General features: G+C 68.2%; 109 protein-coding genes and 1 pseudogene (2 of these 110 running past the window's edge). 36 read left to right on the forward strand and 74 right to left on the reverse strand.

From position 1 onward, the window contains the following. The 7 genes from EV652_RS02895 to leuA form a co-directional block, all read right to left on the reverse strand. Positions 1–779, reverse strand: partial view of an ABC transporter substrate-binding protein gene (locus tag EV652_RS02895; protein ID WP_132207350.1) — the 5' portion only. Its footprint begins 1,081 nt before the window's first position; 779 of the gene's 1,860 nt are visible here — the first part of the coding sequence; its start codon is at positions 777–779; the stop codon falls past the left edge of the window. Positions 780–843: 64 nt separating this feature from the next. Continuing rightward, positions 844–1,047: a hypothetical protein gene (locus EV652_RS02900; RefSeq protein ID WP_132207351.1), complete on the reverse strand. Its 204-nt coding sequence runs from the start codon at positions 1,045–1,047 to the stop codon at positions 844–846. Next, positions 1,047–2,102, reverse strand: a complete 1,056-nt coding sequence (locus tag EV652_RS02905; protein ID WP_132207352.1) for an ABC transporter ATP-binding protein — start codon at positions 2,100–2,102, stop codon at positions 1,047–1,049. Before EV652_RS02905 ends, EV652_RS02900 begins: the two co-directional genes overlap by 1 nt. 160 nt (positions 2,103–2,262) lie before the next feature. After that, positions 2,263–3,339 carry an ABC transporter ATP-binding protein gene (locus tag EV652_RS02910; protein ID WP_132207353.1) on the reverse strand — a complete coding sequence of 359 codons (1,077 nt, stop codon included), beginning with the start codon at positions 3,337–3,339 and terminating at the stop codon, positions 2,263–2,265. Between the two features lie 14 nt (positions 3,340–3,353). After that, positions 3,354–4,259, reverse strand: coding sequence for an ABC transporter permease (locus EV652_RS02915; RefSeq protein WP_132207354.1), 906 nt, complete (start codon positions 4,257–4,259; stop codon positions 3,354–3,356). Between the two features lie 4 nt (positions 4,260–4,263). After that, positions 4,264–5,319 (reverse strand): ABC transporter permease, encoded by a 1,056-nt coding sequence (locus tag EV652_RS02920; RefSeq protein WP_242001513.1) that lies wholly within the window; start codon positions 5,317–5,319, stop codon positions 4,264–4,266. A 324-nt stretch (positions 5,320–5,643) separates the two neighbouring features. After that, a complete protein-coding gene (gene leuA, locus EV652_RS02925; protein WP_199238016.1) occupies positions 5,644–7,317 on the reverse strand; it encodes a 2-isopropylmalate synthase in 1,674 nt (557 codons plus the stop codon). A 292-nt stretch (positions 7,318–7,609) separates the two neighbouring features. Here leuA and EV652_RS02930 point away from each other — a divergent pair, with 292 nt between their 5' ends. Beyond that, positions 7,610–8,029 (forward strand): PPOX class F420-dependent oxidoreductase, encoded by a 420-nt coding sequence (locus EV652_RS02930; RefSeq protein WP_132207356.1) that lies wholly within the window; start codon positions 7,610–7,612, stop codon positions 8,027–8,029. On the opposite strand, the gene katG is transcribed toward EV652_RS02930, so the two are convergent. Then, a complete protein-coding gene (gene katG / locus EV652_RS02935; RefSeq protein WP_132207357.1) occupies positions 8,016–10,220 on the reverse strand; it encodes a catalase/peroxidase HPI in 2,205 nt (734 codons plus the stop codon). The two genes, EV652_RS02930 and katG, sit on opposite strands and share 14 nt — an antisense overlap. A gap of 2 nt (positions 10,221–10,222) precedes the next feature. After that, a complete protein-coding gene (locus EV652_RS02940; RefSeq protein ID WP_132207358.1) occupies positions 10,223–10,675 on the reverse strand; it encodes a Fur family transcriptional regulator in 453 nt (150 codons plus the stop codon). A gap of 149 nt (positions 10,676–10,824) precedes the next feature. Between EV652_RS02940 and EV652_RS02945 the strand changes: the two genes are divergently transcribed. Beyond that, positions 10,825–11,814: a GNAT family N-acetyltransferase gene (locus tag EV652_RS02945; RefSeq protein WP_242001514.1), complete on the forward strand. Its 990-nt coding sequence runs from the start codon at positions 10,825–10,827 to the stop codon at positions 11,812–11,814. Here the strand turns inward: EV652_RS02945 and EV652_RS02950 are convergent. Genes EV652_RS02950 through EV652_RS02975 form a run of 6 tightly spaced genes read right to left on the reverse strand, consistent with a single transcriptional unit; the run spans position 11,811 to position 16,490 of the window. After that, positions 11,811–12,479, reverse strand: coding sequence for a GNAT family N-acetyltransferase (locus EV652_RS02950; RefSeq protein WP_132207359.1), 669 nt, complete (start codon positions 12,477–12,479; stop codon positions 11,811–11,813). The genes EV652_RS02945 and EV652_RS02950 overlap by 4 nt on opposite strands. Continuing rightward, entirely contained in the window at positions 12,480–13,409 is a 930-nt protein-coding gene (era, locus tag EV652_RS02955) for a GTPase Era (RefSeq protein WP_132207360.1), read from the reverse strand. Next, positions 13,393–13,728: a cytidine deaminase-like protein gene (locus EV652_RS02960; RefSeq protein ID WP_132207361.1), complete on the reverse strand. Its 336-nt coding sequence runs from the start codon at positions 13,726–13,728 to the stop codon at positions 13,393–13,395. Before EV652_RS02960 ends, era begins: the two co-directional genes overlap by 17 nt. Positions 13,729–13,745: 17 nt before the next feature. Then, positions 13,746–15,050 (reverse strand): hemolysin family protein, encoded by a 1,305-nt coding sequence (locus tag EV652_RS02965; RefSeq protein WP_132207362.1) that lies wholly within the window; start codon positions 15,048–15,050, stop codon positions 13,746–13,748. Between the two features lie 42 nt (positions 15,051–15,092). Next, a complete protein-coding gene (gene ybeY / locus EV652_RS02970) occupies positions 15,093–15,566 on the reverse strand; it encodes an rRNA maturation RNase YbeY (RefSeq protein WP_132207363.1) in 474 nt (157 codons plus the stop codon). 9 nt (positions 15,567–15,575) lie between these two features. Next, a complete protein-coding gene (locus EV652_RS02975; RefSeq protein WP_242001561.1) occupies positions 15,576–16,490 on the reverse strand; it encodes a PhoH family protein in 915 nt (304 codons plus the stop codon). Between the two features lie 321 nt (positions 16,491–16,811). Here EV652_RS02975 and EV652_RS02980 point away from each other — a divergent pair, with 321 nt between their 5' ends. Then, positions 16,812–17,321: a SigE family RNA polymerase sigma factor gene (locus tag EV652_RS02980; RefSeq protein WP_242001515.1), complete on the forward strand. Its 510-nt coding sequence runs from the start codon at positions 16,812–16,814 to the stop codon at positions 17,319–17,321. A gap of 76 nt (positions 17,322–17,397) precedes the next feature. Next, positions 17,398–18,528 (forward strand): Gmad2 immunoglobulin-like domain-containing protein, encoded by a 1,131-nt coding sequence (locus tag EV652_RS02985; RefSeq protein ID WP_132207365.1) that lies wholly within the window; start codon positions 17,398–17,400, stop codon positions 18,526–18,528. On the opposite strand, the gene EV652_RS02990 is transcribed toward EV652_RS02985, so the two are convergent. The 9 genes from EV652_RS02990 to EV652_RS03030 all read right to left on the reverse strand — a co-directional run bounded on the left by EV652_RS02990 (position 18,521) and on the right by EV652_RS03030 (position 26,345). Further along, positions 18,521–19,903: a sensor histidine kinase gene (locus EV652_RS02990; RefSeq protein WP_132207366.1), complete on the reverse strand. Its 1,383-nt coding sequence runs from the start codon at positions 19,901–19,903 to the stop codon at positions 18,521–18,523. The two genes, EV652_RS02985 and EV652_RS02990, sit on opposite strands and share 8 nt — an antisense overlap. Next, positions 19,900–20,592, reverse strand: a complete 693-nt coding sequence (locus tag EV652_RS02995) for a response regulator (RefSeq protein ID WP_439649032.1) — start codon at positions 20,590–20,592, stop codon at positions 19,900–19,902. The genes EV652_RS02990 and EV652_RS02995 overlap by 4 nt, the downstream gene beginning before the upstream one ends. Positions 20,593–20,614: 22 nt before the next feature. Then, on the reverse strand, positions 20,615–20,848 hold the full coding sequence (locus EV652_RS03000) for a hypothetical protein (protein WP_132207367.1): 234 nt from the start codon (positions 20,846–20,848) through the stop codon (positions 20,615–20,617). Then, positions 20,848–21,264 carry a hypothetical protein gene (locus EV652_RS03005; protein WP_132207368.1) on the reverse strand — a complete coding sequence of 139 codons (417 nt, stop codon included), beginning with the start codon at positions 21,262–21,264 and terminating at the stop codon, positions 20,848–20,850. The genes EV652_RS03000 and EV652_RS03005 overlap by 1 nt, the downstream gene beginning before the upstream one ends. A gap of 153 nt (positions 21,265–21,417) precedes the next feature. After that, complete coding sequence (locus EV652_RS03010) at positions 21,418–22,134, reverse strand: 16S rRNA (uracil(1498)-N(3))-methyltransferase (RefSeq protein ID WP_132207369.1); 717 nt, start codon at positions 22,132–22,134, stop codon at positions 21,418–21,420. Continuing rightward, the gene (gene dnaJ, locus EV652_RS03015) at positions 22,135–23,277 is read right to left on the reverse strand and encodes a molecular chaperone DnaJ (protein WP_132207370.1); all 1,143 of its coding nucleotides are present in this window, start codon (positions 23,275–23,277) and stop codon (positions 22,135–22,137) included. 192 nt (positions 23,278–23,469) lie between these two features. Beyond that, on the reverse strand, positions 23,470–24,492 hold the full coding sequence (gene hrcA / locus EV652_RS03020; RefSeq protein ID WP_132207371.1) for a heat-inducible transcriptional repressor HrcA: 1,023 nt from the start codon (positions 24,490–24,492) through the stop codon (positions 23,470–23,472). A gap of 123 nt (positions 24,493–24,615) precedes the next feature. Next, on the reverse strand, positions 24,616–25,719 hold the full coding sequence (locus EV652_RS03025) for a Gfo/Idh/MocA family protein (RefSeq protein WP_132207372.1): 1,104 nt from the start codon (positions 25,717–25,719) through the stop codon (positions 24,616–24,618). Further along, the gene (locus EV652_RS03030) at positions 25,704–26,345 is read right to left on the reverse strand and encodes a ThuA domain-containing protein (RefSeq protein ID WP_242001516.1); all 642 of its coding nucleotides are present in this window, start codon (positions 26,343–26,345) and stop codon (positions 25,704–25,706) included. The genes EV652_RS03025 and EV652_RS03030 overlap by 16 nt, the downstream gene beginning before the upstream one ends. A 140-nt stretch (positions 26,346–26,485) precedes the next feature. Between EV652_RS03030 and EV652_RS03035 the strand changes: the two genes are divergently transcribed. The 4 genes from EV652_RS03035 to EV652_RS03050 all read left to right on the forward strand — a co-directional run bounded on the left by EV652_RS03035 (position 26,486) and on the right by EV652_RS03050 (position 30,289). After that, a complete protein-coding gene (locus EV652_RS03035; RefSeq protein WP_132207373.1) occupies positions 26,486–26,836 on the forward strand; it encodes an EF-Tu/IF-2/RF-3 family GTPase in 351 nt (116 codons plus the stop codon). Between the two features lie 10 nt (positions 26,837–26,846). Further along, the gene (locus EV652_RS03040) at positions 26,847–27,617 is read left to right on the forward strand and encodes an MBL fold metallo-hydrolase (protein ID WP_132207374.1); all 771 of its coding nucleotides are present in this window, start codon (positions 26,847–26,849) and stop codon (positions 27,615–27,617) included. Between the two features lie 141 nt (positions 27,618–27,758). Continuing rightward, entirely contained in the window at positions 27,759–29,294 is a 1,536-nt protein-coding gene (locus EV652_RS03045; protein ID WP_132207375.1) for an NCS1 family nucleobase:cation symporter-1, read from the forward strand. Between the two features lie 170 nt (positions 29,295–29,464). Continuing rightward, positions 29,465–30,289, forward strand: coding sequence for a DUF3097 domain-containing protein (locus tag EV652_RS03050; RefSeq protein ID WP_132207376.1), 825 nt, complete (start codon positions 29,465–29,467; stop codon positions 30,287–30,289). On the opposite strand, the gene EV652_RS03055 is transcribed toward EV652_RS03050, so the two are convergent. Then, entirely contained in the window at positions 30,264–32,843 is a 2,580-nt protein-coding gene (locus EV652_RS03055) for a DUF3376 domain-containing protein (protein ID WP_132207377.1), read from the reverse strand. The genes EV652_RS03050 and EV652_RS03055 overlap by 26 nt on opposite strands. 140 nt (positions 32,844–32,983) lie before the next feature. On the opposite strand from EV652_RS03055, the gene EV652_RS03060 reads away from it, so the two are divergent. Both EV652_RS03060 and EV652_RS03065 read left to right on the forward strand, forming a co-directional pair. After that, entirely contained in the window at positions 32,984–33,595 is a 612-nt protein-coding gene (locus tag EV652_RS03060) for a hypothetical protein (RefSeq protein ID WP_132207378.1), read from the forward strand. Between the two features lie 3 nt (positions 33,596–33,598). Then, a complete protein-coding gene (locus tag EV652_RS03065) occupies positions 33,599–34,435 on the forward strand; it encodes a hypothetical protein (protein ID WP_132207379.1) in 837 nt (278 codons plus the stop codon). On the opposite strand, the gene EV652_RS03070 is transcribed toward EV652_RS03065, so the two are convergent. From EV652_RS03070 to EV652_RS03080, 3 genes are all read right to left on the reverse strand, one after another. Then, complete coding sequence (locus EV652_RS03070) at positions 34,432–35,439, reverse strand: LacI family DNA-binding transcriptional regulator (protein WP_132207380.1); 1,008 nt, start codon at positions 35,437–35,439, stop codon at positions 34,432–34,434. The two genes, EV652_RS03065 and EV652_RS03070, sit on opposite strands and share 4 nt — an antisense overlap. 59 nt (positions 35,440–35,498) lie before the next feature. Next, positions 35,499–36,821: an ABC transporter substrate-binding protein gene (locus EV652_RS03075; protein WP_132207381.1), complete on the reverse strand. Its 1,323-nt coding sequence runs from the start codon at positions 36,819–36,821 to the stop codon at positions 35,499–35,501. Positions 36,822–37,023: 202 nt separating this feature from the next. After that, a complete protein-coding gene (locus EV652_RS03080) occupies positions 37,024–37,521 on the reverse strand; it encodes a substrate-binding domain-containing protein (RefSeq protein WP_199237969.1) in 498 nt (165 codons plus the stop codon). On the opposite strand from EV652_RS03080, the gene EV652_RS46450 reads away from it, so the two are divergent. After that, positions 37,505–37,867 carry a polysaccharide lyase family 8 super-sandwich domain-containing protein gene (locus EV652_RS46450; protein ID WP_500784485.1) on the forward strand — a complete coding sequence of 121 codons (363 nt, stop codon included), beginning with the start codon at positions 37,505–37,507 and terminating at the stop codon, positions 37,865–37,867. The two genes, EV652_RS03080 and EV652_RS46450, sit on opposite strands and share 17 nt — an antisense overlap. 180 nt (positions 37,868–38,047) lie before the next feature. Here EV652_RS46450 and hemW read toward each other — a convergent pair whose 3' ends face one another. Further along, positions 38,048–39,262: a radical SAM family heme chaperone HemW gene (gene hemW, locus EV652_RS03085; RefSeq protein ID WP_132207383.1), complete on the reverse strand. Its 1,215-nt coding sequence runs from the start codon at positions 39,260–39,262 to the stop codon at positions 38,048–38,050. Positions 39,263–39,408: 146 nt separating this feature from the next. Here hemW and EV652_RS03090 point away from each other — a divergent pair, with 146 nt between their 5' ends. Genes EV652_RS03090 through EV652_RS03100 form a run of 3 tightly spaced genes read left to right on the forward strand, consistent with a single transcriptional unit; the run spans position 39,409 to position 41,354 of the window. After that, positions 39,409–40,314: a DUF929 family protein gene (locus EV652_RS03090; RefSeq protein WP_132207384.1), complete on the forward strand. Its 906-nt coding sequence runs from the start codon at positions 39,409–39,411 to the stop codon at positions 40,312–40,314. A gap of 4 nt (positions 40,315–40,318) precedes the next feature. Next, positions 40,319–40,813 (forward strand): vitamin K epoxide reductase family protein, encoded by a 495-nt coding sequence (locus EV652_RS03095; RefSeq protein ID WP_132207385.1) that lies wholly within the window; start codon positions 40,319–40,321, stop codon positions 40,811–40,813. Positions 40,814–40,856: 43 nt separating this feature from the next. Continuing rightward, on the forward strand, positions 40,857–41,354 hold the full coding sequence (locus tag EV652_RS03100) for an NUDIX hydrolase (RefSeq protein ID WP_158441081.1): 498 nt from the start codon (positions 40,857–40,859) through the stop codon (positions 41,352–41,354). A gap of 49 nt (positions 41,355–41,403) precedes the next feature. Here EV652_RS03100 and EV652_RS03105 read toward each other — a convergent pair whose 3' ends face one another. The 3 genes from EV652_RS03105 to EV652_RS03115 are packed head-to-tail and all read right to left on the reverse strand — an operon-like array spanning position 41,404 to position 43,912. Continuing rightward, positions 41,404–42,189 carry an ABC transporter permease gene (locus EV652_RS03105; protein ID WP_132207387.1) on the reverse strand — a complete coding sequence of 262 codons (786 nt, stop codon included), beginning with the start codon at positions 42,187–42,189 and terminating at the stop codon, positions 41,404–41,406. Beyond that, the gene (locus tag EV652_RS03110) at positions 42,186–42,944 is read right to left on the reverse strand and encodes an ABC transporter permease (protein WP_132207388.1); all 759 of its coding nucleotides are present in this window, start codon (positions 42,942–42,944) and stop codon (positions 42,186–42,188) included. Before EV652_RS03110 ends, EV652_RS03105 begins: the two co-directional genes overlap by 4 nt. Beyond that, positions 42,941–43,912 carry an ABC transporter ATP-binding protein gene (locus EV652_RS03115; RefSeq protein WP_132207389.1) on the reverse strand — a complete coding sequence of 324 codons (972 nt, stop codon included), beginning with the start codon at positions 43,910–43,912 and terminating at the stop codon, positions 42,941–42,943. The genes EV652_RS03110 and EV652_RS03115 overlap by 4 nt, the downstream gene beginning before the upstream one ends. 62 nt (positions 43,913–43,974) lie before the next feature. Between EV652_RS03115 and EV652_RS03120 the strand changes: the two genes are divergently transcribed. Then, positions 43,975–44,913 (forward strand): helix-turn-helix transcriptional regulator, encoded by a 939-nt coding sequence (locus tag EV652_RS03120; protein WP_158441082.1) that lies wholly within the window; start codon positions 43,975–43,977, stop codon positions 44,911–44,913. Here EV652_RS03120 and EV652_RS03125 read toward each other — a convergent pair. Next, positions 44,888–45,799: a S66 peptidase family protein gene (locus tag EV652_RS03125; protein ID WP_132207391.1), complete on the reverse strand. Its 912-nt coding sequence runs from the start codon at positions 45,797–45,799 to the stop codon at positions 44,888–44,890. The genes EV652_RS03120 and EV652_RS03125 overlap by 26 nt on opposite strands. Positions 45,800–45,939: 140 nt before the next feature. Continuing rightward, positions 45,940–46,887: a helix-turn-helix transcriptional regulator gene (locus tag EV652_RS03130; protein ID WP_132207392.1), complete on the reverse strand. Its 948-nt coding sequence runs from the start codon at positions 46,885–46,887 to the stop codon at positions 45,940–45,942. An 81-nt stretch (positions 46,888–46,968) separates the two neighbouring features. Between EV652_RS03130 and EV652_RS03135 the strand changes: the two genes are divergently transcribed. Both EV652_RS03135 and EV652_RS03140 read left to right on the forward strand, forming a co-directional pair. Beyond that, a complete protein-coding gene (locus tag EV652_RS03135; RefSeq protein ID WP_132207393.1) occupies positions 46,969–47,379 on the forward strand; it encodes a VOC family protein in 411 nt (136 codons plus the stop codon). A 24-nt stretch (positions 47,380–47,403) separates the two neighbouring features. Beyond that, positions 47,404–47,685, forward strand: coding sequence for an Rdx family protein (locus tag EV652_RS03140; protein WP_132207394.1), 282 nt, complete (start codon positions 47,404–47,406; stop codon positions 47,683–47,685). Here the strand turns inward: EV652_RS03140 and EV652_RS03145 are convergent, their stop codons facing one another. The 10 genes from EV652_RS03145 to EV652_RS03195 all read right to left on the reverse strand — a co-directional run bounded on the left by EV652_RS03145 (position 47,686) and on the right by EV652_RS03195 (position 59,481). After that, positions 47,686–48,687 (reverse strand): Gfo/Idh/MocA family protein, encoded by a 1,002-nt coding sequence (locus tag EV652_RS03145; protein ID WP_132207395.1) that lies wholly within the window; start codon positions 48,685–48,687, stop codon positions 47,686–47,688. A gap of 9 nt (positions 48,688–48,696) precedes the next feature. Next, positions 48,697–49,677, reverse strand: coding sequence for a Gfo/Idh/MocA family protein (locus tag EV652_RS03150; protein ID WP_132207396.1), 981 nt, complete (start codon positions 49,675–49,677; stop codon positions 48,697–48,699). A 225-nt stretch (positions 49,678–49,902) separates the two neighbouring features. After that, positions 49,903–50,169 (reverse strand): hypothetical protein, encoded by a 267-nt coding sequence (locus EV652_RS03155; RefSeq protein ID WP_132207397.1) that lies wholly within the window; start codon positions 50,167–50,169, stop codon positions 49,903–49,905. Position 50,170: 1 nt separating this feature from the next. After that, positions 50,171–51,673 carry an FAD-binding oxidoreductase gene (locus EV652_RS03160; protein WP_199237970.1) on the reverse strand — a complete coding sequence of 501 codons (1,503 nt, stop codon included), beginning with the start codon at positions 51,671–51,673 and terminating at the stop codon, positions 50,171–50,173. Beyond that, positions 51,670–52,884 (reverse strand): (Fe-S)-binding protein, encoded by a 1,215-nt coding sequence (locus EV652_RS03165; protein ID WP_132207398.1) that lies wholly within the window; start codon positions 52,882–52,884, stop codon positions 51,670–51,672. Before EV652_RS03165 ends, EV652_RS03160 begins: the two co-directional genes overlap by 4 nt. A gap of 16 nt (positions 52,885–52,900) precedes the next feature. Then, complete coding sequence (locus EV652_RS03170) at positions 52,901–53,953, reverse strand: LLM class flavin-dependent oxidoreductase (RefSeq protein ID WP_199237971.1); 1,053 nt, start codon at positions 53,951–53,953, stop codon at positions 52,901–52,903. 163 nt (positions 53,954–54,116) lie between these two features. Further along, on the reverse strand, positions 54,117–56,678 hold the full coding sequence (locus tag EV652_RS03175) for a DUF4153 domain-containing protein (RefSeq protein ID WP_132207399.1): 2,562 nt from the start codon (positions 56,676–56,678) through the stop codon (positions 54,117–54,119). Further along, positions 56,675–57,373 (reverse strand): response regulator transcription factor, encoded by a 699-nt coding sequence (locus EV652_RS03180; RefSeq protein ID WP_132207400.1) that lies wholly within the window; start codon positions 57,371–57,373, stop codon positions 56,675–56,677. Before EV652_RS03180 ends, EV652_RS03175 begins: the two co-directional genes overlap by 4 nt. Positions 57,374–57,743: 370 nt before the next feature. After that, a complete protein-coding gene (locus tag EV652_RS03190) occupies positions 57,744–58,448 on the reverse strand; it encodes an NADPH-dependent F420 reductase (protein WP_132207402.1) in 705 nt (234 codons plus the stop codon). Between the two features lies 1 nt (position 58,449). Then, positions 58,450–59,481 carry an LLM class flavin-dependent oxidoreductase gene (locus tag EV652_RS03195; protein WP_132207403.1) on the reverse strand — a complete coding sequence of 344 codons (1,032 nt, stop codon included), beginning with the start codon at positions 59,479–59,481 and terminating at the stop codon, positions 58,450–58,452. A gap of 210 nt (positions 59,482–59,691) precedes the next feature. On the opposite strand from EV652_RS03195, the gene EV652_RS03200 reads away from it, so the two are divergent. The 3 genes from EV652_RS03200 (at position 59,692) to EV652_RS03210 (ending at position 61,833) form a co-directional block, all read left to right on the forward strand. Next, positions 59,692–59,973 carry a twin-arginine translocation signal domain-containing protein gene (locus EV652_RS03200; protein WP_132207404.1) on the forward strand — a complete coding sequence of 94 codons (282 nt, stop codon included), beginning with the start codon at positions 59,692–59,694 and terminating at the stop codon, positions 59,971–59,973. A gap of 76 nt (positions 59,974–60,049) precedes the next feature. Further along, on the forward strand, positions 60,050–61,429 hold the full coding sequence (locus tag EV652_RS03205) for a DUF4331 domain-containing protein (protein ID WP_132207405.1): 1,380 nt from the start codon (positions 60,050–60,052) through the stop codon (positions 61,427–61,429). Next, entirely contained in the window at positions 61,426–61,833 is a 408-nt protein-coding gene (locus tag EV652_RS03210) for a hypothetical protein (RefSeq protein ID WP_132207406.1), read from the forward strand. The genes EV652_RS03205 and EV652_RS03210 overlap by 4 nt, the downstream gene beginning before the upstream one ends. Here the strand turns inward: EV652_RS03210 and EV652_RS03215 are convergent. From EV652_RS03215 to EV652_RS03230, 4 genes are all read right to left on the reverse strand, one after another. Further along, a complete protein-coding gene (locus tag EV652_RS03215; RefSeq protein ID WP_132207407.1) occupies positions 61,830–63,665 on the reverse strand; it encodes an AMP-dependent synthetase/ligase in 1,836 nt (611 codons plus the stop codon). The two genes, EV652_RS03210 and EV652_RS03215, sit on opposite strands and share 4 nt — an antisense overlap. Positions 63,666–63,836: 171 nt before the next feature. After that, positions 63,837–66,599: an AfsR/SARP family transcriptional regulator gene (locus tag EV652_RS03220; protein WP_132207408.1), complete on the reverse strand. Its 2,763-nt coding sequence runs from the start codon at positions 66,597–66,599 to the stop codon at positions 63,837–63,839. A gap of 155 nt (positions 66,600–66,754) precedes the next feature. Next, positions 66,755–67,780 (reverse strand): aspartate-semialdehyde dehydrogenase, encoded by a 1,026-nt coding sequence (locus EV652_RS03225; RefSeq protein WP_132207409.1) that lies wholly within the window; start codon positions 67,778–67,780, stop codon positions 66,755–66,757. 156 nt (positions 67,781–67,936) lie between these two features. Further along, positions 67,937–68,122: a tautomerase family protein gene (locus tag EV652_RS03230; protein WP_132207410.1), complete on the reverse strand. Its 186-nt coding sequence runs from the start codon at positions 68,120–68,122 to the stop codon at positions 67,937–67,939. 527 nt (positions 68,123–68,649) lie between these two features. Between EV652_RS03230 and kduI the strand changes: the two genes are divergently transcribed. From kduI to EV652_RS03245, 3 genes are read left to right on the forward strand one after another with little or no spacing between them, the layout of a single operon-like run. After that, positions 68,650–69,474 carry a 5-dehydro-4-deoxy-D-glucuronate isomerase gene (kduI, locus tag EV652_RS03235; RefSeq protein WP_242001517.1) on the forward strand — a complete coding sequence of 275 codons (825 nt, stop codon included), beginning with the start codon at positions 68,650–68,652 and terminating at the stop codon, positions 69,472–69,474. Then, a complete protein-coding gene (locus EV652_RS03240; protein ID WP_132207411.1) occupies positions 69,471–70,232 on the forward strand; it encodes an SDR family oxidoreductase in 762 nt (253 codons plus the stop codon). The genes kduI and EV652_RS03240 overlap by 4 nt, the downstream gene beginning before the upstream one ends. A gap of 28 nt (positions 70,233–70,260) precedes the next feature. Continuing rightward, positions 70,261–71,022 carry an IclR family transcriptional regulator gene (locus tag EV652_RS03245; RefSeq protein WP_242001518.1) on the forward strand — a complete coding sequence of 254 codons (762 nt, stop codon included), beginning with the start codon at positions 70,261–70,263 and terminating at the stop codon, positions 71,020–71,022. 137 nt (positions 71,023–71,159) lie between these two features. Here the strand turns inward: EV652_RS03245 and EV652_RS03255 are convergent, their stop codons facing one another. The 4 genes from EV652_RS03255 to lepA are packed head-to-tail and all read right to left on the reverse strand — an operon-like array spanning position 71,160 to position 75,848. Beyond that, positions 71,160–72,386, reverse strand: coding sequence for an MFS transporter (locus EV652_RS03255; RefSeq protein ID WP_132207412.1), 1,227 nt, complete (start codon positions 72,384–72,386; stop codon positions 71,160–71,162). Then, positions 72,383–73,009 (reverse strand): MOSC domain-containing protein, encoded by a 627-nt coding sequence (locus EV652_RS03260; protein WP_132207413.1) that lies wholly within the window; start codon positions 73,007–73,009, stop codon positions 72,383–72,385. The genes EV652_RS03255 and EV652_RS03260 overlap by 4 nt, the downstream gene beginning before the upstream one ends. A 41-nt stretch (positions 73,010–73,050) precedes the next feature. After that, positions 73,051–73,962 carry an aminoglycoside phosphotransferase family protein gene (locus EV652_RS03265; RefSeq protein ID WP_132207414.1) on the reverse strand — a complete coding sequence of 304 codons (912 nt, stop codon included), beginning with the start codon at positions 73,960–73,962 and terminating at the stop codon, positions 73,051–73,053. Continuing rightward, a complete protein-coding gene (gene lepA / locus EV652_RS03270) occupies positions 73,962–75,848 on the reverse strand; it encodes a translation elongation factor 4 (protein WP_199237972.1) in 1,887 nt (628 codons plus the stop codon). Before lepA ends, EV652_RS03265 begins: the two co-directional genes overlap by 1 nt. 128 nt (positions 75,849–75,976) lie before the next feature. Between lepA and EV652_RS03275 the strand changes: the two genes are divergently transcribed. The 5 genes and pseudogenes from EV652_RS03275 to EV652_RS03290 all read left to right on the forward strand — a co-directional run bounded on the left by EV652_RS03275 (position 75,977) and on the right by EV652_RS03290 (position 78,587). Next, complete coding sequence (locus EV652_RS03275; RefSeq protein WP_132207415.1) at positions 75,977–76,876, forward strand: BUD32 family EKC/KEOPS complex subunit; 900 nt, start codon at positions 75,977–75,979, stop codon at positions 76,874–76,876. 169 nt (positions 76,877–77,045) lie between these two features. Continuing rightward, positions 77,046–77,129 (forward strand): annotated as a pseudogene (locus EV652_RS45055) (SigE family RNA polymerase sigma factor); the annotation flags it as partial. Positions 77,130–77,179: 50 nt separating this feature from the next. Further along, on the forward strand, positions 77,180–77,458 hold the full coding sequence (locus EV652_RS45060) for an RNA polymerase sigma factor (protein WP_242001562.1): 279 nt from the start codon (positions 77,180–77,182) through the stop codon (positions 77,456–77,458). Continuing rightward, positions 77,455–78,390 carry a hypothetical protein gene (locus EV652_RS03285; RefSeq protein WP_132207416.1) on the forward strand — a complete coding sequence of 312 codons (936 nt, stop codon included), beginning with the start codon at positions 77,455–77,457 and terminating at the stop codon, positions 78,388–78,390. Before EV652_RS45060 ends, EV652_RS03285 begins: the two co-directional genes overlap by 4 nt. Beyond that, positions 78,315–78,587 carry a hypothetical protein gene (locus tag EV652_RS03290; protein ID WP_132207417.1) on the forward strand — a complete coding sequence of 91 codons (273 nt, stop codon included), beginning with the start codon at positions 78,315–78,317 and terminating at the stop codon, positions 78,585–78,587. Before EV652_RS03285 ends, EV652_RS03290 begins: the two co-directional genes overlap by 76 nt. 48 nt (positions 78,588–78,635) lie before the next feature. Here the strand turns inward: EV652_RS03290 and EV652_RS03295 are convergent, their stop codons facing one another. Beyond that, positions 78,636–81,632, reverse strand: coding sequence for a S8 family serine peptidase (locus EV652_RS03295; protein ID WP_242001519.1), 2,997 nt, complete (start codon positions 81,630–81,632; stop codon positions 78,636–78,638). A gap of 203 nt (positions 81,633–81,835) precedes the next feature. On the opposite strand from EV652_RS03295, the gene EV652_RS03300 reads away from it, so the two are divergent. Then, complete coding sequence (locus tag EV652_RS03300) at positions 81,836–82,288, forward strand: SRPBCC family protein (protein WP_132207419.1); 453 nt, start codon at positions 81,836–81,838, stop codon at positions 82,286–82,288. On the opposite strand, the gene EV652_RS03305 is transcribed toward EV652_RS03300, so the two are convergent. Further along, positions 82,248–82,625, reverse strand: a complete 378-nt coding sequence (locus EV652_RS03305) for a hypothetical protein (protein WP_132207420.1) — start codon at positions 82,623–82,625, stop codon at positions 82,248–82,250. The two genes, EV652_RS03300 and EV652_RS03305, sit on opposite strands and share 41 nt — an antisense overlap. A 176-nt stretch (positions 82,626–82,801) precedes the next feature. Here EV652_RS03305 and rpsT point away from each other — a divergent pair, with 176 nt between their 5' ends. Beyond that, positions 82,802–83,062 carry a 30S ribosomal protein S20 gene (rpsT, locus tag EV652_RS03310; protein WP_012920011.1) on the forward strand — a complete coding sequence of 87 codons (261 nt, stop codon included), beginning with the start codon at positions 82,802–82,804 and terminating at the stop codon, positions 83,060–83,062. Between the two features lie 93 nt (positions 83,063–83,155). On the opposite strand, the gene holA is transcribed toward rpsT, so the two are convergent. Continuing rightward, positions 83,156–84,139, reverse strand: a complete 984-nt coding sequence (gene holA / locus EV652_RS03315) for a DNA polymerase III subunit delta (protein ID WP_132207421.1) — start codon at positions 84,137–84,139, stop codon at positions 83,156–83,158. A gap of 434 nt (positions 84,140–84,573) precedes the next feature. On the opposite strand from holA, the gene EV652_RS03320 reads away from it, so the two are divergent. Further along, positions 84,574–85,149 carry an isochorismatase family protein gene (locus EV652_RS03320; protein WP_132207422.1) on the forward strand — a complete coding sequence of 192 codons (576 nt, stop codon included), beginning with the start codon at positions 84,574–84,576 and terminating at the stop codon, positions 85,147–85,149. Here EV652_RS03320 and EV652_RS03325 read toward each other — a convergent pair. The 3 genes from EV652_RS03325 to EV652_RS03335 form a co-directional block, all read right to left on the reverse strand. Beyond that, positions 85,141–87,663: a ComEC/Rec2 family competence protein gene (locus EV652_RS03325; RefSeq protein ID WP_132207423.1), complete on the reverse strand. Its 2,523-nt coding sequence runs from the start codon at positions 87,661–87,663 to the stop codon at positions 85,141–85,143. The two genes, EV652_RS03320 and EV652_RS03325, sit on opposite strands and share 9 nt — an antisense overlap. Further along, entirely contained in the window at positions 87,650–88,552 is a 903-nt protein-coding gene (locus EV652_RS03330; protein WP_242001520.1) for a ComEA family DNA-binding protein, read from the reverse strand. Before EV652_RS03330 ends, EV652_RS03325 begins: the two co-directional genes overlap by 14 nt. 327 nt (positions 88,553–88,879) lie before the next feature. After that, positions 88,880–89,722: a DegV family protein gene (locus EV652_RS03335; protein ID WP_132207424.1), complete on the reverse strand. Its 843-nt coding sequence runs from the start codon at positions 89,720–89,722 to the stop codon at positions 88,880–88,882. A gap of 52 nt (positions 89,723–89,774) precedes the next feature. Between EV652_RS03335 and EV652_RS03340 the strand changes: the two genes are divergently transcribed. Continuing rightward, a complete protein-coding gene (locus EV652_RS03340) occupies positions 89,775–90,311 on the forward strand; it encodes a pyridoxamine 5'-phosphate oxidase family protein (protein WP_132207425.1) in 537 nt (178 codons plus the stop codon). Between the two features lie 698 nt (positions 90,312–91,009). On the opposite strand, the gene EV652_RS03345 is transcribed toward EV652_RS03340, so the two are convergent. The 5 genes from EV652_RS03345 to EV652_RS03365 form a co-directional block, all read right to left on the reverse strand. After that, positions 91,010–93,574: an ATP-binding protein gene (locus EV652_RS03345; RefSeq protein ID WP_132207426.1), complete on the reverse strand. Its 2,565-nt coding sequence runs from the start codon at positions 93,572–93,574 to the stop codon at positions 91,010–91,012. A gap of 171 nt (positions 93,575–93,745) precedes the next feature. Next, positions 93,746–93,952: a hypothetical protein gene (locus EV652_RS03350; protein ID WP_132207427.1), complete on the reverse strand. Its 207-nt coding sequence runs from the start codon at positions 93,950–93,952 to the stop codon at positions 93,746–93,748. Positions 93,953–94,053: 101 nt separating this feature from the next. After that, positions 94,054–94,473 (reverse strand): YjbQ family protein, encoded by a 420-nt coding sequence (locus EV652_RS03355; RefSeq protein WP_132207428.1) that lies wholly within the window; start codon positions 94,471–94,473, stop codon positions 94,054–94,056. A 37-nt stretch (positions 94,474–94,510) separates the two neighbouring features. Beyond that, entirely contained in the window at positions 94,511–96,991 is a 2,481-nt protein-coding gene (gene leuS, locus EV652_RS03360; RefSeq protein WP_255512562.1) for a leucine--tRNA ligase, read from the reverse strand. Between the two features lie 161 nt (positions 96,992–97,152). Further along, positions 97,153–97,788 (reverse strand): TetR/AcrR family transcriptional regulator C-terminal domain-containing protein, encoded by a 636-nt coding sequence (locus EV652_RS03365; protein WP_132207429.1) that lies wholly within the window; start codon positions 97,786–97,788, stop codon positions 97,153–97,155. Positions 97,789–97,869: 81 nt separating this feature from the next. Here EV652_RS03365 and EV652_RS03370 point away from each other — a divergent pair, with 81 nt between their 5' ends. After that, the gene (locus tag EV652_RS03370; protein ID WP_132207430.1) at positions 97,870–98,322 is read left to right on the forward strand and encodes a hypothetical protein; all 453 of its coding nucleotides are present in this window, start codon (positions 97,870–97,872) and stop codon (positions 98,320–98,322) included. Positions 98,323–98,370: 48 nt separating this feature from the next. Here EV652_RS03370 and EV652_RS03375 read toward each other — a convergent pair whose 3' ends face one another. The 5 genes from EV652_RS03375 to EV652_RS03395 form a co-directional block, all read right to left on the reverse strand. Beyond that, positions 98,371–99,231 (reverse strand): trypsin-like serine protease, encoded by an 861-nt coding sequence (locus tag EV652_RS03375; protein ID WP_132207431.1) that lies wholly within the window; start codon positions 99,229–99,231, stop codon positions 98,371–98,373. 113 nt (positions 99,232–99,344) lie between these two features. Beyond that, a complete protein-coding gene (locus tag EV652_RS03380; protein WP_132207432.1) occupies positions 99,345–100,262 on the reverse strand; it encodes a helix-turn-helix domain-containing protein in 918 nt (305 codons plus the stop codon). Further along, positions 100,259–101,026 (reverse strand): phytanoyl-CoA dioxygenase family protein, encoded by a 768-nt coding sequence (locus tag EV652_RS03385; RefSeq protein ID WP_132207433.1) that lies wholly within the window; start codon positions 101,024–101,026, stop codon positions 100,259–100,261. The genes EV652_RS03380 and EV652_RS03385 overlap by 4 nt, the downstream gene beginning before the upstream one ends. Positions 101,027–101,122: 96 nt before the next feature. Next, positions 101,123–102,892, reverse strand: a complete 1,770-nt coding sequence (locus EV652_RS03390) for a GMC oxidoreductase (protein WP_132207434.1) — start codon at positions 102,890–102,892, stop codon at positions 101,123–101,125. Then, entirely contained in the window at positions 102,892–103,791 is a 900-nt protein-coding gene (locus EV652_RS03395; protein ID WP_132207435.1) for a hypothetical protein, read from the reverse strand. The genes EV652_RS03390 and EV652_RS03395 overlap by 1 nt, the downstream gene beginning before the upstream one ends. A gap of 304 nt (positions 103,792–104,095) precedes the next feature. Here EV652_RS03395 and EV652_RS03400 point away from each other — a divergent pair, with 304 nt between their 5' ends. Further along, on the forward strand, positions 104,096–105,232 hold the full coding sequence (locus tag EV652_RS03400) for a sensor histidine kinase (protein ID WP_132207436.1): 1,137 nt from the start codon (positions 104,096–104,098) through the stop codon (positions 105,230–105,232). Beyond that, positions 105,225–105,863: a response regulator gene (locus tag EV652_RS03405; RefSeq protein ID WP_132207437.1), complete on the forward strand. Its 639-nt coding sequence runs from the start codon at positions 105,225–105,227 to the stop codon at positions 105,861–105,863. Before EV652_RS03400 ends, EV652_RS03405 begins: the two co-directional genes overlap by 8 nt. A gap of 12 nt (positions 105,864–105,875) precedes the next feature. Here EV652_RS03405 and EV652_RS03410 read toward each other — a convergent pair whose 3' ends face one another. Further along, positions 105,876–106,775, reverse strand: a complete 900-nt coding sequence (locus tag EV652_RS03410; RefSeq protein ID WP_439649036.1) for an endonuclease/exonuclease/phosphatase family protein — start codon at positions 106,773–106,775, stop codon at positions 105,876–105,878. A 214-nt stretch (positions 106,776–106,989) separates the two neighbouring features. Between EV652_RS03410 and EV652_RS03415 the strand changes: the two genes are divergently transcribed. Then, the gene (locus EV652_RS03415; RefSeq protein WP_158441083.1) at positions 106,990–107,637 is read left to right on the forward strand and encodes a hypothetical protein; all 648 of its coding nucleotides are present in this window, start codon (positions 106,990–106,992) and stop codon (positions 107,635–107,637) included. Here EV652_RS03415 and EV652_RS03420 read toward each other — a convergent pair. The 5 genes in view from EV652_RS03420 to EV652_RS03440 are tightly spaced (at most 26 nt apart) and all read right to left on the reverse strand, a layout consistent with a single transcriptional unit that may run on beyond the window. Then, positions 107,634–108,647, reverse strand: a complete 1,014-nt coding sequence (locus tag EV652_RS03420; RefSeq protein ID WP_132207440.1) for an ABC transporter substrate-binding protein — start codon at positions 108,645–108,647, stop codon at positions 107,634–107,636. The genes EV652_RS03415 and EV652_RS03420 overlap by 4 nt on opposite strands. A 26-nt stretch (positions 108,648–108,673) precedes the next feature. Next, positions 108,674–110,956, reverse strand: a complete 2,283-nt coding sequence (locus tag EV652_RS03425) for a glycoside hydrolase family 95 protein (protein ID WP_132207441.1) — start codon at positions 110,954–110,956, stop codon at positions 108,674–108,676. A gap of 5 nt (positions 110,957–110,961) precedes the next feature. Then, complete coding sequence (locus tag EV652_RS03430) at positions 110,962–112,623, reverse strand: type 2 periplasmic-binding domain-containing protein (RefSeq protein WP_132207442.1); 1,662 nt, start codon at positions 112,621–112,623, stop codon at positions 110,962–110,964. Between the two features lie 21 nt (positions 112,624–112,644). Beyond that, positions 112,645–113,586, reverse strand: a complete 942-nt coding sequence (locus EV652_RS03435; protein WP_132207443.1) for a carbohydrate ABC transporter permease — start codon at positions 113,584–113,586, stop codon at positions 112,645–112,647. Then, positions 113,583–114,131, reverse strand: the 3' portion of a protein-coding gene (locus EV652_RS03440; RefSeq protein ID WP_132207444.1) for an ABC transporter permease. The gene runs 447 nt beyond the window's last position; the window shows 549 of its 996 coding nt (coding positions 448–996); its start codon lies off the right edge, out of view; the stop codon is at positions 113,583–113,585. Before EV652_RS03440 ends, EV652_RS03435 begins: the two co-directional genes overlap by 4 nt.

Here is a 114,131-nt window from a genome sequence, read left to right on the forward strand (position 1 = left end):
TTTGTCATGGTCTTCGGGTCGTAGTTGAACGGACCCGACACGACCGGGTTCTCCGGCCGGAGCTTCTGGAAGTCGCCGTTCAGCTTCTTGCCCTCGGCGCTGTCCAGGCTGGTGTTGGCCTTCCGCATGGCCTCGGCCTTGGTGGCCCACTCACCGTAGACGGAGCTGGGCAGGATCGGTGCCCGGAGGATATAGCGCTCGAGCACCGTCGACGGGGTGCCGATGGTGAACAGCACCGTGGTGTCGTCCTGGGCCTTGACGTCGGACAGGAACGTCCAGTCCTGCTGGCGCATCAGCCAGCGCAGGTTGAACGTGTCCACGACGTCCTTGGCGGTGACCGGCGAGCCGTCGCTCCAGGTCAGGCCGGAGCGGAGCTTCATCGTGTAGGTGTTGGCCGCAGCGTCCAGCGAGCTGGACTCGGCCATCATGTATTCCCACTTCTTGTCCGCCCAGTAGTACATCCCGCCGCTCGGGTAGATCAGGTCGAGGTACGGGCTCTGCTGCTGGATGCCTTCGGTGACACCCGCCGCCAGGTTGTAGTGGCCCTTGGGCGGCAGCTGGTAGGGATACGCGCCGTGGAACTCCTTGTTGCCGGACTTGTCGCCCGCCTCGTCGCTGTTCGGGTCGCTCGGCGAACACGCCGTCAGCGACCCGATGCCGGCCGCGCCGACACCGGCGATACCGAACAGTTGGAGCACGTGCCGGCGGGAGATCGCATTGGACAGGGCGCTCGCGCCCGGTCCGTTGGTGCCGGAATCGTTGGTGCCGGTGGGACTCATTCCTTCGTCCTTTCTGATCTGACCACACGCCCATGTGGCCAGGCACTACTGGTTTGACGTACTGCTAACCGCCCTCGTGTTTTTCGCGGCGCTTGGCCACGACGACCAAGACCACGACGATCAGGCCCAGTAGCAGGCCCAAACACAAGGTGAACAGGGTGACGACGAACTCCGGTGTGCCCGGCGTCAGCGTGAACAGCAGAATCACGCTGGCCAGCACCAGGAACGCCGCCCAGCCGAGCCCGACCCGGCCGATCTGGGGTCCCATCAGGCCACCGGTTGATCCGGCCGGCCCGCGTCGGCGCCGTCGCGGGCCACCACGTGGCACGCGGCCGACTGACCGGAACGTACTTCGACCAGTTGGGGCACCGCTCCGTCGCACAGACCGTCTTCGAACAGCGGGCAGCGCGGATGGAACGCGCACCCGGGTGGCAGGTGCGCCAGGCTCGGGATCTCCAGGCTGCGCAGGGATCCGGCGCCCTTGGTCTTGGTCAGATCGGGATCGGGTTCGGGGATCGCGTCGATCAGCGCCCGGGTGTAGGGATGGGTGGGCGCGTTGATGATCTTCGGGGTCGGGCCGAACTCGACGATCCGGCCCAGGTACATGACCGCGGTCTTCCCGTGCCAGCCGAAGTACTTCGCGATCGCCAGGTCGTGGGTGATGAACAAGAACCCGACCCCGAGCTCGTCCCGCAGCCGCCCGAGCATCGCCAGCACGCTGATCCGGATCGACACGTCGAGCATCGAGGTCGACTCGTCCGCGATGATGATCTTCGGGTCCAGCGTCAGGGCCCGGGCCACGGCCACCCGCTGCCGTTGACCACCCGACAGTTGATGCGGGTACTTCAGCAGGAAGTTCTCCGCCGGGGTCAGGTCGACCTTCGTCAGCAGCTCCACCGCTCGCTCGGCGGCCGCCTTCTTGCCCTTGACCACGCCGTGCTTGAGCAGCGGCGCAACGAGCGTCTGCAGGATGGTCCGGGTCGGGTTCAGCGAGGCGTACGGATCCTGGTGGACGTACTGGACGCTGCGCCGGAAGGTGCCGAAGGCATTCCGCTTCATCGACCAGATGTCGGTCCCGTCGAAGGCGACCTTACCGTCGCTCGGCCGGGCCAGTCCGGCCGCCATCCGCGCAGCGGTCGTCTTGCCGGAGCCGCTCTCACCGACCAGGCAGAGCACCTCACCGGGGTTGATCGACAGGTCGACGTGGTCGACCGCACGGATCGGACCAGCCTTGGTGTCGAACACCTGGCTGACCCCGTCCAGCGTCATCAGCGGCTGACGTCCCTCAGCCGTCCCCGCCCGGGCAGTCTCGGTCGCGGTCATCGGGCCTCCCTGTCGGGACTGAGGAGCGCAGGGAGCCCGGTCATGGGGCCCCCGGCCTGGACTGAGGAGCGCAGGGAGCGCAGCGACTGGAGTGACGAGGGAAGGCCGGGAGCAAGGCCCCATGACCACGCCGGCGCCGAAGGCCCGGCCAATAGCACAGTCATGATGCGGTTCCTAGGTCGTCGGTTGGCACCCGTCGCTCGAGGTGCACCTGATCGGAATGGATGCAGGCGACCTCGTGCCAGTCGCCCGGCTGGTCGGTCAACGGGATGAGCGGCGGGTCGGCCTGCTTGCACTGCTCGGTGGCGAACTTGCAGCGCGGGTGGAATTTGCAGCCCGGCGGCAGCGCGGCCAGGCTCGGCGGTCCACCCGGGATCGACTCGAGAGCCGGCAGGTCGCCGACGATCGGCGGCACCGCGTTGATCAGGCCCAGCGTGTACGGATGCCGCGGCCGGTAGAACATGTCCCGGACGCCGCCGGTCTCGACGATACGACCGGCGTACATGGTGGCGACCCGGTCGGCGAGCTCGGCGGCCAGCGACAGGTCGTGGGAGATGAAGATCATCGAGAACCCGAGCCGCTCGCGCACCTCGTGCAGGACGTCGACGATCGACCGCTGGGTGAGGATGTCGAGTGCCGTGGTCGGCTCGTCCAGGATCAGCACCTCCGGCTCGAGCAGCAGGCTCATCGCGATCAGCACCCGCTGCCGCATTCCGCCGGACAGCTCGTGCGGGTAGCAGTCCATCACCCGCTCCGGCTCCAGCCGTACCAGCCGGAGCAGCTCCCCGGCCCGCTCCTCGATCTCCTGCTTGGTGGCCTTGGTGTGCGCCCGCATCGTGTCGTGCATGTGGCCACGGATCTTCAGCACCGGGTTGAACGCGTTCATCGCGCCCTGGAAGACCATCGCCGCGTCCCGCCAGCGGAACTTGCGCAGGTCCCCGCCGTCCAGGCCGAGGATGTCGATCTCGACGCCGTCGCCACGGTTGAAGATCACCTTGCCGCTGGCGTGGCCCAGGCGCGGCAGCAACCGGAGCAGACCGAGGCCGAAGGTCGTCTTGCCGCAGCCGCTCTCTCCTACCAGCGCAAGGCTTTCGCCGGGGAACAGGTCGAGGTCGACGCCGCGGACGGCTTGCACGGTGGAGCCGGACCCGGTCCGGTACTCGACGTTGAAATCGCGGACCGACAGCAGCGGCTTGCCATGGCCGCCGCGGACAGCGCGGCTGGCGCCGGAAGACATCGCAGTCACCATGCTCACCGGTCCCGGAGGCGCGGGTTGAGGATTTCTTCGAGCGATCTCGTCATCATCACCAATCCGAGCAGCAGGAGAACGATCGCGACGATGGGACTCAGGATGAAGGGCAGACTGTCGTCGTTGAAGATGGCGCCGGCGATCCAGGCGCGGTTCAGCATGATGCCCCAGTTCGACCCGGTCAACGGCGCCAGGCCCAGCAGGTAGAGGCCGACCAACGCGTAGATCGCGTTCGTCACACCGATCATGAAGTTCATCAGGATGAAGCTGGCCATGTTCGGCAGGATCTCGACGAAGACGATCCGGATCGTGCCGAGGTCGAGCAGTTTGGCCGCCTCGACGAACTCGCGTTCCTTCAGCGAGAGCACCTGGGACCGGATCGCCCGGGTCAGCACCGGCCAGGCCAGGCCACCGACCAGGAAGGCGAGCAGCAACGGCGAATCCAGCTTGAACATCGCGCCGAGCACCGCGAGCAGGACGATGACCGGGACGGTGAGAAAGACGTCCGCCGCGGTGACCACCACGGAGTCGGTCCCGGCGCCGAGGTAGGCGGCCAGCGAGCCGAGGACGATCGCGATAGCGGTCGAGATCGCGGCCGCGAGGAACCCGATGAAGATGACGGACCGGCCGCCGTCGATCACCTGGATCAGCACGTCCTTGCCCTCGTTGTCGGTCCCGAGCAAATGCCCGGGCGACCCGAACGGCAGGAAGATCTCCTTCACGTTCGGCTCCACCGCGGGGGTGAAGAACGGCCCGATGGCGGTGATCAGTACCAGCAGCGCCACGATGATGAAGCCGATGAAGCCGGCCGGGCTGCGCCGCAGCGATCGCAGTATGCCGCCGAAGCGCGAAACGCTCGTCGTCCCGATCGCGGCGGTAGCGCCGGCGGTGGTCATAGTCTCAGCCATCTCGTTACCCCAATCCCTCTCCGCCGCCGCCGTCGCCGGCGTCGCCGGCACCCTTCGCCCTCACTTTCTCGGAGCTGACCCGGATCCGCGGATCCAGCCGGCTGTAGAGCACGTCGGCGAGCAGGTTGGCCAGCACCACCGAGATCGTGACGACCAGGAAGATTCCCTGCAGCACCGGGTAGTCGCGACCGTTGACCGCGTTGAAGAGCGCCAGGCCGATGCCCTGGTAGCCGAAGATCTTCTCCACGAAGATCGCGCCGCCGACGACGAACCCGAGCGATACGGCGAGCGCGCTGAACAACGGCAGTACGGCGTTGCGCCCGACGTACCCGGACCGGATCCGGGAGTCACTGAGGCCACGGGCACGGGCGACCGTGACGTAGTCCTCGCCGAGGGTCTCCACCGTGGAGGACTTCATCACCAGCGCCCAGGATCCGACCGTGGTCAGCAGGTAAGCGAGGATCGGCAGCATCGCGTGGTAGAGGATGTCGTTGAGGAAGTACAGGCTGAACGACGGTTCCACTCCCGGTGTGTAGGAGCCTCGCGCCTCGGTCAGGTTGAAGACCTGCAGTTTCACGCCGAGGAAGACCACGATCAGGATCGCGACGATGTAGTTCGGGATCGCGTGCAGCAGCGCACCCACCGAGCTGAGCGTGTGGTCGATCCAGCTCTCCCGGCGGTAGGCCATGATCATGCCGGCCACGATGCCGATGATGAAGCTGAGGATCGTCGCGACGCCGACGGAGAACAGCGTCCACGGCAGGTAGGTCTTGATGACCTGGGCCACGGTGGTGCCCGGCGACAGCAGTGAATTGCCGAAATCGCCGTGCAGCAGGTTGACCATGTACGTGACGTACTGCTGGATCAGCGGCTCGTCCGGATCCAGCGAGAACAGGTTCTTGGCCTGCGCGGCGGCAGCCTCGTAGGAGATACCTGTCTGCGCGATCTGGGTCTGGATGTAGGTATCGACCGGGTTGCCCGGTAGCAACCGCACCAGGAAGAACGTCCCGGTGGTGACGATGAAGATGGTCAGGATCGCTTTCGCGATTCGACGGACCAACCACGCGTTCAGGAATCGTCGCGTGACATTGGGTCTAGGCTCGTCGACCGGACCCTCTATCAGCTTCCCAGCCGGTGTCTCGACCGCACCGCCCACAGCTCACCTCCAAGCGACTACCGACGAATATGGCCCCCGGTGACACCCTTTAGTAAGAGACCCTGCCTTGCAAGGATCTGCGCACAGTGTGGACAGTCTGCGCATCCGCAGACACCGAGTCAACGACTTGAGACAACGTTGCCGATAGTACGCACAAACCGTGATCTCAAGCGCAGAAAACGCCCGCCACCCCGTGCGAAGGGTGACGGGCGACTGCGATTTCTGTAGTCAGCGAGTGGCTCTGTTGATGGCCGAGACGACCGCCTTCAGCGATGCGGTGAGGATATTGGCGTCCCGGCCGACACCCCAGTAGACCTCGTCGCCGACCTCGCACTCGACGTACGCGGCGGCGAGCGCGTCGCCACCGGCCGAGAGCGCGTGCTCGTGGTAGTCCAGCACGCGGACGTCGTACTTCAGCGGCTTGATCGCGTCGACGAACGCCGACACCGGGCCGTTGCCCTCACCGGTCAGCTCGTGCGGTACGCCGTTGGAGTAGACCTGCACCCGGAGTTGGTCACCCTGGCCCTCGCCGGACGACGAGTTGACCGTGAGGAGCGACAGCTTGCCCGGCGCCAAGTACTCGTCCGCGAAGATGTCCCACATGTGCTGCGGGCCGACCTCGCCGCCCTCGGCGTCGGTGTGCTGCTGGATCACCCGGCTGAACTCGATCTGCAGCCGGCGCGGCAGGTCGAGCCGGTGCTCCGACTTCATGATGTACGCGACGCCGCCCTTGCCGGACTGCGAGTTCACCCGGATGACCGCCTCGTACGACCGGCCGACGTCCTTCGGGTCGATCGGCAGGTACGGCGCCTCCCAGGCGATCTCCGAGACCGGCTTGCCCTCGGCCGCGGCCTGCTTGTCCAGCGCCTCCAGGCCCTTCTTGATCGCGTCCTGGTGCGAGCCGGAGAAGGCGGTATAGACCAGGTCGCCGGCGTACGGCTGCCGCTCGGGCACCCGCATCTGGGTGCAGTACTCGACCGTACGGCGGATCTCGTCGATGTCGGCGAAGTCGATCTGCGGGTCGATGCCCTGGCTGAACAGGTTCATCCCCAGCGTGACCAGGTCGACGTTGCCGGTCCGCTCGCCGTGGCCGAACAGGCAGCCCTCGACCCGGTCGGCGCCGGCCATCAGGGCCAGCTCGGTCGCGGCCACCGCGGTGCCGCGGTCGTTGTGCGGGTGCAGGCTGATGGTGCTGTGCTCACGCCGGGTCAGGTTGCGGCTGAACCACTCGATCTGGTCGGCGTACACGTTCGGGGTGGACATCTCGACGGTGGCCGGCAGGTTCAGGATGATCTCGCGGCCCTCGGCCGGCTGCCACTGGTCGCTGACCGCCTCGCAGACCTCGAGCGCGAACTCCAGCTCGGTGCCGGTGAAGATCTCCGGGCTGTACTGGTACCCGAACTCGCAGTGGCCCAGCATGTCGTCGGCGTACTTCATCACCGTCTCGGTGCCGCGCACCGCGATGTTGAGGCACTCGGCCTTGTCCACGTTGAAGACGACCCGGCGGAACAGCGGCGCGGTCGCGTTGTAGAGGTGGATGGTCGCCTTCGGCGAGCCCTGCAGCGACTGCACGGTCCGCTCGATCAGCTCGTCACGGGCCTGCGTCAGCACCGAGATGGTGACGTCGTCGGGGATGACGTCCTCTTCGATCAGGCTGCGGACGAAGTCGAAGTCGTACTGGCTCGCGCTCGGGAAACCGACCTCGATCTCCTTGTAGCCCATCCGCACCAGCAGGTCGAACATCCGCCGCTTGCGGGCCGGCGACATCGGCTCCACCAGCGCCTGGTTGCCGTCACGGAGGTCGGTGGACAGCCAGCGCGGGGTCCGGTCGACCGACTTGGTCGGCCAGGTGCGGTCCGGCAGGTCGATCGGGGGAAACGCGCGGTAGCGCTGGATCGGCATCCCGGACGGCTGCTGGACGGGCTTGGGCTGGTTCTTCGGTGCCACGGGGGGTTCTCCTCGGAGGTGTACTGCGTGGGTCGTGAGGGACGACCGGCGTACGACGAGACTCCGCGGCGAGGGAACCGGCCTTGTCAGGCCTCGCCGCGGCAGCGAAGGAGGAGAAGCTGGTGCCGCATGATGCCAGTGAGTCTAAGCACAACCCGGCCCGCCCGTCGAACCGGGGGTCTCGACCGTCGAGACACGGAGCGTGACGACTTGTGCTCAAGTGCCCTTGAATTTTTAACCTTGATCTATGACTGCATCCCTCACCGACCGGATCGGCACCCACGGCCTCGGCGTCCTCGTCACCCTCAAACGCGACGGCCGGCCGCAGCTGTCGAACGTCACCTACGTGTTCGACGGCGAGCGGATCCGGGTGTCGCTGACCGACGGCCGGGCCAAGACGAAGAACCTGCGGCGCGACCCGCGGGCCAGCCTGTACGTCGACGGTCCCGGCGGTCGCTCGTACGTCGTACTGGAAGGCAAGGCCGAGCTCAGTCCGGTGGCGGCCGATCCGCACGACGCCGTGGTCGAGGACCTGGTCGACTACTACCGGACCGCGTCCGGCGAACACCCCGACTGGGACGAGTACCGCCGGGCGATGGTCACCGACAAGCGTCTTGTCTTCTCGATGACCATCGACCACGCCTACGGGATGCCTACCCCGTCCTGAGGTCGAACCGGTCGAGCTCCATCACCTTGACCCAGGCCGCGACGAAGTCCGTGACGAACTTGTCCCGGGCGTCGGCACTCGCGTAGACCTCGGCCAGGGAACGGAGCTGCGAGTTCGCGCCGAAGACAAGGTCGGCCGCGGTGGCCGTCCCCCGGCGTTCGCCGGTCGCCAGGTCCCGGATCTCGAAGACGTTCTCCTCCGACTCCGACGCCTTCCACTCCGCGCCGGCGGCGAGCAGGTTCACGAAGAAGTCGTTGGTCAGGGTCCCGGCCCGGTCGGTGAAGACACCGTGCTGCGCCCCGCCGACGTTCGCGCCCAGGGCCCGCATGCCGCCGACCAGGACCGTCAGCTCCGGGGCGGTCAGGGTCAGCATGTAGGCGCGGTCCAGCAGCAGAGTCTCCGCCGAGAGCTTCTCCCCCGCCCGCAGGTAGTTGCGGAAGCCGTCGGCCCGCGGCTCGAGTACGGCGAACGAGTCGACGTCGGTGTCCTCCTGGGAGGCGTCCGTCCGGCCCGGCCGGAACGGGACGGTGATCGCCTGCCCGGCGTCACGGGCCGCCTTCTCCACGGCAGCACAGCCGCCGAGCACGATCAGGTCGGCCAGCGACACATACTTGCCCGAGCCGTTGAACTCCTGCTGGATCTGCTCGAGGGTCTGAAGCACCGTGGCCAGCTGGTCCGGCTCGTTGATCTCCCAGCTCCGCTGGGGCTCGAGCCGGATCCGTGCGCCGTTCGCACCACCGCGCTTGTCGGTACCGCGGAAAGTGGCCGCAGCCGCCCAGGCGGTGCTGACCAACTGCGCGACGGACAGGCCGGAACCGAGCACCTTGTCCTTGAGCGCCGCGATGTCCTCGTCGCCGATCAGCTCGTGGTCGACCGCCGGGACCGGGTCCTGCCACGGCTGCGGCTCGGGGACCCACGGGCCGAGGAAACGGGAGACCGGTCCCATGTCACGGTGCAGCAGCTTGTACCAGGCCTTGGCGAAGGCCCGCGCGAACTCCTCCGGGTGCTCGAAGAAGCGGCGCGAGATCGGCTCGTAGACCGGGTCGACCCGCAACGCCAGGTCGGTGGTGAGCATCGTCGGGCGGTGCTTGCTGTCCGGCACGTGCGCGTCGGGCACGGTCGCCTCGGCGTCCTTCGCGACCCACTGGTGAGCGCCGGCCGGGCTCTTGGTGAGCTCCCACTCATGGCCGAAGAGGTTCTCGAAGAACCCGTTGCCGAAGCGGGTCGGCGTATTCGTCCAGGTCACCTCGAGCCCGCTGGTGATGGTGTCCTTGCCCTTACCGGTGCCGTAGCCGCTGTGCCAGCCGAGCCCCTGCGCCTCGAGCGGCGCCGCCTCCGGCTCGGGTCCGACGGTGTCGGCCGGCCCGGCGCCGTGGGTCTTGCCGAACGAGTGGCCGCCCGCGATCAGTGCGACCGTCTCCTCGTCGTTCATCGCCATCCGGCGGAACGTCTCGCGGATGTCGCGGGCCGCGGCGATCGGGTCCGGATTGCCGTTCGGGCCTTCGGGATTGACGTAGATCAGGCCCATCTGTACGGCGCCCAGCGGCCCGTGCAGCTCGCGGTCACCGCTGTAACGCTCGTCCCCCAGCCAGGTGTCCTCCGGACCCCAGTAGATCTCCTCGGGCTCCCAGACGTCCTCGCGGCCGAAACCGAAGCCGAAGGTCTTGAACCCCATGTCGTCCAGCGCCACGTTGCCGGCCAGCACCAGCAGGTCGGCCCAGGAGATCTTCCGGCCGTACTTCTGCTTGACCGGCCACAACAGCCGGCGGGCCTTGTCGAGGTTCGCGTTGTCGGGCCAGCTGTTCAGCGGCGCGAACCGCTGGGCACCGTCGCCGGCCCCGCCCCGGCCGTCCTCGATCCGGTAGGTGCCGGCCGAGTGCCAGCTCATCCGGATGAACAGCGGGCCGTAGTGGCCGAAGTCGGCCGGCCACCAGTCCTGCGACGTCCGCATCACGTCGACGATGTCCTGTTTGAGCGCGTCGACGTCGAGTTTCGCGAACTCCTCGGCGTAGTCGAAGCCGTCCTCCATCGGGTTCGACTTGGTGGCGTGCGGATGCAGGATGGTCAGGTCGAGTTGGTTCGGCCACCAGTCCTTGTTCGTGCTCGGCCTGCCCGCCTTCGGAGTCGGGGCGTCGATGGCCGGGTTCTCGCTCTCACTGCCTTGGTGGGTCACTCCGGACGTGTCGGACATGCTCAGCCTTTCCGTGCGGTTGCAGGGTCAGAAGTGGCGGCGGAACAGGTAGGGCACAGGCCCCAGTAGACGATTTCGGCCTCGTCGACGGAGAAGCCGTGGCGGTCCGACGGGTCCAGGCAGGGCGCCTCGCCGACCGCGCAGTCCACGTCTTCGATCGCGCCGCACGACCGGCACACCACGTGATGGTGGTTGTCGCCCACTCGCGCCTCGTAGCGCGCGACCGAACCGGCCGGCTGGATCCGCCGCAGCAGCCGGGCGTCGGTGAGTGCGCGCAGGACGTCGTACACCGCCTGATGGGACACGTCGGGCAGTTCCCGGCGGGTGGCACGGATGATCGTGTCGGTGTCTGCGTGCGGGTGCGCGTGGACAGCGTGGAGTACTGCCACCCGTGGCCGGGTGACCCGGAGCGCGACCGCACGCAACAACTGGTGGAGGTCGGCGTCGACTACCACCCCAGCAGTCTTCCCACCGTTCTGGAATCGGTCAAGATTTCCGTCCGACTGTCAGGGTGTGAACCGAGCGCGAGATGTGGCACGTGCGGTGACTTCCTCACCGGGATAAACCACTCGCGGTAATCGGCGGCGGCGAGGAAGCTGAGGGGGTGGAGATCACAAGACTGTCGCCCGACGACGAGGTCGGATGCGCTGATGCTGTCGCGGTGCAGAGTGCCGCGGCCAAGCTGGACTGCCCGGAGGCGTTGATGTCGACGCCACGCAGCTACGCCGCCCACTTGAAGTACGGGTGGGACGGTGACCCGGGCCGGGCTTATCTGGCGCGCGACGAAGACGGAGTGGTCGTCGGACTGATCGGCCTGTACACGCCGACGTACGACAACACCCACCTCGCGTGGACATCGCTCGAGGTTCATCCGGACCATCGAGGTCGTGGCATCGGCTCGGAGCTGCTCGGGTACGCCGAACAGGTGGCTCGTGAGCTGGGGCGGACGTCCTTCGGGACGGACAACTGGGACCTGCCGAAGGCGAACGCGTTCTCGCTGCGGCACGGGTTCGAGCAGAAGGCGGTCGAGGTCAACCGGCGGCAGGACATCACCGGCCTCGACTGGTCCGTCGTCCAGGGCTTGTACGACGAAGCGGTGCGGGCGTCGGCCGCGTACGAACTGGTGCGGGTGACCGGTCGGGTGCCCGATGAGCTGCTCGACGGCATGGTCGCGCTGACCGCGTCGATCAACGATGCGCCGAAGGACGACCTGGACATCGAGGACGACGTGTTCACCCCGGAGCGGCTGCGCAAGTACGAAGCAGCCCAGGAGGCCGCGGACCGGACCATCTACCGGGTGATCGCGCGCGAGCGTTCGACCGGCGCACTGGCCGGGCACTCGACCATCGTGGTCGAGCGGGAGCGACCGCACATCGCCGAGCAGCACGACACCGCCGTCGATCGCGCCCACCGCGGCCATCGCCTCGGTGCCCTGGTCAAGACCGCCATGCTGCTCTGGATGCGCGACGAAGAACCCGCCGTCACCCAGCTCGACACCTGGAACGCCGAGTCCAACGCCCACATGATCGCGATCAACGAACAACTCAACTACCGCATCGTCGCCCGATCGATCGCCTACCAGAAGTCGCTCTAGACCGCCTCGACGACGGTGACCTTCATCGAGTTGGTGAGGGTGAACCCGAGCGATTCGTAGAGCTGGATCGCTCGGGTGTTGGTGCCGCCGGTGTGCAGGAACGGCGTGCGGCCGGCTGAGGCGATGTGGGCGGCTACCGCGCGGATCAGGTGGGTGGCCAGGCCCTGACCGCGGTACGACGGGAGCGTGCAGACGGCGCTGATCTCGGTGTGGGTGGGGAGGGCGAAGCGGGTGCCGGCCATGGCGATCAGCTCGCCCTCGCGGCGGATGCCGAGGTAGGTGCCCAGCTCGATCGTGCGAGAGCGGAACGGCCCGGGATCGGTGAGGGCGACCAGGGCCAGCATCTCCGGTACGTCGTCCCACGTGAGGACGACGGCTTCGTCGTACTCAGCCGCCAGTGTCGGCGGGGCGACGTACTGGACCAGGTCGAACTGGCGGTCCAGCTTGAAGGTGTCCGGGACCGGCAGGTCCGGGCGCATCAGGGCGGCCGTGGTGCCGGCGCCGAGGAGCTCGGCCGCGTTGGACCAGTCCTCAGCGGTCGGGTTGTCCGGCAGGCCCAGGAACGGAGCGATCGCCTTCGGGTAGCAGCGGGCGTTCCCGCGGGTTTCGGCGAAGGTGGAGTGTGGACCGGTCAGGGCGGCGTAGACCGGGTTCTGCAGGGTCACTCAGAAGCCCAGTTTGCGCAGGTTCTTGGCGTCGGTCTGCCAGTTCTTGGCGATCTTCACGTGCAGGTCGAGGTAGACCGGCGTACCCAGCAGCGCCTCGATCTGGCGGCGGGCGGCGGCGCCGACCTCGCGCAGCCGGGCGCCCTTGTGACCGATCATGATGCCCTTCTGGCTGTCCCGCTCGAGGAAGATGTTGGCGTACACATCGAGTAGCGGCTTGTCCTCCGGCCGGTCCTCGCGCAGGCCCATCTCGTCGATGGTGACGGCGATCGAGTGCGGCAACTCGTCCCGCACACCTTCCAGCGCCGCCTCGCGGATCAACTCGGCGACCAGGGTCTCCTCGGGCTCGTCGGTGATGTCGCCGTCCGGGTAGAGCGCGACGCCCTCCGGCAGCAGTTTCACCAACTCGTCGGCGACCACGTCGACCTGGAAACCGGAGGTCGCCGAGACCGGCACGATCGAGGCCCACTCGATCCCGGCCGACTCCCCCAGCGCGGCGATCTCGGCCAGGTGCTCGACCATCCGGTCCGGCTCGACCAGGTCGGCCTTGGTGGCCAGCGCGACCTTCGGGGTCTTCGCGACCTTGGCTGCTTCGGTGACCAGGAACCGGTCGCCCGGGCCGATCCGGTCGCTGGCCGGCAGGCAGACCGCGATCACGTCGACCTCGGCCCAGGTGGTCTTGACCAGGTCGTTCAGCCGCTCGCCGAGCAGCGTGCGCGGCTTGTGCAGGCCGGGGGTGTCGACCAGGATGAGCTGGGCGTCGGGCCGGTGCACGATGCCGCGGACCGCGTGCCGGGTGGTCTGCGGCTTCGACGAGGTGATCACGATCTTCTGCCCCACCAACGCGTTGGTGAGGGTGGACTTGCCCGCGTTCGGTCGCCCGACGAAACAGGCGAAACCGGACTTGAAGGCCTCAGGTGTGGACGACATCGCGGACCTCTCCGGTGCCATTGGCAACTACTACGGGAATGGCGGCGCCGGCGAAGTGGCGGACGACGTTCACATCGAGGCCATCAGGTGCGTCGGTGACGACCGCGGCGGCCTCCAGACCCTTCACCCCCGAGGACAGCGCCATCGCGACCGCCAACTGCAATGCGGTCAGGCCGACGGTGTCGAGCGCCACCGTGCAGGCGGCGTACGTGCGCCCGTCGGAGTCCCGGACCGCGGCACCTTCGGCCGCACGGGTGCGGGCACGGGCGGCGCGGGCCAGCGTGACGAGTTTGGCGTCCTCGGCCGAGAGGTCTGACAAGAAATGCTCCAAGGGGATCAGGCGTGCTGATGGTTCTGGTCGTGCGAGGGGTCGGCGGTTTCCTCCCGCCGTACCAGCACAGTACCGACCTGGTTGCGGCGGCCGGACGGCCGCTCCGCGGTCAGCGACAATCCCGCGATCTCCACCTCGGCCCCGGGGATCGGCACCTTGCCGAGCAGTTTCGCCATCAGACCGCCGACGGTGTCGACGTCGTCGTCGTCCAGCGGTACGCCGAACAACTCGCCCAACTCGTCGATCGGCAGCCGGCTGGACACGCGGTACGCGCCGTCCGACAGCTCCTGCACCGAGTCGGGCACCTCGTCGTACTCGTCGGTGATCTCGCCGACGATCTCCTCCAGGATGTCCTCGATGGTGACGAGGCCGGCCGTTCCGCCGTACTCGTCGACGACGATCGCGACGTGCATCCTGGCCGCCTGCATCTCGCGCAGCAGCTCGTCGATCGGCTTGGAGTCCGGGATGTACATACACGGCCGCATCACCGACTCGACCCGCTCGGTCGACTCGGCCTGCGCGTTGTCGTAGACCCGGCGCATCACGTCCTTGAGGTAGACGACGCCGAGGATGTCGTCCAGCGACTCACCGATCACCGGGATCCGCGAGTAGCCCGACCGCAGAGCCAGCGAGGTGAGCTGGCGCAGCTTCTTGTGCTTCTCGATGTAGACCATGTCGGTCCGCGGCACCATCACCTCGCGGACGATGGTGTCGCCGAGCTCGAACACCGAGTGGATCATCTGCCGCTCGCCGGACTCGATCACCGCCGACTTCTCGGCCAGGTCGACCAGCGCGCGCAGCTCCGCCTCGGTCGCGAACGGGCCCTCGGCGAAGCCCTTGCCCGGAGTGAGCGCGTTGCCGATCAGGATCAGGAGCTTCGGCAGCGGCCCGAGGATCCGGGTCAGTGCCATCACCGGGCCGGCCGACAGGATCGCGAACCGGTCCGAGTGCTGCCGGCCGAGAGTGCGCGGCGCGACGCCGATGATCACGTACGAGACCAGCACCATCACCACGGCGGTGATCAGGATGTGTTGCCAGGTGACCGGGAAGACCTCCGACAGCGCCTGGGTGACCAGCACGATCGCGGTGATCTCGCACATCAGCCGGACCAGCAGCAGCGAGTTCAGGTAGCGCGGCGCGTCCGACAGCAGGGCGCGCAGCCGGACCGCGCGCAGGTTGCCCTGCTCGACCTGCTCGTTCGCGCGCACCTTGGAGTACGACGACAGTGCTGCCTCGGCGCCGGCGAAGAGACCGGCGAGCAGGACCAGCACCGCAGCCACAACCAGCAGAACGAGGTCGTGGGAGGTCACCGCAACGTCACTCCTGTCCGAGAGGGTGGCTGATGGGAACCATCAGACACCCTCCATCCGGTTTGCGGGTGATCGCCATGCTTCCAGCAGCCGGCCCTGGACGTCCCACATCTCCGCCTTCTCGGCGGGTTCGGCGTGGTCGTACCCGAGCAGGTGCAGGATGCCGTGGACGGTCAGCAGCTCCAGCTCGGCCCAGGTGCCGTGCCCGGCCTTGGTGCCCTGCGTGGCCGCGACGGTCGGGCACAGCGCGATGTCACCGAGATGACCGAGCGGCGGCTCGGCGTCGTCCTCGGCACCCGGCCGCAGCTCGTCCATCGGCCACGACATCACGTCGGTCGGACCCGGCAGGTCCAGGAACTCGACGTGATACCGCGCCATCGTGTCCTCGTCGACCAGCTTGATCGACAGCTCACACTCCGGGTGCAGCCGCAGCGACGACATCACGAACCGGCTGAGCCGCATCAGTCCGTGTGCGTCGATCTCGACCCCGGACTCGTTGTTGACCTCGACGTTCATCTGTGCGGCTCAGCGCTGCCCTTCGAAATTTTCGTACGCCGACACGATCCGGCCGACGAGCTTGTGCCGGACCACGTCGTGCGAGGTCAGCCGGCAGAACGTCAGGTCCTGGACGCCCTCGAGGATGTCCTGGACGACCCGGAGCCCCGAGTTCGTCCCGGTCGGCAGGTCGACCTGGGTGACATCGCCGGTGACGACCATCTTGGAGCCGAATCCGAGCCGGGTGAGGAACATCTTCATCTGCTCCGGCGAGGTGTTCTGCGCCTCGTCCAGGATGATGAAGGCGTCGTTCAGGGTCCGGCCGCGCATGTAGGCCAGCGGCGCGATCTCGATCGTGCCGGCCGTCATCAGCCGCGGGATCGACTCCGGGTCCAGCATGTCGTGCAGGGCGTCGTACAGCGGCCGCAGGTACGGGTCGATCTTCTCCGATAGGGTGCCGGGCAGGAAGCCGAGCCGCTCACCGGCCTCGACCGCCGGCCGGGTCAGGATGATCCGGTTGACCTCCTTGGCCTGCAGCGCCTGGACCGCCTTGGCCACCGCCAGGTAGGTCTTGCCGGTACCGGCCGGGCCGATGCCGAACACGATGGTGTTCCTGTCGATCGCGTCGACGTACCGCTTCTGGTTCAGCGTCTTCGGCCGGATGGTGCGGCCGCGGCTGGACAGGATGTTCTGGGTCAGGACATCGGCCGGGCTCTCGACGGTGGCGGCCTTGATCATCGCGATACTGCGCTCGACCGAGTCCGCGGTCAGCCCGTGACCGGTCCGGACCACGGCGATCAGCTCGTCGATCAGCCGCTCGGCCAGGGCCAGCTCGGCCGGCTCGCCGGTCAGCGTGATCTCGTTGCCGCGGACCATGATGTCGGCGGCGAACTCCTTCTCGACGATGCGGAGGAACTCGTCCCGGGCTCCGAGCAGGGCCACCATGTCGATGCTGTTCGGCACGACGATCTTGTGCGACGCCTGCGTGGCGGTGGCGGCGCCGTTCGCGCGCGCCTCCGGTTCGATACTGCGTGGCCTGGACAGGCTCTTCCTCCTGATGCCGGGGTAGCTGACCCACCCATGCTAGCCGTCTCCACCGACACCCTCACTTGTAATTCCCCCGAACACGCCCAACCCGTGATCACATGACCCCTGGCCCCATGACCCGCCGGCGCCGAAGGCCCGGCCAAACGGTGTTGTCAACCTGGGACGTGGTCTCCGCGTCATCTTCTCGTGGCGCAACCGGCGGTGGTGTACGAAGAGGGCGTGACACATGAGTCCTCGTGGGATGCCGACGAGGCGCTGACGGCTGTCTACACGGCGCACTACACGTCGCTGGTCCGCCTCGGCGCCTTGTTGCTGCGTGACACCGGTGCGGCGGAGGAGATCGTGCAGGACGCGTTCGTCGCGATGCACGGCCGCTGGCACCGGCTGCGCGACCCGCACAAGGCGCTCGCCTACCTGCGCACCGCGGTGGTGAACCGCTGCCGCTCCCGCCAGCGCCACCTGGTGGTGGTGGACAAGCACACGCCCCGCTCGCTCCCGGATGAGCCGAGCGCCGAACACGCCGTCCTGCGGACGGTCGAGACCGACCGGGTGATCGAGGCCATGCGCACCTTGCCGGAGAAGCAGCGCACCGTGATGGTGCTGCGGTACTACGGTGACCTGTCCGAGGCGGAGATCGCCGACACGATGGGGATCAGCCGGGGATCCGTGAAGAGCCACGCCGCGCGGGCGAGCAAGTCGCTCCGCCAGCTCCTGGAGCAGAACGCATGAACGAGCGAACCGAGTGCATCGGAAAGCACAGGACGACTTGTGCCTCAGCCGCGCCCGGAGCGAAGCGAGGACGCGGATGAGTGACCACCCGAACGACCCGTTCGACGACCTGATGCGCCAGGCCCTGGCCAACGAGGCGGACCGGATCGAACCGGCCGACGCCCTGCCCGAGATCCAGGCCCGTGCCCGCGCCCAGCGCCGCCCGGCCACCCGCCGTCCGTGGGTGCTCACCGCCGGTGCGGCCGCGATCGGTACCGCCGCGGCCATCGGCGCCTTCGCCGTCCTCGACGACAGCGCCAAAACCGCGGGTGACGACCAGTTGGCCGGCAGCCCGGGTACGACGACCAGCGCCACCGGAGCCCCGTCGTCAACGATCCCGACGACCGCCCCCGCCCCGACCCCGGCGCCCTCGGCGGCGACGCAGCCCCCCACGTCGTCCCCCAAGACCACCGCTGCCCCCTCCGTCCGGGGCATACCTGAGACGGTGCGGAGTGCCGCCGTACCGGTCTACTGGCTCGGCGAAAAGGTCGGTACGACGACGGCCGACCCGACCGTCCGGCTGTACCGCACGTGGAGCAAGATCGTCCACGGCCGGCCCGCGTTCGAGGCGGTCCGGATCATGACGTCGAAGGACGCCGGCGACCCCGACTACTACTCCGCCTGGCGCGGCGCCCAGGTGAGCTCGGTGACCCGCGCCGGCGACGTCGTGACGGTCGACTTCAAACAGCTCCCGCAGACAGAGCTGGACGAAGCTGCCGCCACCATCGCGACCCAACAGCTCGTCTACACGGTCCAGGGCGCCATGAACAACGCCCGCGACCGCGTCCAGGTCACCCAGCAAGGCAGGGCCGGCGGCCTCCTCTTCGGGCACATCGACACCTCGCGCCCGTTCAGCCGCGCAGAGGCGAGCAAGGTCCAGGCACTGGTGTGGATCGACAACCTGACCGACGGCCAGGTCACCAAGAGCCCGCTCACCGTGACCGGAATCGCGGCCGCCTTCGAGGGCACGGTGAACTGGCGCGCCACCAACCTGAAAACCCGTGCAACCCAGGCCGACTTCACCACCACCAAGGAAGGTCAGGCCTTCTCACCGTTCGCCGTCCCCCTCAAGCTGCAACCCGGCCAGTGGCGAATCGAGGCCTACCTGATCTCCGACGCCGACGGCTCCATCAGCGACACCGACTCCAAGACCGTGTTCGTCAAGTAGCCGGTAACCAGACGGTGAAGGTGGCGCCGCCTTCGGGGGCGGGGCCGGCGGTCATGGTGCCGCCGAGTCTGGAGACCAGACCGAAGGCCAGCGCCAGGCCGATTCCGGATCCCACCGGGCGGCGGCCGCGGTACTTCTCATGGAGTACACCGCGCTCGAAGGCCACCGCGTAGTCCTCGGGTGCGAGTCCTGGACCGCCGTCACGGACCTGGAGCGCCACCGTCCCCGGCCGGGTGGAATCCAGTGCCAGGGTCAGCTGCGAACCAGCCGGGGTCACGCGCAGCGCGTTCTCGGCCAGTCCGTCCAGAACCTGACGGATCCGCCGGGCATCGGTGGTCGCCACCGCCGGTGACGGCGGCAGTTCGAGCCGGAAGTGCACGCCTTGACGCTCGCACCGCACCCGCCAGACCTCCGCACAGGCGCTGATCGTCTCCCGGAGATCCACTTCGGCCACGTCGAGCCGGAACTGGTCCGCGCCGACTCGAGCCAGGTCGAGCAGATCACTGACCAGACGCTCGAGCCGCTGCGACTCCCGCTGAATCACCTGGCCGGCACGCTGGGCTTCCGGCCCGGTGACGACACCGTCCGCGATCGATTCGGCGAACCCATGGACGGACGTCAGCGGCGTACGGAGCTCATGCGAGACCGAGAGCAGGAACTCGCGCTGCCGCTCCTCGCTGTGCTGCAAGGCGATCGACAGTTCGTTGACGGCCTCGGCCACCTCGGCGACCTCAGCCGGTCCTTCGACCGGGACGTGCAGATCCCGTCGTCCTTGCCGCATTGCCCCCGCGACATCCGCCGTACGGCGCAGTGGACGAGCGAGCAGTCGACCCAGGAGCCCACCGGCCAACGCAGCCACCAGAAGTCCGGCACCCAACGCGAGCAGGATGTTCCGGACCAGGATCCGCTGGGCGCTGTCCGGAATCCGCAACGGCTCGACCAACGCGAATCCCGACTGCGGGCCTACTCCTCTGGCCTCGACCAGGTATTCCTGGCCGTTCACGGACACCTTCGTGGAGATCCGCTGCCCGCCGTTGATCCCGGTCAGGCCGGCCGCCGTCGCCGCGTCGGTGGACCGCCGGTCGGTGGGCTGGATACCGCGACGAGGCAACAGAATCACCACGACGATGCCCTGCCCGCGGACCACTTCGGCGGCGCGCCCCAGCCCGACCGCTCGCGAGCCCAGCCCGCGCTCGTCCACCTGGCTGGCCAGTACGTCGGCCTGCGCGGCCAGTGAGTCCTGCAGCACGCCTTGCGCAGAACGCCGAGCCAGGCCGGCCATCACCAGACCGGCCACGAGTACGGCGACCCCGGCCACCGCCACACACACCAGCACCACTCGGGTCGCCAACGACCCCCGTCTGCCTGTCGTCATCGGTCGAGGTCGGCGGCGTACCCGACGCCGCGCACAGTGCGGATAGGGCTGGACGGGCCGAGCTTGGCGCGGAGCTGGGCGATGTGTACATCGACGGTCCGGGTGCCGGCCGAGCTCTGGTATCCCCAGACCGAGCTGAGGAGCTCATCGCGTTCGAAGACCCGGCCCGGCCGACGGAACAGCTGCGCGAGCAAGTCGAACTCCGTGGACGTCAGCGACACCTCCGCGTCGTCGGCCCAGGCTCGCCGACGGCTCACATCGACCCGTACACCGCCGACGCTGAGCACCTCCCCGGCCGGAACCGCACCGCCGCTGCGGCGCAGCACAGTCCGCACGCGCAATGCGAGTTCCCGCGGGCTGAAGGGCTTGGTGATGTAGTCGTCGGCGCCCAGCTCCAGGCCGAGCAGGCGATCCACCTCGTCGTCGCGGGCGGTGACGAACAGGATCGGAGTCCAGTCCTCGGCGGCGCGGATCGTGCGGCAGACGTCCGCACCGTCCCGGCCCGGCAGCCCGATGTCGAGGATCACCGCGACCGGCCGCAGCCGCCGCCACGCCGCCAGCGCCGCATCGCCATCGGTCTCGACGTGGACGGCGTACCCGTCCCGCCGCAGGTAGAGCGTGATCACCTCGGCGATCGCGGCCTCGTCCTCCACCACCAGCACCAGTCCGCGACCGGGTGCGCCCATCATGTTGCTCCTGGGGAGTGCCTGCTCAGGGAGAGCCGTCCGATGCCAGCTCCGAATCAATGGCGTCCAGGGTAGACCCGATCCCCGCCAGCTCCTGGCCGGGCGTCCCCGCCTGCCCCTGCTCGGGCGACCCCGCCTGTTGGCCCGCGCCGGCCGGAGCCGCGGGCTGCGGACCGGCAGGTTGTTCGGCGGAGCCCCCGCAGGCGGCCAGGCTGACGACCAGCCCGGCGGTCCCGATCAGCGCGACCAGGCTCCGCATCACTTCACCACCTGGCAGTGCTTGGTCTTGAACGCCTCGAGCTCGCCCTTGATCTTGCCGAGCTGCTCAAGCCGTCCGGCCCTGCGCTCGGCCCGCTTCTCGAGCTGGGTGGCGACCTTCTCGTGCCCCTTCGCCCGCTGCTTCACCGCCCGGGCCTTCAGCCACGCCACCGAACCCTTCACGTCGGCCCCACCGTTGATCCTGGTCGCCAGCTTCTCCCGGCGCGCGATCAGCTTCGGCAGCACCTCGGCACACAGCCGCTGGGACTCCTCCGCGCTCAAGGTGATCGGCCCATAGGTCGGCGTCGGGGTCGGTGTCTCCCCAGGATCGGCCGCCGCGACCGTCGTACCTCCGACCAGACCACTCAGCAGTAGGACGGCCGACGTACCCCAAGCCATGCCGCGGGACCTGCGCATCTCGCCACTCCTCGCTCTCGACGAACCCGGCACGTCGCCGGACAGGACTGACTCTCCCCGCCCGGCGTTCGAAAACGATCCCCGGTGTGTTCGGGCTGTGTAAGGATCCGCGCCCTCAGGTCCGGAATAGGAAGGACAACGCGCGCTCCGCGGCTAGCTCCAGCGCGAGCGGGCGAGCAGGGCTGACGCGGCGGCGACGCCGGCGGTCGAGGTTCGCAGCACGGTCTCGCCGAGGCGGACCGGCTCAACGTCGAAGGCCTCCAGCTCGGCCGGTGAGATGCCGCCTTCGGGGCCGATCACCATCACGATGTCCCCGGCCTCGGGCAAATCCAAGCCCGCCAGCGGGGCCTTCGCTTCTTCGTGCAGTACGACGGGCAGCGCAGCGTCGGCCACCAGGCGCGCGACCTCCGCGGTGGTGGCGATCGGGGCCACCTCGGCGAACCAGCTCCGGCGGGACTGCTTGCTCGCCTCGAACGCCCATGCCTGCCATTTCGCCAGGGTCTTCGCGGACCGCTCCGGGTTGCTGCGGAACTGACTCCGCTCCGCGTTCCACGGCACGATCACGTCCGCGCCGACCTCGGTCAGCATCTCGACCGCCAACTCGGCCCGCTCCCCCTTCGGCAACGCCTGTACGACGACCAACCGCGGGCTGCTCGCCGGCACCGTCCCACGGTTGTCGACAGCAACAGTCACCCCAGCCTTCGACGCAGCTGTCACAGCCCCGTCGGCATACGCCCCACGCCCATCAGTCAGCCGAATCCGCTCGCCGGGACCGATCCTGCGCACCACCGCCGCATGCCGGCCCTCCGGGCCGTCCAGCGTCACCTCGTCACCGGACAGGTCTTCCGCGAAGAAGACCGCGACGCCCATCTAGTGGGCGCCGAAGGCGTCGCGAAGGCGGCCGAAGACGCCCTTGTGGGCGGCTTGGACCTGGCCCTGGGGGCGCTCCTCGCCGCGGATGCCGGCCAGCTGCCTCAACAGGTCGGCCTGCGCGTCGTCCAGCTTGGTCGGGGTCTCGACGATCACCTGGACGATCAGGTCACCACGACCCGCGTGCCGCAGTCGCGGGACACCAAGAGCGGTCAACGTCATCGCCATACCGGACTGGGTGCCCGGCCGGATCTCCAGCGGGGTCGTCTCGCCCTCCAGCGTCGGCAGGTCGATCGTCGTACCGAGCGCCGCCGCCGTCATCGGCAGGGTGACCGTGCAGTGCAGGTCGTCGCCGTTGCGGGTGAAGATGTCGTGCTGCTCGACCTCGATCTCGACGTACAGGTCACCGGCCGGACCGCCGCCGGGGCCGACCTCGCCCTGGCCGGACAGCTGGACCCGGGTGCCGGTGTCGACGCCGCCGGGGATCTTCACGGTGACGGTACGACGGGACCGGACCCGGCCGTCGCCGGAGCACTCGACACACGGACTCGGGATGGTCGTGCCGAAGCCGCGGCAGTTCGGGCACGGCCGCATCGTCCGCACCTCGCCGAGGAACGAGCGCTGGGTGTGGGTGACCTCGCCGCGGCCGTGGCAGATCTCGCAGGTGACCGGCTCGGAACCGGCCGCCGCACCGGACCCCGAACAGGTCGGGCACAGGACGGCGGTGTCCACCTTCAGCTCCCGGGTGGTGCCGAAGGCAGCCTCGGCCAGGTCGATCCGCAGCGGGATCAGCGCGTCCTGGCCGCGCCGGGTCCGCGGCCGCGGCCCGCGGGTGGCCCCGCCGGTCTGGCCGAAGAAGGCGTCCATGATGTCGGTGAAGGTGAAGGCCTGGCCGAATCCGGCACCGCCCGGTCCTGCACCTGCGGTCGCGAACGGGTCGCCGCCGAGATCGTGCATCTGCCGCTTCTGCGGGTCGCTCAGCACCTGGAAGGCCCGGCCGATCTCCTGGAACTTGTGGTGCGCGTCCTCGGAGTCGTTCACGTCCGGGTGGTACTGGCGGGCCAGCTTGCGGTACGCCTTCTTGATCTCGTCCGGTGAAGCGTCACGGCTGACGCCCAGGACGGCGTAGTAATCGGTGCTCATACTCCAGACCAGGGGGTTGGTGGTGTAGGGGGTGTCTGATGGTCCAGCGCCGTAGCGAGCGGTGCTCGGTGCGGTAGCTCGGCGTGCTGGAGTGAAGGCCTCGATGCTTTTCCATCGTGGCCTTTGCTCCAGTGCGGCGAGATGCCGTGCCGAGTGCCGCGCAGTAGGCGTTGGACCATCAGACACCCCCTCCTAGGTGTCGGCCAGGATTTGGCTGACGTAGCGCGCGACGGCGCGTACGGCGCCCATCGTGCTCGGATAGTCCATGTGGGTCGGGCCGACGATGCCGAGCGTGGCCAGCGCCTCCGACTTGGACCCGTACCCGGTCGCGACCACCGACGTGGTGGCCAGTTCCTCGTACGGGTTCTCGTGCCCGATGCGGACCGTCAGGGTCTGCGGGTTGGTCGCCTCACCGAGCAGCTTCAGCAGGATGACGTGCTCCTCCAGCGCCTCCAGCACCGGCTTCACGTTGCGCTCGAAGTCGTCGCCGTACCGGGTCAGGTTGGCCGCGCCGCCGACCGCGATCCGCTGCTCGCCGACCTCGTCGGTGAACGTCTCCAGCAGCGTCGTCACGATCGCCGCCACCAGCGGGCGGTCTGCCGGGGCGAACAGATCGCTGACCGCGACCAGGGACGTGGTCGCGTCGCTCAGCCGCTGTCCGGCCAGCGCGGTGTTCAGCCGGGACCGCAGGTCCGCGATCAGCTGCTCGTCGACGTCGTGCGGCGGCTCGACGATCCGCTGCTCGACCCGGCCGCTGCTGGTGATCAGCACCAGGAGCAGGCGGCGCGGTGTCATCGTGACCACCTCGATGTGCCGCACGCTCGACCGGTTCAGCGACGGGTACTGCACGATCGCGACCTGCCGGGTGATCTGGGCGAGCAGCCGGACCGTACGGCGTACGACGTCGTCCAGGTCGACCGCGCCGGCCAGGAAGGAGGTGATCGCCTTCTTCTCGGCCGCGGTCAGGGTCTTGACCGTGCTCAGCTTGTCCACGAACAGCCGGTAGCCGGCATCGGTCGGGATCCGGCCGGCGCTGGTGTGCGGCTGGGTGATGTACCCCTCCTCCTCCAGCGCGGCCATGTCGTTGCGCACGGTCGCCGGAGACACTCCGAGGTTGTGCCGGTCCACCAGCGTCTTCGAGCCGACCGGCTCGTGTGTCGCCACGTAGTCCTCGACGATGGCGCGGAGAACATCCAGCTTGCGTTCGTCCAGCACGCGCACACCCTCTCTCGCCATCGACCGTCGGCAGTCAGCGGACCCTTGGCACTCAAATGATCCGAGTGCCAGTCTACCGAGCCGTAGTAGCCGCTAGCGCCAGCAAGCGGCGTGGGACGGGTCTCAGGCGCTTTCGGGAGACGCACCCAACGGTACGGCGGCGGGTCGGTCGACCGTACTCGCGACGTCCACCGGCTGATCCTGGACGGCCGCTTCCAGCACGGATTCGAGTACGTCGAGCACGTGGTAGGCCAGCGCGCCGTCGGCCCGGTGCGGCTCGCCGTTGCGGAGCGCGCGGGCCATGTCCGCGACTCCGACGCCCCGGCCGGCTCCGGCGTACCCGCCGGCTACTGGGAGTTCGGACCAGTCACGGTTCGTGGCGGTGGCGATCTCCACCTTGCCGTCGAAGCCGTTCGGGTCCGGTACCGACAGACTGCCCTCGGTCCCGTACACCTCGATCCGCGGCAGCCGCGCGGCCCAGACGTCGAACGACATCAGCAGCGTGGTCAGCGCTCCGGACTCGTGCTCCAGTACGCCGGTCACGTGCGTCGGCACCTGGACCGGGAACGTCTCCCCGGCTCGCGGACCGGTGTGGATCTTCCGCTGCTGCTGCGACTGCCCAGCACGCGCGGTGACCCGTCGTACCGGACCGAGGAGGGTGACCAGGCTCGTCACGTAGTACGGGCCCATGTCGAGCACCGGACCGCCGCCGGGCTGGTAGTAGAACTCCGGCGCCGGGTGCCACAGCTCATGGCCGGGCGTGACGAAGGACGCGGTCGCGGCGGTCGGTACGCCGATGTCGCCGCGGTCGATGGCGACGCGGGCGGTCTGGGTGCCGGTGCCGAGCACGGTGTCGGGCGCACAGCCGACGCGCAGGTTGTTGGCGCCGGCGTACTTCAGCAGCGGCTCGGCCTCGGCACGGTCCACGGCCAGCGGCTTCTCGCCGTACACGTGCTTGCCCGCCTCGAGAGCAGCCTGGTGAACCGCCGCGTGCGCGGCCGGGATGGTCAGGTTGAGCACGATGTCGACGTCGTCCGCGGCGTACAGGTCGTCGGGCGACAACGCGCGGATCGCAGGGTTCCTGTCGGCGATCGCCTGGGCGCGGCTGACGTCGAGGTCGGCGACCGCGACCACATCGACACCGGGCAGCTTGGCCAGGTGGTCGAGATACGTGCCGGAGATGACCCCGGTACCGACGATGCCGACCCGCGTCACTTGCTCGCCCACAGCAGCCCCCGCTCGATGATGGTCCGGACCTCGGGTACTTCGAGATCGTCCAGCTTGTGGCCGACGGTGCAGACGAAGACCTTGCCCGCACCCCAGGTCCGGGTCCAGACGGCCGGCATCACGGCGCCCTCGATCCACGGGTAGTCCGGGTGCGAGCGGAACGTGGTGGTCGCCAGCACGGTGTTCGTCGGGTCGTAGTGCACGTAGTACTGCTCGGTGTGCACGTCGAAGTGCGTGATGCCCTCGACGATCGGGTGCTCGGCGACGATGTCGACCCGGTAGTCGGTGAACCCGTGCGGGTGCGAGATGAACTGACCGCCGGTGATGAAGCTGTAGTCGGCGTTGTTCCGGAACGAGTCGCAGATGCCGCCGTGCCAGCCGGCGAGCCCGGTGCCCTTGCGGATCGCCGCGTCCAGGCCCTTGAAGTGCTCGGGCTCGATCTGGCTCATGGTGACGCATTGCAAGACCAGGTCGGTGCCGTCCAGGTCGAGGTAGCTCTCGGTCGTGTCGGAGACGGTGACCTCGTAGCCGCTCTCCCGCAGATAGGGGATGAACAACTCGGTCGCCTCGACCGGGGAGTGCCCTTCCCAGCCACCTCGGACCACCAGTGCACGTCGTCTCGTCACGCCGTCCGCCCTTCGAAAGTTTCGGTACCGAGCTCGGAAAGATTGCGGGACCGCCACCGCGACAGTAGGCCCCGCCCGACCGGCCTTCAAGTGGGATTCCGTCCTCTGGATAGGCCTTCGGGATCGCTAGGGTCGGCGGTATGGGATGGAAGTTCTGGAAGCGAGACAGCGGTCCGCCGGCGAACACCTTCCCCGGGACGCGGCCGCAGGACAACCGGCCGCCGGATGGGTTCGGGATGACCGTCGAGGACGTGTTCTCGATCACCGGCCGGGGCACGATCGTCACCGGCCGGGTGACCGCGGGTACGGTCGCGGTGGGCGACCAGGTGCTGCTCAGCCGAGCCGGTACGCCGATCCTGCAGACCGAGGTGACCGGCATCGAGATGTTCCGCAAGACGGTCAAGAGCGCGAACGCCGGCGAGAACGTCGGACTGCTGCTCCGCGGCGTCGAGCGGGACCAGGTCATCAGCGGGGACGTGCTCAGCAAGTAGGGTCGAAGCCATGAGCACGTGGACCGAGGTCGGAGATCGTTGCTGGGTCCGCCGGTACGACGAATGGGACCTCAACGTCGGCCTGGTCGTCGGCACCGACGGCGCGTTGGTGATCGACACCCGCGCCACCACCGAGCAGGCCGAGGAGCTCGCGCAGCACATCAGCGAAGTCACCGACGCCCCGGTCCGCTGGGTGGTGAACACCCACGCCCACTTCGACCACGTGGTCGGCAACAGCGTCTTCACCGACGCCACCGTCTACCTGCACGAGAACGCCGCCGCCGAGGAGAACCTCGACGGTACGACGTTCGCGGTCGCGAAGGTGATCGACCTGGGCGACCGCCGGGTCGAGTTGCTGCACCTCGGCAACGCACACACCTCCGGCGACACGCTGGTCGTCGTACCGGATGTGGACGTGTACTTCGTCGGCGACCTGATCGAGGAGTCGGCGCCACCGTCGTACGGCCAGGATTCCTTCCCGCTCGAATGGCCCGACACCATCGACCGCGTGATCGGCCTGCTGTCCGACACCTCGAAGGTCGTTCCCGGTCACGGCGCGGTCGTCGATGCCGAGTTCGTCCGTGCACAGGCCGGCGACCTCGGCACCGTCGCCAACACGATCTCCGGTTTGCACCACGCCGGGACCTCGCTCGACGACGCGCTCAAGCACACCGACGACTGGCCCTGGCCGCTCGAGCATCTGCAGGACGCGATCAAGCGCGGCTACGAAGCCCTCGGCACTCCCCGCCGACCCACCCTCCCACTGCTCGGCCCCGGCTGAGCTGCCTGAAGGCGCACCATTGCCTGGTCGTCGGTAGTTATCCGTTGACAGAACGTCAACGGAGAGCGCAACTTGTTCCGAAGCGCAGACCCGCAACTTCGTTGCGGGCAACGTCCTTGACCGGATGAGGTGGTGGGACAGATGGCCACAACTGAGCAGACCGTGCATGCCGACGGACGGGTCGAGCTGACCGATCCGGAGGCGGTGGCGAACAGCCCCTACGGGAACGCGGAACTGGCGCCGACCCGCTTGCCCGAACGGCACTGGACGACGTACAACTACGCGGCTCTGTGGATGGGGATGGCGCACAACATCCCCAGCTATCTGCTCGCCGCCGGTCTGGTCGCGCTCGGGATGAACTGGTTGCAGGCGTTCATCACCATCACGCTCGGGAACCTGATCGTCCTCATGCCGCTGCTGCTGAACAGTCACGCGGGGACGAAGTACGGCATCCCGTTCCCGGTTTTCGCGCGCGCCTTCTACGGCGTCCGCGGGGCGAACTTCCCGGCGTTGCTGCGGGCATTCATCGCCTGCGGCTGGTTCGGCATCCAGACCTGGATCGGCGGCCAGGCGATCTACGTGATCGTCGGCGAGCTGGCCGGGGACGGCTGGACCAACGCGTCCGCGATCGGCGGGCACCCGTGGACGCAGTGGCTGAGCTTCGCGTTCTTCTGGGTGATCCAGATGGCGCTGATTTTCCGCGGGATCGAAGGGCTGCGACGGTTCGAGAACTGGGCCGCACCGCTGGTCACGGTCGCGTTCCTGGCGCTGATGATCGCGATCCTGGTCAAGGCCGGCGGGCTCGGCCCGATCCTGGACCAGCCGTCGAAACTCGGCTGGGACGCGGACTTCTGGAAGATCTTCGCGCCGGCACTGATGGGCATGATCGCCTTCTGGGCGACGCTGAGCCTGAACATGCCGGACTTCACCCGCTTCGGGAAGGGCCAGCGCCAGCAGGTGTGGGGCCAGATCATCGGCCTGCCGACGACGATGTCGTTCATCGCGCTGGTCTCGATCATCACCACCTCGGGCACCGTGCTGCTGTACGGCGAGGCGATCTGGGACCCGGTCGAGCTGACCCGCCGGTTCGAGAACCCGGCGGTCGTCACGATCGGCCTGATCATGGCGATCCTGGCGACGATGTCGTGCAACGTGGCCGCCAACGTGGTCAGTCCGTCGTACGACTTCGCCAACGCCGTCCCGCGCTGGCTGAACTTCCGCACCGCGGGTCTGCTCACCGGCGTGATCGGCGTGGTGATCCAGCCGTGGCGGCTGATTTCCGACCCGGAGATCTACATCTTCGTCTGGTTGTCCTTCTACGGCGGCCTGCTCGCGTCGGTGGCCGGCGTACTGATCGCGGGCTACTGGCTGCTCGACCGCACCAACCTCTACTTGGCCGACCTCTACCAACCCGGCGGCCGGTACTGGTACACCGCCGGCTGGAACTGGCGTGCCGTCGTCGCCACCCTGTTCGGCTCGCTGCTCGCGGTCGGCGGCGCCTACTCCAACCCCGGCGCCGGCCCGTTCCCCGCCGACGGTCTGATCCCGCTCCTCAAACCCCTGTACGACTACTCCTGGGCGGTCGGCCTGGTGGTCGGTCTCCTCACCTACCTGGCTCTCACCATCGCCTCCCCGTCGCGCCAATCCAACCCGACCCACGCCGCTCCCATGTTCTGAGTACGACGCCCCACGACCTCTGGTGAGGTTGAGACACCGTTCGGTGGGCTGAGACAGGAAATACCCTGTCTCAGCCCACCGTTTCCTGTCTCGGCCCCCGGCAATTGCGGGGCTGCGCCGCTGGCGTGTGGCTGACCGGTCAGACGGCGTTCACGACATACGGTTGTGCGGTGGCTGATCGGTATGGGAACGACGTGCTGTCCGGGGACTGGCGGAAGCCCAAGAACGGGCGGACCGTCGAGGTGGAGCTCGAGAAGGGCATGGTCGTCGAGGAGCCGAGTTCGGGCTTCGTCGGCGCGGTGGTCCGGTGGGAGCACGGCGTGGTCGATCTCGAGGACCGGTTCGGCAAGATCAAGACGTACCCGCTCGGGCCGGGGTTCTGGCTGGACGGCAAGCCGGTCAGCCTGAAGCCACCGAAGAAGGCCGGTCCGGCGAAGAAGACCCGGACGGCGTCCGGCTCGGTGGCGGTGGACAACGTCCGGGCGAAGGTGGCGCGGGCCAGCCGGATCTACGTCGAGGGCCGGCACGACGCCGAACTGGTCGAGAAGGTGTGGGGTGACGACCTGCGGATCGAGGGCGTCGTGGTCGAGTACCTCGAAGGTGTCGACGATCTGCCCGGGATCGTCAACCGGTTCCAGCCCGGTCCGGGCCGCCGGCTCGGCGTACTCGTGGACCACCTGGTCGACGGCTCCAAGGAGTCCACGATCGCCGCGCAGGTGACGAACAGGCACGTGCTGGTCGTCGGCCACCCGTTCATCGACATCTGGGAGGCGGTCAAGCCGTCGTCGGTCGGCATCAAGGCGTGGCCGAAGATCCCGCACGGCCAGGACTGGAAGAAGGGTGTGCTGCAGACCTTCGGCTGGCCCGCAACCGACCAGGCCGATGTGGCCGCGGCCTGGAAGCACATCCTGTCGAAGGTGACCAGCTACGCCGACCTCGAGCCGACGCTGCTCGGCCGGGTCGAGGAACTCATCGATTTCGTGACTCTGGACTGAAGTCCGGGATCTTCGCCACGATCCACTTCTGGATCCGCTCCCGGACCTGTCCGACGTACCAGATCACCACACCGAGCACAGCGCCGGCGGCCAGCGCGAGTCCGGCGAGCAGCGCAGCGATGATCCGTACGGCGGCCACGTCGACGATCCCGGCGACGACCAGTAGGGCGACGCCCAGCCCGATCGCTGCCACCGGCAACCAGGGCCGGAAGATCAACGGATGCTTGGCCGGCGTCAGCTTCGGGCTCCGCACCAGCCGTTCCCAGACGGTGGTCCGGGCCGGTTCGGTGAACCAGCGTGCGGTCCGCAGCAGCCACGATCCCGGCTGGTCCTTCCGGCCCGCGACGGCCTTGATCCAATCCCCCGGCTGCTTGCCGAGCCCATCGGAGACCTGGACCATCCGATCGGCCAAGCCCTTCGTCGTCGCCCGGCCCTCGGCCGACTGGTTCAATTCGTCGCGCATGGTCGTCAGCGCGGACAGCACGCTGGCGTCCCGGAAGTCGTCGGCCAGCCGCTGCACCCGCTCGGCGACCTTGTCGATCTTCCAGTCCTCGGCCAGCAGCACCTGCCGCTGCGTTTCGCGGATCCAGTCCTCATCGGCGCCGAGCATGGCGCCGAGGTGCGCGACACAGTGCAGCCGCCCCATCAGCCAGTCCCACCGCCGCCAATCGGCCGCGCCGAACGCACCGAAGTGCCCGACCTGCGTCCCGTAGAGGATCCGGTCCTTGAGCGCGTTGGCGACAGACCCTTCCTGCAGATCGTCCAGCAGGGTGAGCGGGACGTCCGGTCCGAGCCGGACGAACTGGAACGGCGCACTGCGCTGCTGCGGGGTCCGCGCCGACGTGCACCGCGACACGATCTCCACCTCGAGCGCGGTCTCGACCAGATCCCAGCCGACAGCCGCGATCAGCCCGGCGAACGCGTCGCCAAGGGCGCGCTGCACCTGCAGGTTCTCGAAGATGTCGCTCAGCCCGACCGCGACCGCCTCGGCACCACCGGGTAGGCCCAGTTCCAGGTCGGCCTCGGCCAATTGCGCGGACAACGCGTCCCGCACCGCCTGCGTCTTCATCAGGCAGTCGCTGGTCGCCTGCAACCGCTGCTCCAGCTCGGCTTGCTCGGCCGCCGCCGCGCTGCCGAGCTTCGTCCGCAACGAACGCAGCACGAGCCGTACGACGCGCTCCGCCGCACCGGTCCCCCACAGCCAGCTGGGGTTGCCGTCGGCATCGTTGTGCAGCGGTGCGGTCGAGCCGTCCGGATCCGGGACCCAGGGGTGGTCGGTCGCCAGGATCTCGTCGACGTCCGACTCCGACAGCGCGGACGCGGCGTCGAGAACGGTCGTCTGGTCCTGACTCGCGACCGTCACCGCCTCCCACACCTCACCGGCGGCCCGGCCGCGCGAGTACGTCGGCTGCAGCGCCTTCGCCGCCTCCCGCAGCCGGTCTCGCTCGACTGGTTGCTCCATGCACCGATCGAACAGTCGCTGGCTGTCGGACCAGGACGCGTCCGCCTCCAGCAGCAGCCGCTCGAGCTGCTCGACATCGGACCGGAAGTCCACCTCGCGCGGGAACTGCACGGCGGACAACGCCGCCTTCCGCCAGCCCGGCGCACCGGAGCCCACCTGGGTTTCCTCACGGCCGACGCCCGCGGACGGTACGACGTACAGCACATAGCGACTCGCTCGGCCGGCCACGGGACGACGGGCGACCACGTCGAGCACCGGCCCGAACGGAGCGTTGTCGAGCACGCCGCCGTCCACCAGCCAGGCACCGGGGGCGGCGGTCGTGGGCTGCAGCCGGGGCGGTGAATCAGCAAGCCTGGGCGTCTCCTGGACCGGAGCGAACGCGGCCGGGAACGACGCGGACGCGCGGGCTGCGAGGGCGAGCAGCTTGGTGTTCGTCAACTCGTTCTTCGGAAGGACCGAGAATTTCCGGTTGAGACCGTCGTACGTCGCGGTCTGCTCGCTGGTGAAGCGGAACAGGTACCGGTGGTCCGGCACCACGAAACACTGCCCAGCAGCGTCCGTCGCCTCGAACTGCTGAACGCCCAGCCCGGAGGCAGTGACGAACAGCGTGACCGCCTCCCCGGCCGACGACTCACCGGCCTCGGCGACCCCTTTGATCAGGGTGTCGAGCTCCTTCAGGAAGTACCCACCATCCAGCACCGAGCTCGGTTTGGCGGCGGCCGACGGCACCAGCTTCCCGACCTCGAGCGATCCCAGCCCGACCCACTTCTGCCGCAGCCACGGCCCGTGCTCGCCATCAGGATCGAGAGTCGAGCCGTTCGAGATCGCGGTCGCCAGCAACGATCCGTTCAGCCCACCGGCACTCGTCCCGGCGATCACGTCGACCACGACCCGGCGGCGCTCGTCACCGCTGTGGCACAGCTCCCGCCACCGGTCCGCGAGCACCTCGTCGTACGGCTGCGACGGTGGTGAGCCATTCGGGCCGGACGCGCGCCGGATCAGATCCAGCTCGTGCGTCACCCCACCCATCCAGACGGCCAGGCTGACCCCGCCGTTCAGAACCAGCGCGATCCGAACCTCGTGATCAGTCATCCATCCCCCCTCATCTGTTCAGGGATACCACGGTGGTGACGGGCATTGACAGTCGTCGCAGCGGAGAGTGAACAAAAGGGTGACTCTAACCGTTGTCGAGGGCACCACCCGACGTCATTCTGTAGCTGGGGGTGGTCGTCATGATCACGAGGATTCTGGCGGTCGCGGCGTTCGCCGCGCTGGTCCTGGCCGGCTGCGCGGACACGCCCGACGGCGGCGGTACGCCGACCACGGCGTCGGAGTCGACCGGGGAACCGTCGCCGGAGCCGACCGACCCGGAGAGCACGCAGACCGAGGTGGACAAGCCGTCGATCAAGGTTGCCACCGCGCCGATCGGCGGAGCACCCGACGAAGCCGGCGTCCGTCAGTGCACCCCGGTCTCCTGGCTCGCCGACGACATCCCCGACGGTACGACGGTCACGCTCGGCTCACCGAAACTCGATCCGAAGGACATCTTCGAACTCGACCAGTCGGCCTGCTCGGACGATCGTCGACAGTGCGCGAACGTCGTCTGGACAACCGACGATGACGACTCGTGCTTCGTCGGGGCACGGCAGGTCGCCGCCGGGGACGAGAACGTCCACGTCCTCGTTCCGGCGGAGGTGACGTGTGCCACCGAGGAGGACTGCGCGCGCATCGACGAAGAGGCCAGGAAGCGGGGCAGTCAGGTCTACTTCATCACCGGCGAACTCGAGACGACCGATCCACCTCCGACCGAGTCAACCCCGACCGAGACTCCCTCGGGCGGCTGACGGATGGCGGACGAACAGTCCCAGATCGAGCGCTGGGTGAGTTTCGCGGGGAAGTTCCTCCCGCCGGTCACCCTGATCACTGCTCTGCTGTTCTACTTCGGTTACGTCTCCGCGCGATCGCAGTACGAGTACTTCGGGATCGACGTCGACACCATCGGCCTGAGCACGCAGGACTACGTGATGCGCAGTCCCCAGCCGCTCCTCGTTCCCCTGCTGGTCATCACCCTGCTCGCGGTCGCGGGCCTGCTCCTGCACAACGCCATCCATCCGACCGAGACCGGCGTACGACGAGCAGCCCGAGCGACTGTTGGTCTGCTCCTGTTCGGTGTCGCGGCCCTGCTCGCGTTCCCCCTGATCGGACACCTTCCGTACTACGCCTTGTTCGTGCCCGGTGTGATCGGTCTGGCCTCGGCCACACTGGCGTATCTCACCTACCTGCGACGCCAGGTGAGTCCGCACGTCGGTGGTCAGCGAACCCTGATCGCCTTGCTCGTCGTCGTCACCGTCATCTGCGCGTTCTGGGCCACGGCGACGACAGCGCAGTACACCGGTCGCGGCCTGGCCAAGGCGGATGCGGAGGACCTGGACAAGTTCCCGGTCGTCATCCTCGACACCAAGGAGAAGCTGGCACTGCGATCACCGGGACTCGAGGAGACCGCCCTGCGGGCGGGCGCCGGCCAGACCTTCAACTATCGCTATCGCGGACTGCGCCTACTGATCGTCGGCGAGAACCGGCTCTTCCTGGTCCCACAGCAATGGACTGCCTCGAACACGACTGTCGTCGTACCACTGGACAGCTCGATCCGGGTGCAGTTCCAGTTCCAGAACGATCCGCCTTAGGCGGAGTCGCGGATGATCAACTCGGTGCCGTAGATCTCCGGGCTGGTGAGGACCGCGCCGCCGATCTTGGCGAGCAGGATCTCGGCCAGCCGGGCACCGAGCTTCTCGACCGGCTGGCGCACCGTGGTCAGCTTCGGCGTCGTGGTCGTCGCCATCACCGAGTCGTCGAACCCGACCACCGCGACGTCCTCCGGCACCCGCCGGCGGCGCTGTGAGAGCACCCGCAGCGCCGTCGTCGCCATCAGGTCGTTGGCCACGAACAGTCCGTCCAGGTCGGGGAACTCGTCGAACAGCCGCAGCGCCGCCTGTTCACCGCCGTCGGCCGTGAAGTCGCCGAAGGCAACGGCTTCGGTCAGCCCGGCTTCGCGCACCACGTCCTTGTAACCGGTCAGCCGGTCCAGCCCGGCGGTCATGTCCAGCGGCCCGGCGATCGTGCCGATCTTGCGTCGCCCGATCGACAACAGGTACTCCACCGCCGTCCGCGCACCCGCGACGTTGTCCACGTCCACACTCGCCACCGGTACGTCGACGCCCAGCGGCCGGGCGCTGAACACGATCGGCAGCGGCAACTGTGCCAACTCCTGCAGCACGTTGTCGCGACCGTGGTGGCTGACGATGATCGCGCCGTCGACGTGGCCGCCGCGCAGGTACCGCAGCAGGCGCTGGTCGTCACCCTCGGCGGGCTCGATCAGCAGCACGAGCTGCGAGGACGTCGGCGCGAGCGTCATGCTGACGCCGTGCAGGATGCCGGCGAAGAACGGATCGGAGAAGACCCGGCTGTCCGGCTCCGGTACGACGATCGCGACCGAGTCGGTCCGGCGCGTCACCAGCGCCCGGGCAGCCCGGTTGGGCACGTACCCGAGCTGGCCGATCGCGCGCTCGACCGCGGCCACCGTGTCCGGCAGCACCTTGGGCGACCCGTTCACGACCCGCGACACGGTGGCCCGGGACACGCCCGCGAGCGCGGCAACCTGCTCCAGAGTCGGAGAACCTGAGTCTTTCATCGGTCCTCCTACGGACGACTGAGTGACCTTCACACCGTAATACTTCCCCGGCTGATCACTCAGCCCTTCTTCCTCGTGTTGGCCGCTTTGTCGGCCAGGTCGAGCGCTTGCGTCCAGGCCGCCTCCGGCGTCTGCTTGCCCTCGTCGACCCGGGCCAGCGCGGCGGTGAAGACCTGGTTGATATCGCCCTCCCGCGGACCCTTGTGCTGCTTGAGGATCACGTTCTTGGCCCGGTTGATGAAGATCTGCCCGACCGGCGCGTTGTTGAAGTACGCGTTGACCTGGCTCTTCACCTGCTGGTCGTCGTACGCGTCGAGCGTGGACGGGAACGAGCCGACCTTCTTGAACACCTTGACCTGCTGCTCGGGTGCGGTCAGCCAGGCAGCCAGCCGGGCCGCTTCCTCGGGCTGCGGCGACTGCTTCGGCACGGTCAGGTACGAACCGCCCCAGTTGCCGCCACCGCCGGGGAACACGTCGGCGACATCCCACTTGCCCTTGCCGAAACTGCCCGCGTTGTCCTGGATCACGCCGAGCATCCAGCCCGGGCAGGCGATCGTCGCGAACTTGTCGGTGCGGAACGCCTGGTTCCAGGGGTCGCTCCAGGCCGGCAGCTTCGCGGACAGACCGTCCGCGCTGCCCTGGACGACCTGCTCCCAGACCTTCTTCAGCCGCGGGTTCTCCGCGCCGAGGTAGCGGTCCTGGTTGGAGTAGTACGCCTGGATCAACTGGTTGCGCATCGCCTCCCAGGTGAGCACCGCGGAGTCGTACCAGGCCGAGCCCGGCACCTTCTCCTTGAACCTCCGCCCGGTGGCGAAGTACGACGGCCAGTCCTGGAACAGCGTGGCCACCTGGGCCCGGTCGGTGGGCAGTCCGGCCATGGCGAACAGATCACGGCGGTAGCAGATCGCCTCCGGCCCGATGTCGGTGCCGTAGCCGATGATCTTCCCGTCCTGGGTGGTGGCGCCGGCCACCTTCCAGTCCAGCCAGCGGTCCTTCAGGTCGTCGGCGCCGTACTCGCGCAGGTCGACGAACTTGTCCGCCCTGGCCAGGTAGTTGTAGATCCAGCTGACCTCCATCGCCTCGATGTCGGCCAGGCCGGTGCCGGCTGCCAGGTTGGTGTCCAGGTTCTTGATGTGGGCGTCGACGGTGGGTGCCTTGCGGTCGACGATCTTGATGTTCGGGTGCTGCGCCTCGTACTCGCGGTACAGGTCCTCGTACCCGAACTCGTTGAAGGTGGCGATGGTCAGCTCGATCTTCGGCTCGTCGCCGGCGTCGTTGCCGCCGGCATCGGAATCGCCGGCGCCGCCGCAGGCGGTCGCCAGCAGGACCGCACTGCAGGCGAGCAGGACTGCGATGGGGCGGTGGCCGGCACTGGGCCGCATGTGGAGCTCCCTGGAACTGGACGGAGTTGGAGAGCGCTCTCGGATCGCGAAAGTGTGCTGAGTTTCAAGCGTCCCAACTGGATATGTCAAGCACCACGTCGTCACGCTGAGATACCAGCGGGTTCAAGTCAGGACATATCAGCCCGCGTCGTCACGGAGCGAACCACGCCGATCACCGAACGCTGACCACAGGGAGTAAGCGTCAGGACCGTGGCGGCCCGACGGACTCGCGGACCACGACGACCGTGCCCAGGGTGACCAACGGCTGTTGGTGGGCGAACGGGTCCGCGTTCTTGTCCTGCCCGGCCAGGCCGGCCCGGACCGCCGCGCGGCCGAGCTCCTCCAGCGGCACCCGGACGGTCGTCAGGGCCGGCTGCAACTCGGTCGCCACCGGTACGTCGTCGTACCCGACGACCGAGATGTCGCCCGGTACGGACAGCCCGCGGTCCCGCAGCGCCGCGTAGACCCCGGCCGCGACGATGTCGTTGGCCGCGAAGATCGCGGTGAAGTCGAGACCGTCGTCGAGCGCGCGGAGGGTCTGCTCGTACCCCCACTGCCGACCGAACGCGCCGGTGCGGACCAGCGCCGGATCGAGCGGAATCTTGCGCGCGGCGAGCGCCTGCTCGAATCCACGCAGCCGGGCGGTCGTCGTGGACAGAGCGGTCGGACCGCCGAGGTAGAGGATCCGTGACGGAGTCACGCAGCCGGGGAATGGTTCGTACGACGATCCGCGGTGGGCGCACCTTGATGGTGTCGGTGGCTGTGTCTTCCCGAGCGGCGGACGCGTGCGCGCGACGAGGGAGGATCGCACTGGCACGTGGCGGGAGATCACACTGGCAACGACACGGGCGGCTCGACTACGCCGTACACCCGGCGCTATGTGTCGCTGGTGGTTGAGCATGGGACGGACGTCGGTGAGTACGCCTACATTCTGTTGCCTGGGGCAAGCCGGTGGCGGACGGCCGCGGGGGCGGCGGATCCTGGAATCACTGTGTTGGCGAACACTGCGGAGGTGCAGGCGATCCGTTCGGGTCCCGATCAACTGACGCTGGCCACCGCGGGGAGGTGTTCGCGCGAGGCTGCGTTCCGCGCGAGGCGCTTCGCGCGGGGAGCGGGAGCCGCTCGCGCGGGACGAGTGCGGGCGGGAGGTACTCGCGCTGGGAGCCGTGCGTAGGAGGTGATCGCGCGGGTGGTGTTGGCGCGGGAGGCGGGTCGGGCTGGGGTGGTTAAGGGAGGAGGTCGCGGACTACGGCGTCGGCTAGGAGGCGGCCTCGGTTGGTTAGGACCAGGTGGTTGTTGGTGGTGAGCGTGGCTAGACCGTTGGTGATGATTTCGGTGGCGGCTGTGCGGCCGGGCTCGTCTAGGACTTCTACGGGGAGGCCGGCGGATAGGCGGATCTCTAGGAGTACGCGTTCTATGCGGCGGGTTTCGGGGTCGAGGGTTTCGCGGGCGTGCGCGGGGCTTTCGCCGGCGTTGAGGCGTTCGGCGTACGCGCTGGGGTGCTTGACGTTCCACCAGCGGATGCCGCCGACGTGGCTGTGTGCGCCCGGGCCGATCCCCCACCAGGTGTCGCCGCGCCAGTAGAGCTCGTTGTGCCGGCAGCGCGCGTCCTCGGTGCGGGCCCAGTTCGAGACCTCGTACCAGGTCAGGCCCTGCGCGGAGAGCATCTCGTCGGCCAGCACGTACTTGTCGGCAAGGTCGTCGTCATCCGGCATCGGCAGCTCACCCCGACGGATCCGGCGAGCCAATTGGGTGCCGTCCTCGACGATCAACGCGTACGCGCTCACGTGGTCCGGCTCAGCCGACAGCGCCGACTCCAACGACGTACGCCAATCCTCGAGCGACTCCCCCGGCGTCCCGTAGATCAAGTCCAGGTTCACATGCTCGAACCCAGCCGCCGTGGCCTCCTTGACCGCCTCCAACGCCCGCCCCGGCGTGTGCTGCCGATCAAGAATCTTCAACACGTGCGACGACGCGCTCTGCATCCCGAAACTCACCCGCGTGAACCCCGCCGCGAGCAGTTCCTCCAGATACCGCGCATCCACCGACTCCGGATTGGCCTCGGTGGTCACCTCAGCCCCGGCCGCCAGCCCGAACTCGTTCCGCACAGCCGCCAGCATCCGCCCCAGGTCCTTCGCCGGCAGCAAAGTCGGCGTACCGCCCCCGAAGAACACCGTCTCCACCGGCCGGTCGAGCCTGCCGAGCACCCGCCGAGCCATCCGAACCTCTTCAACGGCGGTCTCGGCGTACGACGCCTGCGACCCGCCCCCGCCAAGCTCCTTCGCCGTGTAGGTGTTGAAGTCGCAATAGCCACACCGGGACGCACAGAACGGCACGTGCAGATAGAAGCCGAGCGGCCGACTTGCGGCTTCGCGTACGGCGGTTTCGGGCAGCGACCCATCCCGGGGCGCAACCTCCCCCTCGGGCAGTGTCGACGGCACGGCTCCATCGTACGGACCCTTTCGAGACGCGATCGCCGCGGTCTGACCTCTGGGTACGACGCGATCCCCGATCCATCGGTTACCAATGGAACTTCGCGGCGTGGTCGGAAGTTGTGCTTCTGGGGGTGTTCTCGAGAGGACCAGCGATGAGCAGGCGGGTCGAACAGAAGGCTCAGGCACGGCAGACGAAGGTCGCGGAGCTTCGTGCCGCCCAACGGCGGGCCGAACGGCGCAAACGTCTGCTGATCGCGTTCGGCGCGGTCGCGGCCGTCGTCATCGTGGTGGTGGGGCTCGTCGTCGTACGACTCGCGGGCGGCGGTCAGCAGGCCGCGGCCGGACCCTCTGGTAGCGCCGATGCGCAGATCGTTTCGGCGCTGGCCGCCGTACCTTCGACGACATTCGACGAAGTCGGCACCGCAGGCGTTCAGGGCGGACCGGCCGCGATCAACGCCTCGGCACTGACCGCGGACGGGAAGCCGAAGGTGCTCTACATCGGCGCCGAGTTCTGCCCGTTCTGCGCGGCGGAGCGTTGGCCGGTCGCGGTGGCGTTGTCGCGGTTCGGCGCGTTCGGGAACCTCGGTACGACGCACTCCGCGGGCGATGACGTCTATCCGAACACTCCGACGCTGTCTTTCCACGGCGCGACGTACACCAGCCAATACCTGGCCTTCACCGGTGTGGAGACCACGACCAACGAGAAGGTCGGCGACCAGTACGCCCCGCTGGACACTCCGAGCGCAGCCGATCAGCAGACGTTCGAGACGTACAACCAGCCGCCGTACGTGAAGAGTGGCGGCTCGATCCCGTTCATCGACATCGGCGGGAAGTACGTCTCCTCCGGAGCGACGTACAGTCCGGAGATCCTGGCCGGGAAGACCCAGGCCGAGATCGCGAACGCACTGAAGGACCCGTCCAGCCCGATCGCCCGCGCCGTCGACGCCTCGGCCAACCTGTACACCGCTGCCCTGTGCCAGGTCACCGGCAACCAACCCGGCAACGTGTGCACGAGCGCCGCGGTCACCGCCGCAGCCGGCAAGCTCGGAAAGAGCTGAATCAGTGAGCGCAGGCTCCAAACCTCCGCTGGGTTGGATCCCGTGGACCACACTGGTCCTCTCGATCGCGGGCCTCGCGGTCGCGTCGTACCTCACCTACGAGCACTTCACAGCGGGTACGACGCTCGCCTGCCCCGACACCGGCGTGGTCAACTGCGTCAAGGTCACCACCAGCGAGTACTCCCGCATCCTCGGCATCCCGGTCGCGTTGCTCGGTCTCGGCTTCTTCGCCGCGATGACCGTGCTGTCGCTCCCACCGCTCTGGCGCACATCCTCGCCGTGGCCCAGCCGCCTCCGCCTTGCCGCCGTCGCGGTCGGCGTGGTCTTCGTCTGCTACCTCATCTGGGCCGAACTCTTCCGCATCAACGCCATCTGCCTCTGGTGCACAGTCGTCCACGCCCTAACCCTCCTCCTCTTCACCCTCGTAGCAGTCCGCCAGGCCCTGTACGACGAAACCGCTGAAAACAATGAAGTACGGAACGGGTCGAGCCCCGCGTAGTGTGCGAGTCAGTGACGCACGCGGAGAGCTGGAGGCAGGTTCTGTGTCGGATCGGCGGACGGTGAAGGTGCTGCTCCTTGACGAGTCGGATCGGTTGCTTCTTCTCCGAGGTGACGAGATGCCCGGCGGCGAGTCCATCTGGTTTCCTGTCGGTGGTGGGATCGAGGACGGCGAGGACGCTGTCGCCGCGGGTCTGCGTGAGATCGACGAGGAGACCGGCCGGCGTGAGGTGCGGATGGGACCGGAGGTCTGGCGTCGACGGCACCTGTACTCGTGGCGAGGAACGCAGACCGATACCCACGAGCGGTGGTTCGTAGCGCGGACCCAGCACTTCACCCCGTCGTCTCAGGCGTTGACCGAGGAAGAGCAGAGCTACATCACCGGCTTCCGATGGTGGACCGCCGAGGAGCTCGCATCGACCACGGAGCAGGTCTTTCCACCTGATCTCGGCACGCGTCTACGGGACCTCCTGCGCGACGGCACACCACCATCTCCCATCGACATCAGTCAAGGTGCCCACAATCAGGCAGCTGCCGACTGACGAGCCGAGGCAGTGGCCCGGCTCGGCAACTGGGCTTAAGTGACAGCCTTCATGAGGTGGCGCCGGTGTAGCGGTGTAGGCCCTTCTGCCAAGCAACGGTTGCTAGGAGGGATAGGGCTGCGGCGGCGACTGCGGCGCCGAGGAGGACTTGCCAGTTGGGGCCGCGGAGAAGAGTGGCTGAAGGGACCGAGGCGATCAGGGCCATCGGGAAGACGTAGGTCAGCACTACCCGAAGCGGTCGCGCGAAGATGTCCGTTGGGTAGCGACCTAGCTGCCAGGCGGAGTGGTAGAAGACGTCGAGTTGTAGCTTCGGTGCCCAGAAGGCCAGGCAGGCCAGCAGGACGCTGAGCGCCCATGTGACCACCAGTGCGGCCGCGACCAGCAACAGCCAACCCAGGACGCCCGCCAACCCTGGCCGCTCGTCCGCGGCCGCGATTCCCCAGCCGAGTACGCCGAGGCCTGGCACCAACTGGATCAGGGTGAGTGGTGAGGACAGCGACAGGCTGGCGAGGAAGAGACTCGATGCCGGCTGCAACAAATAGCTGTCGAGCTTGCCGTTGCGGATCCCGTTGTCCGGGAACCAGGACAGGTTGGGATCGATGAAGGTGCCCCGCAACCCGGTGATCAGTTGGTAGGTGCCGATCAGGACGAGGGTCTCGGCCTTCGACCAGCCGGCCAGCGTGTCGGCCTGGGTGAAGACGATCAGCAGCGGGGCGATCGCCGTACCCAGGCCGACGAAGGCCAGCGCCACGTCGAAGACCAGGTTGATCCGGAACGCCATGCTTCGCCGCAGCGACATCGAGAAGCTCGCGCCGAGAAGACTCAACAGCTTCATGAGCCCACCGCCGTGTACCGCCGCACGCCGGCTCGCCAGGCGAACTTCACGGCGACCAGCAAGACCACGAGCCAGAACAGTTGCCGGCCCAGCGCGGCTGCGGTCGACCCGCCGTACGCCGCGATCTCGGCAGGCAGACCGCTCATCGCGTAGAACGGCGAGGCTTCGGCGATCTGTCGCCAGATGTCCGGCAGCAGACCGATCGGTGCCGCCGTACCACCGAACAGGAAGATCAACGAACTGCCGAACCCGACGATCGAGTGGACGCGCTCGGTCCAGAATGCTGTCATCGACAAAAGGAATGTCCACAAAAAGACTAACGCGGCAGCTAGTACGACGAACGGCAGGCTGAGCAGCACCGATCGCCAGTCGAATCCGGTGTCGAGCGAGAGTCCGGTGATGAGTACGACGGGTGCACCGAGCAGGGTCAGCCACGCGCGGATCGCCAGGTTCGCACCGAGTACGCCGATCACGACCGGCTGCGGCCGGAGCAGTTCGTGGCTGATCGTTCCGTCGTAGATCCGCTCCGAGAAGGTGTGCTGCTCGAACGACTCGGTCATCAGCGTCACCAGGATGATCGCGACGTAGTAGCGCGCGATCGTCGGATCGTCCGGGTAGACCGCCGACCAGACGAATAGCCCGATCAGAGGCGCGATCACGGCCTGGACCACAAGAGTCGCCAGGAACCACCAAGCCCCGGACCACTCCAGCACCTCCTGACGGAGCCGGAACCTCAGCAGGACAAAGGTTCTCATCGAAGGCCCTCCCGGTACGCCCGGTCGATGACCTTCTCCAGCGGCGGTTCCTCGACTGCCAGATCCACGACGTCGAGTGCTTGGAGCAGCCGCGAGGTCGTCTGAGCGACCTCGTCCCGCGGCACGCGGAGCACCCACATCCCGTCCGACGACTCCACCACCTCGCCGAAGTCAGGCCCCGGACCACCTCGTGCCGTGATCCGGATCAGCTTGTACGGCGATAGTCGTGCAGACAATTCGGCCAGCGGCCCGTCGTACTCGACCCGCCCCTGGTCGATCAGGATCAGCCGCGGACACAGGGACCCGACGTCGGCCATGTAGTGGCTGGTCAGCAGAACCGTGGCTCCGGTCTCGGTCACGTAGTCGGAGACGAACTCGCGGATCTGACCGGCGGCGGTGACGTCGAGACCAATCGTCGGCTCGTCGAGGAAGAGCACCTCGGGCCGGTAGATCAGCGCGAGCGCCAGACCGACCCGCATCCGTTCGCCGAGGCTCAGGGCCCGCAACTGTCTTTCCAGCAAGGGCGTTAGACGCAGCAGGTCTTCCAGGACAGTGAGCGTGCTCCCGAAATCCGGCTGCGGTACGTCGTACAGAAGCCGCTGGTACTCGAGCGAGTCCATCACGGTCAGTTCCTGCGAACCACCGACCGGCTGACTGCCCCGGACGAACGCGATCCGTTTGAGGAATCCGGTACGACGCTGCCACGGCACCGACTCGAGGACGCGCACGTCACCACTCGTCGGGTGCAGGATCCCGGAGAGGATCTTCATCGTGGTGGTCTTGCCGGCCCCGTTCGGGCCGATGAACCCCACGACCTCGCCCGGCTCGATCGCGAACGACACGTCGTCGAGCGCCTGCACCTCGCGATACTCACGTCGTACCAGCGAACCGAACGCCGCGCGCAGCCCCGATTTCCGGACCGGCGCGCGAAAGGACATGGACAGGCCGGACACGTCGATCACAGTCATGAAGACGACCGTAGAGAGAAAAGACGCCAGCTAATGGCTTGTTTTCCTGTCATAGTCGAACAGTGCGCGCCGAACGGCTCCTCCGGCTCCTGCTGCGGCTTCAGACCCGCGGCCAGTCGACCGTGAACGAACTCGCGCAGTACCTGGACGTTTCACCGCGCACGGTCCAGCGCGACCTCGACGCGCTCAGCCTCGCCGGGGTGCCGGTCTACTCGGTCCGCGGCCGACGCGGCGGGTGGGCTCTGCTGCCCGACTACCGCACTCGGCTCACCGGACTCGCGCCGGCCGAGGTGATGTCGGTGTTCGTCGGCGCGACCGCGCATGTGCTCGCCGACCTCGGCATGGACGCGTCGAGCGACCTGGCGATGTCGAAGCTGATCGCGGCCCTGCCCGAGAGCGCCCGGCGCGATGCGGAGTTCGCGCGGCAGAGACTGCTGATCGATCACGCCGGCTGGGACGACCGCCGGGAGGCGCCGCGCTGGCTGGACCTCTGCCGGCAGTCGATCTGGGAGGAACGGCGGATCACGATCACCTACCGGGACCCGGCCGAGCCGTTCGACGTCGAGCCACTCGGCCTGGTCGCCAAGAGCCGGACGTGGTACCTCATCGCCCGCCGACCGGACGGCGCGTTCCGCACCTACCGCCTGAGCCGGGTGACCTCGGCTCAGGCGACCGACAAGACGTTCTCGAGACCGACCGATTTCGACTTGTCGTCTTACTGGGCCGAAGCGCAGCAGCATTTCCTGGCCACGCGGCCGTCGTACCCGATCGTCCTCCGCGTCCGCGACAGGGCCGTGATCCGCTTCCGACCGACCGCACCGCCGCTGCCCGACACCGACGGCTGGTTCATCGTCCACACCGACCTCGAGAACCCCAACGAAGCCTGCGCCGCCGTCCTCGCCCAGGCCGGCGACGCGAATGTCGTTGCACCGAAGGAACTCGCAGACATGGTGCACCGGGCGGCCGGCGAGATCCTCACCTCACACCAGCCGCGACCGTGAGGGTGCCCGCGGCGGGATCGATGGTCGCAAGAGTGCCCAGCGGAACCGTCGCGGGCTGAGGTCCGTGCCCGATCGGCAGACCGCCCAGCACGGGTACGTCGAGGAGGTCGATGCGGTCCCGCATCACGTCCAGCACTGACCACCCGTTGACGCGCTCATCCTCGAAACCGATGAACTGCCCCACAGCGATCCCACGCAGACCGTCCAGCAACCCGGACTTGATCAGCTGCGTCAACTGCCGATCGATCATCCCGAGCCCGGTGCCGAGGTTGTCCTCGATCAGCAGGATGCCGCCGTCGAGGCTGGACAGTTCGCCGCCGACCGCGTGCGCGACCGTGTTGAGATTTCCGCCCATCAGGAAGCCTGTCGCCGGGCCGCCGTCGGTCAACCCCACGCTCAACTCCTTCGGGTCCTGACGAATGACGATCTCGTCGGTGCTCATCAGCACCCTGTGGAGCGCGCACTCCGACTCGTCGTTCGGATGCACGAACGCCCCGTGGATCCCGACCAGCCCACATTCCTTCCACAGCGACAGGTGTACGGCGGTGATGTCGCTGAATCCGACCAGCGGCTTCGGATCCCGGCGTACGGCATCGAAGTCGAGCTGATCGCTGATCCGGTACGCACCCTTGCCACCCCTGGTCGCGAAGACGGCCCGGACCCCGGGGTCTCGGAACGCGTCGTTCAGGTCGGCGAGCCGGTCTTCGTCGGTGCCGGCCAGGTAGCCGACGCTGTCGAAGACATGCTGACCGATTTCGACCTGCAGACCCCACCCGGTCAGGACCTCCACTCCCCGAGCCACGAGGTCGAGGTCGGGAGTGCTCGCAGGTGACACAACCCGAACCCGATCACCGGGCTCGAGTCGGGGCGGGATCAGCACAGTCATGCCCGAAACTCTGACAGCAACCTCCGACAGTTCCCCTCACCGGCACGCGCAGCGGTCGGAGGTGACGCGCGGGCAGCCGCGATGCGTACCCGAGAGCCGGTTCTCCCCCGGCGGGTGCCAAACGATGCCATCGGCAACACTCAAGCTTGGGCGAAGCGGGCTGACCAGTCGGCGGTCAGGGTCTTGAGCTCCGATGGGCCGATCACCGTGAAGTCGGCGCCAATGGAGCCGAGGGCGAACAGGAGGCCGTCGAGGGAGTCGGTTTCCATGAGCATGGTGCAGCTCTGGGGCGTGCGCGCTCGGACCTCGGCCCAACGCCCAACGAACCCACTGACGGTGTCGGCGGACGCTTCGACGTTCACCTCGACCTGGTACCGACCACCAGGCGACCCGCCCAGAACCTTCGAGCGCACGAAGACCGCGACGTCGTCGAACGGCGGCCGGCGTGGCGCGAACGTCGTACCAGCGCCCTCGGCGGTGGCAATGCGATCGATCCGGAAGATCCGCCAATCACGACGATCGACGTCGTAGGCAACGAAGTACCAGCGCTGTCCGAGGGGAACGAGTTTGAACGGCTCGACCAGCCGGGTCGACTGCGTCCCGTTGGCCGCGTGGTACGCGAACCGGATCCGTTCCGAGTCCCTGCAGCCAAGGGCAAGCGTCGACAGTACTGCGTGGTCAATCGACAAGCCTGGACTCCACGGCGCCGGAGTTGTCGACAATCCGACGGCGTTGAGTCGCGCCCGCAGCCGTCGCGGCAACACCTGGACGATCTTGGTCAACGCACGCAATGCCGCCTCGCCCCCGTCCCCGGCCGCGAGGTGGGACTGGATGGCCACCGCCAGCGCCATCGCCTCGTCGTCATCAACCACGATCGGCGGCAACGCGGCACCCGGCGCAAGGGCGTAGCCGCCGTCGACCCCCGGATTCGCGTCGACCGGGTATCCGAGCTCGCGCAGCCGGTCCACATCACGCCGCAACGTACGCGCCGACACCCCCAGCCGCTCGGCCAGCAACGGACCGGGCCAGTACCGACGGGCCTGCAGCAACGACAACAGCCGCAGGGTCCGGGAACTCGTGTTCGCCATCTCTCCAGGATCCCCGACATTGCGGTCAGGAACTGGCCGCGATGCTCCCTACGGTCGGAGAAACCCACCTAAGGAGCAAGCATGTCGATCACCACGACCACCCACCTGAACTTCCGCGGCGACGCCCGCCCGGCGCTCGAGTTCTACCAATCCGTCTTCGGTGGCGAACTCGCCGTCGTCAGCTACCAGGACGCCCACAGCGTCCAGGACCCGGCCGAGGCCGACCAGATCATGTGGGGTCAGGTCCAGGGCGACAACGGCATCCAGGTGATGGCGTACGACGTACCGTCAAGCCTGCCGTACGACGCCGGCGTCAACTCGGTCTTCGTCTCCGTCCGCGGCAAGGACGCCGACGAGATCACCGCCCACTGGAAGCGCCTGTCCGAAGGCGCGACCATCCTGCAAGACCTGGCCCCGGCCGCCTGGTCCCCGCTCTACGGCATGCTCAAGGACCGCTTCGGCATCACCTGGGTCCTCGACGTCACCAGCTAGCGTCCGGCAGCGATACTGGTCGGCGTGACGAGAGAGCCACGGTTGGAAGTTGAGTACTGCACGCAGTGTCGGTGGTTGTTGCGGGCGGCCTGGACCGCGCAGGAGTTGCTCACCACCTTCACCACCGAACTCGGCGAAGTCGCGCTGATTCCCGGGACCGGAGGTGTCTTCGACGTCCGCCTGGACGGCGAGACCCTCTGGTCCCGGAAAGCGCAGAACGGTTTCCCCGAGATCCCGACCCTCAAGCAACTGGTCCGCGACCGCATCGCCCCCGACCGCGACCTCGGCCACTCCGACCGCCGCTGATCACGGGATCTGCAGGACCGGGGCGATCGTCTTGGTGCGTGCGCCTTCGTAGGCGGCCAGGAGAATTCCGAGTACGGCGATGCCCTCTTCCTCGGTGTGGATCGGACGGGTCTTGCCGAGCAGGGAGTCGGCGAAGTGGCCGATCTCGGCGACGAAGGTGTCCACCGGTTCCAGGTCGAAGGTCTCGGTCTCGCCGGACCGCAGCTGGTAGGTCAGCGAGCTGCCGTTGCTGGTCAAGGACCCGAGTTCACCAACCGCGGAGAAGCGTTCGGTCGCAGGGGCCGGCTGGTAGGCCCAACTGGTCACCAGCTGACCGACGACGCCGTTGTCGAACCTGATCAGTACCTGCGCGGAGTCCTCGCCCTCCATGAACTTCAGCCGATGCGTGGACAGCATCGCGGTCGCCTCGACCGGTAGGCCGCCGGCGAGATGCAGCAGCAGGTACGTCGGGTGGTACCCGGTGTCGATCAGCTCGCCACCACCACTCGTCTTGCTGCTCGCCCGCCAGCCCATGCTGTTCGGGTCGAAGTCGTTGTAGAAGCTGTCCGTCGTACGCACCTCGTACACGGTTCCGATGCTCCCGGCCTCGAGCAGCTCCTTCGCCTTGGCCACGGCCGGCAGGAACAGCTGGTTGTGCGCACACATCAGCGTCACGCCGTTGTCCTGCACCGCCTTCCGGACCTCCGCAGCCTCGTCCGCGGTGAGGCACAGCGGCTTCTCGCACAGGATGTGCTTACCCGCCTGGGCAGCCGCGACGATCGCGTCCCGGTGCAGGTGGTGAGGCAGACAGATATCGACCGCATCGATGTCCTCGGTCTCGAGCATCCGGCGATAGTCGACGTACGGCGTGGCACCCAACTCATTGCCACGCGCAACAGCCGTCTCCTCGACCGCGTCGGCCACCGCGGTGATGCCGATCCGCTCGGCGTGCTCGCGGTAGCCCCGGATGTGGGCGCCCGCGATGCCGCCGCCTCCGATCAACCCGACCTTGATCTCTGGCATGAACGTCTCCTAAAGCCCTGCGTAGGGGATGGTCCGGCCAACTTCCGCGGCCTCGTTGGCGGCGACGACCAGGCGGGTCAGCTCCACCGCCCGGCTCAGGTTGTCGTCGGCCCGGGTGCCGTTATTGATGTGGTCGACCCACTGACCGAACGGGTCCTGGTTGTGGTCGGGAACCGGCAGCTGCCGGTCACCGACCTGCAGGATGTTGCCGGCGTCGGTGTAGGTCAGGCTGCCCTCGGTGCCGAAGATCTCGATCGTGAAGGGGTTCCGGCTGGTGAAGCCGGCCTCGATCACGCCGATCTTCTGGTCCGGGTAGCCGATGGTAACGACGGCGTTGTCCTCGAGGCCTCGGCCGTTCACGGAGCGATAGATCGCGCTGACGGAGTCAGGCTGGGTGCCGAGGAACAGCTGCACCAGGTAGACAGGATGGCAACCGAGATCGGTGAGGGCTCCGCCGATGGCAGCCTTCTGGTCGAAGAACCGCTGCGGCAGCCAGCCCTCGACTCCATCGCGCGACACAGCCCCGTCGTGCGACAGCCTGACGCGGGCGTATGTGAGCTGCCCGAGCTCACCGCTGGCGATCACGTCGCTGATCGCCTGCGTGTACCCGTGCGCAAGCCGCGGCAGCGAGACCACCACCTTGACGCCGTTGCCGTCGGCCGCCGCCAGGATCTCCTCCGCCTCCGCCACGGTCGGCGCGAGCAACTTCTCGGTGAAGATGTGCTTCCCCGCATTCGCGGCCTTGACCATGATGTCGCGGTGCTCGTTCGTCGGCGTGGTGATGACGACCGCGTCGACCTCACTCAGCAACCCGTCAAGGTCCTGCGTGAACGGAACCCCGAACTGCTCGGCGCCCGCCTGCCCCAGCGCCACATCGTCGTCCCACACCCCGACGAGCTCCGTCCCAGGATGCGCCTGAGCCTGCCGGCTGTAATCCCCCGCATGAACATGCCAGAACCCCAGAACCGCAACCTTCAGCGGCTTCGACACCTTGCCTCCTCGCTGAACACACTCGTCGGAAAACGATCTCCCGCCCTACCTTGCCAACCCCAGCCCCACCCCACACCCCCACCGGCGATTCGTCCCACCCCCCGGACCATCCCCCAGTCCCCCGAGGCCCGGCATCGGCCTCAGCAGCTGCCCAGGCCTGTGGGTACGCCGAAGCGGCCCGGCCGGCGAGCGCGCGGCGGAAGAGTGGGCGTGGCGGGGTGTGGGTTAGTTCTCGGGTTCGGTGCCGTCTTCGTTGAGGCCTAGGTCGGGCATGCCGAGGACTTTGTCGGCGAAGTGTTGGTGCATCCAGGCGAGGTGGTCCCAGCGGCTGTCGATGATGCGGTGGGTGTCCCAGGCCGGGAGGTCCTGCTGGGCGAAGATCGCCATCTTGTCCGGGTCGACCTCGTAGACGTGGTCGAACCGCATCACCACGTCGTCGGTGATCCGCCGCGCCTCGGGCGGTTTCTGTGCGGAGAGCCGGAAGCCGAACATGTCAGTCCTCGTACGCCTGGTCGAGCAGGTACTTACCCGGGTTCATCACGTTGTTGGGATCCAGTGCCCGCTTGATCTTCTTCATCACGTCGAATGCGCCACCGAGTTCAGCCGGCACATATTCCACATCGCCCTCACGACTGGCCCCGTGGCAGGCGCTGATCGAGCCGCCGTACTTCAGCGTCACCTCGGTGATCTCCCGTTTGAAGTTGAGCCACGCCTCCCACATCTCGTCGTCGAGTTTCTGCTCCCAGATTCCGATATCGATCTCGACGAGGTAGTCGCCCCACGGCTTGTACGCACCGTTGGTGTAGGCGAAGATCCCCCAGTCGTCGAAGACGCCGTACCGCCGGATGTAATGGTCGGCGATCGCGTGCCACTCTTCGCGGACCCGCGGCAGCACGCTGTAGTTCAGCGCGGCGTCCTCGCAGTGCCAGGACATCGGAATGACCTCGCCGGTGCGCAGCCGGCCGTGCAACGGGATCGCGTACCGGTCGTGCCGGGCGGCCCAGTCACCCTGACTGACCTCGTCGCCAAGATAGGTGCCGCCGGACTCCCGCGCGATCCGCATGATCTCCCGCGCCGCGGGAACCACCTCAACTTCGTTGCCGTACATCGCAACCGCGACCACGCTGCGAAGCCAGTCCGGCTGCTCGATGTACGCCTCGTCGTCCCGGCGCAAGTACGCAAGCTTCCACTCGTCGAAGAGCACCACCCCGGCCAGGGTCGCAAAACCCGACTTGGCCAACGCGCCCGTGCTCTGCCAAGCGGTCTCGTAGTCGCGATATCCGAAAAACGCCGCGAACTCCACCTGCGGCCGCGGCACCAGTTCAAGCGTCGCCTCCGTCACCACGCCAAGCGTGCCCTCGTGACCGAAGAACAGCGGCTTGATCGTGTACCCGGTGGATGCCTTGCGCAACTTGCGTCCGCCGCCCTCGCCGACCCGAACGATGTCGCCGGTCGGTAGCACGACTTCCATCGAGCAGACCAGGTCGCGGGTATGGCCGTAGCGGGCCCCGATCAACGACCAGCCGCTGGTGCCGATCCGGCCGCCGACCATCGAGCACGGATAGCTTGCTGGGTTGTCCGGGAACATCACGCCGTGCGGCTGGAGTACTTCGTTGAGCTTGAGCATGTTGATCCCCGGCTGCACCGTGACCGTGCGGTCGACCAGGTCGATCTCGCGGATCTCGTTCATCCGCTTCACATCAAGCAGGATGCCGCCCCGAAGCGGGGTAGCTCCGTCGGTCAGACCTGTCCCGGCCGCGCGCGGCACCACCGGCGTACCGGTGCGGTTGGCGAGGCGGACGATCTCGGCGACCTGTTCCGTTGTGCGCGGCAACACCACAACGTCGGGGACGTACTCCTTCCAGCGGTGCACCGGGAACGGCGCCGGCGTCCGGGTCCGGTTCCACCGCGCCGACTTGCCGGTCAGTACGCCGTCCTCGCCGAGGATCCCGACCAGTTCGTCGTACAGGGCGTCAGTGATGGCCATCGTGGTCATGTCGTCACCGCCGTCACCTCGAGCCCGGCGGACTCGGCCACCAGCTCCATCAGGTCGCGGACCTCGATGTCATGAGCCTCCCCGGCCGCGGCCAGCGGACGCTCCGACCAGACGCACGCACTGACCAACAGGTCGACGTCCAACGCGGCCGCGCGGTCGAGCCGTTGCCCGCTGATCGCCGCGGTGATCTCCGGTCGTTCGATACTCAGCCCGCCGCCCGCGCCCGAGCAGTACGACCACTGCGTCACATGGTCCACGTCACGGAAGTCCAGACCCGGGATCGCCCGCAGGATCTCCCTCGGCGACTTGTGGATGCCCTTGCGCTTGTTCAGCCGGCAGGGATCGTGGTACGTCGCCACGCGCCCGATCGGCACCGTCAGCGACAGCTTCCCCTCCCGGATCAGTTCGGCCACGAGCTCGGTGATGTGCACGATCTCGAACTCGTACTCGTCCCCGAAGTACTTCGGATAGTCCTCGGTGAACGTGATGTAGTCATGCGGATCGAGCGTGATGATCCGGCTCGCACCGATACTGCGCCAGTCGGCAACATTGTGTTCGGCGAACTCCCGCGACCGAGCCACATAGCCCATCTCGGCAGCCGGTCCGCCGCAGCACCACTGCTCTTGCATGAGGCCGAATTCGACCCCACCTTTCTGTAGGATCTGGGCCACCGCGCGAGGCAGCGTCGTCCGGTAGAACGCCGCCTCGCAGTCGACGAACAGCACGGTGTCGCCGCCGACGCCGAGACCGAGTCCGCCCGCCCAGTTCGCGACGTTCTCCTGCGCGACCGGTACGTCCAGAACAGGCTCGTTCTTCCGGTCCACGGTCGCCTCGACCCAGCGCTTCCAGTTCGGCTGTTCGATGCCTGAGTCAACGGCCAGGGCACGCATCGCCTTGACGACATCCACCGTTCGCGTCCGGGCCCGGTAGAACTCGCCGGCCATCAGCGTGTTCGGGCACCGCAACTCGCAGGCACCGCACTGGGTGCAGTGGACGTAGTCCTCGGCGACGTCGGCAACCGTCAGCGCTCCCTGCTCCATCGCCACGATGTTCGCGTGGAACGCGGTCGGTGAATGGTTCTCGTTCTGCGTGACCTGCATGACCGGGCACACGTTGCGGCAGAACTTGTGACCCGAGCTGAAACAGTTGTACGCCGGGTCACGCCACTCCTTCACGAAGTCCCGCTGCTGATCCTCGGCTTCCGTGGTCATAGGGCCTCCCGCGTCTTTAACCGAGTTCGGGCATCACCTTGTCGTGGATGAGGCGTAGCTGGCCCTGGACGTCCGGGACGCCCTCGATCTCCTTGCCGCTGAAGGTTTTCACCATCATCGGGTCCGTGACGGCGGCGATGATGTGGTTGACCCCGGTGGGCAGGATGTCGGTCTTCAGCTTGGCGACGCACTCCTCCGGCGTACCGGCCACGGACAGGGTGGCCGCGATCTCCGGCGAGGTCAGTTCGATGGCCCGGTCGATCTCGCCCGCCCCGAGGGCGTCGATGATCGGCTGCAGGTCGTCCCGGTTCAGACCGTGCCGGGCGAGTTGGTTGGCCGGCATCGACGAGATGTAGAAGCCGACCATGATCCGCGCGGCCCGCTTGGCCGCCTCGGAGTTCTCCGAGACCGCGAAGACCACCCACGCGCCGAGGTCGAAGTTGTCCAGGTTGCGCCCGGACTTGTCCAGACCGAGTTTCACGTGCTCGGCGACGTACTCGTAATTCTCCCGGGAGTAGCCGAGTGCGTGGTGCATGCCGTCGGCAATCTCCCCGGCGACCTCGAACGAACGCGGTCCGCCCATCGCGCCCATCTTCAGCGGGATCCGTTCCTGCACCGGGCGGGCGAAGGTGAACATCCCGGTGTACTTGAAGAATTCGCCGTCGAAGGTGATCGCGCCCTCGTCGAGGAAGCGGCGCATCACTTCCATCGCCTCCCGCACCCGCGACAACGGCTTCATCGACTTCCAGTCGATGTGGTACTGCTCGAGCAGACCGAGGTTACCGAAGCTGACCACTGCCTCGGCCCGTCCGCCAGACAGTTCGTCGAGGGTGGCCAGCATCTGGCAGATGTGCGTCGGCTCGCGCAGGATCACGTGCGTGACGTTGGGCCCGAGGCGGATGTTCTTCGTCTTGTCGGCGGCTGCCGCGAACAGCAGCCACATGTCCTTGTGCCAGGTCTCGTCCACGCTGTACGCCGCGTAGAAGCCCAAGTCGTCCGCGGTCTTGATCATGTCGATACAGTCCGTGAGCGGATAATCCGGCAACTGGACGTAACTGAACCGCACCATCGCCTACTCCTCCCCATCACACCGAGCATTCCGGGGCAGCAGTGAAAGACGGGCGGCAAACTGCGGCTCGGTCCCCATCTCCGAATCTTTTTACTGTAAACAGCGAACCGCGAGTTTGTCTCTGGCTCACCATCCCCAGCGCCCGGGGACTTCCCGGGGGGTGCTATCCGGCCGGCTTGGTCAGGCAGGTGGCGGCTGTGGCAGTGGCCGACGCATGGGAGCGGATGAACGCGTTGGCGCGTTCACGGCCCAGATTCCACTCGAGCCAGTCGTTCGTGCTGGGCTCACGATCGGCCAGTGCGCAGCCGATCGCCTCGTCCGGGAGGGTGGCCAGCACCGGGACGGCATCGTCGGAAAGGCCTTGCAGATAGAGCCAATCCACCTTGCCGGTCGCCGTGTAGCGGTCGACGTTGTGCTGGGCGATCCAGGCGTCCGGGTTGATCGCGGCAAGTCCGAGCAGGAGGCCGGCGCCACTGAGCAGCGCGGCCCGGGGCAGCCAGGCCGCCTTCATGGTCACGCCGGCCACCATCACTCCGATCACGAGCAGGCCCAGCCAGCCCTCGAAGACGTCGACGAGCAGGCGGAGCTCAGTGAAGCCGTACGCCTCCTGGTACACGTGCATCCGGTAGAGCGCGGACGCGACCACAACCAAGGTCAGCAAGCAAAGCAGGCCGAGCGACCCGCGCAGCCAGGCCACGTCCGCCTTCGTGCCGCGCGGTGCCTTGCGAGCGGCGGCCCACACCACGAGCAGAGTGAGCGCAGTGGCCACGGTGAGCTGGCCGAAGCCCTGGTGGACGTACTCCGCGTAGGTCAGGCCAGTAATGCGCTCGAGGTACTCGTGCCCGCCGAAGTTGGCCGTGGCCTGTGCGGCCAGGAAGACCAGGAAGACCGCGTCCACGAGCAGCACCGGCACAAGCCACTCGTAGCGACGTGCGACCGGCCGCACCGGAGCGCCCCCGGTCTCGACGTTGGGAGGATTCAGCCCGAGGTACGTCGCTGCCAGCACCACACCACCAACTGCCACGGTGATGAATGCCCGCAGTACGAATGAGTCGAGCTCAAGATCCGGAACGACCACGCCCGCCCACTCCGCGAAGACCGCATCGGCCGACGCGAACAGCAGTCCGAAGACAACGACCCCCAACAACGACCACACGACCGTCCGCAGCGCCGCGGCACTCGTCCGCAGACCTTTGACCGCCTGCGCAGAGCGACCCAGCCACGGAAGTCCCCGAAGCCCGGCAAGTGGCCAGGACACCCCGGCCGCCACGAACGCCGGCACGGTGCGGGCGTTCACCAGACCGGCCATACACACGGCGGCGCCCGCCATGAGGCAGAGGACCACGATCCACTCGGCGTCCCGCAGTACGGAGGTTGCGGCCAGAAGCACGCACAGCGCGGCACAGGCCTGGGTGAAACGGGACCGGCGGTTGACGCTGAACGTGAGGATCGCAGCCCCGGCCGCCAGCAGTACGACGAACGTGCCGAGACCGAGATCGCGGAACGGCAGGACAATGGCGGCCAGCAGACCGACACCCAGGCAGTACAGGACCGCACGAACATTGCCGGGAAGTCCGGTCTCCGGCCAGAACTTGCCGAACAACATGTCCATCCCTGACTCCGGCTCTCGCGCTGCAACTGGCGCTGCGGCGGGTGCAGGCGTCTCGAGCGGCTTCTCCATGACTGGCTCCTGTGCCTTCCTGGTGACGTGGGTGTGTTGCCGTGGTTCGCGCGGTAGGTCGACTCGGACGCGGGCGCCGGTACTGCGCGGCGCCGGGTCGACGAAGTGGATGCTGCCGCCGTGGAGGTCGGTGACCCAGCGGGCGATCGCGAGACCGAGTCCGGTACCGCCGCCGCCCTCGGCGTCGGTCAACGTCCCGAACCGTTCGAAGACGCGGTCCCGATCGGCGACGGGGACGCCTGCCCCTTCATCGGCGACCTCCAGCCGCCACCCCGAGTCCGTGGCTTCGGCGGTGATCCGGACGACTCCACCGGTGGGACTGTGCCGGGAAGCGTTGTCGAGCAGGTTGGCGATCAGTTGGTGGAGCCGTGCCGAGTCCGCTGAGGCAGTCAGGTCCGGCGGCGTGACGCGTACGTCGTACCGGACCTCACGACCGACCACTCGTGCCTCGGCTACGGCACGCTCCAGGAAGTCCAGGACGGAAACCTGCGTGGTGGACAGGCGGGCCGCGCCGGCGTCCACGCGGGCCAGATCAAGCAGGTCGGAGGCGAGGGCCGAGAGCCGCTCTGCCTGATCGAGCGCCGTCCGCAGGGCCACGGGGTCCGGCTCGGCGACTCCGTCGACCAGGTTCTCGAGTACGGCGCACAACGCGGCGAGCGGCGTACGAAGCTCATGGCTCACGTTCGCGACCAACTCGCGGCGCTGGCGGTCGACGGCGGCCAGGTCATCAGCCATCCGATTGAACGCCCGGGCAAGCTCTCCCACCTCGTCGCTCGAGGTGGCGGTGACCCGGGCGGAGTAGTCGCCGCGAGCCATTCCCCGGGCTGCAGCTGTCATCTCGCGCAGGGGCGACGTCATGCCGACCGCCAGCAACTGGGTCACGCCAAGGGCAAGGGCGACCGTGACCGGGATGCTGAGCCACGCCGGTACGCCGCCGACGGCGCCGACGGCCGCGACGATCGAGGCCACGATGACACTGACCGCGACGAGCAGCCCGAGCTTGACCTTGACCGACGTGACCTGGTCCAGCACCGGGCTGCTCACGTCGTACTCCCGGGCTCGAGGGCGTAGCCGACGCCATGCACCGTCCGTACCCGGTCCGCGCCGATCTTGGCTCGCAGCGCCTTCACGTGGCTGTCGACCGTGCGGGTGCCCGACGCACCCGGCCAGCCCCAGACTTCGGCGTACAGGTTCTCCCGGGTCAGGACGACGCCCGGCTTGGCCGCCAGACAGAGCAGCAGATCGAATTCGGTCGGCGTGAGATGGACCTCGGTCTCGGCGACCCAGGCCCGGCGAGCGGCCGCGTCGACCCGCAGGTCGCCCAGCTCGATGGCTGAGTGGGCGGCCATCTCAGCCGCCCGGTCGACCCTTCGCAGGAGGGCTGCCACTCGCGCCACCAACTCCCGCATCCGGAACGGCTTCGTGAGGTAGTCGTCGGCACCGACGCCGAGTCCGACCAGGATGTCCGCCTCGTCGTCGCGTGCGGTCAGCATCAGCACCGGCACCGGCCGTCCGGCCTGGATCCGCCGGCACACCTCATGTCCGTCGAACCCAGGAAGCATCACGTCCAGGAGGACCAGATCCGGTGCGGTCGCCGCGAACTGCTCGACCGCCCCCGGTCCGTCCCACGCCTGCACGACGTCGTACCCCGACCCGCGAAGCCGGTCGGTCACCGCCTGGTTGATCACCGGCTCGTCCTCGACCACGAGGATCCGGCGGGCTACTCCATCGACTGCCACGCTTCGAGACTAGGAGCCGAGCTGGTCAGAAGGGCACGACGACTCGTGAAGGTTCTGTGCAGGTCTGTGCGCGGAACGGACCGGGGTAGGTTACGGCCGACCAAGTGAAAGGGCGGTGCCGTCGTGTGGGCGCGAGATGAGGAGGGTCCGGGGATTCTGGTTTCGCACCTCGGGTACGGCGGTACGGCGGGCAGCGCTGTGGTTGCCGTCGTACCCGACAGGGCCCTCACCGCCGAGCTCGTCGGTCCAGGAGGGACTGTGGCGCTGCGAGCCCGAGGGCGACTCCTGGCGCTGGTCCGAACAATGGATCCCCCACACCGCCTGGTACCTCCTGGCCACCGCCACATCCCCCTGACCGGCGGATTGACCTTCAGCGTGCGTTTGCGGTGTCGTCGTCGCTGGATCGGGCCTGGGTGATGCGGTGGCCGTGGAGCGTGTCGGGGAAGCGGTCGAGCATGGCGCGGACCTCGTCGGCGTCGACGTTGGCGCCGAACAGTTCGGTGTTGGGTTCGAAGCGGACGCCCTCGGCCAGGGATCCGGCTCGTACTGGGTCGAAGCCGAGCGCGTCCACGATCGCCGCGACGGCGGCGGCGTCCGTTGGTTCGCCGGCGATCGCGATCGCCTTGCGGCCGGGCGATCCGGCCGGGCGGGCGCCGTCTTCCAGGTCGTGGTAGCCCATGTGGTTGAACGCCTTGACCACGCGGGCGCCGGGCAGGAAAGCCTGGACGATCTCGCTGGACGACGTCCGCGGATCCGTCAGGTCGTCGCGGATACCGTCGACCTCCCACCAGTAGTTCATCGCGTCGATCACGAGCTTGCCGCGCAACGCCTCGGCCGGAATGGTGCGGTACTTGCCGAGTGGGAGCGCGAGGATCACGACGTCGGCCCGCGCGGCGGCATCGGCTGCCGTGGTCGCGACGGCCCCGGGCGTGACGATCTCGACGATCAGCGCGATCTTCTCCACATCACCGGAGCCGGCGATCAGCACGCGATAACCCGCCGCGACCGCGAGCCGCGCAAGGACGGTGCCGACCTTGCCCGCACCGAGAATCGCGATCGTTGTCTTGTCGTTCATGTCAGCCGGCCACGATGTCGCGGACCATCGGGATCACCTTCGTGCCGTACAGCTCGACCGCCTTCAGCCGCGCGCTGATCGGCATCGAGCCGGACGTGTAGATCAGGTCGAAGCGGCCGACACCCAGCTTCTGCACGGCCCCGGCGATCCGGCGGGCCACAGTCTCCGGCGAACCGACGTACATCGAACCGTGCGCAACCTCCGCGTCGAACTCCTCCCGGCGAATCGGCGGCCAGCCGCGCAGGGCTCCGATCCGGTCGCGAACTACCTTGTAGCGCGGATAGAACAGTTCCTTGGCCTCTTCGTCGGTGTCGGCGATGAAGCCCGGCGAGTGCATCCCGACCGGATGCGCGACCGTGCCGAACTGCTCGGCCGCACGCCGGTACAGATCGAGGTACGGCGCGAACCGCTCCGGCGACCCACCGATGATCGCCAGCATCAGCGGCAGCCCGTACGACGCCGTGCGCACGACCGACTGTGGTGATCCACCGACGCCGACCCATGTCGTCAAACGGCCCGACTCGGTCTTGGGGTAGACGTCGGCGTGGTCCAGCGCGGCCCGGGTGGTGCCGCTCCAGGTGACCGGCTTCTCGTCGAGCAACTGCGCGAAGAGCTGCAACTTCTCCTCGAACAAGACGTCGTAGTCGGCCAGGTCGTAGCCGAACAACGGGAAGGACTCGGTGAACGAGCCGCGTCCGAGGATGACCTCGGCCCGCCCGTTCGAGATCGCGTCCACCGTCGCGAACCGCTGGAACACCCGGACCGGGTCGTCCGAGCTCAGCACGGTCACGCCGGATCCGAGCCGGATGCGCGAGGTGCGCGAGGCGATCCCCGCCAGCACCGTCTCCGGCGTGGAGATCGAGTACTCCGGCCGATGGTGCTCGCCGAGCGCGATCGCGTCGACGCCGAGTTCGTCGGCCAGCACTGCTTCCTCGACCACCTGTCGGATCGCCGCGGCGTCGGAGACGAGTCGGCCGGCATCGTCCTCGGGGATGTCGCCGAAGGTGTCGAGGCCGAACTCGAGGTCGGTCATGAGAGTCACTCCTCATCTGATGGGCATGTCGACTACAAGCTTAGGTTGACATGTCAACGCAAGTGGTGGGGGGTTTGATTCCCGGGCCTCGCGCCGCCCTACGCACCCACCGCAAGGAGCGACCCATCCGCTGACCACTCGCCTCCGAATTGTCGTTTGTGGCCCGGCCAATCCCGGTCGGGGTCTGTTGACGATGGAGAGGGGACGAGCATGAGTGACGCAACCCGCCGGGGTTTCCTGGTGTTCGCGGGTGCGGGGACCGCGGCAGCGGTCGGGGCCGTCGCAGCGCCGACGCTGTTCGGCAACCAGGCCGCCGACGCGGCCGAGAACGCGAGGCCTTTGGAGCCTGCGGATCTGGCGAACGCGGAGTCGTTCGTCGTGCACGTCAAGGACGTGAAGGCCGGGCGACTGGCCATCATGGTCGGCGAGCGTGAGGTTCTGGTGACCGATCGCGAACTGGCCGCCCGGCTGGCCGGCGTAACGACCGCCTGACCCGGCCGCACACGAGCCCGCCGCGGCTCTTCATCGGTACCCCTCAGCTTTCACTGCATCTACTGGAGGACCTGTCATGTCTTCGCACCGCGAAGCGCCGGAGATCTCGAAGGATCCGGTCGCCGACAACACCGACGTGTACGCGTTCGTCAGCCCGGACAAGGCGGACACCGTCACGATCATCGCCAACTTCATTCCCTTCCAGAACCCGTACGGCGGCCCGAACTTCTACGAGTTCGGCGACGACGTGCTCTACCAGATCCACATCTCCAACAGCGGGACCGGCAAGGCCGACATCAGCTACCAGTTCCGCTTCCGCGCCGAGATCCGGAACAAGAAGACCTTCTTGTACAACACCGGCCCGATCACCTCCCTGAAGGACTCGAACTGGAACCGGCCCCAGTTCTATTCGGTCACCAGGGTCGAGCGCGGCCGCTCCCGCATCCTCGCCCGGGACCTGGCCGCTCCCCCGGTCAACGTCGGCGTCCGCAGTACGCCGAACTACGCGAAGCTGGCCCGCACGGCGATCCACACCATCGGCCGGAATCGCAAGGTGTTCGCCGGTCAGCGCGCGGACGCGTTCTTCGCCGACCTGGGCAGCATCTTCGATCTGGCCACGCTCCGCCCGTTCCAGATGGCTCATCTGATCCCGTCCGCGGCCGCGATGGGTGTCAACGGACTGCAGGGCTCGAACGTGCACACCATCGCCCTCCAGGTCCCGATCACCGACCTCACCCGCGACGGCCGCAAACCGACCGATGTGCTGGACGCCAAGGCCGTCATCGGCGTGTACGCCACCGCAAGCCGACGGCAGTCCCGCATGCTCGACGACCAGCTCGGCGTCTCCGTGGGGCATGGTCCCTACAAGCAGGTCTCCCGGCTGGGTAACCCGTTGTTCAACGAGGTCGTCGTTCCGATGGCCGAGAAGGACAAGTGGAACAGCCGGCCTCCGTCGGAGGACAAGCGGTACGCGGAGTACGTCGTCAAGCCTGAGCTCGCCGGGTTGCTGCCTGTGCTGTATCCCGGGGTGTTCCCGAAGCTGGCGGCGTACAAGAAGGACCGCGCCGACCTCGCGGCGATCCTGCTGACCGGTATCCCGAAGGGCGTCGTCCGCGGGTTCCAGAACTTCACCGGCCCCGTTCAGGCCGACATGTTGCGCCTCAACGTCGCCGTGCCGCCGACGGACTCGCCGAACCCGCTCGGCCTGGTCGCCGGTGACGCGGCCGGCTTCCCGAACGGGCGCCGGCTGATCGACGACGTCGTCACGGTCGAACTGCGAGCGGTAGCCGGACTCACCATCCCCTTGGTCGACCCGTCGTACAAACCCGACGCGGCGGCATCGGCGATCAAGGACGGCACCTCGAACACGAACTCGCCGCTGCTCGACCGGTTCCCCTACCTCGGTACGCCGGCCGGTGGTTCCCAGTCGACTCCCGGAACGCCGGCCGCATCATGACCACTGGCCCGGGCAACAACGCGGTGGAGAATCCCCATGCAGGCAAGGGTTCCTCGGTACCCCTCGACATCGGCGGCGAGATCGGCGCCCTCGTCATCCAACTGCCGGCCGCACTCGAAGACCAGGAGATCGAGCTGCGCCCGACGGGCCTTGGTCCCGGACATGGCCATGATGACGGGCATGGTCACGGGCACGGGCACGGCCATCACCTGCCGCACGTCGCTGTCGTACCCCGGCCGACGGCGGACGGAACCATCCTGCACTCCGCCGTCTTCCACGAGGTACGCCAAGGCAGCTACCAGCTCTACGTCCGCCCGGACGGCCCGGTCCAACTGACTGTGGACATCCACGGCGGCCAGGTCACCGAGGCAACCTGGCCGACGTCAGCGGCGGGCGTGGGTTAGTCGTACATCTTGTCCAGGAGGTCGGCGTACTGGGTTTCCACGTGCTTGCGCTTGAGCTTCAGGCTGGGTGTCATCTCGCCGGTCTCCACAGTGAGATCCCGGTCGAGGATGGTGAACTTCTTGATGGTTTCCCAGCGGTTCAGGCCGGCGTTGAGCTCGTCGACGTACCCCTGGACCATGGCGCGGGCCGCGTCGGAGCTGACGATCTCTTCGTACGGCTTGCCGGTCATACCGTTCGACGCGGCCCAGCCCTGGATGGCTTCGGGGTCCAGGGTGACGAGCGCGCTGACGAAGTTGCGCTTGTTGCCGTGGACAACGAACTGGCCGACGTACGGGCAGATCATCTTGAACCGGCCCTCGATCACCTGCGGGGCGACGTACTTGCCGCCGGAGGTCTTGAACAGGTCCTTCTTCCGGTCGGTGATGAAGAGGAACTCGTCCTCGAAGTGACCGATGTCGCCGGTGTGGAACCAGCCGTCGGCATCGATCACCTCGGCGGTCTGCTCGGGCTGGTTGTGGTAGCCGCTCATCACGCCGTCGCCCCGGATCAGGATCTCGCCGTCCTCGGCGATCTTCGCCTCGGTGGCCGGGAAGATCGGGCCGACGCTGCCGAGCCGGTACTGGCCCGGGCGGTTGAGCGACGAGCCGGCCGCGGTCTCGGACAGACCGTAGCCCTCCAAGATCAACAGCCCGGCCGCGTGGAACCACTCGGCCAGCTGCTTGTCGAGGGCGGCGGAGCCGGAGACGAAGAAGCGGATCCGCCCGCCGAACCGGGCCCGGATCTTCGACAGCACCAGCTTGTCGGCCAACGTGTACTGCGCCGCCAACGCGCCACCCGGCTCCTTGCCGGCCTGCCGCAGTACGGAGACCTTGGCGCCGACGCCGAAGGCCCAGTGGAAGAGCTTGGCCTTGATCCCGCCCTCGTCCTCGATCATGGTGACGATCCGGGCGTGCGCCTTCTCGAAGATCCGCGGCGCGGCGGCCATGAACGTCGGCTGGACGACGGCCGCGTTCTCGACGATCTTGTCGATCCGGCCGTCGATCGCAGTGGCGAAGCCGATCTGGAACTGGACGGCGAGCAGGACCTGACCGAACACGTGCGACAGCGGCAGCCAGAGGAACTGCAGGTCGTCCGGGCTGAGGACCCGGATCCCCTCGACCGCGGCACCCTCGTACGTCCAGACCGAGTGCGGCAGCCGGACACCCTTGGGACGCCCGGTGGTGCCGGAGGTGTAGATCAGCGTGCAGAGGTGGTTCGGCTGGATCTGAGCCAGCCGCTCATCGATCGCGTCGGCGTGTTCCTCCAGGTATTTGTCGCCGAGCTCATCCAGCGCTGCCAGCGACAGAACCCAGGAGGTGTCCTCCGCCGGGGGCTCGCCGTCGATCAGGACGACCTTCTGCAGCGAGGGCGTCTCGGACCGGTGCTCGCGCAGCTTGTCCAGTTGGGTCGCGTCCTCGGCGAACACGACCTGTACGTCGGCGTCGGCCACGATGAAGGCGACGTCGGTCGCCATCGTGGTCGGGTAGATCGTGGTCGTCGCGGCAGCCGCAAGGACGGCGGCCAGGTAGCACTCGACCCACTCCATCCGGGTGCTCGAGGCGACCGCGACCCGCTGCTCGGGCTGTACGCCGAGGGCGATCAAGCCCGCAGCACGGCGCCGGCCCAGCTCGTCGAGCTCCCGCCAACTGGCGGATTTCCACTGGTCCCCTGACGGGTACCGGAAGGCCTCGCGCGAAGGGGTCGCGGCGACCCGATCGAGGAACATCGTGGCCATGTTCTCTTTGCGATTGCTGAGCAGCGCGAGCTGGCCCTCATCGGCGACTGGCTTCATTGTCTGGCCTCCATCGGGGGTCAAGTAACCGGAGGGTAATGGCTAGCAGGCACAGCTGACTATGCCCCTCGCTTGCCCGCCCCCACTTCTCCATTACGTTTCCGCAACGTGTACACACGGCCAGTGGCCTATGTCTCACTGTCAGTTCTACTCCTCGCCCGCCAGGCCCCGTCAACCGCCCTGCCGCAGCCGATCCAGCGCGCCACGGACCACGACCGCATCGGGGTGGTCCATCGCCTCGAGGATCTCCAGCGCCTCGGTCCAGCTCACCCGGGCCGCCTCGGGCTGACCGGCTCGCTCCTGGACCTTGGCCATCGACATCAGGCACTCCGCGGTCTCGTGGCGACGTCCCTGGGCGCGCAGGATGGCGACAGCGGTCGCGTAGCTGGCGATGGCTTCATCGAGACGGCCGGAGCCGGCCAAGGCGAACGCCATCGTGTCGCTCACCACAGCACGCCCGTACTCCGAGTCCTGCTCCTCGTAGAGCTTCAGCGCCTGGTGCGCATAGTCGACCGCCGCCTCGTACTCGCCGAGTTGCCCGTAGTACCAGCCGAGGTTGTTGAGCGCGTTGGCCCGCGCGTCGACGTGGCCGGTCCGCTCGTAGATCCGGAGCGCGCGGGTCGTCTTCTCGATGGCCTGCCGGTGCTCCCCCATCCGGCTCAGCACCCGCGCCTGACTCAGCGAGCCGTGCGCGACACCGGCGTCGTCATCCAGTTCCTCGGCGATGCCGAGCGCCAACTCGTGCTGCCGGATCGCGTCGTCCCACTGCCGCAGCGCCATGTGACCCCGGGCGAGATCCCGGCGCGTCTGCGCCTGCCTGCGCAGATCGCCGAGCCGGACCGCCGCATCAAGCGCCAGCAACTCGGACTCCAGGTACCCGGGCCGACCACGGAAGTCCAGATAGTCCGCGATCGTCCACACGTACAACCACAACAGCCCATCGGCCCGGCCGGCAGCAGCCCGCAGTACGGCGAGATTGTTCGGCTGCTCGGAGTCGAACCAGGCGAACGCCTCCTCACGAGTCGACGGCGGTACGACGTCGACGCCGGGATCCAGCCCGGGCAGCTCGACCGGATCGCGCCTCGGCGCGAGCAACAACGCGGCCGCATTGCCCGTGTGCACCAGGTACCCGAGCAGCCGTTCGAAGGCCTCGTCCGCCTCCTGCTCCTCACACAGCTCCCGCGCGTAGCTCCGCAGCAGATCGTGCAGCGCATAGCGATCCGGCCCGAGCTCAACTAGTTGATGGTTTGCAACCAGTACGGCGAGCATGCCCCGAGCCTCACGCACCGGCACACCGGCCAAGGCCGCCGCGGCACCAACGGTGATCTCGGCACCAGGATGCTGAGCCAGCAGCCGGAACAACCGAGCGAGCTCGGGCCGCAACTGCCGGTACGACCAGGAGAAGATCGTCCGTACGTCGACCCCGTCGGTGGTCGACAGTGCATCGAGCGGCCCTTGGCTGAGCATCTCGACAAACGAGTCCAGTTGTCGCCTGGGCCGTAACGCGATCTGTGCCCCGAGCAACGAAAGTGCCAGCGGAAGCCCTGCACACCGGGCGATCAGCTCTTCGGTGCTCTCGGCATCTTCCTGCAGCCGCCGGTCACCAATCCTTGCCGCTAGCAACTGTCTGGACTGGGCGGAGTCGAGCACGTCCAGCTGGATCGGCTCCGCCTGCTCGGTCGCGACCAGTCCGGCGAGCTCGTTCCGGCTGGTGACGAGGGTGAGGCAGTTCGCTCCGGATGCCGCCAGCGGCCGCACCTGTTCGGCAGATCGGGCGTTGTCCAGTACGACGAGGACCGCGCGCTCCGCGAGCAGGCTGCGGTACAGCGCGATCTGCTCGTCCGCGGCGATCGGCAGCCGATCGGCCGGAATCCCCAGTCCGGCAAGGAAACGCGGCACCACCGTCTGCGGGTCGGCGGGCTCGATCGCGGGCGAGTACCCGAGCAGGTCGGCGTACAGGATCCCATCGGGGAAGGTGTCCGCGACCTGCCGGGCCCAATGGATTGCAAGCGAGGTCTTGCCGACTCCGGCCGGTCCGATGATGAGTCCGAGATGCACACCGGGAAGCAGTCCGTTCAGCCGCTGCAGGTGCTCCGTCCGACCGGCGAAGGCCGGTACGGCGGTCGGCAGCTGACGCGGAACCACCATGCTCTCGGTATCGGTCGCCTCCAGTAGTTCGGCGTGGACCCGCTGCAGTTCGGGACCAGGGCCGACCCCGAGGATCTCGCGCAGTCGGCGCGAGACTTCGGCGTACGTCGACAACGCGAGCGCCTGCCGTCCGGACGCATGCTGCGCGCGCATGAGTTGGGCCCAGAACCGCTCTCGCGTCGGGTAGCGCTCAACGAGTTCGGTCAGCTCCGGGATCACCCCGGCCGCGTCACCGAGCGCCATCCGGGCGTCGAACGACAACTCCTGCGCCTGCAGATGTTCCTCGACCAGGCGCGGAATCATCTCCCGGGTCAGCGCGCCCGCGTCGAGACCGGCCAGCGGTTCGCCTCGCCAGAGCGCGAGGCCCTCGGTGATCAGCGCGACCCTGTCGGCGGGATCCTCGACCTCGCCGGCGCGGCGGACCAGGGACCGAAACGTTTCGAGATCGAGCTGCGTCGGGTCGGCATGCAGCGTGTAACCGCCGTCGCCGGTGCGGATCATCGTCCGCTCGGCGTCCCCCAGTGCGGTCCGGAGCCGGGAGACGTAGATCTGCAGCGCGGCGCGCGGACTGCTCGGCAGCTCCTCGTCGTCCCAGAGAACGTCGACGAGATCCTCGGTCCGCACGGTGCGGTTGAGGCGCAGCAACAGCGCGGCCAGCAGGACCGCAGGCTGGTGTGCCGGCAGCGGGATCACCTCACCGCCGGCGGTCCGCACCTCCACTGTTCCGAGCAGGCGGAAGCGCAGCCCCGAAGGCCCGCTCATCCCACGCTGCTCCAGCTCGGTCACCTCTCCCCTGCTCCCGGCCGAAGAATCGCCGTGGAACAACCAGCAGGAAAGGCATACCTTATCGCCGCGTCAGTCTACGCAGCAGTTCTCGGTATGACATTTTCTTGACATTAGGGCCCGGGCCCTGGGGCGAATCTGGTGCTGCCGCAGCGGAGTCAGCGCTCGGCCAGGAGCTCCGCGATCTGGACGGCGTTGAGGGCGGCGCCCTTGCGGAGGTTGTCGTTGGAGATGAACAGCACCAGGCCGCGGTTGTCCGGGACCGACTGGTCCTGGCGGATCCGGCCGACGTACGACGGATCCTGACCGGCCGCGAGCAGTGGCGTCGGGAGATCCGCGAGCGCGACACCAGGAGCGGCGCCGAGCAGCTCGGTCGCCTGCTCGGGCGTGATCGGCCCGGCGAACTCGGCGTGGATGCTGAGCGAGTGACCGGTGAAGACAGGGACCCGGACACAGGTCCCGGCGACCAGGAGGTCCGGGATGTGCAGGATCTTGCGGCTCTCGTTCCGGAGCTTCTGCTCCTCATCGGTCTCACCGGTGCCGTCGGCAACGATCGAACCGGCCAGCGGGAGCACGTTGAACGCGATCGGCCCGGCGTACACCTTGGGCTCGGGCAGCGTGATGCCCTGGGTGCCGCGAGCGAGTCTGCCGCCGGGCTCGACGAGGGCGCGCGCCTGGTCCTCGAGCTCACTGACTCCCACCCCTCCGGAGCCGGAGACAGCCTGGTACGTCGACACCACGAGCCGGGTCAGCGTGGCGGAGCCGTGCAGCGGCGCGAGCACTGGCATCGCGGCCATGGTGGTGCAGTTCGGGTTGGCGACGATGCCCTTCGGCAGGTTGTCGAGGTCGCCGGGGTTCACCTCGGACACGACCAGCGGTACGTCGGGGTCCATCCGCCAGGCGGACGAGTTGTCGACCACGACCGCACCGGCGGCGGCGACCTTCGGGGCGAACTCCTTCGAGGCGGTCTTGCCGTTGGAGAACAGCGCCAGGTCGAGACCGCTGAAGTCGGCGGTGGCGGAGTCCTCAACGGTGATCTCGGTGTCACCGAACGGGAGCGTCGTACCGGCCGAGCGCGCGGACGCGAAGTACCGGATCTCGTCCACCGGGAACTTCCGCTCGACGAGCAGCTCCCGCATGACGCTACCGACCTGACCTGTGGCTCCGAAGACTCCTACTCGCATGCAGAAGACAGTAATGGGTGGGCGCCGGCCCGGCTCCGGAATTCCAGCATGCGTACCGACGAACGGGTAGTAGTGGGCGGCGGCGCGGCCTGCCCAAGGCGTTCAGGCGGGTGGCCGCCGCCGGCGCCGGACTACTACCCGTTCGCCCGTACGGTGTCAGGCGTCGGCGACCAGGACGCCGCCGTTGGCTACGTCGGTGGTCTCGATCTCGGTGAAGACGATCCGGACGGATTCGCGCTTGGCGTTCAGGATGGAGATAGCGGACTCGGTGACGGCGGCGACGAACTCGCGGCGCTGGTCCAGGGTGCGGCCGGGCAGGAGTTCGACGGTGATGTTCGGCATGGAGGTCACTCCAAATCGGTAGTGTTCTGTGACACGGGACAGTGTTCCAGGGTTGGTTCGATCAGTGAGGGCTGACTGCGCCCGCCCGTCTCCCCGCGACCTCGTCGGTCTCGCCGGGTCGCGGTTCAGCGAGTCGACCAGCTCGTCGACTTCGGTACGACGCCGGCAAGAGGAGGCCGACACCGACGTACACCACCAAGGAAGTTGCCAACGGCAACGCGACGACCAGGGTCGGTGTCGGCGGACTCGATCCCCCACTTGACGATTGCCCAGACGATCAGGCCGATCGCCCAGGACGCGAGCGCGAGCGCGACCAGATGCCGATCAGCACCATCAAGACGAAGTAGCCGACCAGGACCGTCCAGTCCAAAGCGGTCATTGTGGAACCTCCCAGAGGCGTGGGCGCTGTGGTGGAAGGTTCCATCTGCCAGAACACAGTGTCAAGTGGCGGAACCCGGAACATTTCTCGATCCTATCCACTGAACTCACTGTTTGACAGACTGTTCCGTGGAATAGAACCTTGTTCTGTGAATCTGCAGATCAGGCACGCCACCCATCCCGATCAGGTGCCCGGGTTCGACACCGCGGCGCTCCGCCGGCACTACCTGGTCGACGACCTCTTCGTCCCGGACACGATCACCGCGGTACTCACCCACCACGACCGGATCGTCCTGGCCGGCGCGCGCCCCACGAGCGGCCCGCTGACGCTGGGGACCTGGCCGGAGCTGCGCAGCGAGTACTTCCTCGAACGCCGCGAGGCCGGCATCGTCAACGTCGGCGGACCAGGCACGGTCACCGCCGACGGGACGAAGTACGAGCTGACCACCGGAGCGTGCCTGTACGTCGGACGCGGCGTCCGCGAGGTCGTCCTCGACGGCCCCGACGCGGCGTTCTACCTCTTCTCGGCCGCGGCCCACACCGACTTCCCCACCGCGCTGGTCAATCCAGGTGAGGGAAACCGGCTCGAGCTCGGCGACCAGCAGACCGCGAACCGTCGCACTATCGACCAGTACATCCACGCGGACGGCGTACGCAGCTGCCAGATCGTGCTCGGCGTGACCACGCTCCACTCAGGCAGCACCTGGAACACCATGCCCGCGCACACGCACGACCGCCGGACCGAGTGCTACCTGTACTTCGGCCTGCCCGAGACCGAGCGGATCGTCCACCTGCTCGGCGAACCCGACGAGACCAGGCACCTGCTGGTCGCCGATCGCCAGGCCGTGATCTCACCGAGCTGGTCGATCCACTCCGGCGCCGGCACCTCGTCGTACAGCTTCGTCTGGGCGATGGCCGGCGAGAACCAGGCCTTCGCGGATATGGACGGCGTCGACGTACGGGACCTGCGGTGACGGCTGACCTGTTCAGCCTCCAGGGCCGTACGGCGCTCGTCACCGGAGCCCGGCGGGGTATCGGCGCGGCCATCGCCGCCGGGTACGCCGCGGCCGGTGCCGAACTGATCCTGATGGCCCGGGACGCCGCCCTCGATGACACCCTCGAGGCGATCAAACAGAACGGCGGCGGTGAGGCGACCGTAGTCATCGCCGACTTCGCCGACCCGGCCGCGGTAGAGGCGGCCGCTTCCGAGCTGGCGAAGACGCGGAGGATCGACATCCTGGTCAACAACGCCGGCACGATCCGGCGTGCCCCGGCGGCCGAGACCACCACCGCCGACTGGCAGCACGTGATCGACGTGAACCTCAACTCCACCTGGGCGGTCACCCGGCCGGTCGGTGCCGCGATGGTCGAGCGCGGCGCCGGCGCGGTCGTCACGATCGCCTCGCTGCTGAGTTTCCAGGGCGGGATCACCGTTCCGGCCTACACTGCGAGCAAACATGCGGTCGCGGGACTGACCAGGGCGCTGGCCAACGAGTGGGGTCCGGCCGGTGTCCGGGTGAACGCGATCGCACCCGGATACATCAGCACCGACAACACCACCGACCTGCGCGCGGATCCCGGTCGCGAAGCGGCCATCCGGGACCGCATCCCGGCCGGTCGCTGGGGGCAGCCGGAGGATGTGGTCGGCGCCGCGGTCTTCCTGGCCTCGGCGGCGGCCGGCTATGTCAACGGTCACGTCCTCGCGGTCGACGGCGGCTGGCTGGCCAGATAGGCACTTCGCCCAGGAGAGAGGTGGCAGGATGACCGACATGAGTTCGCCCTCGGCCATCGACAAGACGCTGATGGTGCTCGACGCCGTCCTCGAACACTCGCGGTTCACCGATGTCGTCAACGCGACCGGTCTGGCCAAGTCGACCGTGCACCGGATCATGGCCTCACTGGTCGAGCACGAGTTCGTCGCCCAGGCCGAGGACGGTTCGTACCACCCGGGCCCCAAGGCGCTGCGGCTCGCCGGGCACGCGCTCACCAACGTCGACCTCGCCACGGTCGCCCGCCCGGTGCTCGCCGACCTGGTCGCCCAGACTCGCTGCACCGTGCATGTCGGTCTCTTGAACGGCGACGAGGCGATCTACGTCGCGCGCCTCGACGGCCCGAAGCCGTACCGGATGCCGTCCCGCGTGGGCAAGGCGTTCTGGCTGCACTGCACTGGCATCGGCAAAGCATTGCTGGCCGAGAAGGACGACGAGGCACTCGACGCCCACATCACCCGGACCGGTCTCCCGGCCCGCACTCCCCTGACGCACACGACCGCGGCCGCGTTGAAAGCGGACCTCGCCCAGGTGCGGGCCCGCGGCTACGCACTCGACGACGAGGAGAATGAGCCAGGCATCCGTTGCGTCGCCGCGGTCATCCACGACCACACCGGCGCCGCGATCGCCGCGGTCAGCATCTCCACGCTGTCGCTCGAGCAGTCCATCGCCCAGGTTGCCCTGATGGCCCCCGCGGCCATCGAGGCCGCCCGCAAGATCTCCGCCGCCCTCGGCTACCGCGAGCCGACCTAAGCCGCCTGCTGTGGCAGGTCGGTACGGAACCAGTCGATCGTCCGCCGGAGCCCTTCCTCAGTAGGGATCTTCGGTTCCCAGCCGAGCAGATCCCGCGCCCGGCTGAAATCCGGTTGCCCCCAAGCAATGAGTGCCGATCATGCACCGACGGTTTGCATCTGGCCAGCCTGCCTCCGCCGCGCCGCAGCCCACCGTACGACGGGTGGGAACAGCACTCCGATCAGGGCGAACCAGACGCCAAGGATGACCCAGCCGGGGGCGCCGAGGCCGAGTGGGAGGAGGGCCAGGACGGTGGGGGCGACCATGGTGCTGATGGACATGCTGGTGTTCCAGACGCCTTGGTATTGACCCTGCGCGTGGTCGGCGGCGAGGTCAAAGCCGAGCAGGAACGAGCCGGACGACTGCAGCAACTCACCGATCACCTGCACCAGCGCACCGACCGCCAGCAGGCCGATCGCGAGCGCCGCGTTCCCCCAGGACGCGCCGGCGAACAGCACCATTGATGCCAGCAGCAACAATCCTGCGGTCCGGGTCGCCCGTGCCGCGGTCGTCGGGTCGGCGATGCCGCGGGACGACCGTACCTGGAACAGCGCGACGACCACGGTGTTGATGATCAGCAGGAGCGCGACCGTCCACCGGGGTGCGTCGGTGTGATCGACCACCCACAGCGGGATCGCGACGTCCAGTACGGCGTACTGGATCGACATCCCGGCGTTGAGTGCGGCAACCGCGAGGTACCCGCGGTCGCGCAGGGCGACCCAGACCGGCCCGTCGTCGCTCTTCGGCTGCGGCGCGACCCGTGGGACCGCCAGCACGACGAACGCCGCGACGATGCTCAGTGTCGCGTCGAGCACGAACATAAGGCGGTACGCCGTACTCGTGTCGAAATGCAGCGCGAACACAGCGATGCCGGCGCCGGCCATGATGCCGATGTTGGTGACCGCGCGCAGGTAGGCGCGGGCCGCGACCCGGTCGGCGCCCTGGGTGATCGCGGCGATCAGCGCGGCCCGGACCGCGCCGGCGCCTCGGTCGATCACGGTGAGCACGACGGAGACGACCAGGAACTGCCAGAAGGTCTGCACGAGCAGGTAGAGCAGCGAGAGTCCGCAGACCATCAGACTCAGTACGACGAACAGCGTGCGCGGACCGCGGCGATCGGCCAGATGTCCCAGCGGCACCGCCGACAGCAAGCCGAACAGACCGGCGATGGTGAGGCCAAGACCGACCTGAGCGATCGACAATCCGACGATCCGGGTGAAGTACAGCACGCTGACCGTCATCAGCAACCCGTTGCCGACCCTGCTGAGCAGAGTGGCGAGGGCGAGTGGCCGAAGTGGTCCGGGTGCGGGCAGCAGGCCCCTCACCCGCGCGCCGCGACGCGCTCGGCGATACCGCGGAGTTCATCCATCAGGTCGACGCCAGAGTCCAGCATCCGTTGCATCTTCGCCGGGTCCTGCGCTCCGAACATGTGCCCGATGGTCACCTCATGGTCCGGTCGGCTCAGCACCTCGACCGGGTCGCCTGCACCGATCTCTCCGGTCCGAAGCACCTTCAAGTAGGCGCCGGGGCAGCCGGCCTGGTGGAACCTCTTCACCCAGTGCGGCTCCTGCATCCGGTGCTGGAACGTGATGCACGGGATCCGCGGCGCCCGGACCATCACCTCGACCTCGTCGCCGATCCGCCAGACCTCACCGAGCAGCGCGCCGGTGACGTCGACCCCTTCGGTGCGCAGGTTCTCCCCGAACAACCCGGTGGGAATCTCTCGATCGAGCTCGGCCGCCCACCACTGGGCGTCCTCCTCGGCGTACGCGTAGAGCGCCAGGTCGGGACCGCCGTGGTTCTTGGTGTCACAGACCCTGTCACCGGCGAGACCGAGCTCGCCGACGTGCACGCGACCTACCTGCGGACGCTTGTCGATCGCGGTCAGCCCGGTCTCCTTGGGACCCGGGATCAGCTTCTCCACCACGTTGACCGTCAGCAGCCGCATGACCCCCATCATCCGTCGATACGGGCCGCGGCTCTACCGGTTTAATCCTGGATGGCCTTCACGATGGCGATGTTGCGGGTGAGCCAGTCCTGCGGCAGCGACTCGTCGGCGCCGGCACCGTCCAGCGTCCACAGGAGGTTGAGCATCTGCCGGACGATCACCCAGTCGCGGGCACGGTCCTCGTCGAGCTCGGCCGCGTCGATCGCGGCATAGAACCGCTGCCGGACCGCGAACCGAAGGTCGCCGGAGGCAACGACCTCGTCCCAGCGGTTCCAGATCAGCGGCGCGACCTCGTAGTGCGGGTCGCCGGACAGCGGCTTGGGGTCGATCACCAACCAGGGTTCGCGAACGCCGGCCAGCACGTTGAAGTAGTGCAGGTCGGTGTGGATCAGCTTGCCGTCGCAGGCCGGGTCGGTGCTGAAGTCCTCGGCCAGCGCGATCGCCTGGTCGACGTACCGATGCGGAACGGGCGCCGATGCGGGCAGCTGGCGGAACCGTTCGACCCAGCGCTTCAGCTCGCCGGACAGCGTCCGGTACTGCGGTCCTGCCGGGATGTGCAACCGTTTGTAGGTGTCGCCAACGATCTCGCAGGCCTCGATCGCGTCGATCGTGGTCAGGTCACGTGGCTCCAACCGCTCGAGCAGCAAGGCGAACCGGCGTGGATCCGCGCGCAGCAGTTGCACCGCGCCGTTCCCGCCCCAGTCCCGGAGCGCGAGGTGCTCGGTCTCGGCCTCCCAGTGCGGGAACTGCACCTTGAGTACGGCGCGCTGCCCGTCGGCCGTGGTCACCGGCACGACCAGGGCGCAGTTCCCGTACGACGTCGTACCGTCGACCGTCAGCCGCCACTCGTCGAGCAGTTCGCGGGTCAACCGCGGCAGCCGGTCCAGCCAGTCGGCCCAGTCCTGACCCCGCGACGCGACAACCAGGAAGTCCGCCGGGATCTCGACCGGCACTACTTCTTGGCCTTCTCCCCGGTGTCGGAAGTGCGCAGCGCGGCGATGAAGGCCTCCTGCGGGACCTCGACCCGGCCGACCATCTTCATCCGCTTCTTGCCTTCCTTCTGCTTCTCCAGCAGCTTGCGCTTCCGGGTGATGTCACCGCCGTAGCACTTGGCCAGGACGTCCTTGCGGATCGCCCGGATCGACTCGCGGGCGATGATCCGGGACCCGATCGCCGCCTGGATCGGCACCTCGAACTGCTGCCTGGGGATCAGTTCCTTCAGCTTGCCGGCCAGCGCGACACCGTAGGAGTACGCGTTGTCACGGTGCACGATCGCCGAGAACGCGTCGACCGTCTCACCCTGGAGCAGGATGTCGACCTTGACCAGCGCCGCGGCCTGCTCACCGGTCGGCTCGTAGTCCAGTGACGCGTAGCCCTTGGTCTTGGACTTCAGCTGGTCGAAGAAGTCGAAGACGATCTCGGCCAGCGGCAGCGTGTAGCGGAGCTCGACCCGGTCCTCGGACAGGTACTCCATCCCCTGCAGGTTGCCCCGCTTGGTCTGGCACAGCTCCATGATGACGCCGATGAAGTCCTTCGGGCTGAGGATCGTCGCCTTCACCACCGGCTCGTAGATGTCGGCGATCTTGCCTTCCGGGAACTCGCTCGGGTTGGTGACGACATGCTCCTTGCCGTCTTCCATCTCGACCCGGTAGACCACGTTCGGCGCGGTCGAGATCAGGTCCAGGTCGAATTCGCGCTCGAGCCGCTCGCGGACGATCTCCATGTGCAGCAGACCGAGGAAGCCGCAGCGGAACCCGAACCCGAGCGCACCCGAGGTCTCCGGCTCGTACTGCAGGGCCGCGTCGTTCAACTGCAGCCGCTCCAGCGCGTCCCGCAGCGTCGGGTAGTCGTCGCCGTCGATCGGGAACAGCCCGGAGTACACCATCGGCTGCGGGTGCTTGTAGCCGCCGAGCGCTTCAGTCGCGCCGTGAACGGCCGCCGTGACGGTGTCACCGACCCGGGACTGGCGGACGTCCTTCACGCCGGTGATCAGGTAGCCGACCTCGCCGACGCCGATACTCGGCGACTTCATCGGCTCCGGGGAGATGACCCCGACCTCGAGCATCTCGTGCACAGCACCGGTCGACATCATCTTGATCCGGTCGCGGTGGGTCAGCTCGCCGTCGACCACCCGGACGTAGGTGACCACACCGCGGTAGGTGTCGTAGACCGAGTCGAAGATCAGAGCCCGGGGCGGCGCGTCCTTGACGCCCTTCGGCGGCTCGACCTGGGCCACGATCTCGCTCAGCAGCTCGTCAACGCCCTCACCCGTCTTCGCCGACACCCGCAGTACGTCGGACGGGTCGCAGCCGATGATGTGGGCAAGCTCGGCCGCGTACTTCTCCGGCTGGGCGCTGGGCAGGTCGATCTTGTTCAGCACCGGGATGATGTGCAGGTCTGCGCTCAGCGCGAGGTAGAGGTTCGCCAACGTCTGCGCCTCGATCCCCTGCGCCGCGTCGACCAGCAGCACCGCACCCTCACACGCCTCCAGCGACCGCGACACCTCGTAGGTGAAGTCGACGTGACCGGGCGTGTCGATCATGTTCAGGATGTACGTCGTACCGTCCGGGGCGAGCAGGCCACCCGGGGAGTCCGGTTTCGGCGCGAACGGGAGCCGGACCGCCTGCGACTTGATCGTGATGCCGCGTTCCCGCTCGATGTCCATCCGGTCCAGGTACTGCGCCCGCATCGAGCGGTCGTCGACCACCCCGGTGATCTGCAGCATCCGGTCGGCCAGCGTCGACTTGCCGTGGTCGATGTGGGCGATGATGCAGAAGTTCCGGATCAGCGACGGGTCGGTACGACCCGGCTGGGGCACGGTCGTGGGGCCAACGGGCACGGAGGGGATCCAGTTCGTCTAGGGTCCTGCTGGGTTCTTGCTGGTCAACCGGTCAATCATCCCATGCGGGGCCAGCGGATTCGAAAATGCCGAGCGGCTCGCGGGCTGGGGGCCTACCGTTTGGAGGCATGGCGCATGCTGCTGGGGTCCGGTTGCCCTTCGAGGAGGTGCCCGCTCAGGTGCGGGCGTGGGTGGAACGCGCACTGGGGTCGGTGGTGGTCTCCGCCACGACCCAGCAGGGCGGCTTCTCCCCCGGCGTCGCCGCCCGCCTGATCACCGCGTCGGGCCGCCGCGCCTTCGTCAAGGCGGTCGGTACGTCGCTCAACCCGAAGACGCCGGAGCTGTTCCGCAACGAGATCGCCGCCATGCGGGGCGGCGGGCAGCTCCCCCAGACCCCTGTCCTGTACGACGTCTACGACGACGGCGACTGGGTCGTCCTGCTGCTCGAGGACATCGAAGGCTGGTTGCCGCCTCACCCCTGGGTGCAGGAGGACGCCGTACGGGTCCTGGATGCTCTGGACGAGTTGACGTTGGCTCTGGACCCGTCGCCGTGGACGGACGCACCGGTCGCCGCCGTACGGAGTCGGGAGTTCCTGAGCCGGTGGGACAACGTGATCACCGACGGTCTCGACGTACCGTCCTGGGTGGCCGGACGCGAGGAGCAGCTGGCCGAGCTGGCCCGGGAGGGCCTAACGACCCTTGCGGCGGGCAAGGCGCTCGCGCACTGGGACCTGCGGGCCGACAACGTGATCCTGACTGAGGACCGCGTGGTGTTCATCGACTGGGCCCATGCGGCGCTGGCACCGGCGTGGGCCGACACGGTGATCCTGCGGGCCGACATGCGCGAGTCGGTGACGTTGCCCGATCTGCCGGACGATGTCGCCATCACCGGCTTCCTGGCCGCCATCGCGGGCGGCCTGTGGTGGGGCGCGGCCCAGCCGGCCCCACCCGGCCTGCCAACGATCCGTGCCTGGCAGCGTAAGCACGCGCTCATCCACCTCGACTGGGTACGCGAGCGGCTGACTTGACCTCTGGACGCAGCGTTCTGGGGAGATGCGCGTCTCTGAGGGTGTGACGAATCCAATGGTGAGCATCAGCGGCCCAGACCGGGCTCTGGCGCAGGACGACGCGCGGACAGCCGTGTCGGCGCTCTACCAGCAGCACTGGGCCGGGCTGGTTCGCCTGGCCGTGCTGGTGATGGACGACCGGCAAGCGGCGGAGGACGTCGTACAGGAGGCCTTCGCCGACCTGTACCGGCACTGGCCGCTGCGGGAATCCGGCAAGGCGCTGGGGTACCTCCGCACGGCCGTACCCAACCGAGCCGCTCGGTCCTGCGCCGCCGCAAGGTCGCACGGCTCTACACCCCACCCCACGAGGCGCCGAACGCCTCCGCCGAGAGCTCGGCCGTACTCGGCGAGGACCGGCAGCAGGTTCGGCATGCGCTGCGTGCCCTGCCCACCCGGACCCGTGCGGTCCTGGTACTGCGCTACTACCTCGATCTCCCGTTCGCCGAGATCGCCGAGACCCTCGGGATCAGCGAATCCACCGCACGAGCCACCGCCTCGCGCGGGCTCGCGGTCCTCACTCAGAAGCTGGAGGATGTCCGATGAACGACACAGAGGCTCGCCTGCGCGACTACCTGCACGCCACTGCCGGCACCGTTCCGGACAGCGCCCCCGGCCTCGACCTCGAGACGGGCACCATCGCCCACCGCCGCCGCTGGCCGGTGGTCCTCGCCGCCGCGGCCATCGCCGTGGTCCTCGTGCTCGCCGCGTCCTTCCTGACCCGTCTCGCGCCCGACCAGCCCGAGCCCGCCGGCCAACCTGGACCGGTGTCGGGCGAGCCTCCGCAGGTTCCGTACACGGTGAGCGAGAACCGCGTGCTCACGCTGCACGACGACGGGCAGCAGGTCCGCGTCACGTTCCCGAGCGACGGCTACTTCCGCGGCCGGGTCGGCGGCGGCTGGCTGACGCTCAAGATGCCGGCCAACCGGATCCTGCAGGCTGGCATTCTCCTGCCGGACGGCTCTTTCCGGCCGGTCGGCCCGCACCGCGGGTCAAGCCCGGTGCTGTCACCGGACGGCAGCCAGGTCGTGCTGGTGGCTCGCCAGCCCGATCAGAAGGGTCGTGTCCTGGTCGTCGACGTGCGGACCGGCCAGGAGATCGCGAGTACCCCGGTGCAGGCGAGAGTGCCGCTCATACTGGGCTGGAACAAGGCCGGTATCTGGATGAGCCACGACGAGACGAACAAACCCGAGCTGCTCGTCTGGCAGCCAGGATCGGGGCAGCCGCAGCCCGTCACCGCGCCCGCCTTCGACGGTGCGAGGGCGATCCCTGGCACCACCGACAAAGTCGTCCTGTCGACCAGGGCAGGTGAGAACCGCTGCTTGAAGGCTGGGTACTGCGTGGAACGAACTTCGAGGTCCAGCGGGAGTACTGCGACCAGGGCCAAGAGCAGCAATACCCGGTGTTGTCGCCCGACGGCCGCACCATCATCCACAGCCTGCAGAAGGTCGCGATCGACGTCGCCACCGGCAAGGTGACCAAGCTCCAATTGCCGGATCAGACGATCGACTGGCCGGAGCCGGTCTTCGAGGACGCGACGCACCTGCTGGCGCTTACCCAGCCCGAAGACGTCATGGGAGCTATCCCCCGGAAGCTCCACCGCTGTGATGTCACCACTGGTGCGTGCAAGCTGCTGGTGGAGGACGCCGCGAACATCACCCTGCAGCAGCCCTGAGATAGCGCGAGGGCGGCCCCCGATGACTGGGGGCCGCCCTCGTTTGGCCTAGCTGTCTACTCGGACGATGGTCGAGCCCGAACCGTCAGCACCATCGCTGTACTGCAGGCGGCCCAGGTACCGGGTGCCGGCGGTCAGGCCGGTCCAGGAGGCTGTGACCGTCGCCTGGGCGGCCACCTGGACAGGCTGGGTCGCCGGAGTGACGGTGAGGTTGCCCTCCGCGTTGAGCAGCTCCCAGTGGTTGAGCTTCACCTGCTGCTCGTTGGCTCCCGCGAACAGGTCGACGTACACGTCGTACGAGCCTCCGGCCGGTGCCGGGAGGTTGACCTCTTCCTCGGCCGACCCACCGGCGCTGCTGCCGAGCAGAGCCGTCGTACCCGTCTTGTAGACGAAGACGTCGAGGTCGGTGCCCGCCGGGTAGTCCGCGTCGAACGTCGAGAACCGGGCGTGCTTCACGCCGGCCGGGACGTTCACGGTGAACTTGGCGACGTGGTCGTTGGCCGCCGGGTTCGTGGTCGGGAACGACACGCCACCCGGGTTCTTCAGCGCGGCCTCGGCGACGGTGGCCGGGGTCAGACCGACGGCAGTCGTGTTGAGCGTGCCGGTGTACCCGGCCGTGATCGGCACCTGCACCGACCCCGCGGTCCCGGTCCCGCTGACCTGCACCGGCGCCTTGACCGTCAGCGGCTTGATCGCCACCGTGCTGCTCACCGCGTGCTTGGTCGACTTCCAGGTCAGCTTGCCGAACGTGTACTGCTCCAGCGGCGCACCGGTGTTCTCGACGGTGACCTTGTACGTCGCCGTACGGCCCGGGAGCGTGACCAGCATCTGCGGCGACACCGTCACCTTGAAGCCCTTCAGCCCCTCGACCTTCGGGAAGTAGATCTCCGGCAGGTTGCCGACGTTCCGCACGGTCCGGGTGACGGTCTGCTTGCCGGCCAGGTCGCCGACCGCGATCGTCGGGTAGTTCAGGTCGCTCGGGTCGATCTTGCCGTTCGCGCACAGCGCGTGCGTGGCAGGCACCTGACCGGAGCCGCAGACGAACTTGGTCCAGTCCTCGTACGACGAGTCGTAGACCAGGCCCGGGTCCATCGCCGTCTTGGGCTGCACGAGGCCGGCGCCGTACCCGAACGGCGTGGCCGGCGAGCCGGAGTCGTTCTGGATCGGCTTGCCGCTGGTGTCCTTGTCGGTGCCGGTGGTGAGCAGCGCGGACTTGATCGCCATCGGAGACCAGTTCGGGTACTTGCTGATCAGCACGGCCGCGGCGCCGGCGATGTGCGGCGAGGCCATCGACGTACCGCTCATGAACGCGTACTCGCCGCCGGCCGCGCTGAAGGCGGTCGTCGCGGCCAGGACGTTCGTCCCCGGCGCCATCACGTCCGGCTTGAGCAGGTCGCCGTTGCCGGCCAGGGACGGGCCCCGGCTGGACGAGCTGGCGACCTTCGGCGCGGTCACGCGGACCGGCGTACCGGCGCTGATCGTGGCGGTCGGGTTCGCGGTGCCGCCGACGTACGCCTTGATCGCGGGTGCGGCGACGTGGTCGAGGTGCACGGTCGGGACCGAGTGCAGGTCCGCGTCCAGGGTGCCCGCGGTGATGTTGACCAGGATCATGCCGACACCGCCGGCGTTCTTCACTTGCAGGCTCTTGTCGACGCGGGCGTTGCCACCGCGGTCGCAGACCACGATCTTGCCGGTCACCTTGGCCGGGTCGAGGGTGTCCGCCATGCACAGGAGCAGGTTGGCCGGGTTCGCACCGGCGAGGCCGGCGTCCTTGGCCAGGACGACCGGCGTGCTCGGCACACCCGAACCGATCCCGGCGCCGGTGTAGGACTTGCCGTCGCCCAGCGTCACCGTGGTCTGGATGTCGCGGTCATGCGTGCCGTTGGCAACCGTCGTCACCCACGGGTAGTTCTTGCCGACCGTGCTGACGCCCGGTCCGGTGTTGCCGGCGCTGGTGGCGACGAACACGCCCGCCCGGGCCGCGCGCAGGAAGGCGAGGCCGGTGGCGTTCACGAAGGTCGAGCCGGAGCCGGAGATCGAGTAGTTGAGTACGTCGACGCCGTCCGCGACCGCCGCGTCGATACCGGCCACGATGTCCGCGTCGGTACCGCTGCCGCCGCCGGTCTGGTCGACCGCCCACAGCACCTTGTAGATCGCCAGCCGGGCGTGCGGCGCGATCCCGGAGCCCTTGCCGTAGTCGCGGCCCATGACGCTCATCTCGACGCCGTAGTTACCGCCTGCGGTGCTGGCCGTGTGGGTGCCGTGGCCGCCGTAGTCACGCGGCGACTTGAACTCCTCCGGGATCGGCCGGGTGCCGATGCCCTTGTCGAAGTACCGGGCGCCGATCACCTTGTTGTTGCAGGCAACGGGCGCCTCCTCGCCGGCCTGGCAGGTGCCCTTCCACTTCTTCGCGATGATCGCGTCCGACGTCGTGGTGGTCTTGATCGGCGCGAAGCTGGCCCGCTCCGGGACATAGCCGGAGTCCAGTACGCCGATGATGACCCCGTCGCCGGCCTTGTCGATGCCACCGGCCTGCTGCCAGGCGCCGCCCTTACCGGACAGCCCGAGGAACCGCGGGGTGTCCACGGTGTCCTGGTGCTGCATCTCGCTCGGCTCGACGCTCTTCACACCGGACGACTTGGCCAGCTTGACGGCTTCGTCGTACGACATCTGCGCGGAGAAGCCGGCGTACGTGTAGCTGTAGTCGTACAGCTTCTTCACGTCAGGCACCTTGGCCAGGATCTCCTGGCGCTCGCGGGCGAGGTGCTGGACGTAGTCGACGACCTGGCCGGCGGTCTTGACCAGCTTGCTCCCGGGCACGACGCGGGTGGACGGCAGGCCGGCGATGCCGCCGCCGTACTCGGCCACCGGGGCGTCGTCGAGCTGGACGATGTAGGAGCCGGTCGACGACTCCTTGACCTGCGGGTCTGCGGCTACGGGTGCTTCCTCGGCCTGTAGCGCGTCCGCGGCACGCGCCACGAACGGGAGGCCGACCAGCGACGCGACGAGCGCGGTGGCCAGAATGATCGGGGTACGGCGGGGCACTGAGTTCCTCCAGGGCATTGGACGGCGCGATGGTGGAGCTTGGTCTCGCTGCTGACCCGTGACGACCGCACGCTCCACACCCCCTGCGGTGATCAGCGTCACGCGGGCCCGAGTATGCCTGTGGCGGGCAGCGATGTCACGCTCAGCACTGCACGTGCCAGCTCCCCGTCAGCTCCTGTTGGCGTACAGCAAGGGAAAACCCGATGCCGGACCTGAGCGAGTCCATCACGGTGTCAGCGCCGGCGTTGTCGGTGTACGGCCTGGTCAGCGACCTGCCGCGGATGAGCGAGTGGAGTCCTGAGTGCACGCGGGTCAGCTGGTCTTCCCGTACGCCGGGACCTTCTGTGGGAGCCCGGTTCGTCGGGCACAACCGGGCCGGCGCCGTCCGCTGGTTCACCTTCGGCCGGGTGGTGGACGCCGTACCGGGTGAGCGCTTCAGCTTCGTGGTGACCTTCGGGCCGATCCCGATCTCGCTGTGGTCCTACGACTTCAGCAGCCTGGAATCCGGCTGCGAGGTCACCGAGTCCTGGACCGACCACCGGCCGGCCGCCTTCCGGGCGATGTTCCGGCCGTTCTTCGGCGACCGGGTGCGGGCGAACGACCGCGGGATCAGGATCACGCTCGAGCGGCTGAAGACCGCTGCCGAGACCGCGTGATCCGGCGAGCGACCAGGCCGACGAGTACCAGCAGGAGAACAGCGCCCGAGACCTCCCAGACGCGGTCCCGCCCCCGGTCGGGGACCGGCGTGTCGAGGCGGTCGGCGTCAGGTCGCCGGAGCTGGACGACTCGGTCGAGTGGCAGCCCGGACGCGCCGTAGTCGTAGATGATCGTCTCGGTGACATCCAGGTCGCCGTCCGGCCGGACGTCGTACTGCGTTGTGAGCCGGGTCACCGCCGTGCTGCCGGGGTAGAACCGCGGCGTCTGACCCAGGACGATCACGGCGATTGCGGCCACGACGATGCCGAGGAACGTCAGCGCGACGATCCGGTTCACGGCACCATCGGTCTTGGCCGGAGTCTCGCCGACGGCGGGTTCAGGCGGGTTCCCGGTTTGGTCGCGGGCCCGGCTTGTTGGTAGTCTGGCTCTTCGCGCCCCCACGGGTGATGGTCAACCGTGCGCGCGACACCTTTCCTGTATTGACCGCACACACCTGATCGAGGCTCTGCTCCGTGGCGAACATTAAGTCCCAGATCAAGCGCAACCGCCAGAACGAGGCTGCGCGACTTCGCAACAAGTCGGTGAAGTCGACCCTCAAGACGGCTGTTCGCCGCTTCCGCGAGGCTGCCGACGCCGGCGACTCCGCGAAGGCGCAGGAGCAGGCCCGCGTGGCCGCCCGCCTGCTCGACAAGGCCGCCAGCAAGGGCGTCATCCACGCCAACCAGGCTGCCAACCGGAAGTCGTCCATCTTCAAGAAGGCCGCCTCCCTCTAAGCACCGCCAAACGATCGGCCGTCCGCACCGGACAGGCCGATCGTTTTTGCGTCCAAACCCAGCTGGCGTTCCAGCTGGGTTTTGTGTTTCCTGCTAGCGGCGGCCGTGGGATCGGCTGACGGTGATGACCATGCGTTCGAGGGCGTAGCCGGCGTCGCCGGAGGCGCCTTTGACGTCGGCGTCCGCCTGGGCGACTGCTTTGATCGCGGTCGCCAGGCCGCCGGGCGTCCAGCCGCGGGCCTGCTGCTTGAGCTGCTTCAGCTTCCACGGGGGTACGCCGACCTCGCGAGCCAGATCGGCCTCGCGCAGGCCGCCGGGCGCGCTGGAGAACTTCGCGAGTCCACGCAACCCGCCCGCCATCGCGCTCGTGACGAGCACCGGCGCGACCCCACAGTCCAAGGCCCACCGGAGCTGCTCCAGGGCCGGCTCGGTCCGCCCCGCGATCGCCGCGTCCGCGACCGCGAAACTCGTCACCTCCGCGCGGCCTCCGAAGTACTGACCGATCAGCTCCACGGTGACCGCCTGGCCGCCCGAGTCCGACACCAGTTGCGAACACGCCCCCGCCAGCGCCCGCAGATCATGACCGACCGCATCGACCAGCGCCGACGCCGCCGCCTCGTCCACGGTCCCGCCGTGCAACCGGATCTCCCCGGCCACGAACTGCGGCAACTCCCACGTCTTCGGCGCGGTCGCGACCACCTCACTGACAGATGCCTTCCGCAACTTGTCGAGGACCGCTTTCCCCTTCTGTCCGCCGGAATGCACCAGCACAGCCAGTACGTCGTCCGAGGGGGCGCCGGCGTACTCGATCAAGTGCGGCACCATCTCGGCCGGCAAGTTCTCCAGCGACCGCAGCACCAGCACCCGCTCACTCGCGAACAACGACGGCCCGGTCAGCTCCGCGAACACCCCGACATCCAGCGTGACCGCATCGACCTCGGTCGCCTCGACCTCAGCGCGACCCTTCGACACCGCCGCGATCGCCGACCGAACAGCCCGATCCGCCAAAAACGCCTCGGATCCGGTCACCAGCAGCACATCGCCCAACTTCGGCGCAGAACCCCTACGAGCAGCCACGCCGCCACCCTCCCACACCCCACCGACACCCCCACCAACCAACCCACCACCACCGCCCCCGCCCCACGCCCCACCACCACAAACCCGCCCACCACCACCGCCACGGAACTGCCCGCCACCGCACCACCGCCGCCGTACTGGCACGGGCGCCAGGCACGGCCACCGCCACCATCCGCCCGATACCGCCGCACCCTCACCTCCGCTTCCTCCCACACCACAGCCGCCGTGCCGGCACCGGCACCCGCCGCCGCCACCGCCACCGCCACGCCTCGGCCGCCAACCGTCCGCGTTTACGTCCGTGCGAGCGCCGCTTTTCGGAAGAAAGGTGTCGCCAGGTGGCACCCAAGGTCCGGAAACCGGGCAGCTGGCGCCGATGGCGGGCACCAGCGGCAAATGCGTTGGAGGACGGCGGGAGGAGCCTGGAGGATGGCGGCATGAACGCAGCCGTATCGCCCGTCGAGGCGCTCATCGTCGTCGACGTCCAGACCGCCTTTGTTTCGGGCGCGAACCCCGTACCCGACGCGGCTCGTCTGCTCGACCGGGTGAACGACCTCCTGGACCGCGCACGGCAGACCGGGGCCCTCGTCGTACACCTCCAAAACGACGGAGCACCCGGCGCGGACGACGAGCCGAACACTCCAGGCTGGGAGCTCTACCTCCCGATCAAGCCCGGGCCTAGTGAGCATGTGATCCGCAAGCCCAGAGACGACGGCTTCGACGGCACGCCGCTCGGCGAGGTCCTCGTCGGCGCAGGCGTGCGAGCGGTTGCCATCTGCGGCCTGATGTCGGAGATGTGCGTGCAGGCAACGTCACGCACAGCCCTCGCCCGCGGCTACCGAGTTGTCCTCCCCCACGACGCGCACGCCACCTACGACGTCCCGGCGGTACCCGACGTCAGCGACGCCGTACCGGCTCACGTCGTTTCCCGGGTCGCCGCCTGGGCCCTCGGCGACCAGCCCGAGAACACAGTCCCGGCTAAGGCCGTCACTTTCACCAACGCGTCAACGTGAGAGTGCTTGCTGGTTCGTGGTGAGGACAAGGCGGTTGTTGGGGTTGGTGATGGTCAAAGAGCCGTTGGTGAGCGTGGTGGCGGTTCGGGTGGACTGGTGGGACAAGAGGTCGAGGGTTCTGGGGGCTGGGTGGCCGTAGTCGTTGTCTCGGCCGGCCGAGATGAGGGCGAGGCGGGCGTCGGTGGCGGCGATGAAGGCGGGATCCTGTTGGGCGGAGCCGTGGTGAGGGACCTTGAGGACATCGGCGCGGAGGTCGGCGCCGGTGGCGAGGATGGCGCGTTGGGATTCGGGTTCGAGGTCGCCGGTGAGGAGAATCCGGAGGCCGGAGACCTCGACCATCATGGTGATGCTCGCGTTGTTCTCCGGCGACCCCTCGTCGGTGGAGGTCGCTGAGGACGTACCGGGTGGCGGCAACGCTGGGACGCGCGCCGGCCACAACGTGGTCCAACTGAGCGCCCCGACCACACGCTTCTCTTGGTAGGTCACCGTGCGCAGGCTGACGCCGTGATGCGACGCGAGGTCGACGACCCGGTCGTACTCCGCGGGCGGCGAGAAGTACGGCGTCACCTCGATCTCGTCGACCCGCCGATCCTTCAGTACGCCGGCCAACCCGCCGACATGATCGGCGTGGAAATGACTCAGCACCAGGACCGGGATGTACTCGACCCCAAGATCACGCAGGCACCGATCCATCGCGGTCGGATCGGGACCGGTGTCGACGACCACAGCCGCTCTGTCGCCGGCCCGCAGTACCAGGCCGTCTCCTTGCCCCACGTCACACATCACAAAGAGCCAGTCGTCGGGCGGCCAGCCGATCGAACCGACAGGACGCAGTACGACGACCGCCAGCAGGACCACCGCGAGCACCATGGCGATCGGGCGAGCGAGGATGCGGTGCAGTCCGAAGACGAGCGCGATGCACAGCAGGGTCAGCACAGCGACTCCCACCGCGGTCGCCGGCCAGGCGTTTGCGGCGCCGGGTAGGTCGGCGCCTTCGCGGGCGATGAGGATGATCCAGCGGGCGGGCCAACCCGCTGCCCAGCCGACCAAGTGGGCCGCCTCCGTACTCACGAGAGCGACACCGGCCGCGGCGAACCCGAGAATGGTCGCCGGACCGACGGCCGGCCCCGCCAGCAGATTGGCGCCGACGGCAACCAACGACACCTCGCCGGACAACCAGGCGACGACCGGTGTACACGCGAGTTGCGCGGCCAACGGACACGAGATCGCGTCGGCCAGCCACACCGGCATCCACTTGGCGAGCGCGTCCCGCCAGCCCGGGCCGAGCAGCACGATGCCCGCGGTCGCCAGCACGGACAACGCGAAGCCCGCGGACCTCGCGAGCGACGTGTCCAGGAGAAGCAAGCCGATCACCGCGAACGACAGACTGCGTACGGCGCGACGACGCCCTCCCCCGCTTGTCATCGCCGCCAAGGCGATCAGGCCCATCGCGGCCGCGCGGAGGACGCTGGGTTGAGGTCTGGCAAGGATCACGAACACGACGACCGTCATCAGGCCGATCGCGGTCAGACCACGCGCGCGCACGCCGATCACTCGAGCGAACGGGAGTACGAACGCCAACAGCAAGGTCAGGTTGGTGCCGGACACTGCCGAGAGATGAGTCAGCCCGGTCGTCTGGAAGTCCTCGGTGAGGTCTCCTGGCAGGCCGGACTCGTCGCCCATCACGAGCGCAGGAACGAGGCCGCGTACGTCGTCCGGTTGGCCGGCGACGGACTCGCGGAGACCGGCGCGGACCTTCTCCGCGGCGCGCAACCACCAGGGTGGTTGGTCCACGATCCGGGGAGCTGACCGGATCGAGAGCATCGCGGCGACATCCGACCCGCGCTCGACCGCCTCGAGCCGCCCGTTCGCGTCGACCCGCTGCCCGAAACGGACCTGCTGCCACTGCGCCGACCCGATGACGAACACCGGCGTACGCACCCGAGTCACGGTCCCCCGCGCTCGCACCTCCTCGATCGTCGCTTTCACCACCACGTACGGCGGCCGCCGGCTGCCCGGACTGCGCCGTACCGACGGATCACCATCGATCTTCAGCCTGACGCCGACCGACGCACCCTCCGCCGCCAACCCCGTCACCGGCCCAGCCCGCAACCCCTCCACCTGCAACCCAGCCGCCACTCCCATTCCCGCCACGACAACCAACACCCCGACCGCAGCCCAGCCGACCTGCGTTCGAACGGCGCCGCGCAGCAGCAGTGCCAGCACGCAGACGAGAGTGAGGGCAACGGCCGCAGTGAGCACGCCGACGAGCGGCCGGTGCGCGACGAGCAGAACCGCAGCGAGCCAACCTGCAGCGGCCGGGACCAGCAACCGCACGTCAACCGGCTCGCCAGTCTCCTCAACCCCGCTGGCGTCCTCCACCTCGCCGATCCCACCAGACCTGCCGGAGTCCCCAGCCCCGCCGATCCCACCGGATCTGTCGGTCTCGCCGACCCCGCCGGTGCCACCGGGGTTGCTGGTCTTGCCGGGCTCGGCGGGGTTAGACGCGGACATGGGGTTTGAGGGAGTCGAACTTCTTGGGGCCTACGCCGGGGACCTCCTGGAGTTGGTCGATGGTGGTGAAGGGGCCGTTCTGGGTGCGGTAGTCGAGGATGCGCTGGGCCAGTACCGGGCCGACGCCGGGGAGGGTGTCGAGTTGGTCGAGGGTGGCGGTGTTGAGGTTGACGGGTGAGTCGGCGGGGCCAGTAGATGGGTTGGACGTGGTGCCTGGTGCGGTGGAGGAGGTGCCGGGTGGGGCGGGTTGGCCGACGAGGATCTGCTCGCCGTCGGTGACCTGGCGGGCGAGGTTGAGGGTGGTGAGGTCGACGCCGGGAAGCGGGCCGCCGGCGAGGGTGAGTACGTCGGCGACGCGGGAACCGGTGGGCGCGCGGACCAGACCGGGGCGGCGAACCTTGCCGGCGACGTGGACGACGACGGTGCCCGCTGCCTGACCGGGGACGCCGGGCGACGGTTGGATGCCGGGCGACGGTTGGGTGCCGGGTGATGGTTGGGGGCCGGGTGATGGTTGGGCGCCGGGTGAGGGGCAGGAGGAGCCGCTGGGGCACGGTTGGGTGACGGGGGCGCCAGAGGTGAGGGTGGTGGGTGGGCGCGCGTCGGGGAGGGTTTCGGGGCGGGCGCGGAACACTGACCAGGCGGCCCAGGCCAGACCGATGGACAGTACGACGGCCAGGACCACGACGTGGCGTGGTGACAGGGTCCAGCGGGCACCACGTAGTCGCTCGGGCCGGACGGCTTCGGGGATCCATCCACCTCGCACCTCCTCATCACGCTCCTCCAGTTCTCTGTCGGCTTCGTCGTGCTGAGGTGCGCGGGCGGCGAGACGAGCCAGCGCACGCTCGCGCGCTCCCGGGTCGGGCGCAGCGGCACGGCGGAAGACCTTCACGCCAGAGAAAGTACGAGTCTGCCGACGCACAGGAACGACGAATTCAGACCTGTGGAAATCGCCGAGGAGGCGGGCGCGAGGTGGGCGGAGCGGAGAGCGACGCCCGCGCCGGAACATGGGGCGGGGCACGGGGCGCGGGTCGGGCCGAGCCGGCACGAGGTCGCGGGGCGCGAGGTCGCGGGGGCGCGAGGTCGCGGGGCGCGAGGTCGCGGGGCGCGAGGTCGCGGGGCGCGAGGTCGCGGGGCGCGAGGTCGCGGGGCGGGCCAAGCCGGCGCCGGGTGGCGGGGCGCGAGGTCGCGGGGTGGGCCGAGGCACCACCCGAGGGCGCTAGCGAGGGGCTATCACTACGGCTAGGAGGCCGGGGCCCACGTGGGCGCCGATGACCGCGCCTACTTCGCGGAGGACTATTTCGTCGGCTTGGGGGAGGCGTTCGGCGAGGCCGTCGGCGAGGGTGTGGGCCTTTTCCAGGTTGGCCAGGTGGTGGACGGCGACCTGGACGGGGCCGTCGCCGGCTCGTTGGACGGCTATGTCGGCGAGGCGGGCGATGGCGCGGCTCGAGGTGCGGACCTTCTCCAGCGGGACGATCCGGCCGCTGCTGATCGTCAGCAGTGGTTTGACGGCGAGCGCCGTACCGAGGAGGGCCTGGGCGGCGCCGATGCGTCCGCCGCGGCGGAGGTACTCGAGGGTGTCGACGTAGAAGTACGCCGAGATCGACGCCATCCGGACGCGCGCCGCGGCTTCGACGGCCGCCTGGTTCTCGCCCGCCGCGGCGCAGGCAGCCGCGGCCAGGACCGGGAACCCGAGGCCCATCGCGATGGAGCGGGAGTCGATCACCCGGACCGGGATCGGCGACTCCTTCGCCCCGATCATGGCGGCCTCGACCGTCCCCGACATGTCGCCGGAGAGGTGGATCGACACGATCGACTCGGCTCCAGCCGCGGCACAGGCGGCATACGCCTCCGCGAAGGTCTGTGGCGCCGGGCGACTGGTGGACACCGGCGTGAACGTCTTGAGCGCCTCGGCGACCGCGTCGGCCGAGGTGGCGCCGTCGTCGTACGACGTGCCGCCGATGACGACCTGCACCGGTACGACGGTCAGCGGGAGGCGGAGGACCTCGTGCGTGGACAGACCGGCCGTGGAGTCGGTGACGACGTGCACGCGGGCTGACATGCAGTGAGGTTACCGGACGGTTTTGTCGGCGGGTGGTGTCAGACTCCACAAGATGAAGGAGACCGCAGCGGAAGTCACCGAACTGCAGCAGCTCCTCGACGCCGCGTATCAGCGCTCGACGGAGCATCTGCGCAACATCATCACGGACTCGCGCCGGCTGGACGCCGACGCGCTGGTGCGGGTTCTGACCGGCATGTGCACGCTCAACCTGGCCACCGTCACCGCACGCGGCGAGCCGCGGATCAGCGCGGTCGACGGGCATTTCCTGCACGCTCGGTGGGTGTTCACCACGTCCGGCTCCGCGGCGAAGGCCCGGCAGCTCAAGGCCAGACCGGCGGCAAGCATCTCGTACGTCGACGGCGAGCGGATCGGCGTGTTCAGCCACGGCGACGTCGAGTTCCTCACCCCGGAGCACGCGGACTTCGCGGAGATCGAGGAGCACCTGGTGAAGCACTACGGGAGCTCGCCATCGAGCTGGGGACCGGACATCGTGTACTGCCGCCAGCAACCGTCCTGGATGGTCGGGTACGGCGACCAGAAATCGCTGCTGGCCCAAGTCGAGAAGAAGAGCGCGAAGCGGAAGAAGTAAGGCACAAGGCAGCGAGGTGAAGGCCTACCCCTCCGGGGCCTTCACCTCGCTCTGCTGACTTCCCCTGTGAGTCAGCTCTTCACCTCACTGTGCTGACGTCCCCTGTGCGTCAGCACTTCACCTGCTGCGTCGACTTCCCCTGTCCGTCAACGCTGTGCTGACTCCCCCTGGTTGTCAGCCGAGTTCAGTCCTCGCCGAGCTACTCCCCGTGCCGGTTCCGCGAGGTACCGGTCTGACCGCGAGCTCGTCGAGGTCCCGGGAGGCCCCAGCGGCTGACCCCGCCGGCGGGTGACCAAACCCGCCGGCTTCCCCGTGTCAGCCGGACCGGCACTCGTCCCCTGTGTCGTGTGCCCGGTCCAGTGCTGGGACCCCGCCCCGGGTGTGGTGCCCTGACGGCGCACGGCACCCGGTTCAGGCAGGACAGATCCACACGACGCAGCACCCCGGAGCTCTCGACAGCCGATCGGCGCCCCCACCGTCCGGCCGCCGGATGCCCTCCGCGTCGCCTCCCCCAAGCTGCTCGGCAGTCCAGCGCAGCACCATGGCCTCATCACGGTTCACCGCCCATTCCCTGCCTGTGCCCGGCTTCGGACTCTGCTTCGTGGAACCTGTCCTACGGCTGTAATTCTTCGGCCGGCAGGCATGTCAGGACGAGGCAGAAGTACCGGCAGTTACCCGGCAGCTTCAGCAGAAGCGCGTCATGAAAGAGCGCTGAGTACGTCGTTCGCCAGCCGCTGCACCGCGGCCGCGGGGTCGGGCTCCGGCCAGCCGTCGGCGACCGAAGCGCTCTCGCAGGACTCCTGCAGGATCGCCCAGGCGGTAGGCAGCATCGGCGGGTCCATCGTCTGCTGCCATGCCAGCAACTGACCGCACAGGACATCACCGGCCGCGGACTCCCCCAGCGCATGCAGCACGGCCACAGCCTCTGGCAGTACTTCGAGCAGGTACACGACCCGCCCTTCGAGCAGGAGCCGGCTGACCGCGTCCCGGATGCACAACCGGGCCTGCTCCACGTCACCGGCATCGCGGGCGAGTCGCGACCGGTAGAGCATGACCAGGTAGTCGAAGTACCCCCGGTGCCCGCGGATGTCGGCGTCCGCGTCGTCGAGCAGCGCCCGCGCCTCGTCGTACCGCCCCTCGTGGTACTCGACCATCGCCTGGCAGCCGGCCACCTTCGTACGCTCCGGGTCGTCAGAGGCCTGGCTGTCGCGTGCGAGCTTCGCCCACCGCCGCGCCTCGGACAGATTGCCCAGCTCGAGCTCCACCCGGCTAAGGGCCATGTACGCGATCTCGTCCGGGTAGACGCCCGGGTTGACCAGTGCGGCCTCCCAGGCGAGCAGCAACTCCTTGGCCTCAGGCAGGCGCCCCCACCGCAGCAGCGCGAGGGCGCAGGTGGCCTGGACGGTCGCGGACCGCTGCACGTCGCCGTGCTTGCGTGCGTCCTCCACAAGCGCTGGGATCTCGGCCAGGCTCTGTGTGTCGAGCAGGTGCGAGCCGGACGACACCCACCCGCCTCGGGCCACCAGACCCATCTCTGTCTCGCCCGGGATGAGCTGACGCGCCTCACCGTAGTACCGCCGGGCTCCCCGTACGTCGCCGGTCAGACTGGAGAGCCGGCCGGCAATGGCCAGCAGCCTGCCGCTGACTTCCTTGTCCGCAACGTTCTCAGCGCACAGCGTCGCCCAGCGGATGCCACTCTCGGCCACGCTCGCCTGGTACTGCCACGCGATCCGGAACCCGAGCACGATAGGCGCAGCCACATCCCACTGCTCCAACTCGGCCGCACGTTCCAGCGCCACCTCGAACAGCGCGGAGTTGGCATGCGCAGCCCGGTAGCGCCGGTCACGGTCCGGCGAGGACCAGGCGCCGCCGAGTCCATCGACGTACGTCGAACACCACGCGACCGCCCGGTCCCGGAACTCGGTCAGGTCGTCATCCTGCGACGACAGGCCGGCGTACGCGTGCTCCCGGATCGTCTCCAGCAGCTTGTAGCGAGCGCCGTACAACTGCTCGAACTCGGTCACCGGCTGGAGCAGCGACTTGTCCACCAGTTCGGCCAGCAGCATCGGTACGTCGGCCGCGTCGATCGGATCGCCCGTACACACACCCGCCACCGCGTCCAGCGTGAACGGCGACCCGAGCACCGACGCCCGGTACAGCAACTGCCGAGCGGCGTCCGAGAGCGCGTCCACACTCCACGCGATCGTGTCGGCCAGCGTCCGCTGGTGCGGTGCGCCGAACCGCCGCGGCCCGGACAGCAGCCGGAACCGGTCGTCCAGCGCGGCCAGTATCGTCTCCACCGACAGCGACCCGGCCCGCGCGGCCGCCAGCTCCAACGCCAGCGGCAGACCGTCCAGCCGACGGCACAGCCGAGCGACGGTCGAAGCGTTCTCCTCGGTCAGCTGGAAGTCGGGCCGGACCCTGGCCACCCGCCGGCAGAACATCTCCACTGCCGGGCTGGCCGCGATCTCCTCGAAGTCCTTGTCGTTCGCCGGTACGCCGAGCACCGCCACCCGCCGGACCACCTCGTCGGGCAGGCCGAGCGGGATCCGCGACGTCACCAGTACGCCGACGCCCGGGAAGCTGCGGACCATCCGGTTCGCCACCGTCGCGACCCCGTCGAGCACGTGCTCGGCGTTGTCCTCGACGATGACCAGGTCGCCGGGCTGGCGACCGGACAGTACGTCGTCCAGGTCCGACGTACCGGGTGCGGTGCCGAAGGCGTCCAGGATGGCCGACGGTACGGCGGCATCGCGCTGAACGGTCGTGAGGTCGACGACCACGACGGTGGTGTCGACACCGGAGAACCGGTCGGCCGCGGCCAGTGCGAGCTCGGTCTTGCCGACACCACCCGGGCCGACGAGCGTGACGAGCCGGTTCTGCCGTAGCAGCACCTCCAGCTCCAGCAGCTCCTGCTCACGTCCGACGAGACCGTCGGGAATGGGCCTGGTGCCGCGCCAGCGCAGTCCGGTCGGCGCGGGGTCGGCCACTGCGATCACCGGGCGCACCACAGTCCCGTGCCCGGCCGCGGCGAGGAAGCGTTCGGCGTCACCGTCGTGCAGACCGAGCGCTGAACCGAGCAGCCGGACGGAGTCCTTGCGGGGCCGCGCCACCCGGCCGGCCTCCAGCTCACGGATGGTCCGCACGCTGAGCCCGGCCCGGTCGGCCAGCTCCTCCTGCGAGAGCCCTGCCTGAACCCTCAAGTCGAGCAAGAGATCGGCGAAACCCCGCCGTCCCTCAGCCCGGCCATCCGTGTCCGACAAAGCCCGTCACCCCTCTTGAGCCTCACGTTCCCGTCACAACATAGCGTGACTGGGCTGTCCGCGCCGGGGACGCCCGGTGGCATGAGATGCGGCGCAGGTCACACGAAACGGTTGATGAGGGCAACAAGTTTGATTCAGGTTCGAATTAGTGAACCTACAGGAATGACTGTTTCAAGCGGTCGCGCGAACCGAGGCGGATTCATTTTCACCGGTGTACAGGGAAAGCACTCCGGTCCAGTCCTCGAGTCGGGCGCTGGTGTCGGCCCGGCCGGTGTCGGCATTCAGCAGGCTCCCGTCACAAATACCACGCGTGGCGCGGATCAGGAGTTCGGTGCCTAGCCCCACCCACTGGGCCCGAAGGGTGTCAAGCGCTGCCATGTGGGCAATTCAAGCGGAGTCGTGTTTCACATGCGTAACGCCACCCGCAACATCACGATAAGTCACAAGAATTCCGGAACACCTTGTTACCTGGTGGTCCATTAACCGGGCAGCCAGGAAAGCCGGACCTGCCGGCGGGGATTGTCGACGTTGGTGTCGACCAGGCAGATGGATTGCCAGGTGCCGAGCATCATCCGCCCGTCCAGCACCGGGATGCTGGCAAAAGGTGGCACCAGAGCGGGCAGCACGTGGTCGCGACCGTGGCCCTGGCTGCCGTGCCGATGGCGCCAACTGAAGTCGCGCGGCAGCAGCTGCTCGAGCACCGCCAGCAGATCGGTGTCGCTGCCCGCGCCGGTCTCCAGGATCGCGATCCCGGCCGTCGCGTGTGGCACGAACATGTGCAGCAGTCCGTCGCCCTGGGCCTGGTGGGCCTCACGGGCGACGAACTGCTCGCACCTGCTCGTCAGGTCGAAGACAACCTCGGTACCGCCGGTCGCGACATCGATCAGCTCAGAACGCATCTGAGCAGACTAGTCCGTGTCCGAGCAGACACGGACCCTAGGCCGGAACGATGTTGACCAGTTTGGGCGCGCGGACGATGACCTTGCGAACACCGCGTCCGTCCAGAGCCTTCTGAACCGCCTCGGAGGCCAGCGCCAGCTGCTCCAGATCGGCATCGCTGATGTCCGGGGACACCTCCAGCCGGTCCTTCACCTTGCCGGCGATCTGGACCACGCAGGTGACCGCTTCCTGAACCAGCAGCGCCGGATCGACCTTCGGCCAGCCGGCCTTGGCGACGGTCGGCTCGTGGCCCAGCGTCTCCCACATGTCCTCTGCCGTGTACGGCGCGACCAGGCTCAGCAGGATCGTCACCGTCTCGACCGCCTCGCGGACGGCCGGGTCGGCCGCACCCGGGCCGGCGTCGATCGCCTTGCGGGTCGCGTTCACCAGCTCCATGATCCGGGCGACCATCACGTTGAACCGCATCGAGTCGATCAGGTCGGCCGCGTCGGCCACCGTCCGGTGGGTGACCTTGCGCAGGTCGACATCACCGGTCGACGGGTCCGAGCCCACCGGGGCCTCGACCGATCCCGCCAGCCGCCAAGCCCGCTGCAGGAACTTCAGCGAGCCTCCCGGCGACATGTCGGCCCAGTCGATGTCGTCCGACGGCGGACCGGCGAACACCATGGTCAGCCGAACCGCGTCGACGCCGAACTCGTCGATCTGGTCGCCCAGGTTGACGCCGTTGCCCAGCGACTTGCTCATCGCCTTGCCCTGGTTGACCACCTGGCCCTGGTTCAGCAGCCGGGTGAACGGCTCGACCGCGGTCAGCAGGCCCATGTCGTGCAGCGCCTTGACGAAGAAACGCGCGTACAGGAGATGCAGTACGGCGTGTTCCTTGCCGCCGACGTACTGGAACACCGGCATCCAGCGCTCGGCCGCCTCCGGGTCGAACGGGCCCTCGGTGTAGTCCGGCGACAGGTAGCGCAGGAAGTACCAGGACGAGTCGACGAAGGTGTCCATCGTGTCGGTGTCGCGCTCGGCCTTGCCGCCGCACTTCGGGCAGTCGACCTCGACCCACTCGCGGGCGGCCGCCAGCGGCGAGACACCCTTCGGCGCCAGGTCGGTACCGCGCAGGTCGGGCAGCTCCATCGGCAGCTGGTCGTCCGGGACCGGCACCTCACCACAGGACGGGCAGTGGATGATCGGGATCGGGCAACCCCAGTAGCGCTGTCGGCTCAGCAGCCAGTCGCGCAGCCGGTAGTTGATCGTCCGCTCGCCCAGGCCCTTGCTCTCCAGCCAATCGCTGATCCGCGCCTTGGCCTCGTCGACAGCCAGCCCGTCCAGACTGATCTCGGCGTTCGCACTGTTGATGGCCGGCCCGTCGCCGGTGTACGCCTTCCCCTCGAAGTCGGGCGCCGGCTGCACGGTCCGCACGATCGGCAGGCCGAACTTCTCCGCGAACTCCCAGTCCCGGGTGTCCTGGCCGGGCACGGCCATGATCGCGCCGGTGCCGTAGTCGGCCAGCACGTAGTCGGCCGCCCAGATCGGGATCCGCTCACCGGTGACCGGGTTGATCGCGTACGAGCCCAGGAAGACACCGGTCTTCTCCCGCTCGGTGCTCAGCCGCTCGATCTCCGTCTCGGACTTGACCGCGGCCAGGTACGTGTCGAAGGCGGCCTGCTGCTCGGGCGTGACCAGCTCGGCGGCCAGCTTCGCGTCCGGCGCGACCACCATGAAGGTGGCGCCGAACAGCGTGTCCGGACGGGTCGTGAACACCCGGATCGGCTCATCCCGGCCCTCGACCTGGAAGGAGGCGAAGGCGCCCTCGGACCGGCCGATCCAGTTGCGCTGCATCAGCAGGATCTCTTCCGGCCACTGCAGCAGCTCCATGTCGTCCAGCAGCCGCTGGGCGTACTCAGTGGTCTTGAAGTACCACTGCGTCAGCTCGCGCTTGGTGACCTCGTGCCCGCACCGCTCGCACCGGCCCTGCACCACCTGCTCGTTGGCCAGCACGGTCTGGTCGTTCGGGCACCAGTTCACGTACGACGCCTTGCGGTACGCCAGCCCACGTTCGTAGAACCGCAGGAACAGCCACTGCGTCCACTTGTAGTACTCCGGGTCGGACGTGTGCAGCCGGCGCGACCAGTCGAAGCTCAGGCCGTACCGCCGGATCGACTCCGCCTGGGTCTCGATGTTGGCGTAGGTGTACGTCGCCGGGTGCTCGTTGCGCTTGATCGCCGCGTTCTCGGCCGGCAGACCGAACGAGTCCCAGCCGACCGGGTTCAGCACGTCGTACCCCTGCTGGAACCAGTAGCGCGCCAGCACGTCGTGCAGCGCGAACACCTCGGCGTGACCCATGTGCAGGTCACCCGACGGGTAGGAGAACATCGTGAGCGCGTACCGACGCTCCGCGGAGCCGTCGTCACGCGTCTTGAACGGGTCCAGCTTCTCCCACACCGGCCGCCACTTGGCCTGCATCGCGTCGAAGTCGTACCCGCCCCGGTCGATAGGGGCGTCGCCCACCTGCTCGCTCACGGTCCTACTCCATGCTTCGTGTGTTGTTGAGCCTAAATCTGCCAGAAGGCATACCTAGAAATGAAAAAGCCCCTCGCACAGGAGGGGACGCCGCACTGACCGGCGCTCTAGCGCCTGGATGCCAGTACGGCTAACTAAGGAGCAGGCTCACTCGCATGTCGTCAGTCTAGCGCGTCCGGCCGGAGTCCGGACAACAAGGCCTCGAGGGCGAACTCGAACCGCGCGTCGGCACCCGGCGGAGATGCCGCACGCACCGCCTCGGCCAGCAACGGAAACTCGGCCGGATCCAGGGTCGCCAGGTGGTCCACCGGGTCATCCGCCGGCGCGGGTGCGGTGACCACGTGCCCGACGACGAAGCCGGTCACGGCGTACAGCACATCCAGAGCGTCGGCGGGCTGCAGCCCAGCTGCCCGCATGCTTTCCAGAGCCGCCTCCATCACTTGCAGGTTCTGTGCCGTGACGGCAGGCCGCGATGCGACCAGGGCCACCACGTTCGGGTGCGCGAGCAAGGTGGTTCGCAACGCTCGTGCGTACCCATGCAGGCCTTCCTGCCATGAGGCCGCCTCGAACGCCGGCGGGGCGATCGGTGCGACGAGCAGCTCGACCAGACCGTCCAGCAAGGCGTCCTTGTTCGGCACGTGGTGGTAGATGGTCATCGCCTCGACGCCCAGTTCCGCGCCGAGCCGGCGCATCGAGAGCGCCTTCAGCCCTTCGCGATCGGCCAGTGCGAGGGCGGCCCGAAGCACCGCCTCGCGCGTCAGCCCCACGCTGTGGCCAGGGGTACGGCGGCCAGGCATCGAAACTCCCTCGGCTTGAGGATTCTTACGACGTAAGATTACCGTGGATTGGAATCTTACAGCGTAAGAATGGAGATTGCGATGACCACCATCGCCGCACCACCCCGCTCGCCGGCCTACGTCAGAAAGGCGCTGTACGCCGGTCTGGCGCTGACCCTCATCGCCGTCCTCGCCCCGCTGATCGACCTCGTGACGGCCGACAGCATCGGCGACCACGTCCGGGCCGCCTATCCCGGCTGGTCCGCCGATCTGGTCGCCAAGGACCGGAACGCCATCACCATCTATCTGGTGGCAGTCGGAGTCCTCGGCCTCGCGGGCTGGGTGTGGTCGATCGTGGCGGTGGCCCGCGGCAACCGCCGGGTCCGTGGGATCGGCACCACGCTGTTCGTCATCGGCGCGACCGTCCAGCTCATCGGCCTGTCCGTCGGCGGCGAGGCCTACACCACGATCGTGCCGACGTTCCACGGCGTACTCGGCTTCCTGCCGTCACTCGCAGGCCTGGTCGCCGTCGTCGGCCTCTGGCGGCACAAGTAGGTGCCGCGACCCACTGAGACGGGTCGCGGCACCAGTAGCGCGGGACAATCAGCCGAGCGGCACACCGAACGTCTTCAGCCAGTCCTGGACGACCTTGATGTCGATCCGCTGCAGACCGTCGAGGTAGCGGCAGTTCTGTGTGTAGCCGTAGCTGGTCACCGTCACCACGTAACCACCGTGGTACGTCGGCCCGCCGGAGTCACCGAAGCAGGTGCCGCCGGTGCCGCGCTTGTCGTGCTCGTTGCCGTTCACCTGCAGGATCTGCGGGGTAAGTTTCTGGCCAGGCTCCTCGGCCCAGCGGCGCAGCAGTGGGTACGACATCGGCGTGGGCTTCTGCGGGCCGGAGTCGGCCTTGCGGACCTCGGTCCCGTAGCCGACCGACGTGAAGATCGTGCTGTTCAGCTTCGGCTGCTGGTAGGCGTTCAGGTAATTGGCCGGCGCGATCTTCGCCGGCGCGATGTTCGTCACCGGACGGTCGAGCACGATCACCCCGACGTCGTTCCAGTTGTTCAGGTCGGTGAAATCGGAGTACTGCGGGTGCGAGGCCGCCGTACCGGACTTGTAGCCGGCCTTCTCCAGCTCGGCCTGGGTGTAGCCCTTCGCCGGGTCCGTCGCGACCGGGAAAGGCGACGGCGGCTGCTCGGCGATCACCGAGTCGAACGTGACCAGCGTCTTGCCGAGTGTGCCCTGGGTGCAATGGGCCGCGGTCACCAGCACCGTCGGCGACACCAGGGTCGCCGTACAGCGGAAGCGTCCGTCGGGCATGTAGAACAGGATCAGACCGACATTGGGATGGCCGTTCCCGTCCGGCTCGCCTCCGGTGATGGCGGACGCGGGCACCAGGGATGTGGCTGCGAGGCCGAGCGCCAGCGCGATGACGCCGGCGATTCGGCTGAGGCGACCCCTCATATGTCTCCTCCAGGAGTACGGCGGAAATACCTGGGTGCATTTGAGCAGTCACCGTCTGCCCTGTCCAGACGTCAATTGACTACTCTCCGTGTCAGATCCTTGGCAGAGGTGGGTCAGACGAACTCTGTGCCGCCGGCGCGCCGGTGCTCGCCCGGCGTGCGTCCGTAGTGCCGCCGGAAAGCCGTCGAGAACGGGCGTACGTCGGAATAGCCGCAAGCGCGCGCCACCTCGGTCACGGTCACCGAAGGGTCCAGCAGCAACTGCGCGGCGAGCTCGAGACGCAGCCGGCGCAAGGTGGACATGATCGACGCACCCGTCTGCTGGTGGAACAGGCGCTCCGCGTGCCGCTCCGACAGGTGTGCGACCGCGGCGACGTCCCTGACGGTGATCGGCCGGGACAGGTTGTCCCGGAGGTGCCGCTGCATTGCTTCGACCACCAGCGGACCGCGGTCACGCCGGACTGGCTCTACTGCCAGGTCATCGTCGAGTGCGAAGGCTCGTGCGGTCTCCACCACGAGTGTGGAGCCGAGTGCGCCGAGTGCGGTGCCGTAGCCGGCGATCGGCGCAGCCGCCTCGGCCGCGAGCGCAGTGATGAGGGACGGCAGGGAGCCGGTCCGACTCGACACCACCGGCCCATCGGGCCGAGTCAGTCCGGACCACCAACCAGACTCGTCGGGAGCTGCCGTCGGTCGGCCATCGGAGGCGCCCGGGCGGAAGGTGAAGCCCCAGAAGGCGATGCCCAGCGGCTCAGACCGGCTGGACTCGATCTCGTGCACGTCACCCGGGCGGGCGATGAACACCGACCCGGGCTGCACGTCGTACTGCGTGTCTCCCGAGTTGAAGCGGCCGGAGCCGGAGTAGGCCAGGCAGACCTCGTGGAACGAGTGGCTGTGCCAGTAGTTGCGCCAGTACTCCGGCTGGTAGTGCCCCCAGCTCAGGAAGTCCGCACGGAACCCGTCGACCTCGCAGGACTCCAGCAGCCCCGCGAGGTCGACGAAACGGTCCGCGTCAGCGACATCCGCGAGGGTCAAACAGCACTCCTGCCCGTCGGGTCGACTCCACGAAGCATCATGCCCTGACCGAGGGAGAACTCGTGCGTCTTCACCGTCGGCGGGTCCGCCGGGTCGCGGTACTGGATCAGCCAGGTGGTCCGGGCCTGATCACTCACGTTCACCCCGGACCCGTGCACGGTCAGGTAGGTGAAGAACAGTACGTCGCCCGCCTCGGCCGGCTGCGGTGTCGCCGACTCGAACGGTACGTCGGGCAGGTGGTACGAGCCCTCCGGGTCGTGCTCGCGCGGACCGTCCTTGTGGCTGCCCGGGATGACCCGGACACAGCCCTTCTCGACCGGTGCGTCGTCGAAGTGGAAGATCGCCGCGCCCATCCGGTGGTACTTGTGCGGGAAGAACGGGTAGTCCTGGTGCAGCGGGAACGGCGAACCGTTCTCCGGCGGCTTCACGAACAGCTTGGTGTGGTGCAGCTGCACGTTCTCCACCCCCATCACCGCGGCGGCCACGTCGGTGAACCGCGGGTCCACCAGCAGCCGGGAGAAGGCGGCGTCGTAGAACTGCGCGTCGTGCAGATGCTGCAGCTTCGTCGGTGCATCGGTCATGTCACGCGCGGCGGCCCAGGTGGGGTCGTCGCCCCGGTTCAGCAACGCCAGCAGGTCGTGGCTGCGCTGCCGGTAGTAGGCCGCTTCTTCCTTGCTGAGCAGGCCTTTCACCAGTACGAAGCCGTCCTCGGCATACTGCCGAGCCAGCGTCGTCAGGTCAGCGCCGCTCGAAGTGATCGTCATCTCGAAGTCCTCCTGATCGGGTACTTCGAGCGTAGGAAAATCGGCGCCCGGACGGCAGGACCGCTCCGGACGCCGATGTTCGTCAAACGGACACGCTCACAACCCGAGCTGTCCCAACCGCACGCTGATCCGCGGATCCGTGGACACCACAGGGGAGCTCGAGCGCACCCACGGATCCCCGTCGAAGTACGTCTGGAGGATCTTCTCCGCCGTACGCGTCGCCAGCGCCTGCGCCGTCAGTGTCGGGTTCGGCCCGCCGAGGCCGTTCGAGAGGGCGGAGTTGTCCGCCACGAACAGCCGCTTCACCGCGCGGGTCTCGCCGCGCGGATCGACCACGGAGTTCCGCTCCGAGGAACCCATCCGCATCGAGGACTGGACGTGCAGGATGAGCGGCGCCCAGTCGATCCGGTAGACCTTCTTCGCCCCGGCGCCGCGGAGCAGCTCGGCCGCCTTGCGGGCCATGAACTCGCGGTTCCGCAGCGTCCGCGCGGTCCGCTGCCGCTGCTTGAAGGTGACCTTCGGGATCGGCCCGTTCTCGTCCGCGGGCAAGGCCGAGAGGGTGACCCGGTTCTGCGCCTCGACGTCGTCGTCGGTGATCACCAGCACGCTCAGCAGCCGATCCAGTCCGTGCGACAGGACCTCCTTCAGCTCCGGCCCCATCACTCGCCCGGCCGGTCCGTCCCACGGCCCGGTCCGCCCGCGACCGTTCTTGTACTGCCCACGGATCCCGCTGTCCGACAAGGTCCCAGCGAACGCGGCCAACGCCGGCGGCAGGCCGACGTTCTCCAAGCCGCCGTACGGCGGGTAGTCCAGCCGCGCACTCGAGCCGACGCCCTTCGGATTGCCGGTGTAGTCGTCGAAGACCCCGAACACCCAGTCGAAGAAGTGATCGGTGTAGCCGCGGCCGACCCAGCCGTTCGGATTCGGCAACCCGCTGTTGAACCACAGCCGCGGGTTCTCCGTGCAGCCACCCGACATCACCACGACGCGAGCGTCCTCACGATGCTCGGAGCCGTTGGACAGCCAGGTCACCCCGGTCGCAGTCAGTACGCCGTGCCGCTTCTCCGCGTGGACACGGGTGACGAACGCATCGGTGATCAAATCCACCGGCCGCCCGCCACGCGCCCATACCTCGGCCGTCAACGCCATCGGCACGTAGCTGTTGTCCGTCGACCGCTTGGCGAATTGGTTGCGCGGGGCACCATTCGGTCGCATGCAGCCCTGGAAGCAGTACCCGCAGAAGGTGCAGCCGGTCGCCTGCGGATAGTTCAGCAGGTCCTTGTCCGACGTCTTCCCGGCCGTCCCGCCCGGCTGCAGGATCGCGTTCTCCTGCGGCCGGTACGACGGCCGATGCGTCGTCTTGGTGGTCTGCACCGGCAGCCCGAGGGTCTCGGCGCCGCGGAAGAAGGTCTGCTCCTTGTGGCCCATCGCCGCCGTCATCACCGGCATCGTCGCCTCGACCCATTCGAAGTACGGCACCAGCTCGCCGTACGTGAACGGGAACCGGTGGTCGACGTCGTAGCCGTTCCGGTCGGCGCCGTCGTACCCCTCGAAGACGCCTGGGTACGCGCGCGGGTAGTTGCCGTAGAAGTGTTGGGTGGTGCCGCCGACACCGGACAGCTGCCAGACGAACGAGTTCTGCGGCCACTCCCGGAACCAGGCGGGCTTCGAGCGGTCCGACGGACCCCAGCGCAGGTAGCCGGTCAGCGGGTTGTTCGCGTCGTCCTCGAAGGTCGTCCACTCCTCCCGCGGGTTGGCGTGCCGCGGCCCGGCCTCGAGCAGCAGTACGTCGAGACCCTGCGCGGCCAACTCCTTGGCCACCACCGGTCCACCGCCGCCGGCCCCGATCACGATGACGTCGCGCATCAGTCGTGCACCTCCTGGCGCCCCTGGTAGTAACCGATGAAGTCGTCCCAGCCCTCGACCGGGCCGTGCGGCTGGTAGCCGGTGTGGCTCCACCCGACCGGCCGCGCCCGCAGCGTGCGGCTCACCTTGTCGTAGACGGCCGACTCGCCGTACGCGCCGAAGGTGGCGAACTCGATCAGCGCGCCGCCGACGAACTTCAGCAGCCCGGACACCGAACTCTTCAACGGCTCGGGGAACTGCACATCGAGGAGCGCGACCAGATCGGAGTCGGTGCGCTCGATCAACTCGAACGCCTGCGCCTTCTCGGCGTACGACAGCCGCGCGAACGGCGACAGGTGCGGCCCGTTCACCGCTAGCGGGTTCACCTGCGTCGCCATCAGGTTCAGCAGCCCGGAGATCGGGAACGACAGCGGCATCGCCTCGTCGCTCTGCAGGTACGCCGCCAGCGCACGATCCAGCCGGCGGAGCTCGACCGGGAGTACTTCGAGACCCGGCAGGGCGATCCCCGAGTCGGCCAGGCCGGTCACCAGAGCGGCCCCGACCGGCTGGGCGACCGCGTCCGGGAACGGGACGAAGTTGTCCAGGGAGTTGATGATGAAGTCGGTCGCACCGGCCTCGATCGCACCCGGCGTACTGCTCGGCGTCCCCTGCGTGCGGGAGTACGGATCGGGCCCCGGCATCGCGAACACGGTGAGCCCGTTGAGGGTGTCCCGAGCGAGCGCGGCCAGGACCGGCCGGATCAGGTCCACCGTCGTCGGCAGGAGCGGATTGGTGGCGGCGTCGGCGGGAGCGAACACGCTGCGCGCCAGCAGACCACCTCCCCCGAGCGCAGCGCCGAGTACGCCGATGCGGGCGAGGAACGCCCGACGGGACAGGGGTGGTGGATCTGCTACCGGCATCACGAGTCCTTCGGAGTGGGACGGGACCGACCGGGCCGGCGTCCCGCTACGAAAGGACCACCGGCACCACTGGTCCTACAACGACCAGTGGTGCCGTAAGTCACTCCCCGGGCGACTGTCCCGGCGACGATTCCTCGCCCGCTGCCCGCGCGGCCGCCTCTTCCACGGTTACTACTGCCCGCCGACACAGTCGCAGCGACCCGCTCCTCCTCCTGAAGTGAGGTGCCCACGGGCAATCTCCACCCGGATCTCCACCCCCGGACGGGCCGCTGCCGGCGTCGGCGCTGCGTAGGGTGCCGGTGTGATGTCGCGGAAGCTGGGGCGGTTGACCCTGCACGGGGAGAGCGGCTGGCTCGGCCGTGCGCTGACCTCGGCCGTCGCGATCGCCGTACTCACCACCGCGCGTCCAGCGGAGAGCTGGGCCTGGTTCGTGCTCGGCGGCGGCCTGGCGATGTTCATGGTTGGCACCGTCCTGATGACGGCCCGCCCGTACGTCGCGCTGGCCCTGCTCGGAACCGTTGCGGTGAGCAACGCCCTGATCGCCGGACTGCCGGACTCCAACGCCCTCGTGCTGGTCCTGGTCGCCATCGCCGACATCGCCGTGATGTCCTTCCCCCGGTACGGCGTCCTGCGCGGGAACCGGCCGATCGTTGCTACCGGCATCGGTGTGGCGGCGGCGTTCGCGCTGTCCGCGTGGTGGTTCGACCGGCCGGACAGCTGGTACTTCAGCCAGCTGCTCTGGACCGCGGTGCTGACCGCGTTCGGCCTGAACCGGCGGCAGTACGAGATCCAGGCGCGGCAGACCGAGCAGCTCCTGGAACAGACCCGCCTGGCGCAGAGCGAACAGGCCCGCGCCGCAGCCCTGGACGAGCGCGGCCGGATCGCGCGTGACCTGCACGACGTCCTGGCTCACTCCCTCGGTGCGCTCAGTGTGCAGCTCGAGCTGGCCGAGGCTCTGCTCGAGGAACGCGGTGACACCGAGGGTGCTCTCGACCGCATCCGGCGTTCGCGGCGGCTCGCCGTACAAGGGTTGAGTGAGGCGCGGAACGCGGTGGCCGCGCTGCGGGAGGACGAAGTACCCGATCTGCGGCAGGCGCTTGCGGCGCTCGCCGAACAGCATGAAGCGGATCACGGCGCCGCGGTTCGGCTGAGCATGGCGGGCACGGCCGGCCCGCTCGACTCGGGAGCGACGGTCGCGTTGCTCAACGCCGCGCGGGAGGCGCTGACGAACGCGGCCCGGCATGCACCCGGGCAGCCGGTGGATGTCGGGCTGGCCTTCGCGGACGGCGTCCGACTGACGGTGCGGAACAAGGGTGCGACGGCAGGGGAAGGGTTCGGGTTGGCGGGGATGCGGGAGCGGCTGGCCTTGGTCGGTGGGACGCTGACGGCGGGTCCGGACGGTGACGACTGGCTGGTGGTCGCGGAGGTGCCTGATGAGTGACGGGATCCGGGTGGTCGTCGCCGACGATCAGCAGGTGGTCCGGGAGGGACTGGTCGCTCTCCTTGGCCTGCTGGACGGGATCGAGGTCACCGGCGCGGCCGCGAACGGCGTCGAGGCGGTCGATCTCGTTGCGCAAGGCAACGTCGACGTCGTGCTGATGGATCTCAAGATGCCGGTCCTCGACGGTGTCCAGGCAACCGCGCGGATCACCGCCGGCTTCCCGGACGTCGCCGTTCTGGTGCTGACCACGTACGCCGATGACGAGTCGATCGCGACCGCCCTGCGGGCCGGGGCCCGGGGCTATCTGACCAAGGACGCCGGCCGGGCCGAGATCGGCGCGGCGCTCCGCTCGACCGCGGCCGGCCAGTCCACCTTCGATCCCGAGGTCTCACGCCGTCTGATCGCCGGGCTGACACCGGGCCGGGTCAAAGAGACCGACGGGTTGACCGCGCGCGAGACCGAGGTACTGCGCTTGATCGCGCAGGGACTGAGCAATCCGGAGATCGCCGAGCGGCTGTACATCAGCGAGGCGACCGTGAAGACGCACATCAACAACACCTTCGCCAAGATCGGCGCCCGGCACCGCGCCGAAGCAGTCCGCTACGCCTACCGCAAGGGCATCGCCGATTAGCCCTTACGGCGGTCAGACGCGCACCTCGGCCACCACGGGACGGTGGTCGCTGCCGGTGGAGCTCATCACCCAGGCCTTCGTCGGCGTGACGCCGCGCACCATGATGTGGTCGATCCGCGCCATCGGGAAGTCGGCCGGCCAGGTGAACCCGAACCCGTACCCGGCCGCACCCTGGGCCGAGCGCAGTCCGGCGGTCAGCGGAGCCAGGCTGCGGTCGTTCGCCGTACCGTTGAAGTCGCCCATCACGATCACGCCGGCCAGTTTCTCGTCGGCGATCTGCCGGCCGAGGGCCTCGATCGTGTCGTTGCGCTGGCCCGAGGTGAAGCCGCTGGTGCCGACCCGGACGGAGGCTAGGTGGGCGACGTACACCGCGATCTTGCCCTGCGGCGTACTCACCTCGGCCCGCAGCGCCCGCGTCCACTTGAAGCCGACGTCGACCGACTTGCTCTCGGCCACCGGGTACTTCGACCATAGCGCCACCGTGTCCCGGGAGACCTCGTACGGATACTCGTCGGCGAACGCGGCCTTGTAGATCTTCATGTCCGCGGCCGTGATTTCCTCGAGCGCCATCACATCGGCGTCCGCCGCGAGCAGATCCTGCGCGGTCCGCTGCGGATCCGGGTTGGCCGCGTCGACGTTGTGCGACAGGACCCGCAGGTCGTAGGCGCCGCCGCCCTTGCCCGGGATCAGCAGGTTCCCGAACATCAGGCCCCACACGACCGCGGGCAGTAACAACGCGACCCCGGCCGTGGCGGAACGTCGTACCAGCGCCGCGATCCCCAGGATCGGTACGGCGAGGCCGACCCAGGGCAGGAAGGTGTCGAGCAGGCTGCCCAGGTTGCCGACCGAGTTCGGCACCCAGCGGTGGAACAGCAGCGTCACGGCGGACAGCACCGCGAGGACGGCGATCATCCAGCCGCGGCGCCACCTACTGCCCGTGCGGCGCCGCCGGCGTGTGGTGCGCGTCGGCGGCTTCCGAGAAGCGACGGCGGTCTGGCGGTCCGGCATGCTGCGATTGTTGCGGACACTTGGGCCGGACCAAAGTCCGGGCCGGGTCGGCGAGCCCTATTTCATCCCTAGGAACGACCGTTCCGGCCGAAATGAGTAGGGTTCTGTGAGGATCCTGGTGCGAACAGCGGATGCGGCCGACAATGCCGCTATGCCGCCTGCGCAGACCACCGAGCCCTTCGTCGTGAAGCGACGCAGCCTCGGCACGACCAGGACCACGCTGTACCTCGGCAGTGTCGTGTTCGGCCTGATGGTCCTGTTCACACTGCTGTGCGTCGTGGTCCAGCTGATCAGGGGCGAGCCGATCCGCGAGCCGCTCGAGGCGGTCTGGCTGTCCTGGGGCGGGATGCCGCTGATCTTCGCGGTCGGACTGCCGGTGCTGCTCCTGGTCGGGCTGGTGACGACCGCCGAGGAACGGCACGAGGGCGACCAGGACGACGTCCTGCTGTCGATCAACGAGACCGGCGTCTACCTGGGCGGCGAGCAGCCGCGCACGATCCCGTGGAGCGACGTGCACGGCATCTGCCGGGTCGAACGGCGCGGGGTCAACAGCGAGGGCGAGGATGCGTGGCACCCGTATCTCGTCGTGCTCCGGTACGACGGCGACGCGCTGCCCCGGAGCTCGAAGGCATGGGGCCCGTCGGAGCAGTGGCCGGGCACCGTCGAGATCCTCGGCCGGCCCCTCCCGTACGACGACCTGGTCGCCGCCGTCGCACGGTACGCACCCCACGTCCAGGTCACCGACCGCGGACGTGTGACGGACTAGCCCTTCGCGGCGAGCAGCTTCTCCAGGTCGGTCAGCACGTCCATCGCGCCGAGCGGGCCGAGGCCGAGGAACCACACCTCGTCGTCGACGCGCGCGACCTGACCGTTCTTGACCGCCGGCAACGCCTTCCAGAGGTTGCCGTTGACAACAGTGTTCTCGGCGGTGGTCTCCGGCTTGCCGTAGCTGGAGTAGAAGAGCCAGTCGCCGGCGGCCTGCGAGATGTTCTCCTGCGACACCTCGACCGCGAGATCCGGGACGTCCTGCACCTTCGGCCGAGGCAGCCCGATGTCCTTCCGGATCACGCCGATGAAGGACAGGTTGCCGTACAGCCGGATCTCCCCCGGCCGGAACCGGACCAGCGAGATCGTCGGCGATCCCTGCACCTTCGCCTTCACCTCGTCGGCGCGCTTCTGGTAGTCGTTCAGGATCCCGGTGGCCTTGTCCTCCTCGCCGACCGAGTCCGCGACCAGCAGGAAGTTCTCCTTCCACGGGAACCCAGGCCGGATGCTCATCACCGTCGGCGCGATCGCGCTGAGCTGGTCGTACAGGTCGTTCGCCCGCAGCTTGCTGCCCAGGATCAGGTCCGGCTTCAGCGCCGCGATCGCCTCGAGGTTCAGCTCGCTGATCCCGCCGACGGTCTTGATCCCCTGCGCCTTGTCCGCCAGGTACGACGGAACGCCCGCCTGACCGGCCGTCGTCGCCATCCCGACCGGCGTGATGCCGAGCGCGAGGACGTCGTCGAGCTCACCGCTGTCCAGGACGACGATCCGCTCGGGCTTCTTCTCCAGGTTGGTCTCGCCCAGCGCGTGCTTCACCGTCCGCGGGAAGGCCCCCGGCTGCGCATCCGACCCCAGCTTGGCGGTCTCCTGGTCAGCGGTCTTGAACAGCCGCCCTCCGGTCGCCACCTCGGTGTCTCCGGGTCCGGCGTCCGTACTCGCCGTGTCCTTCGCACCACACCCGGCCAACACCAGAACGGCGGCCACCACAACGATCGCAAGGCGGTTCCTCATAGCCATTGACCCTATAACAAGCCTGGTTAGGGTGCCCTAACCAGGTCCACCTGTTCACCCGCCTCAAGAGAGACGTTCACCACCTCGTCGGCGATCGCGATCTGGTGCGTGCCGCAGTGGGTGGCCCGGACTGTCGCGGCCGTGATCTTGCCGTCGCGCCAGGTGACGTCGAACGACAGTCCGCCGCGAGCCCGGAGGCCGCGGAACGAGCCGTCCGGCCAGTCGGCCGGGAGGGCAGGCAGGAGGCGGATGGTGTCGGTGTGGCTCTGGATCAGGAGTTCGGGGATGCAGCCGGTCATGCCGAAGTTGGCGTCGATCTGGAAGATGTCGCCGTCACGGTGCAGCAGGTTGTCCGAGACCAGCCGGCTGAGGTAGTCGCGGATCACCGCGGACGCCTTCTCCGGCTCGAACAGCCGTGCCCACAACGCGACCAGCCACGCTGCTGTCCAGCCGCCCGGCTTCCCGGTGGAGGTGCGCAGGTCGAGCGATGCACGGGCCGCCGCGGCCCATTCCGGCGTCCGCGTCGGGTCGATCTCCGCGCCCGGGTAGAGACCGTAGAGGTGCGACTGGTGGCGGTGGTCGGGCTCGGACGGTTGCCAGTCCGTCGGCCATTCGAGCAGCCGGCCGTCGGTCGTCGTACCGATCTCCGGAAGGCGTTCGCGGGCGGAGCGGGCCTTCTTGGACAGCTCGGTGCTGAGGCCGAGCGCGGTCTCGGCTTCGGTGAGGTTGGTGAACAGTTCACGCATCAGCCAGATGTCGTACGTCGTGGTGAGGTCGACCGAGGCCTTGTCGCCGGACGGCAGGACGAAGTGATGCTCCGGTGCGGTCGACGGGATGAACTGCAACCGGCGGTCACGGTCCTCGACCAGCATCGACAGGACAAACTCCGCCGCACCGGCGATCAGCGGATAGGCCCGCTCGCGGAGGAAGTCCAGGTCCTGCTGGAACCGGTAGTGCTCCATCAGGTGCGCGGTCAGCCAGACGCCGCAGGTCGCGCACATCGCCCACACCGGATCGTCGCCGCCCTCGCCCACCGGCCAGGTCGCGCACCAGATGTCCGCGTTGTGATGCGACACCCAGCCCGGTGCGTCGTAAAGGGTCCGGGCGGTTTCGGCGCCCGACGCGGCCAGGCCCTCGAGTAGATCGGTGAGCGGGTCGAAGCACTCCCCCAGGCCGGTGAGGTCGGCCGGCCAGTAGTTCATCTGGGTGTTGATGTTGTTGGTCCAGTCGCTGGCCCACATCGGCCGGCGGTCCTGGTTCCAGATGCCTTGCAGGTTGGCCGCCTGCGTCCCGGGGCGGGAGGACGCCATCAACAGGTAACGGCCGAAGTTGAACGTCAGCGCGACCAGGTCCGGATCGTCGCCACCGGCGGCGACCGCCTTGATCCGCTCGTCGGTCGGGAGCTCAGGGGACTCGCCGAGTTGCAGCTCGGCGCGTTCGTACAGCTCGAGGTGATCGTCGAGGTGCCGCTCCCGGAGCCTGTCCAGGGCCAGTGAGTCCAGCACTGAGGTTGCCTCACGCAACGCCACCAGCGGATCGCGGCCGGGCGGGACCGACCAGCCGGCGAAAGTACTTGCCGCCGACAACACCACACTCAGACTGTCGGCTCCGCGTACGGCGACGCCCGCAGCGCCGACGTCGACGCTGCCGCCAGTGTTGTGAGCACGCAGCGCGACACCGAACCCGATGCCGCGCCCTTCCTCATAACGGATCGGGTCCGGACTCTGCCGGTACTCGATGGTCAGATCCGACGGCGCGTGGCCGACAACACCATAGGTGCCGTCGGCAACCTCCACCCGAACCGGATGCTGACTGGTCAGCGCCAGGTCGAGGTCGATCGACCCCGGCCGGTCGGCGGTGATCGTCCACACCATCACCTGGTCCGGCGTGGACACGTATGTCTCCCTCCGGAACCGCACGCCGTCGACCGTGTAGTCGACGGCGGCGATCCCGGTGCGGAGGTCCAGGCTCCGCCGGTATTCCTGTGGTTCCCCGGACGCAGCGATCAGCAGGTCGGCGAGCGGTTGGTACGACTCGACCAACGGACCCTGCAGTGCCCGGGTCCGCTCCGTCGCCGCCAGCTGATCACCCTCGTCCAGCAACAACCGCCGTACCTCGGCCAGCACCCCCGGACCGTCCGTCACGGTCACCGTGCGCGGACCGTCCCCCGACCAGACGTCGTCGAGATTGAGCGCGATCCGCTCCTCGTCGATCCGTCCGAACACCTTGGCGCCGAGGTGACCGTTACCGAGCGGCAACGCCTCGAACCAGTCGGGGGCGGCAGTTGTGAACCACAGTTCGTGCGACATGAGATCTATTTACTTCCGGACTTGTACTTGTCGTAGGCCTGCTGCTGGATCTCGAGGTACCTGGTCATTCCGGTGCTGTCCAGACCCTTCACGTAGGCGTCCCACTCGGTGTCGATGTTCTTCGACCCGGTGATGAAGGCCAACTGGTTCTGGCTCACGTAGCTGTTCAGGTTCGTCTGCAGCGTGGCCAGCTCACCACTCAGGCTCGGGTCCGGCCAGACCGAGGTCTGCGGGAACCACTGCGCCTTGTCCTCGTGACCCTCGTACAGCTTGGTCGCCTGGAACAGCCGCCGCTCGAGGCCCGCGCCGGTGTAGATGTCCGCCGGTACGACCTGCGCGTTCCGGTACGCCAGCGTGTTGTTGTACTGGCCGAGCGCACCCCAGTTGATGTTCTTCGGCGCGTTCTGCTTGGGCTTGTACATCGGCGTGACCTTGTCGTCGAGCGCGATGTCACCGGGACCCGGCTTGGTCCAGCCGACACCCTCCGGTCCCATGTTGGTGATCATCTGACCCTCGTCGGTGTAGATGTAGTCGAGCATCTTGATCGCCGCGACCTGGGCCTCCTTGCTGGCCTTGTTGGTCAGCATGAAGGTGTAACCAGTGGAGGACGGGTAGTTCAGGCCGGTGTAGCTCTTGCCCTCCGGACCGGTCAGCGGCGGCACCGCGTCGTACTGCTTGTCCCGGCCGTCTTTCGAGTCGAGCTGGACGAAGATGCCCGGCCACAGCACCGGTACCGTACCGAGGACGACAGCCTTCGGGTTGTTGCCCTGCGCCTGCAGCGCGGCGGCGTTCTGGGTGAACGCGGCCTGGTCGATCAGGCCTTCCTTGTAGAGGGAGTTGATGTACTTCAGGCCCTCCTTCCACTGCGCCGACGTCACTGGGGTGACGACCTTGTCCCCGTCGAGCGTGATCAGCGACCGGACACCGTTGTTCGCGCCGACCGGGTCGTAGGCGAACGCGTTCATCAGGTACGCGATCAGGCTGCTGTCCTGCGGGTCGGTCGTCATCGGGATCTCGTCGGCCTTGCCGTTGCCGTTCGGGTCCTGGGTCTTGAACGCCTGGAGCACCTTGCGCAGGTCCTCGGTCGTCTTCGGCGTCTGCAGGCCGAGCTTCTTCAGCCAGGCGCTGTTGATCCAGAGCTTGTCCGGGTAGGTGCAGTGGTAGCAGTCGGCCCACTGCGGCAGTGCGTAGATGTGGCCGTCCGGCGCGGTCGACATCTCCTTGTACGTCTTGTTGGAGTCCAGCGCCTTCTGGATGTTCGGCGCGTTCTCCTTGATCAGGTCCTCCAGCGGGACCGCGATGCCCTGCTGGCCCAGCTTGAGCACCTCGGCCTGGGTGAACGCGTCGATCCACGGGATCATGAAGAACAGGTCCGGATAGTCGCCGCTGGCCAGCGCGATCTGCCGCTTCTCCTTGGCCGGACCGCCGTCGTACGTCGTGGTCTGCCAGCGGAACTGGATCTTGAACTTGTCGCTCATGATCTTGGTGACCTGGTTGGTGTCCAGGTTGGTGTTCTGGTCGGCCGGGGTGAAGGTGTCGATGATGACCTTGCCGTCGGCCGCCGTCTCGTTCGCCGCCCCCTGCGCCGACTTGTCCGAGCTGCACGCCGCGAGGGCGAGCGTGCCGGCCACCACCAGCGTGGCGACTTTGCTCACTGTTGAGCGCATTTCGTTGTTCCCTTCTCAGAGTTATCCCTTGACCGCGCCGACCATCACGCCCTTGGTGAAGTGGCGGGCGACGAACGGGTAGATGAGCAGTACGGGCAGGCTCGAGATGACGATGAGCGCGTACTTGAGGACGTTGGCCAACTGCTGCTGTTCGAGCTGCTGGGCCAGGTTCTGGGTGGTCGAGCCACCCGAGGTGGTGTTCAGGATCAGGACGTTGCGGAGCACGATCTGCAGCGGGTACAGACCCGGGTCCTTGAGGTAGACCAGCGCGTCGAAGTAGCTGTTCCACTGGGTGATGGCGTACATCAGCGCGATCACGGCGATGACCGGCTTGGACAGCGGCAGCACGATCGACCAGAGGAAGCGCAGATCGCTCGCGCCGTCGATCGTCGCCGCCTCGTACAGCTCGTCCGGGATGGTCGAGCGGAAGAAGGTGCGCGCGATGATCACCTGCCAGACCCCGATCGCGCTCGGGATCACCATCGCCCACCGGGTGTTCAGCATGCCCAGGTCCTGCACCACCAGGTACGTCGGGATCAGGCCGCCGGAGAACAGCATGGTGAAGATCAGCACGCTCATGATCACGTTCCGGCCGAACAAGGAACGCCGCGACAACGGATAGGCGATCGCGATCGTCAGCGTGACACTGATCAGGGTGCCGCCGACCGCATAGATGAACGAGTTCAGGTAGCCCTGCATGATCTGGGGATCGCCGAACGCCACCTTGTAGGCCTGCAGGCTTGGCTCGACCGGCCACAGCAGCACCCGGCCGGCACTCACCGCGGACGCACTGCTGAACGAGTTCGCGACGATATAGATCAGCGGTACCGCGACCAGGATCAGCGCGATCCAGAGCATGATCTTCACGCCGAACAGGAAGGCCTTGTCGGTTCGGGTCTCCGCGATCACGGTGGCATCGGGACGTCCCGTCGTACGGCGGAATCCTTGCAGTGAAAGGCTCATGACCAGAGTCCGTTTCCGGTGATGCGCTTGGCGGCGAAGTTCACGCCGAGCAGCAGGAACAGGTTGATCACCGAGTTGAACAGCCCGATCGCGGTGGCCATGCTGAAGTCGGCGTTCAGCAGGCCGGTCTTGTAGACGTAGGTGGCGATGATCTCGGACTGGGCCAGGTTCAGCGGGTTCTGCAGCAGGAAGGCCCTCTCGAAGCCGATCGACATGATGTTGCCGACGCCCAGCACCAGGATGATCACCGCGGTCGGCATGATCCCGGGCAGGTCGACGTGCCAGATCCGCTTCAGCCGGGTCGCGCCATCGATCTTGGCCGACTCGTGCAGCGCCGGGTCGATACCGGCCAGCGCGGCCAGGTAGATGACGGCCGAGTACCCGGTGGTCTGCCAGACGTCGGACCAGACGTAGATGTGCCGGAAGTAGTCCGGGTTGCCGAGGAAGTCGACCGCCGGTACGCCGAACAGCCCGATCGCGTCGTTGACGAACCCGAGCCGCGGCGACAGCACCAGGATCGTCATCGAGACGACCACCACGGTGGA

Origin of the sequence: Kribbella steppae, from assembly GCF_004342025.1 — a bacterium.
Classification (GTDB): domain Bacteria; phylum Actinomycetota; class Actinomycetes; order Propionibacteriales; family Kribbellaceae; genus Kribbella; species Kribbella steppae.

Excerpts from the sequence above, each read along its gene's own strand:
- EV652_RS02900 (WP_132207351.1), bottom strand. The coding sequence starts at position 1,047 with ATGGGACCCCAGATCGGCCGGGTCGGGCTCGGCTGGGCGGCGTTCCTG.
- EV652_RS02905 (WP_132207352.1), bottom strand. The coding sequence starts at position 2,102 with ATGACCGCGACCGAGACTGCCCGGGCGGGGACGGCTGAGGGACGTCAG.
- EV652_RS02910 (WP_132207353.1), bottom strand. The coding sequence starts at position 3,339 with ATGTCTTCCGGCGCCAGCCGCGCTGTCCGCGGCGGCCATGGCAAGCCG.
- EV652_RS02915 (WP_132207354.1), bottom strand. The coding sequence starts at position 4,259 with ATGGCTGAGACTATGACCACCGCCGGCGCTACCGCCGCGATCGGGACG.
- leuA (WP_199238016.1), bottom strand. The coding sequence starts at position 7,317 with ATGCCGATCCAGCGCTACCGCGCGTTTCCCCCGATCGACCTGCCGGAC.
- EV652_RS02930 (WP_132207356.1), top strand. The coding sequence starts at position 7,610 with ATGACTGCATCCCTCACCGACCGGATCGGCACCCACGGCCTCGGCGTC.
- katG (WP_132207357.1), bottom strand. The coding sequence starts at position 10,220 with ATGTCCGACACGTCCGGAGTGACCCACCAAGGCAGTGAGAGCGAGAAC.
- era (WP_132207360.1), bottom strand. The coding sequence starts at position 13,409 with ATGTCGTCCACACCTGAGGCCTTCAAGTCCGGTTTCGCCTGTTTCGTC.
- ybeY (WP_132207363.1), bottom strand. The coding sequence starts at position 15,566 with ATGAACGTCGAGGTCAACAACGAGTCCGGGGTCGAGATCGACGCACAC.
- EV652_RS02975 (WP_242001561.1), bottom strand. The coding sequence starts at position 16,490 with ATGGTGGCCCTGCTCGGAGCCCGGGACGAGTTCCTCCGCATCGTCGAG.
- EV652_RS02985 (WP_132207365.1), top strand. The coding sequence starts at position 17,398 with ATGAGTGACCACCCGAACGACCCGTTCGACGACCTGATGCGCCAGGCC.
- EV652_RS02990 (WP_132207366.1), bottom strand. The coding sequence starts at position 19,903 with ATGACGACAGGCAGACGGGGGTCGTTGGCGACCCGAGTGGTGCTGGTG.
- EV652_RS02995 (WP_439649032.1), bottom strand. The coding sequence starts at position 20,592 with ATGATGGGCGCACCCGGTCGCGGACTGGTGCTGGTGGTGGAGGACGAG.
- EV652_RS03000 (WP_132207367.1), bottom strand. The coding sequence starts at position 20,848 with ATGCGGAGCCTGGTCGCGCTGATCGGGACCGCCGGGCTGGTCGTCAGC.
- EV652_RS03005 (WP_132207368.1), bottom strand. The coding sequence starts at position 21,264 with ATGCGCAGGTCCCGCGGCATGGCTTGGGGTACGTCGGCCGTCCTACTG.
- EV652_RS03010 (WP_132207369.1), bottom strand. The coding sequence starts at position 22,134 with ATGGGCGTCGCGGTCTTCTTCGCGGAAGACCTGTCCGGTGACGAGGTG.
- dnaJ (WP_132207370.1), bottom strand. The coding sequence starts at position 23,277 with ATGAGCACCGATTACTACGCCGTCCTGGGCGTCAGCCGTGACGCTTCA.
- EV652_RS03035 (WP_132207373.1), top strand. The coding sequence starts at position 26,486 with ATGGGATGGAAGTTCTGGAAGCGAGACAGCGGTCCGCCGGCGAACACC.
- EV652_RS03040 (WP_132207374.1), top strand. The coding sequence starts at position 26,847 with ATGAGCACGTGGACCGAGGTCGGAGATCGTTGCTGGGTCCGCCGGTAC.
- EV652_RS03045 (WP_132207375.1), top strand. The coding sequence starts at position 27,759 with ATGGCCACAACTGAGCAGACCGTGCATGCCGACGGACGGGTCGAGCTG.
- EV652_RS03055 (WP_132207377.1), bottom strand. The coding sequence starts at position 32,843 with ATGACTGATCACGAGGTTCGGATCGCGCTGGTTCTGAACGGCGGGGTC.
- EV652_RS03060 (WP_132207378.1), top strand. The coding sequence starts at position 32,984 with ATGATCACGAGGATTCTGGCGGTCGCGGCGTTCGCCGCGCTGGTCCTG.
- EV652_RS03065 (WP_132207379.1), top strand. The coding sequence starts at position 33,599 with ATGGCGGACGAACAGTCCCAGATCGAGCGCTGGGTGAGTTTCGCGGGG.
- EV652_RS03070 (WP_132207380.1), bottom strand. The coding sequence starts at position 35,439 with ATGAAAGACTCAGGTTCTCCGACTCTGGAGCAGGTTGCCGCGCTCGCG.
- EV652_RS03075 (WP_132207381.1), bottom strand. The coding sequence starts at position 36,821 with ATGCGGCCCAGTGCCGGCCACCGCCCCATCGCAGTCCTGCTCGCCTGC.
- EV652_RS03090 (WP_132207384.1), top strand. The coding sequence starts at position 39,409 with ATGAGCAGGCGGGTCGAACAGAAGGCTCAGGCACGGCAGACGAAGGTC.
- EV652_RS03105 (WP_132207387.1), bottom strand. The coding sequence starts at position 42,189 with ATGAAGCTGTTGAGTCTTCTCGGCGCGAGCTTCTCGATGTCGCTGCGG.
- EV652_RS03110 (WP_132207388.1), bottom strand. The coding sequence starts at position 42,944 with ATGAGAACCTTTGTCCTGCTGAGGTTCCGGCTCCGTCAGGAGGTGCTG.
- EV652_RS03115 (WP_132207389.1), bottom strand. The coding sequence starts at position 43,912 with ATGACTGTGATCGACGTGTCCGGCCTGTCCATGTCCTTTCGCGCGCCG.
- EV652_RS03125 (WP_132207391.1), bottom strand. The coding sequence starts at position 45,799 with ATGACTGTGCTGATCCCGCCCCGACTCGAGCCCGGTGATCGGGTTCGG.
- EV652_RS03130 (WP_132207392.1), bottom strand. The coding sequence starts at position 46,887 with ATGGCGAACACGAGTTCCCGGACCCTGCGGCTGTTGTCGTTGCTGCAG.
- EV652_RS03135 (WP_132207393.1), top strand. The coding sequence starts at position 46,969 with ATGTCGATCACCACGACCACCCACCTGAACTTCCGCGGCGACGCCCGC.
- EV652_RS03145 (WP_132207395.1), bottom strand. The coding sequence starts at position 48,687 with ATGCCAGAGATCAAGGTCGGGTTGATCGGAGGCGGCGGCATCGCGGGC.
- EV652_RS03155 (WP_132207397.1), bottom strand. The coding sequence starts at position 50,169 with ATGTTCGGCTTCCGGCTCTCCGCACAGAAACCGCCCGAGGCGCGGCGG.
- EV652_RS03160 (WP_199237970.1), bottom strand. The coding sequence starts at position 51,673 with ATGACCACGATGGCCATCACTGACGCCCTGTACGACGAACTGGTCGGG.
- EV652_RS03165 (WP_132207398.1), bottom strand. The coding sequence starts at position 52,884 with ATGACCACGGAAGCCGAGGATCAGCAGCGGGACTTCGTGAAGGAGTGG.
- EV652_RS03170 (WP_199237971.1), bottom strand. The coding sequence starts at position 53,953 with ATGGTGCGGTTCAGTTACGTCCAGTTGCCGGATTATCCGCTCACGGAC.
- EV652_RS03190 (WP_132207402.1), bottom strand. The coding sequence starts at position 58,448 with ATGAACGACAAGACAACGATCGCGATTCTCGGTGCGGGCAAGGTCGGC.
- EV652_RS03195 (WP_132207403.1), bottom strand. The coding sequence starts at position 59,481 with ATGACCGACCTCGAGTTCGGCCTCGACACCTTCGGCGACATCCCCGAG.
- EV652_RS03200 (WP_132207404.1), top strand. The coding sequence starts at position 59,692 with ATGAGTGACGCAACCCGCCGGGGTTTCCTGGTGTTCGCGGGTGCGGGG.
- EV652_RS03205 (WP_132207405.1), top strand. The coding sequence starts at position 60,050 with ATGTCTTCGCACCGCGAAGCGCCGGAGATCTCGAAGGATCCGGTCGCC.
- EV652_RS03210 (WP_132207406.1), top strand. The coding sequence starts at position 61,426 with ATGACCACTGGCCCGGGCAACAACGCGGTGGAGAATCCCCATGCAGGC.
- EV652_RS03215 (WP_132207407.1), bottom strand. The coding sequence starts at position 63,665 with ATGAAGCCAGTCGCCGATGAGGGCCAGCTCGCGCTGCTCAGCAATCGC.
- EV652_RS03225 (WP_132207409.1), bottom strand. The coding sequence starts at position 67,780 with ATGCGAGTAGGAGTCTTCGGAGCCACAGGTCAGGTCGGTAGCGTCATG.
- EV652_RS03230 (WP_132207410.1), bottom strand. The coding sequence starts at position 68,122 with ATGCCGAACATCACCGTCGAACTCCTGCCCGGCCGCACCCTGGACCAG.
- EV652_RS03245 (WP_242001518.1), top strand. The coding sequence starts at position 70,261 with ATGACCGACATGAGTTCGCCCTCGGCCATCGACAAGACGCTGATGGTG.
- EV652_RS03260 (WP_132207413.1), bottom strand. The coding sequence starts at position 73,009 with ATGCGGCTGCTGACGGTCAACGTGGTGGAGAAGCTGATCCCGGGTCCC.
- EV652_RS03275 (WP_132207415.1), top strand. The coding sequence starts at position 75,977 with ATGGCGCATGCTGCTGGGGTCCGGTTGCCCTTCGAGGAGGTGCCCGCT.
- EV652_RS03285 (WP_132207416.1), top strand. The coding sequence starts at position 77,455 with ATGAACGACACAGAGGCTCGCCTGCGCGACTACCTGCACGCCACTGCC.
- EV652_RS03300 (WP_132207419.1), top strand. The coding sequence starts at position 81,836 with ATGCCGGACCTGAGCGAGTCCATCACGGTGTCAGCGCCGGCGTTGTCG.
- EV652_RS03320 (WP_132207422.1), top strand. The coding sequence starts at position 84,574 with ATGAACGCAGCCGTATCGCCCGTCGAGGCGCTCATCGTCGTCGACGTC.
- EV652_RS03325 (WP_132207423.1), bottom strand. The coding sequence starts at position 87,663 with ATGTCCGCGTCTAACCCCGCCGAGCCCGGCAAGACCAGCAACCCCGGT.
- EV652_RS03335 (WP_132207424.1), bottom strand. The coding sequence starts at position 89,722 with ATGTCAGCCCGCGTGCACGTCGTCACCGACTCCACGGCCGGTCTGTCC.
- EV652_RS03340 (WP_132207425.1), top strand. The coding sequence starts at position 89,775 with ATGAAGGAGACCGCAGCGGAAGTCACCGAACTGCAGCAGCTCCTCGAC.
- EV652_RS03350 (WP_132207427.1), bottom strand. The coding sequence starts at position 93,952 with ATGGCAGCGCTTGACACCCTTCGGGCCCAGTGGGTGGGGCTAGGCACC.
- EV652_RS03355 (WP_132207428.1), bottom strand. The coding sequence starts at position 94,473 with ATGCGTTCTGAGCTGATCGATGTCGCGACCGGCGGTACCGAGGTTGTC.
- EV652_RS03365 (WP_132207429.1), bottom strand. The coding sequence starts at position 97,788 with ATGCCTGGCCGCCGTACCCCTGGCCACAGCGTGGGGCTGACGCGCGAG.
- EV652_RS03370 (WP_132207430.1), top strand. The coding sequence starts at position 97,870 with ATGACCACCATCGCCGCACCACCCCGCTCGCCGGCCTACGTCAGAAAG.
- EV652_RS03375 (WP_132207431.1), bottom strand. The coding sequence starts at position 99,231 with ATGAGGGGTCGCCTCAGCCGAATCGCCGGCGTCATCGCGCTGGCGCTC.
- EV652_RS03385 (WP_132207433.1), bottom strand. The coding sequence starts at position 101,026 with ATGACGATCACTTCGAGCGGCGCTGACCTGACGACGCTGGCTCGGCAG.
- EV652_RS03390 (WP_132207434.1), bottom strand. The coding sequence starts at position 102,892 with ATGCGCGACGTCATCGTGATCGGGGCCGGCGGCGGTGGACCGGTGGTG.
- EV652_RS03395 (WP_132207435.1), bottom strand. The coding sequence starts at position 103,791 with ATGCCGGTAGCAGATCCACCACCCCTGTCCCGTCGGGCGTTCCTCGCC.
- EV652_RS03400 (WP_132207436.1), top strand. The coding sequence starts at position 104,096 with ATGTCGCGGAAGCTGGGGCGGTTGACCCTGCACGGGGAGAGCGGCTGG.
- EV652_RS03405 (WP_132207437.1), top strand. The coding sequence starts at position 105,225 with ATGAGTGACGGGATCCGGGTGGTCGTCGCCGACGATCAGCAGGTGGTC.
- EV652_RS03410 (WP_439649036.1), bottom strand. The coding sequence starts at position 106,775 with ATGATCGCCGTCCTCGCGGTGCTGTCCGCCGTGACGCTGCTGTTCCAC.
- EV652_RS03420 (WP_132207440.1), bottom strand. The coding sequence starts at position 108,647 with ATGAGGAACCGCCTTGCGATCGTTGTGGTGGCCGCCGTTCTGGTGTTG.
- EV652_RS03425 (WP_132207441.1), bottom strand. The coding sequence starts at position 110,956 with ATGTCGCACGAACTGTGGTTCACAACTGCCGCCCCCGACTGGTTCGAG.
- EV652_RS03430 (WP_132207442.1), bottom strand. The coding sequence starts at position 112,623 with ATGCGCTCAACAGTGAGCAAAGTCGCCACGCTGGTGGTGGCCGGCACG.
- EV652_RS03435 (WP_132207443.1), bottom strand. The coding sequence starts at position 113,586 with ATGAGCCTTTCACTGCAAGGATTCCGCCGTACGACGGGACGTCCCGAT.